Here is a 115,343-nt window from a genome sequence, read left to right as displayed (position 1 = left end):
GTCGCGGAAGGGCTGAATATCCTGGGGAAACCGCTCTAAGGTATCCACTAAGGCGACATCTGGATCTTCCAGCGGATGTCCAGCGAAAACCGACTCTAATTGCTGCTCCCAGCGATCGAGCGTTTCCGGTGTTGTCTGTGCTGCCTGCGGTCCATCGACTAACTCATCAGTGCGACGGCACCAAACATAGATCGCCCAGATTGCACGACGCTTTGCCTCTGGCATCAAGAGTGTGCCGAGGTAAAAGGTTTTAGAATACTTTGCCGTAATTTGGCGGCAAAATTCGTAGGACTCCTCTAAAGAGGCCAGAGTTCTCACACGAGGGGAATCAGGCAGTTGCAGCATGTCCTTCGGGGCGCTTCGCTAACGTCGCAGGCTAGGCAGTAGTGGTTTGCAGGGACTTCCGCCCTGGAGCTGGAGCAGCTGAATTGGGATGAGCAGAAGCGATCGCCTGCGCTGTCAGCTTACCAGAAAGTACGGCCCCCTCCATACTGGCTAGATAGCGTTGCATTGTATAGTCTCCCGTTAGATAGAAATTGCTAATGGGAGTCGTTTGGGTGGGACGGCATGCTTGGCGTCCTGGTGTCGCCTTGTACACGGAGCGGGGAGTCTTCACGACTTTGTACTTTAGTAACTTGGCAGGGTCATCGCCGACAAAATGATCGGGGAAGAGCTTTTCGATCTCCAGCATCGTGGCGGCGATAATCTCTTCATCAGATTTGGTAATCCAATCTTTAGCGGGAGCTAAAACTAGCTCTAGCATGGAGCGATCTGGGTTCTCGTATTCGCGGCAGGTGTTGCTCATGTCGGCATAGACGCTGAGCAGGGGCGATCGCGAAAATAAAAGATGATCCACGTCAGTCAGTTTGCGATCGAACCACATGTGCAAGTTGATCACAGGTACGCCTTCTAAGCCATCAAGCTTTTTGAAGTAGTCCATCTGCTTCCAAGGCTTCGGCAACATCACCTTTAGCGGATCGACGGGCATCGCAGATATATACAAATCAGCGGTCAAGATTTCGTCGGGTGCGCCATCCAACCCACGAATCACAAAGTGCTTCACCGTGTTGTCTTCATTCAGCACAATTTCTTTCAGCAGAGCCTTCAGGCGAACCTGACCACCGCGCTCCGTGACGTAATCTACCATCGGTTGACAGAGCCGTTCCGGTGGTGCTCCATCCAAGAATGCCATTTTGGAGCCGTAGCGCTCTTGCAAGAAGCGGTTGAGGGCAGTCAGGACTACGGTGGCAGAGATTTCATCGGGGTCGATGAAATTCAATGCTTTCGCCATTGCGATGAAGACTTCCTTCTCGACGCGAGGTGGCACATTTTGCTTCTTCAACCACTCGGAGAAGGAGTATTTGTCCATCTCTTCGACATAGTTCTGACCTTTAACCATCGCGGGAATCAGACCCAAGCCGAAACGAATCTTTTCTCCCCAAGTCAGCATGTCGTTGTTCCGCAAAATGGCAGTGACACCATTGATGGGAGCAGGAATGTCGGGAAAGTCAAACCGCGAGTAGGTGCCCGGAGCGGTGGGCTGGTTGAAGATCATGGTGTGCTCTTTCCACTGCAAGCGATCTTCAATGTTCAATTCTTTAAACAGTTGCAGCACGTTGGGGTAGGCACCAAAGAAGATGTGCAACCCTGTTTCGTACCAGTCGCCATCTTCGTCTTTCCAGGCGGCTACCTTGCCACCCAATACGTCTCGGCTCTCCAAGACGATGGGGGTGTGCCCCGCATCAACCAAATATTTGGCGCAGGAAAGCCCTGCTAAGCCTGCTCCAGCGATCGCAACTCGCATGTAACCTACCGCTCTTCAGAATTTTTTAACGGTTTCCCGCTCCTCATTATACGTTGCAATCCGTTACATATTGAAGTCTTAGTAAAGTTAATCGCTCAAATCGCTGTTTTCTACCCTCTGGTCGTTGATCGCTATCCAGGTAGGGGGGATTACCTACTGGTGCAGTAAGATCGATCGCCTCTCTGTTTCTACAGGCGAGCGTGCTACTGCTGCTTCCGTTTCTCAATTTCCGCGATCGGCAGGAGTAACGTGTCTTCTATTTCTCGTCGCACTTCTTGACTAATACGACAACCATTGTTCAAGCAAGTAACTAGCAAATTATTTGCATAATAATACTGCTGTAGGAGTTGTGTTTGTTTATCGTCAAAATGCCAATCATGCCCAATGTTGCAGTACTCAACGATTACTGTTCTTAGTTGATTAGCCCAAGATTGGCCATGCAATTGCCACCAATGCTCGAATTTTCCTTTGTCTTTTTTAAAAATGGGAATTTGCCCTCTAAGTTGCTGTAGTAGTTGACTAAGCCTTGAATCTTTTGTTAAGTGACAAGCCTGATCAAGCCCTGCCAGTAGGCACACATCTTGATCGGGCATGTAGCCCCTTGACCAATCAAGAGTTAGAAGAAGAACAAAAGACAGGTCAAGACTGGGAGCGAAAGGCTCAGACGTGGCAAGGCCGATACTACTAGGCATGCCAGGGTCAATACTACGAGCAAAGGCAAGAGTGTCCCGTTTAATTTTTAGGGCAAATAAACAGGTAAGAGTAAAGTAAAATGCCCTTACTCCCGCTGGTTTATAGGGAAACTCTTCGGAGCTAGATTTTTGACTAGTCCAAATAAGAAATTCTTGAATTTTCTTATCTATTACGAATAGCTTATCAATATAATATTTAACTGAGCGCAGTAAAGTATCTGCATTGTCTAACATTTCAGCAGTTAGCAGAATTACTTCTCGCCAACGTTTTTCTGCAATATGACTTGCCAATTTTTCTGGTATTAGACTATGGGCTGGAAGTTTATGATTTAAAGAAATATAGTGAGCTGTAAAGTATTCATGAAAAGCCAAATGTGAGAAGGAGTAAATGCCCCTTGCCCTGCTTATCAAAATGCCATGCTGTGTTTCAATCGAATCCAGAACAGCTTTAGAATCTAATTTAAGATAATGTTTTGGCGAGACTCCAGGTAAACCTCGAATGTATTCCTTAACTAGGCAGCTAACTTCTCGCTGGAGAAAGAAGTAGTTTCCTATATCAAAAGTTTTCCACGCAATGTAGCTAAACAGATCTGCTCGATGGTCTGGCGATAGTTGCTTATAGGTTTGATCGCGCTCTCTTCGATTTAGATTCCATTTGCGCAGTAATTGTTCAATGCCTTGTTCGTATAGGCTGATTCGGCTGGTGGGGAATTTGCTAGATTCCTCATAAACCAAGCATAGTAGTGTTAAGAGTAAAGGGTTGCTTGTTAATTCTCTAATGGGGGAGTCTTCTTTTAGTTTTGTTAAAAACTGACTAGCTCTCAGTGCTCCGCCTTTACTGTCAAACCAATTATTTGCAAACTCATTGATTTGCTTGTCATCAAAATCAGCAATTTCAACTTCTGTGAATTGCTCAAATATGTAATCTTGGGCTGCAATACGGCAGGTTATGACAAATTGATTTTGAGAATATCGTTCAGAGAATTCCCTAATCTGTCGTAAAACTCGGCTGCTATCTGCTTCTTTGATCTCATCTAATCCATCTAATAAAATCAATACCTTACCTGCATGCAGAATATTGTGTAAGGATGAAGCATTCGGGCGATCGCCTTCTGAACCTAGTGAAAGTAAACGTTCGATGTAGGTTAGTAGATTAGGCTTTTCATCTGCTTCGGCAAAATCTTTCAAAGTAATAAATATCGGGACACGATCGCTCTGAAATTCACCACCAATACACTGAATTGCTAGATGCTTCAGAAATGTAGTCTTTCCAGCCCCAGGTTTGCCCAAAATCATCAGCTTGGAAAACTTCTCAATCGCTTCTAGACCTGGAACCCGCTTTTCTCGCACCTTCCCTAAACAAAAGCGATCGAACTGTTCAGGGTCAGCGTTCTGCGTCAGTTCTGATATATCTAGCCCTCTACGGCCAGTAATTCTTTCCAGAATGTTGACGCTGGTGTAGATGTCACCCAACCCGATTGGTTGGTCCATATCCAGCACCCGCATCATGCCGCATTTCTGTTGGATGTAAGGTTGAATCTGTTGCCATGCTTCCTGAACCAAGGCCGCGATCGCATCAACATTATTTTCTTGAGCTTGAGGGTCTCCTACAGAGGTAGGGTTTGTCGTAAGGCCAGCAATTTCTTCCCAATCAAGCTCTAAGGTTTGGCAAATCGTACGAAAACTATCAACTCTAAGAGGCTTGCCTGCCAAAAAGTTTTGAACTGTAGCACGGGAAACTCCAGCGAGGTCTGCGAAAGCTTTATTGCTACTAAATCTCTTGAGCTTTGCGTGGACTAATTCAAGACCCTGTTGTGTGACTGAAGGTGATTTCCTTGCCCGTTCTGCCATGTTGTAGCCCACCACTTTTGCCAATCTTAGCCACTTAGACAAAAGTTGGATAAAAGCTCGACACAACCTCTACATCTTCAAGTCTTTGCCTAGACCGCGTTCCACGATTTCGACTGGATGATGTGAGAGTCGAACTTGAGATTGTAGATGAACATCATTATTTGGTTTGTGCTCGAACGGTTAGCTGATAAAGTGCTTGACAAGCTCTTGGAAAAGTTAATCAGCGATCGTAACCTGAAGCGTCTATATAATGTCCTGAAACTTCAGATTGTTTTGCTGTATTTAGATTGGCAGCTAACGCGATCGCAAATGGCCGATCCTGGAGAGGGGGAAATAGGGCGGAAACCCGAACCTAGTCTATCGGCGGATTGATGGGTACCCTAGCACTGAGCAGCCTCGCTAGCAAGATAGAATGAATCCAGCAAATGATCTCAACAATAGTTAAGATACGCGGGGAGAATTTCAACGCATGGGTAAAGTAGTCGGCATTGACCTGGGTACGACAAACTCAGTGGTCGCCGTCATGGAGGGCGGAAAGCCAGTGGTCATTGCTAATGCCGAAGGCATGCGGACTACCCCCTCAGTGGTTGGCTTCAGCAAAGAAGGCGAATTGTTAGTCGGGCAAATGGCTCGGCGGCAAGCAGTCCTGAACCCACAAAACACCTTTTATGGAGTCAAGCGATTCATTGGGCGGCAATATGCCGAACTAAGCCCGGAGTCTAAGCGAGTTCCCTACACCATTCGCAAGGACGATCGCGGCAACGTCAAAATTAAATGTCCCCGACTGGATAAAGACTTTGCGGCTGAAGAGATCTCAGCAAAAGTTCTGCGAAAATTAGCCGATGATGCGGGGCGCTACTTGGGTGAGTCTGTGACAGGGGCGGTGATTACGGTTCCTGCCTACTTCAACGACTCCCAGCGCCAAGCCACCCGTGATGCGGGACGAATTGCGGGTTTGGAAGTGCTGCGAATTCTCAACGAACCCACCGCTGCATCCCTCGCCTACGGTTTAGATCGTCAACAAAGCCAAACGGTATTAGTGTTTGACTTGGGTGGCGGCACGTTTGACGTATCTATCTTGGAAGTTGGGGAAGGTGTGTTTGAAGTTAAATCCACCAGTGGCGACACCCAACTGGGCGGTAACGACTTTGACAAAAAGATTGTCGATTGGCTAGCTGAGCAATTCCTAGAAGAAGAAGGCGTAGATTTACGTCGCGACCGCCAAGCCCTGCAACGCCTCACCGAAGCAGCCGAAAAAGCCAAGATTGAGCTGTCTGGTGTCACCGTCACCGAAATCAACTTGCCCTTTATCACCGCTACTGCCGATGGGCCGAAGCACCTTGAAACCAAACTGACGCGATCGCTGTTTGAGGGATTGTGCGGCGATTTGGTTAGCCGTCTACGGATTCCTGTGAAGCGGGCGCTTTCCGATGCCACTATGTCTCCGGGCGATATTGACGAAGTGATTCTGGTGGGTGGCTCGACTCGGATTCCGATGGTGCAGCAACTGGTGCGAGGCTTGATCGATCGCGAACCCAACCAGAACGTTAACCCCGATGAAGTAGTCGCAGTGGGAGCAGCGATTCAAGCAGGTATTTTGGCAGGGGAAGTCAAAGACATTTTGCTGCTAGATGTAACTCCGCTTTCCCTCGGTCTGGAAACCATTTCTGGAGCGATGAAGAAGCTGATTCCACGCAACACCACCATCCCAGTTCGCAAGTCTGACATTTTCTCCACCGCTGAGAACAACCAAACGGTGGTGGAAATCCATGTGCTGCAGGGTGAACGTGAGATGGCCTCGGATAACAAATCTCTAGGGCGGTTCAAGCTGAGTGGCATTCCCCCAGCTCCTAGAGGACTGCCCCAAGTACAGGTATCTTTTGATATTGATGCCAACGGGATTTTGCAAGTGACCGCGCTCGATCGCACGACTGGGCGCGAGCAAACCATCGTCATCCAAGAAGCCTCGAATCTCAGTGAAGCCGAAGTTCAGAAAATGATTCGGGAAGCGGAGCAATTTGCCGATGCTGATCGCCAACGCCGCGATCGCGTGGAGAAGCGCACCCGTTCAGAAGCGCTCACCTTTGAAGCGGAGCGAGAGTTGCGGCAAGTCGCGCTCGACTATGGCATGTACTTTGCCAGCGACAAGCGCCGCCGCATCGAAGTCTTGATTCAAGAACTACGGGAAGCTCTGGAATCTAACGACGAGCGCAGCGTGGATTTGGCCCAGGCGAATCTGCAAGATGCGCTGTACAATCTCAAGCGAGAAGCGTATCAATACGCCCAGGCCGAAGAAGAAGAAGACGACTTCTTTGGGTCGATCCGCCGGACAATTACGGGTGACTCGCCTCGTGATTCTCGGCGCGATTACGATGATAGCTTTGACACGCCCTACCGCAGACCTGGTTCTGGTTCTGCCTATGGCGTGGGTGCAGGCCGTTCTGGGCCGAATTACCAGAATGATAACTGGGACGAAGATGACGATGACTGGCTCTAATAGGTTTTTGGGTGTGGGGAGCTAGGTTTGAACGCCGACTACTAGTTCCTCACAATCAACAACGGACAATCAATCATTGAGTGTTAACTTCCTTATGCAAAACTTTCGGAACTACTACGAAATTCTGGGAGTTTCCAGAGATGCTTCTATAGAAGAGATCAAAAAAGTTTATCGGCGGCTGGCAAGGCAATATCACCCCGACCTGAATCCGGGGAATAAAGAAGCTGAGGAAAAATTTAAAGATGTCGGAGAAGCGTATGAAGTGCTTTCCGACACGACCAAGAGAGCGCAGTACGACCAGTTCAGTCTTTTTTGGAAGCAGAAAGGCTTTCAAGGGGGAAATGCGGCGCGGGGGGCAGCGGCATGGAGCGATCGCAACAATGGTCGCACCAACGATGACCTAGATTTCGGCTCCTTCCCCGATTTCAACAGCTTTGTGGATCAGCTGCTCAATCGGCGCACCACCGCTAAAACGGCGACCGCTGGCACAAATTCCCGCACTACCACTGCCACCCAAGAATATTACCGACCAGGCACCACCAAGACCACCTATACGGTGCGGACAGGTCGCCGGGATGCCGAAGCCAAGCTGAGCGTGCCCCTGGATAAAGCTTATACAGGCGGTCGCGAACGAGTGCGGCTGGAAGATGGGCGATCGCTAGAAGTGAATATGCCTGGTGGAATGTTTTCTGGGCAGCGAATTCGGCTCAAGGGGCAAGGTGTTAACGGGGGCGACCTATACCTAAAAATTGAAGTCACCTCTCACCCTTACTTCAAGTTAGAAGGGACTGATATTCTCTGCCAGCTCCCAATTACTCCAGTAGAGGCGGTTTTAGGGGGGCAGATTGAGGTGCCAACTCTAGATGGCTTGGTGAAAATGCGAATTCCCCCAGCCGTGCGTCCGGGTCAGCGTCTGCGTTTAGCTGGCAAAGGATATCCCAATGATCAGGGAGTTCGCGGGGACCAGATTGTGGAAATCCAAATTGCGGTGCCTAGAGACCTGACTGCGGAAGAACGCAATCTCTACGAAAAACTCCGTCAAATTGAAAGTTTCTACCCCCGCGCTGACTTGCCCATCTAAATCACTTCAGTTTCTAGTCTTTATTTTTAGCACTTGAAGAAAAGTGCTCTAGTTTGCGCAAGTGGCGGATGTTTTTAGCTCAACTTGCGGATTTTTGCTGCGCTAGTTACTGCCACACTAGACTTTATTACAGCAATTTTTAATTGCTTAGAACTTAGGCGTTTTTCTCGGAGTTGTGCAGAGAGAGTTTCTACACAACTATGACCTACTCAAAAAACCAACTTTTTTAATTACTGTTAATTATTGCTGCGATCGCGACCCATCCCAGAAGCAACCCAAAAAAGCAAATCAAGAGAAGCAGACCATTATGATGACGCTTCAGGAACTGACGACTACAACCGACGTGCCTGTGCTAATCACAGATCATCAAGGCTTCATTACCTTTGTCAATTCTGCCTTTCAAGCCACTTTTGGCTGGCAGAGTGAGGAGATTCTCGGTCAACCGCTCACAGTAGTCATTCCTACGAGCTATCACGATTCCCATCACCTCGGATTTGCCCGCTTTACCCTGACTGAGCAACCGACGATCATGAACCATCCTCTGCGATTAATGGCAGTCACTCAGGATGGTAGAGAAATTCTATCCGAGCATTTTATTACCGCAGAGCAGCAGCTTGGCCAATGGATGTTTGGTGCCATCTTACGGCCTTTGGAGTCGTAACAACCCCTCACGGAGCAAAAGCCCTAATGCTAGGCGATCCCACCATCCTGCTCAATCAACTGCGCTCCACACTAGGCAAGATGGAAGTGGCTTTAGGGGCCATTGTCGATTCCATCGTTTGGACGGACGAGGATGGCAGAATTCAATGGTCTAATACTACGTTCGACCGTTTAGTGAATCGGCAACGCTTTGAAGTGTTAGGTACACCACTTCTAGATTTATTGTGCCTAGAGCAACAGAATCAACCACTTACGCCGGAGGAACACCCAGTCAATCGAGTGTTACACGAACGACTGAATGTGACTGGCATTTATGAATTTCAACAGGCTGAAACCAGGCAAGTTTTAGAGATTTATGCCACTTGCATCCAATTTAAGGGTCAGGGAACTAATGCTGTCTTGGCAATTCGAGACCTAACAGAGCGCGATCGCCTGGATGCAGAACTGAGGCAATCTAAACAAAAGCTATCACTCCATGTGCAGCAAACTCCCCTAGCTGTGATTGAGTGGAACCTAAATTTTGAAGTGATGGACTGGAACCCAGCGGCAGAGAAGATCTTTGGTTACTCTCAAAGCGAGGTCATAGGTTGTCATGGCTTGGACTTGATTGTGCCTGTACCTGCTAGAGATCAGGTGAAGCAAGTCTGGCTAGAACTGCTGTCCCAGAGGGGAGGCATGCGTAGCACCAATACGAACCGGACAAAAGATGGCAGAACGATTGTCTGCGAGTGGTACAACACACCTCTAATTGATCAAAACGATAATCTCATCGGTATTGCCTCGTTGGCGCAGGACGTGACAGAGCGCAAGTGGGCAGAAGAGCAGTTGTTACATAGTGCGCTCCATGATGCGCTGACGCACCTGCCTAATCGAGCTTTGTTTATGGATCGCTTAGAGCATGCCATGCAGCGAGCCAAGCGATCCGCTGGACATTTGTTTGCAGTTTTATTTATAGATTTAGATCGCTTCAAACTGATCAATGACAGCTTGGGGCACTTGATTGGGGACGAACTGCTGGTGGCGATCGCTCGCCGTTTGACTGCTTGCCTCCAACTAGGCGATACAGTAGCCCGCCTAGGCGGTGATGAGTTTGCTGTTTTACTAGAAGATATTCCAGATTTAAGCGATGCCACTCAGATGGCCGAGCGGATTAAGCAGGCCCTAGCCCTTCCTTTCAACCTCAGCGGCTACGAAGTGTTTACTACGGCTAGCATTGGCATTGCGCTTTATACCCCTAGCTATGTGCAACCAGAGAATTTGTTGCGAGATGCTGATATCGCTCTGTATCGCGCCAAAGCTGTAGGGAAGGCTTGTTATGAAGTCTTCAACCTGAGTATGCATGCTCACGCGGTGGAGCGATTGCAACTGGAGACGGATCTGCGGCGAGCCATTGATCGTCAAGAGTTCCAGGTTCGTTATCAACCCATTGTGGCTTTAGCCACAGGTGCAATTGTGGGATTTGAGGCTTTAGTGCGTTGGCACCATCCTCAACGCGGCTTGGTTGCTCCGACGGAGTTTATTGCAGTTGCTGAAGAAACAGGCTTGATTGTGCCACTGGGGCATTGGGTGTTGCAGGAAGCTTGCCAACAGGTAGCGAACTGGCAAGTACGCTTTCCCTTCTGCCAACCCCTGACGATCAGTGTCAATATTTCGGGGCGGCAGTTCTCCCAGACGGATTTGATGACCCAAGTCAGTCAAATTTTGCAGACCACCCAGCTAGCGCCTGGGAGCCTAAAACTGGAAATTACTGAGACTGTGTTGATGGAAAATTCGGAACCCGCGATCGCTATGCTACTAGCCCTGAAAACTCTGAATATTCAGCTATACATGGATGATTTTGGCACTGGATATTCATCTTTGAGCTATTTACACCGCTTTCCGATTGATGTCCTCAAAATCGATCGCTCTTTTGTCACTACGATAGACACGAATAGTAAGAATTCAGCAATTGTTCAGACGATCATCACGCTAGCCCACAATTTGGGGATGCAAGTAATTGCCGAGGGCGTAGAAACGGCAGTTCAACATACTCAATTAAACCAGATGGGATGTGAGTACGGGCAGGGTTACCTATTCTCTAAACCTGTGTCTGCTGCTGTTATCACCACCCTGCTAAGTCAGCAATATCATTGCCGCGCTCGCCAGCTCAGTCCTCATCCGCAGCATCAACGCCAATTATCAAAAGCTGGCAAGGTTTTACCTGGAAATTGATTCAGAATTTCTGGTCTGAGCGCTACGGCAAACCGATCGCGAATCGAGCTAGCAGTTGATATGCTGGAAATTCTCTAGGTAATAATGCGATTGCCCCTATCAAGCTGGAAGACCCTGATAGGATCGAGAATAGACGGAGACACACATCATCAACCCATCATGACTCTGGGCAACTTACGTGATCTATATCAACAAGTGATTCTGGAGCGTTATAAAAAACCTCGTAACAAGGGTACAACCTCTCCAGTCCATCGCTACCAGAAAGGCCATAATCCCTCTTGTGGTGACACGATCGAACTGACCTTGCAACTCAACGAGAACAGCGACCGGATTGAGGATGTCAAATTTGAAGGGGAAGGCTGCGCGATCGCGATCGCCTCTACAGATCTGATGGCTGAGGCATTGCGAGGTCGCACCGTTGCTGAAGCGCTAGAAATGGTGCAACGCTTTCAGACCATGATGAAAGGCGAAGCAGAGTTTCCTCAAGAGTTGCGGAAGCTCAATGTGATGCAAGGGGTTTCTCAGTTTCCCGTGCGGATTAAATGTGCCAATCTTTCTTGGCATACCTTAAAGGCAGCCTTAGAGCTCTCTGAAGCGTCTCAGCCTGCGGGCTTTGTTAGCAACGAATAACCGAGGAATTTCCTCAGCTTTATTGATCTGTCGTTAGTCTTAGTTTGCCACCGTCATGCCTACAACTGCCGATTTTTTAATTGCTACTAAGTGGTCGGGCATTCTGACCTTAGTTTGCGCTGCTTTAACAGTCTTAATGTTTGTGTTCCAGTGGGGCGTGCGGTTCCGCTTTGTAGGAGTCACAGGCTTTATGGGGGTTCTAACCGTTGGCTTCTTTGCTCTCGGTTTGGTGCCTCTGACCCATACCATCATCCCGGGTGCCGCTCCTTTCTCCCTCATCTATGACTCTGGAGCCAGTCAGGCTGTTATTTCGGTTTCACCCAAGATCAAGCAATCCGAGCTAGATGCCACCCTACGCCAAGCGGCTTCCGATTTGTTCTCCTTTGGTCGCTTGGGAGGAGCAGACGAGAAACTCACGATTCGGGCTCGGACCATTATTCACCCAGAAGCGGGGCAATCGGTGCCTCTTTATTTAGGTGAAGTCAAGCGATCGCTGGCATCGCGAGATGATACCAATTTAGCGGTGACGATCTATGACCAAAATTTTGCTCGTTTGCCTCAGCTAGAGACCGCATCTCGCCCATCCTAAAACTTCCATCGGTTAGTTAGAAACTGGGTGATCTTTACGCCTTAGTTTCAGTGCAAACTAACCTAGAAATAGTAGTAAAGTTGTCCTTACCCTACGTAAATTTTAACGACCCTGCGATCGTGCCCTATGCCTCATCCCTCATTACCGGATTCATCATCAACCCAAACTAAAACCACGACTGCGCTGCTCTCGCTGATGGTTGCGCCCGCTCAAGTGATTCGAGGCGAACAAGCGTTGGCCCAGGTAGGGGAGGCAATTGGTCGCTTAGGACAGCGGCCTTTAATTGTAGGGGGCGATCGCACCTTGGCAGTGGTGCAACCTTGGTTAGAACCTGTCTTGCAGCAAGAAAAACTGTCATTCACTCAGGCTGCCTATGGTTTAGATTGCAGTGAGTCAGGACTGGCAGCGCTACGGGAAGCGGTTGCGACTCATCAAGCTAACGTCATCATTGGTGTTGGGGGTGGTAAAGCTTTAGATGCGGCTAAATTGATTGCTCATCAGTCCCAGTTGCCAATTGTGACTGTGCCCACTTCAGCAGCCACTTGTGCGGCTTGGACAGCCCTCTCCAACGTCTATTCTGATCAGGGAGCCTTTCTGTACGACGTAGGCTTACCCCGCTGTCCAGATTTGTTGGTGCTCGACTATAGCCTGATTCGGACGGCTGATCAGCGAACTTTGGTCGCAGGTATTGGCGATGCCTTGGCGAAATGGTACGAAGCTTCCGTCAGCAGCGGTCACTCCGACCAAACGTTGATGATTGCAGCAGTCCAGCAGGCCCGCGTTTTGCGCGACATTTTGTTTCAAAAGTCTGTGGCCGCTTTGCAAGAACCAGGGAGTGACGCTTGGCGCGAGGTGGTAGATGCTGCTGTGTTGTTGGCGGGCGTGATTGGTGGTCTGGGTGGAGCCCAATGTCGTACGGTTGCCGCTCACGCGGTGCACAATGGCCTCACGCATCTGTTGGCTAGCCATGATGCTTTGCATGGTGAGAAGGTAGCTTATGGCATTTTGGTGCAACTGCGCCTGGAAGAAATGCTGCAAGGAAATCAACTAGCAGCGACAGCACGACAGCAGCTCTTAAAGTTCTATGCTGAAATCGGCTTACCCCAAACCTTAGGAGATCTGGGTTTAGAGCAGATTTCGCTGGCAGATTTACAGCATGCTGCTGAAGTAGCCTGTGCTCAAGGCTCGGACATTCACCGTCTGCCATTCTTGGTTGTGCCTGCACAACTCATGGCAGCTATGGTTTCGACAACGGCTCCGGTTGAAGTCAGTCGTACCACTCTGACTCAGGCAACCAGCAAAGAGGTGTAAGGAATGGAACTGGATTGGATTACCCCTGCCGAACGTCTGCGGGCGCTCCCTCCCTATGTATTTGCCCGCCTAGATGAGTTGAAAGCTCGCGCTCGCGAACAGGGCCTAGACTTGATTGATTTGGGAATGGGCAACCCAGATGGCCCTACACCGCAACCTGTCGTGGATGCAGCGATCGCAGCTCTACAGGACCCAGCCAATCATGGTTATCCGCCCTTTGAAGGCACTGCCAGTTTTCGTCGCGCCATCACCAGTTGGTACCACCGTCGTTATGGTGTTAGCCTTGACCCTGACGGAGAAGCTTTGCCGTTGCTGGGGTCCAAAGAAGGCTTGACTCACTTAGCGATCGCCTATGTCAATCCCGGTGATGTAGTTCTTGTTCCCAGCCCCGCTTATCCAGCTCATTTCCGGGGACCGCTCATTGCTGGGGGTAAGATTCACAACCTGATCCTAAAGCCAGAAAATGATTGGCTAATCGATTTGGCTGCGATTCCAGATGATGTAGCCAAGCAAGCCAAAATTCTTTACTTCAACTACCCCAGTAATCCAACAGCGGCCACAGCCCCCCGTGAGTTTTTTGAAGACATTGTCGCTTTCGCCCGCAAGCATGAAATTCTGCTGATCCATGATCTTTGCTATGCGGAACTCGCCTTTGATGGTTATCAGCCCACCAGCTTGCTAGAGATTCCAGGGGCTAAGGACATTGGGGTGGAGTTCCACACCATGTCCAAAACCTATAATATGGCGGGTTGGCGTGTAGGCTTTGTGGTGGGCAATCGCCACATTATTCAAGGATTGCGAACTCTAAAAACCAACCTAGATTACGGTATCTTTGCGGCGTTACAATCGGCGGCTGAAACTGCCTTGCAACTGCCCGATGTTTACCTGCACGAAGTTCAAGCTCGTTACCGCACCCGTCGAGATTTCTTGATTCAAGGATTAGAAGAACTCGGTTGGAGCATTCCGAAGACTCGCGCCACCATGTATCTCTGGGTGCCTTGTCCACCAGGGCAGAACTCCACTGACTTTGCTCTGTCGGTACTGCAACAAACAGGTGTGGTTGTGACCCCAGGTAATGCCTTTGGCCCTGGCGGTGAAGGCTACGTCCGCATTAGCTTAATTGCAGATTGCGATCGCCTCGGTGAAGCCTTGCAACGATTGAAACAAGCTAACATTCGTTATCAAGCCGAAGCCGTTGGGTCGCACTCCGAATAATCATTACCTCCAAAAATAATCGTGGGTCTAGTAAATATTCACTAGACCCACGGAAAGTTAGACTAATTTAGTCGCTGAAACTCAGCTTTGCTATTTAACGGCCAGTGGTTCCAGAGGTGCCACCAGTGTTAGTTGTGTCATTGCCAGTTGTACTTGTGCCCTCTGTAGTTGGTGCAGTATCTGACTGATCTCCCGTATTCAGATCGTTGGTGCTAGGTGCGGTATCAGTTGTACTGCCACTGCTGCCCTGAGTAGATGTTGTGTCATTTCCAGTTTGAGGCTGAGTAGGCGCAGGCGCAGGATTGCTGGGTACTGTAATGTTTACGTCAGGAGCGGGAGCGGGTGCTACGTTCACCGTAGGTGCTGGAGCGGGAGCGGGAGCGGGTGCTTGAGGTGCTGGAGCCTGTGGCTGAGGAACAGGTACCACTCTGTCTCTCTCGATGATTCGAGTTTCGGTTTTGGTCACCGGGCTAGGCGATGGCTTGGCCGCTGGAGCAACTGAGCGATTCGGCACAATAATGGGTGCTACAGGCGCAGGAGTTTCGCGTCGTTGATTCAAGAAAAATAGTGTGCCAAGAACTAAGCCCAACAAAGAGGTCAGAATGATGCCGATCAGGAGCCCACGAGCTGCATTGTCGTTATCACGAGCAATTTGATTTCCGTCTCGCAATTCCCGTTCGGTGACTTGACCGCTTACGTAGCCATCGCGATAAGACACCTCGTCTGTCGTGGGTGTACGGGTATTGACGGTGTCAGCGTTGCGAGTGACACGAGTATGAGTATTTCCTTGAGCGTCTTGATAAGTCTCTTGACGAACTTCTGAATTGTGGGTTTCGCGGTTATCTCTGTTGTACATTTTTATTGCCAGAACGCTTTCAAAACAAAGGTTTTTAGAAAAAGAGCAAAGAAATATTTGAATCGCTAGAGACTACTAGAACCTAATGGGTGAACTCTAAAATCAGTAGATTTCAATAATGACTTCTAAAGTTTTTGAGTCTGAATTTTGTACTAGCTCTACGTGAGCTCTGTATACAAAAGATACTTGGTTTGCAATAACAAACAGTTCTATCGGAAGAGTGGATTATTTGCTCTACCTCCAGGCTGACTTGCTTATTTAACTTTTTAAAGAAGATTTTTTATAGCGCGATCGCTGAAAGAGTAGGGAACAAAAGTTACCCTACTCTTTCAGAGCTCAAGTTTTTTTTGAGTCAAAACTAGCTAACGCAGCAAGGCACTCCAAGTTGCAGGCCCAACGATACCATCTGCTTCTAATTGATACTGGCGCTGAGCTGCTTGAACCGCATTTTGGGTTTCTGGCCCAAAGGCACCATCTATGGTTCCTTGAAAAAATCCGGCGGCTTGTAAGCGCTCTTGCAGTCTAGAAACTGCGGAGCCTTGCATGCCTAATCTTAAAACTGGTAACTCTACCGTAGAGGCTCCAGGTTCAGTGGAGCTCGAAGGGACAACTGACCTTGCAGCACTATTACTACCTGCTAAGTCCCCATTGGGGTTTGAGTTGCTGAGACTGGTAGTAGCTAGAGCTGGGGAGCGATCAGGATTTGGGTTGCTGGAATTAGTGATATTAGGAGTGGGAAAGGCCGCAGCAGAGTTGGTAGTAGGGGAAAGATTGGCCGCAGAGATAGTGTTGGTGGTAGACGAACGCAGGTTAGTGGTTGGTGGAAAGAGTTGATCCCAGGTGGCAGGCCCAACGATGCCATCCGCAGGAAGCCCTGCCGCTGTTTGAAAGCGAGAGACCGCGATCGCAGTACTTTCTCGATAAAAGCCGTCTACTGCCCCAGCGTAGAAGCCCAATAACCTTAAAGTTGCCTGTAACTCAGAAACGTCTCGACCTTGAGTGCCTAGTTTTAAGGTAGCTCGATTAATCAAGCTACCTGGAGTTCTAGTTAATGTACTGCCAGTTGGCGCTTGGTTGGCAGCTTCTTGAGCTTCAGCCATCCATGCGAAGGTACCGACTGAGCTAGCCGTTAGTAGACTGATGATGCTCCAGCGAACAAGCGGAGTGTAAATGATGCTGGGAGTCGCTAAGCCTCGATCCAGGCTGCTTTTCATTGACTTCACTCCTCTGTCAACTCAGTGACATGCGATCGCATGCCAAACTCCCCTGAGTTTATCTCATGTGTGATCTGGTTCAGCTAGGAACCTGACAATCTACTTTAAAAACAAAATTGCCCCACTGCGTAGAATGCTGTAGGGCAAGAGGACAGTTAAGCGCTTTTCATAGTGTCGTTAAATTCAACTCTAATCTTGGGGTACCGTGTGACGCTTTCTACATTGTCCATCCGGTGACTGGAGAGAGTTTTGTGAGGCAAAATTTTTGAAAAGTTTAAGCTGTGGGCGTTTCAGGCGATTGTATCGAAAACTGTAACTGAATTGCAGTTGCCATCGAACTCCCTTAATCTAGAGCTAACTACTCCTCACACACCACACCAGCAGCCTACAAGGGCTGCTTTTTTCTTGCTCTATTGCTTGACTTTACGCGAAATAGTGAAAGGTCCAGCCTAATCCTAAGCCAACTAGAGAAAATGCTGATAAGACCCAGAAGGCGGTTAACTGCTTGAATCCGGCAGTTTGTAAGTCTAGCCTTGCCAACATACAAGCAGAAATTGTAACTAAAATATGAACAAAAACGTTAGCCATGTAGAGAACTACGGCCGTTAGCGCAGAGCCGCAAAGCACTAGGATAAATCTACCAATGCTAGAAACAGACCAAGTGAAAAATCGCGATCGCAGGCTTTTTTCAGGCGCGGTCAATAATCCTGCCACAATGATGGCGAAGGCGGCAGCAAACAACCAATCAAACCCCGAACTGCGGGATGGGTAAAGGAACCAGCCCCATGTACAGTAGGCAACTACTAAAAGTGCTAGAGAGAGCCAAGGAAGTTTTTTCAGCAATGCCATTCACGCGATTTATTGCCATCCATTTAGTTTACAGATTAGTTGAGATCGCTTGAACTGGGCACGTTGGAATGCACTGCTCGCAAACAATGCAGCGCGATCGCGTAAAAGTAAGTCGAAAAGATTGCGGATCGAGGGTCAAGGCTTCGGTGGGACAAATGCCAGTGCAGAGACCACAATGCACACAAACATCTTCGTCAATCAGCAGTTCTCGACTCGCTAAGGAAACTCCAATGTCTTGCGATCGCATCCAGTCAATGGCTGCATCCAACTGATCAATATCCCCAGACAACTCCACAACGAGCTTGCCAATCTGATTAGGGGCAACTTGAGCGCGGATAATATTAGCGGCAACATTAAAGTCTTTGGCCAGCCGATAAGTGACAGGCATTTGCACAGAACGTTTAGGAAAGGTCAGAGTTACCCGTTTTTTCACAGCAGGCGCTCATAAAGGTTGCTTCGTTGTACTGACCTTTATTATAGATTTCTCTATCAGCGCCCCAAGTACAGAATTGCAAGGAACCTATCTTGGGCCTACTCAATGCAAAAGGGCACCTACCAGAGGTACCCCTACAATTGTGTTGTGCTCAATCTAACAGAGAGGGCTGTTGCAAGACCTAAATCAGACAGCCTAGTACTTTATAAAGATGAGGGACTATCAGGGGCGACCTCATTGCCTGCGAACTGGATTAGCTGTTGTTGATCTGTAATCAGATCGCTGAGCTCGTTAATGTTAACCCCAATGTCTTGACAGGCTTGGTGCAATTCCCGCTCAAATGTATTCAAATCACTGCCATAGCCACAGAGATGAGCAGCAGTTTCAACTCCTTGTTTGGCATTCGCTTTGGCACAGTCAATCAGATCTGTACCCTTTAAAGGTGTAGGTGAAGCCATGAATTTAATTCTTCTCAGTTCTGCCTTACCAGCCAATTTAGCTAAGCTTTTCTCCTAGTTGATCTCTCGTAGGGCAGAATGCTCGGTTGATTGAGGTTGGTTGAGTTGGGGTGAGCATGGTCGGAGTGTTGACCAAGACCGCTCAGTCTTAGCGATGCTCTCGTTGCCAGTACTTGTAAACAGCGTGGGCCAGAGTAACAACTCCGGTTAGAATTGCCGACTCATCCACCTCAAATTGAGGATGGTGTAATGGGTAATTGAATTTATCAGGATAGCCCACACCCAAGCGAAACATGCTGCCAGGAGCATGTTCTAAATAAAGAGAGAAATCTTCGGAGCCTAAAGAAGGCTCTAGTAAAATCTGTACGCGATCGCTCCCCCAAGCTTCATGAGCCGCTGCTTCTAACAACTGGGTCAAGGCTGGATCATTCTGGACTGAAGGCACTCCCCGACGATAGTGCAGCTCGTATTTGGCACCGTAGGTTTGGCAAACATTAGCGACAATTTGCTCAATCCATTCGGGCAGATTGCTGCGAGTTTCAGGATGGAGCGATCGCACAGTTCCTTGAAGACGCACTTGGTCAGCAATTACATTAGGAGCCCGTCCCCCATTAATCTGCCCAAACGTCAAAACCACGGGACGGAGGGGATTTTGGGTACGGCTAATGGCTTGTTGCAAGTTAGTCACGACTTGAGCCGCAATCCAAACCGCATCGATCGCTTCGTGGGGTCGCGCCCCATGACCCGACTCACCCACAATCAAAATTTCTAAATCATCAGCCGCCGCAGTCAGGGCTCCATAGCGGATGCCGACAGAACCAGCGGGAATCGACGGAAAGACATGAACGGATAAAATCGCCGTGACTTGATCCATGACGCCATCTGCTACCATCCAACCTGCCCCTTGGGCAATTTCTTCTGCGGGCTGGAACAGAAAACGCACTGGGCCTGGTAAAGCGCCGTTGAGTTGGGACAACACCATGGCTGTACCCAAACCCACCGTGGTGTGGATATCATGGCCGCAGGCGTGCATAATCCCAGGCCGTCGCGAAGCAAATTCTAGACCAGTTCGCTCCTGGATTGGCAGGGCATCCATATCTGTCCGGATCGCGAGCAACCGTGGGTCGGTGCCTTGATTTGGCAGTTCACCTACGACTCCAACTTTGCCTACTGCTTCTTGCACATGCAACCCGCAGGAGGAAAGAACACCCGCTACATAAGCAGCCGTTTGATATTCCTGGCCGCTTAGTTCTGGATGACTGTGCAGATGGCGACGAATTTCAATTAAACGTGGGGCGAGGGTATGAGCAATCTCTTTAATCTGACTAAGCATGACAATGGGCGCTGCTATGGCTTTCTGGTTGGTGCCAGAACGAGTAGACTATCAAACTGTTGCTTTTCTGGTGTAGCAGAATTAGAAGCACTAATGCTATAAACTGTGCCGAGCCAGCGCTTGACTTCTCTCGTCTCTGGGGCGTTGCTATAAGGCTGAAATAGGCCGTAGATAAACGATAGGGAAGCTCCCATGTTCGTATAAAAATAACCTTGGTTGGGACGTGAAAAAGAGTCAGTAGCGGTTTTGAAGGTGCGATTTTGGTTAAGTGGTAGGTACGGTTTAGGGTTGAGCGCCTTCATGGGACCGAGCCCAGTTGTGATCACTAACGTATCTTGATCCACCCAACTATGGGCGAAGAAACTTTGGCGATCGCCTGCTTCTGCAAATTCCCAACTGGTGACGGGTTGGCCTTGAATGCTCCGGGTGGCAATGTTCAAAGCGCCACCGGATTGCGATTTAATGAACTGGTCAAACTTTGTCAGGGCAGCTTCAGCGGCAGGGCGATCGCTGGTTTGCATCACCAAACCCAAGCCCAAGTCCAAGTTGGGATAGAGGCGGCTGAAGGGGCCTTGATTGTCGGGAAACAAAAACGCTGCATATTCCCCATCCATCCAAGGCAGCCAATCGCGCTCCAAATCTAAACCACTGAGGGTCCGAATCCCATCCCGAACGACCTGTAAAGCTGGTTGTAGGGTTGGTTCCGCTTGAGTAATATCTACGAAGGATTGCCATTGCTGCTTAAGATTCCGGCTGGTGCTGGCAAGATAAGTGGCTCCTGGCATCCGCGTTAGAATCTGCTCGGCATTAGGAGTTAAAACATCAGCTTTGGTGGGTTGTGGCGTTTTGTAATAAGTACTAATTTGGGTGTGAATGCCTTCTGGCTGCAACCATACATAGCCATCAACGGTGCTGTAATCTTGGGCTAAGCGTTCCAGACCAACCGTCAGGCTTTCCATTGGCACTGGACTGGGTGGCTGAGAAGCTGCTTTTAATTTACGGGGCAGAGAAGTTTGCGGCTGGGGAGAAGTAGGTTCTTCAGGGGGAGGCGTTGTGGGAATCGGAAATTGGGGTTGAGGGAAGCGAGCAATCTCGGCGATGTTGCCGTAAGCTACCAGCAGCGATCGCTGAAACTGGGGATGCTGCATTGTGCGCTGAAACTGCGGATTCGCTGCTAGCGCTGGGCTCTTACTGCGGCGGGCATCAATTAATTGTTCGATGGGGCCTGGAGTAGTAGCTGTCACCAAGTAACCAGGCAAGACAGCGATCGCTAAACCTGCCTGAGGACTAGGAATGGAGGGAATCGAGAGTCCCCCTCCGGGAATGGGAGGTAAAGGTAAAGTAGGCGTAGAACCGACAGCTTTGAGTTTGGAAAATGCCTGTGGCTTGCCTATCGAAGTCTGAGTCGTTGGTTCAGTCGGCTGAATTTCTTCTTCAGAGGGTGCTTGAGGTGTGGTTTCAGGCCCTAATTCAGTTTCTGGAGCTGACTCGCAGCCTGGCTGGTTTGGTGAGGCACTGTCGCACTGCGCTGGCTTTTCCGCAGGCCACTCCCAAACGGTAACTCCTTTATATTGACGCTCGATCGGAGGTTGGCTTCGGGATGCCTTGAGCTTTGTCAAAAAAGCATTCAAAAGCTGAGTGTCTTTAACTGGGGCTAACAAAAGCGCATGGTTTGCGTTAAGAAGTTCCGAGCTATTTTCTAAGCGGTCGTCGGAGTTCTTTTCTGAACCCGTAAAGGGCATGAGAGCGATCGCAACTCGCTCACCTAGCCAAGGCTTTACATCCGTGGTTAAGTCTAGACCTAGAAAAAGAGCGGGCAGTCCGGCTAGAAAAGGTCCAGCTTGGGAAAACAACTGAAACTGTGTCAGTGTGGTCCAAGCCTCAGTATTGGTGTTGACAAATACTACGCCCGCAACATTAGCAGGCAACGTAGTAGTGAGTGAGGAAGATTTAGCAACGTTAGATGGAGAACTGGGTTGCGCGATTACATAACTTGGACTCGTTGCTAGAAGTGCAAGAAGTGGTAATGCGAAACGATGTAGCAAAGTTCTCTCCACCTTTTTTGTTCACAGACTAGCCTATTCCTGTAGGTTTAGCAATCTAGGTTCAACTCCAGGTTTGACTGGTTCTTCTGGCAGTTCAGGTGGGAATAATGACACCATCAGCCAAAATTGACGGCTGAACACCTGGTACTGAATAACGAGATTGCTGGAGACGATTATGATGTTGAAGAGCGAGCCGAACCGGATGCCTTATCATGGCTGGCTCCTTGAGGTCATCCCTTATGGTGATTCCTTCAGGTTCGATGCCCATCACCCCAGTGTACCGGGTGGCATGAATGAAGGAGAGACCTATAACAGCTTTGCGGCTGCCTTGGTAGCAGGACGTCATTTTATTGACCGCGAAGTCGCAATTCAAGCTTTATTAGATGTGCTAGGCACCCTACTAGAAGACGAGAAAATTAGCTGCGATGAATATTGGAGCTTGACCTGCTTTTACTAAGTCCTGAAGTTAAGGATCGCTTTGTAATTCTTGAGGCTGGAGATAGGCCACCATCTGCTGGATGCCTCTCTGGATGCGTCGAGTCACTGTCATCGGGCTGACTTCAATCCGCTCTGCAACTTCTTTACGGGATAAGTCGCTGAAGTAAACAAGCTCGATCGCGGCTCTTGTTTTGTCTTCTAACTGGCTCAGCGCTCTCTGCAACTGCTGACGGTCTTCTTCAAGTAACTGCAAGGTTTGGTAGTGGGCATCGGGGAGCATGTCGCCCAAGGTTACGGTTGAGTCTACTTGCTGGGAAACCGTGGCATCCAAGCTCAACAAGGAGCGATTCTTGCCTGCGAGTTTGATTTCTCTCCACTCGTTGACTGAGACACCCAACTCAATGGCGACTTCTGCATCCTGGGGCTGTCTTCCCAAGTCTTTCATCAATGCTTCGCGCACCTTCTGGCCTTCCTTCTGCAAGTCTTGCCAGCGACGGGGAATCTTCACCGTGTTGCCGCGATCGCGGAGGAAGTGGAGCATTTCACCGCGAATGTAAGGAACGGCAAAGGAGCTGAAGGCACAACCTTGGGAGGGGTTGAAGCGCTCGATGGCGCGGATGAGACCGAGGTGGCCGATTTGCTCCAGGTCTTCGTAGGGTTCTGCACACTGATGGCTGACTTGGTGAGCAATCTTCCGCACGAGTCCAGCGTTAAGGCGGACGAGTTGGTTGCGACGCGAGACGGAGGGGTTCTGGTGGTAAGCAACCAGGAGTTCCATGACTTGAGAGCGGGGAGAAGATTGAGTAGTCATCACACAGAGCCTTGCATCAGAGTTGAACTCATTCTCCCTACAGCAGCCTAGTCGAACTATCGTTGTTTCACGGTACTCCTTTGGGGTGCTCCGGAGGGTGTCGGCGGAAATACGTAAGTGTCACCCCGCAAATTTGAGGGTGTTCCTTTCCCAGTCTGTGGTACGGTTGCTTCTAATTTCCTTCAAAGAAAATTTTTAACTTTGAAAGCTGAGGAACTGCGGGAAAGCAAGATCTACGTCACAATGGGCGTAGTTGGGCTCTATTGTTGGTGGATAACAAGGAAGTCTTATGAGCAATACCAGTAACTTCCGCAATGCCATTCGTGAGGCCAAGACGCAAGCGTTAATTGGTCCCAATGTCATTGCTAATGCTCTGCCTTACCTAGGGGCAGGGTTGCTCTTAACAGCGCTAGGTACTTATGGGGGCTTACAGGTCTTCAGTGCCAATCCAGGTCTCTTCTTCCCGACCTTTTGGGGCGCTCTGATCTTGGAGCTGATTCTATTTTTCGTTGCGAGTGGAGTTGCAGAGAGGGGGCAGAATGGTGTTGCCTTGCCACTACTAGCAACCTACAGCTTGTTGTCAGGTTATACCTTGACTGGGTTGGTAGCGGTAGCCTTAGGGACACCCGGTGTTGGTTTGCCAGGCATGGGCTTTGCGGCACTAGGCTGTGGGGTTACCTTCATCGCGGCTCGGCAAATTGGCTCCAACTTGTCCGAGCAGGATGGCATGGCCTTAGCTCAAACTGTCCGTCTTGGCGTTATCGCTTTGCTGGTAGTTTTAGTGGGGCAGCTACTTTGTAGCTTCTTCGGTATCTATACGCCGACTTGGCTCGAAATCGCTATTTCTGGCCTTGGCGTGTTGCTGTTCGCTGGGGTGGCGGTTGTAGACTTCTATGTTCTACCCCGCACCTACCGGGATGATCAGTATTTGCCCGCAGCTTTGTCGATGTATCTGACCTACATCAACTTGTTTGTTTTCATTCTAAGATTGCTAATTGCGATCAACAGCCGGGATTAAAACTGCGGTGCTTCTGAGAGCATTGGCAAAATTAATTGTCTAAATTATGCAGAGCTGTGGTCTTTCGGGCCGCAGCTTTTTTTTGAGCATCATAGGGATTAGGGCATAGTGGAGTGGAATCAGAGCTAAACGATGAATGCGATCGCTGACTCTCGCTAAGATGAACTATGCAACCTTTTGTGGCTTAGGAGCTAACAGTTACTGTCTATGGATGCACTAGAGATTAAACGCGAAGTTGAAACGTTGTCTGAGCGCCTGGGTAAAACCCAGGACTATCTTTGACGTTCCAGCCTTAAATGCCAAAATTCAAGATTTAGAACAAATTGCGGCCCAATCAGACTTTTGGGATGACCAAACTCAGGCGCAAAAAACCTTGCAAGAGTTAAATGACCTCAAATCTCATTTAGATCAGCTAGGACAGTGGAAAGCTAGCTTAGAAGATACGAGGGCCATCTTGGAGTTGCTGGAGTTAGAAGCAGATGAAGCATTACTGCAAGAGGCCCAGAATAATGTTTCCCAACTGAGCCGCGAACTCGATCAGTGGGAGCTGCAACAGTTGCTCTCTGGCCCCTACGACTCCAAGGGGGCAGTCTTGACAATCAATGCGGGGGCTGGAGGTACGGATGCTCAAGACTGGGCTGAAATGCTTTTAAGGATGTATACCCGTTGGGGCGAAGACCACGGCTATAAAGTCCATCTGGCAGAAATCTCGGAAGGGGATGAAGCGGGGATTAAGTCAGTCACGCTAGAAGTGGATGGCAAATACGCCTACGGCTACCTCAAAGTCGAGAAGGGGACCCATCGCCTCGTTCGTATTTCTCCCTTTAATGCTAATGACAAGCGGCAAACTAGTTTTGCTGGTGTAGAAGTGATGCCGATGATTGACAACTCTGTAAACCTAGAGATTCCAGAGAAAGACCTGGAAATTACGACCTCGCGTGCGGGGGGTAAGGGAGGGCAAAACGTCAACAAAGTAGAAACAGCGGTTCGGATTACCCACATTCCTACAGGCATTGCAGTGCGCTGTACGCAGGAGCGATCGCAGCTCCAGAACAAAGAAAAAGCCTTGGTAATCTTGAAGGCGAAATTGCTGATTATTGCTCAAGAGCAACGAGCTAAAGAGATTGCTGACATTCGCGGAGATATGGTGGAAGCTGCTTGGGGTAACCAAATTCGTAACTATGTCTTCCATCCCTACCAATTGGTGAAGGATCTGCGAACTGGGGTGGAGACTACGGCGATCGCAGATGTGATGAATGGCGAGCTAGATTTCTTCATCCAAGCTTGTCTACGCCAAGACAATCAACTTGTTGAGACCCAGTCCGCTTAGAGTTCCATGCCCTGAGACAGGGAGTTGGCTGTTTGTCAGGGCGAAGCATTCGTAAACAGGCTCATCAGCTAACCTGTGTTTTTATACGAGCGCTCCGCCCTCAAGTGTTGTAGCTATTCGCCCGTAATCGCGAGACCATCGACCCAAATCCGAGGACAGACCCCACCGGGAGTCACTTCGGATTCTGGCTCCACATAAGCGATCGCCTTGAGCAGTTCCAAGAAATCTCCAGCTACGGTGGCCGATTCCACACTGACGCGATCGCCTTTGTTCACAACCCAGCCATCAAACGGTAGCGAGAACGAGCCTTGCAATGCTTGCACCCCTGCATGAAGGGCTTGCAAATCATCAATCAAAACCACATTTTCAGCGGTATCGAGACTATAAGTTGTGTCTACTGCCTGACCTGGAGCAACATGGTAGTAGTGCGGCCCCACAGTGATTTTTGCGCCCATATTGGCATTGCCTGTTGGCTGAGCATTCATTCGCTTGGCAGTTCCAGCGCTGTGCAGGAAACCACTCAAAACACCTTCGGTAATTAGAGAGACTTTTCGAGTTGGGGTGCCTTCGCCATCAAACATCTCCGCGCCAATGTTGCCGGGATGATGTGGGTCATCACAGACCGATAGTAAGGGTGAAGCAATTTGGGTGCCCAGAGATTCGGGAGTAGAAAGACTTTGTTTGTCGAGGATACTTTGGGCGTTGTACAGGTTGGAGAACGCTCCCAACAAGCTCAAAAACGCTTCTGGAGAGAACGCTACCAAGTATTTACCCGACTGAATTTTGTTGTAGTTCAAGTGGCTGATGGTTTTCTCCGCCGCTTCCTGCACACAAGCTGATACGTCTAGCTCTGGGAAACCATGACCCACCCTAAACGCCCCGGCACTACGTGGCTTTCTGCCTTCCTCTTCGGTTTTGCTGTAAAGATACACCGAAGCGTAAGAGCCACCTTCGTAGCGCTGTGCTCCCTCACTATTGAGGTAGAAGCGATCGAAATCTCGCTGGGCCATACCATTGTAGGGAACCCCAGCGATCGCCGGATGTGCCTCTAGCAATTCTTTTTCAGCTTTTGCCAAAGTCTCAATTAGCCTTGAAACGGGAGCTTGAGGAGTCTTCTCGTGAGAGGTTTCGGGAATCGGAGCAGTGGCTTCGGGGCTAAAGTCGGGTACATGCTCTTTAGCGCCAAAGAAACTAGCCTCGTAAGCGGTTTTCAACGCCAACTCTACCCCTGCTGGATCAACATCCGTGGTAGAGGTAATCCCCACTCGGTGTTCTTCATTCCACACCCGCACCGTGACGCTGGAACGATTCGACGCCTTAACCTGCTTCGGTTCTCCCTGGTCTACCTGGGCACTGGTTTCATCCACTGAGGAGCCGTAAATATCAAATTTTTGGATGCCAAGTTTTGTGGCGCTTTCTTTGGCGTAAGTCGCTAGTTCTTGAATATTCGGCATATTGCAGTCTTACTGGCTAATGATGTCTTTGCAAAAATCTTAATTAAGTCCTAGCCAACCTCTCCCCAAACCCCTCGCCTCGCAGGAGAGGGGCTTTGAATCTGGCTCCTCCCTAGTAGGGAAGGGGCTGGGGGTTAGGTTAGATCTCTTAACGGCCACCCACCGTAATCGAATCTACCTTGATGTGGGGTTGGCCAACGGTGACGTAGATGCTGCCACTGACCGAACCGCAGAAGCCTGCTGCCAAGCCTAAATCTTGAGAGCACATGGAGATCTTGTTCATGATTTCCTTGGCTTCCCCGATTAAGGTTGCGCCTTTCAGGGGCTTGGTGACTTTACCGTTTTCGATCAGGTAGGCTTCATCCACTGCAAAGTTAAATTGTCCGGTGGGGCCGACACTGCCGCCGCCCATCTTCTTGCAGTAGATGCCTTTGTCGATCGAGGCGAACAAATCTTCAACGGAGTGTTCACCAGGAGCAATGTATGTGTTCCGCATCCGGGATGCCGCCGCGTGAGTATAGCTTTGGCGACGACCGCTTCCGGTGCGAGGATGTCCGGTGCGAATCGAACCTGTGCGATCGCTCAAGAAGTTCTTCAGGATGCCATTTTCAATCAACAGCGTCCGTTGAGCGGGCATCCCTTCGTCGTCCATGTCGATGGTGCCGAACTCATCGGTAGACAAACCTTCATCCCAAGCAGTTAGGCTTTCATGGGCAATCTTTTCGCCTTTTTTGTCGATAAAAGGCGTAGTTTTGCGCTCAATTTGAGTGGTTTCGAGCAAGTGGCCGCAAGCTTCGTGGAAGATCACCCCACCGAACTTGTTTGCCATGATGATTGGGTAGGTGCCCGATTCCACATAGTCGGCGTAGAGCATCTTACCTGCGGATTCCGCCACATCTGCTGCGGTGGCAGAGTAGTCCCAACCCCTTAGGAAGTCAGGGTTGCTGGTGTCTCCCACGCGCTGACTAATGGAGGAACGATTGGCACCGTCCGCACAGAGCAAGCTGTAACCAACGGATTGGGTCAGGCGGATGTCTCGCGCGAAAGTGCCGTCACTGGCTGCAACTAACACTTCTTGCCAATCCCGGAAGTAAGCGGCCCGTCGAGACTGGACGTGAGTAGCTTTGGTTTGCAGTTGAGCATTGGCAGCTAAGAGAATGTCGCCCATCTCCCTCATGGAGCTACAACCACCGAGCCAAGCTTCTTTGCCTTTCTTGGTGGCGTAGTCGCGCAGCAGTTCCAGGTTAATTTCGGGGACAAAAGCACTGGGGGCAGGCAGGTGTAAACCGAGGATCGACAAGCCTTTTTCCAGAGCCGCTTTCAGTCCAGCAAAAGTGAGATCGTTGGTGCTGACGTAACAGTCGGCTTTGCCACGAAACACACGCACGCCTGCCCCTGTGGATAAGCGCGGTGCAATGCTGCTGATGCCGTCATCTTCTGCTAGACAGCTGATGTAGTTGGTGCGCTCCAAGAAAAATTCGATAAAGTCAGCGCCCGCTGCTCGTCCTAAACCTAACAGTGTGGAGAGGGGGGCTTGCCAGGTTTCGTCAAAGCGATCGCGGGTGGAGTTGTATTGAAGGGTGGGTAATTCTTTAGAGAGCAACAAAGTCTTTGGAGGCATCGATAACGTCATCTGCGGGCGTCCTTACAGAAAGTTGACTGACAAGCCTATTGGTTTCAGTCTAACAAATCGCTAGAAGCCTGATGCCTGCTACCGTTTATCCTTCTTCGGCATCCCCAAAGCGGATAATGTCGTCTTCTCCAAGATATTCGCCGTTTTGCACTTCAATCATCACCAGCGGAATCACGCCTGGATTCTCAACTCGGTGTGGCATGCACATCGGCACATAAGTGGATTGCTTTTCAATCAGAATTTTTTCTTGGCCGTCACAGATTACCTTGGCCGTCCCAGAAACCACGATCCAGTGCTCGCTGCGGTGGTAGTGCATTTGGGTGCTGATGTGGTGCCCTGGCTGTAGCTCAATCCGATTGATGCGGTAGCACTTGCCTTCTTCTAAGGCGGTCACTGTACCCCAATTCCGCATGCGGGTGGTGGCAGTATTGGCCAACTGGTTTGCCAACAGGGGTGTGGTGGGAGTTTGCTCGTTATTTTGGTTACTGCTCATCGGCGGCTCTCCCTCTCTTTGTGGCTGGATCTTTGTGACTGGCTCAGATGGACGACGCTGGAATTATTCAAAATTTACCTCAGACCCGCTCAGGTTCCAATCATCTCGTGACTGAATTAACGCCTAATTTGCTTGGCGGGGTGAGGTCAGTCACATCTTTACCTAATCTTCATCACGTCTCCGGATGATTACGGTCACAGGTTTATAGGTGTGTCATCACCCGATCGAACGGAAAAATAGATCACAGTAGGAAAACAGTAATAACACTGAAACTAGCTGTGTTGATCCAGGAGTGTTCGCCAATCTGGTTAGGTTGGTGTCACGCCTGGTGCTGAACTTATCGCATTTGTTCTAGGTGGCAACCAGGGTCCAGCTACCACACTTAACCCTGGTTGTTCTCCCAAGTCCGTATTACTTAGGAGTTACTTTTTATCATGACAAATAAACAGCGGGAGTTTGCAAAGGCTCAGCCTTTTGTAACTCACCCTTCAGCCTTCTTAGGAACACCGCTGACCTACATCGTGTTGCCACTTTGCGGGGGTGTGGTGGGCGAAGCGATCGCCCCTAGCCATTCTTCTGAGTCATCAATCAGTGACAAACTTGAAGCTGAGGAACAACTCGTTCCTGCAACCGCTCCTACAGTTGCGAAGTTTTCTGGTGAGCCAACTCAAACTAGCGAACGAGCCATGACCAACCTCTGTAAAGTAGCGATCGCCCTCTTGATCTTTGGCAGCATTCTGGGTTGGCTCACGACAGTCCCTATGTGGCTACCGCAATTTTTTCCCAAACCCTACTCCGCAACATCCTGGTGTGTGCATTTTTACTCGAACTCACGACCATTAGCGCGCTTGAATATTAGTTGAACAAAAAGGTCAGTCAAAAAAATTCCCCAGGCCATTGGTGGCTCCAGGGAACGGGGTAGGAATTATGAAATCTAGGGGAGGAAAACTAACCAGTTAGGCAGGCGTAGCTTGGAGATTGCCTTGAAGTAGGCGCAGAATGGCCGTTTTTTCTAAAAGCCCGACCAAAATGCCATTAGTCCGAACTACAGGTAACGCTGTCAGTTGTTGTTGCTCTAGCAAATTCACTACATCGCTCAGCGGTTGGTCTGCCTGAATTGTGGTTTCTGGGTTAATGGGTTGCATCACATTCCAGACTTGAGTTGTAGCCCAACGCTCTACTGGTAACTGTTGCAGGTCAGCCAGCGCGATCGCTCCCATCAACTGTCCTGTAGTATCGGTGACTAAAAAGCGTTGCCAAGCCATGTGGTGGAATAAAGACCAGTCGGCAAATTCTCGTAGGGTCCAGTCAGCTTGTACGACTGGGCCATTGGGAGTCACCGCATCGGCTGCCGTAAATCCTGACAACTTGGATTGCACCGTGGCATATTGAGCTGTTCGCCCTGCATTCTGGAGCAAGAACCACCCAATCAGCAAGTTCCAGAAGTTAGCAGTGCTGCCAAAGACCAAGAGAGGAATTAAGCCAGAGGCGATCGCGGCCCAACCCAAAACTTGACCCGCTCGGCTGGCGAAAGCAACTCCCTTGTAAGGATTTCCGGTAAGCTTCCACACCAGCGCCTTGAGCACGTTCCCGCCATCGAGAGGCAAGCCTGGGATTAGGTTAAAGAGGGCTAATGCTAGGTTAATGGAGGCAACCAATCCTAAAATAGCTGCCAGTGGACCTGAAACAGGGCTAACTAGAGCGATCGCAGTTAGAAGTCCAGAAATTATGAGACTGACCCCAGGACCTGCAACAGCCACCCAAAAGGCTTCAGCCGGAGTCTCCGATTCTTTTTCTAATTGGGCGAGTCCGCCAAAGAGAAACAGCGTAATCGATTTCACGCCAATCCCTTGCCGCAATGCCACAAAGCTATGACCCAGTTCGTGAGCCAACACCGAGGCAAAGAGCAATAAAGCTGTGACTAAACCGAGTCCGAGGGGAAGCAAGCCACCCAAGCTAGGAAACTGAGCCGCCAGCCCACTGCCATAACTCCAAGTTACCAGTGCGAGCACTATGAACCAAGACGGATGAAGATAAAACGGAATACCAAACAGATTACCGACGCGCAGAGTGCCGTTCATACGGGGCACCTCTAAAAATTGTTTACTTTCACTGTAAACAAATGTAAACAATTCTCTCAGCTTTCACTAGGGCGGAAGCCGCACTTTAGCGTTCGGTTATAGGAACCTACATTCCTAGGGCTCTTCATCCCTAGGGATAGAGTTACTCCGCCGCGATCGCTCTTACAAGGTAATAGAAAAGATATCTCTCGAAGCAACTCGGTGCCCCGTACCCATGATGGCAATCTCCAAGATTCAGGTACGCCCGATTCACTTCCGTTTTCCCGATACCATTGAGCGTTATTGGCTCGGTGACAGTGCTTACAATACTCATCTGCTAAATAGCTTGACGTTGCTGCTCCCTAATATCGAGCGCTATATGAATCACATCATTAAGCAGCAATTGCCTCATATTACTGACCCCCAACTTCAGCAACAGGTGCGAGCGTTTGTTGCCCAAGAGTCCCAACATGCCAACCAGCACACCCATTTTTGGAAAAATCTCCAACAACAAGGGTATTGCTTTGAGGGATATGTCCGTTATGCCCAAGGGATTTGGCGACGGCTGATGCAACATGGGAGTTTGGCGTTAAATTTAGCGATCGTTGCTGGGTTAGAGCACCTGACCTCGCTGATGGCCGAGATTGCCTTGACCGAACGCTTCCTCGATCCAGCAGAACCCAATCTTAGAGCGTTGTTTGAATGGCACGCCGCTGAAGAAATAGAACACCAAGTAGTGGCCTTTGAGGTGTTGCAATCTGCAACTCGCAATTATGGAGTGCGCCTCTTGGGTTTAGTCATCTCAAATCTTTTAATGCTGGGTCTGATGAACTGGGGCATAATCCTGCTGTTGCAGCAAGACAAAAAATGGGGCGATCGCCAAGTTTGGCAAGACCTCATGCAATTTTGGTTCTTCAAAGAGAAGCTTTTGTTCAGGGCAATCATCAGCGGATTGCGCTATGCTCGGCCTTCTTTTCATCCCTCTCAAAAAGACAACCAAGTGTTAGCTGCGAGAGTGCTACATTCCCTCAATCCTCACCCCAGCTCCCCACTCCGCTTGTAGCGAATTTTGAGGCCCAAAATGATTGAGGAAAGAACTAGGGTCACAATATTGGCACAAATGACTGGAATATCGTGAACATAACTGCCGTAGACGAGCCACAGCACAATCCCGACGCAAAGCGTGATCAGCATGCTCCAAGAAAGGTCATCGGCTGATTTAGATTTCCAGGTTTTGATTAGTTGGGGCAAGTAGGCGATCGTGGTTAAACTGCCTGCAATTAGTCCTAGTGTGGTGGTAAATTCCATGCAACTCTACTCCAGCGAATTGAATTTCACGTCAACGGATTGAGCCGCGATCGCGCTCTAGCTTCTTGTTTGTAACTGGGAATCTTCAGAGATGCGATCGCAGGTTTACCCAGACTGATGGAATTATCTACTACCCTCTGCGTGGAATTTCGGATTTAGATTATTGAGATTTCGCTAGAAAGAGCAAAACTGCGGAAGGTAAGCAGTAACGTCATTAGTACTACTTTTGAGTCGCGAGTGAGCCAGGATGGATACAGCTCAGACTGACACCCTCAGAACTGCTCATCAAGCTTTTGAGCACTTTACCCACGGTTTAGCAACAGGAGAGTGGCAGGCCTTTTTGGACATGCTCACCAAAGATTTCAGCTTCTGGTTTCCGATCGGGCCGTATCACGGACTCAATACCGGAAAAGCTAGGACTGAGGCGTTCTTGCAGTATGTCTCTGATACGTTTGAGGATGGCCTGACTGTGACACTCGATCGCGTCATGAGCAATGACACCACCGTAGTTTTTGAGTTTCGGGATGAGGGTGTGATGCGAGGTCAACCTTACAAAAATCGGGTGGCGATCGCTTTTGATGTGCGCGGAGACAAAATTTGCGCTTACCGCGAGTACTTTGGCAGTGATGGCAAGTCTTATTGATTGCAGTTCACTTCAGAAATAACTCTCGAATTCCCGAACTGCTAATCTCAATCGCCAGTGCCGCTAGCAGAAACCCTAAAAGTTGCGTGATGATGATTGCACCTTCTGCCCCTAACCAATGGTCAATCCGAGAAGACTGCCGCACAATAAACCAGGTGACAAACATCGCACCAACAATGCCGAGCGCGACACTGAGATGACCGATCGCGGAGTCTGCGTCAGACATCAACAACATCACACTGGTTAAGGTACCTGGTCCTGCCAAGAGCGGAAATGCCAACGGGGTAATAGCTACGTCTCGACCTTGCTCCATAACTGGAGTCTCTGTGTGCCCTTCCAACATCTTTAAGGCGATCATCAGCAACAGTAAGCCACCAGCTATTTCCAAGGAACCCATGCTGATGTGCAAGTAATCCAAGACTGTTTGACCACCAAAGGCAAAGGCTAGAATTACCGAAGTGCCAACAAGACTAGCGCGATCGACTACGCTATTTTTCTGCTCTATTTCCATGCCCTTGGTCAAAACTAAGAAAATAGGGGCATTTCCCAAAGCATCAGCTAAGACGAAGACCGCCACAAAGGTTTTGACCAGAACTGGAACATCTATAAATGTTTTGGCTAAGCTAAGGAATTCCATACCAGGGAAGCAAATTTTCTCAACAGTAGCGCGATCGCCTGTGCCTTACATTCCCTCCTTGGCTGATTTGTGAATCGCACAACAAGTTGAAGTGTTGCTGTAACATTCAAACACCCAACGAATCCATTCGTTTCCCTCTTAAAATGCCCAGCGTTCATCGTCCGATTTATCTGGATTGCCACGCTACGACTCCGGTAGACCCCAGAGTGCTAGACGCGATGCTGCCTTACTTTACGGAGTATTTTGGTAATCCGGCGAGTGTGACTCATACCTACGGTTGGGAAGCCGAAGCCGCGATCGCCAAAGCGCGGGAGATTTTAGCATCTGCGATCAACTGCGGGCCAGAGGAAATCGTCTTTACCAGTGGGGCTACAGAAGCGAATAATTTGGCGATCAAAGGGGTGGCGGAAGCTTACATCAGCAAGGGACGGCACATCATTACCGTGAGTACCGAGCACAATGCGGTTCTCGATCCCTGTCGCTATCTGGAATCGTTAGGTTTTGAGGTCACTTATTTACCTGTGCAACCCAACGGCTTGATCGACCTCGCAGAGCTGGAGCGATCCTTTCGGTCAGACACCATTTTGGTTTCGGTGATGGCGGCAAACAATGAGATTGGGGTGTTGCAGCCACTGGCTGAGATTGGGGCGCTTTGTCGTCAGCATCAAGTTCTCTTCCACACCGATGCGGCTCAAGCGATCGCCAAGATTCCTCTAGATGTCGCGTCAATGCAGATTGATTTGATGTCGCTCACAGCTCATAAGGTTTATGGGCCAAAGGGGATTGGCGCGTTATATGTGCGGCGGCGCAATCCCAGAGTGCAGGTGGCACCTCAACTACATGGCGGTGGGCATGAGCGAGGCATGCGATCGGGCACGCTTTACACACCGCAGATCGTCGGGTTTGCGAAAGCGGTAGAGTTCGCACTGGCAGAACAAGAAGCAGAAACGCAACGCTTAACTCAACTGCGCGATCGCCTGTGGCAACAGCTCAGCACGGTCGGCAATATCTATCTCAACGGTCATCCCACTCAGCGTCTCCCGGGTAATCTCAATGTCAGTGTGGAAGGAGCAGATGGGCAGGCGTTGTTGTTGGGGTTACAGCCTGTAGTGGCGCTGTCTTCTGGTTCTGCTTGCACGTCTGCTGAAATCAAACCCTCTCATGTGTTGACTGCTTTAGGGCGATCGCCGGAATTGGCTTATGCTTCCATTCGGTTTGGCATTGGGCGGTTTAATACAGAAGCTGAGATTGACCAAGTGGCAGAAAAGGCGATCGCGACGATCCAATCTTTGCGGGGTACGACAGTTTCTAGCCAAGCTTAGCGAGCTGACCCCTGTTCTAGAGCAGTCCTAATGCTTCTAGGGCTTGTTTAGCTGCGCTCTTTTCCGCATCCTGCTTTCTGTGCCCCTTGCCTTCGCCGTACTTTTGGTCGGCTACGCGCACTTCAGCGGTAAATTCTCGCGCATGATCTGGGCCAGATTGAGCAATGATGGCGTACTTGGGGTTCTGACCTACTTCGGCTAAGGCCCAGGCTTGAAACCGACTCTTGAAGTTGATTTGCGCTGCGGTATCAACCAAAGTATCCGCGATCGCTTGAAACAGCGGTTCTACATAGTTGCGGACTATCTCAATATTGGAACCTGTATCTAGGAAATAAGCCCCAATCACTGCTTCAAAAGTGCTGCTGAGCAAGTTGGGATTTTCCCGCCCCCCGTTAATTTCTGCGCCTCGGCCCAAATGCATGAGGGAACCGAGGTTGAGGGCGATCGCAAATTTGGCGAGTTGTGGCTCATCGACTAAGGCAGAGCGTAGCGGCGTTAATTCTCCCTCTGGCTTCTGAGGATAGCGCTTGTAAAGAAATTCGCCGCTGAGAAAGTTTAATATGGCATCGCCTAGAAACTCCAAGCGTTCGTTATCTTCCCCAAACGCCGGATGTTCGTTGATGTAAGAACTATGGGTCAGCGCTCGTTGTAACAAAGCGTTGTTTCGGAAGATGGGCAGTTTTTGCATCTCTACTCTGGTATGGCTCAGGCTCACCCACCTAGGTAAGCCAACTGGAGGGAGCAAAGAGGTCAACAATTCAGGGAATATACAGATTAATAGAGCTTCTTCATGTTTTCCTTACAGAATCGTCCTCATGAATACTGACAATAGCAGTCTTGGTTCTGCCATTGGGCCAATCATCCAGCGCATTTTTACTTCTGGAAAAATTACCCAAGCGGATGAATGCGGATTTTTTATGGCGATCGCTTCAGACGCAGTGTTGAGTGCTGAGGAGTTGAATCAAATTCGGCGGATTTCTGACCACTTGGATATGGGACTCCTGAAAGTAGTGGATTGAGTTCCAACTGCTAGAGCAGCAAACCTGATCAACTGACGATCAACTTCCACAACAGTGAGCCGATGGCAATCGTAGCTAAGTGTTGAGGCAGCAAGCTGACCAAAGGTTGACGCGCAATTTTCTGAGTCAAAATCACACTCAACCAGACTGAGGCAATCAGCGTCACGGCTTGCAGGAATGCGATCACTGCGGGTTCAGCCACGGCGATTGGCACATTCACGCCGCTATAGCCAAAGGTGGCTAGCGTAATCGGCAAGACTCGGCCTGCTTCGGTTAAACCCAAGCGCAGATAGTGAGCTAAGCTGCCGCCCAGCACCAGTGGAAGATAGGCGTAGGCCAACTCTAAGAATGGACGCGGCTTGATGGTGCGGCTAGAAACTCGGATTAAGCCTTGAGCCAAGAGCGCGATCGCCACAGGCACCAACAACGCCACAGCAGAAACGGCAGCATGCCAGCCAAAATGCTCTAAATGCAAATTCCAGCCAAAGTGATTTTGAATTTCGGGGAGGCGATGCAGAAAAATTGCCCCAAACAAGAGAAACAGCAACGCAACTTCGGCATAAGTTGGCTGATGAGTGGTCCAAAGCTCAATGCCTGGAGGCCGTAAATTCACTTCCACGGAGCGGTGGGGACAAGCTTTGAGGCAGGTCATACACAGTACGCAGTCGCGGTTGTCTTCCAGTTGGGCGGGGTGCGAGTAGAGCGGGCAACCGAGACTTTCTTGCCCTTCGCCTTTTTCGGGACCACCTTTGTAGCATTGATAGGTCGTGCAAGTGGCAGAACAAATGCCTTGCTGTGCCCGCAACTCAGTCATGGAGAGTTTGGCAAACAAGCCATTCATGCCCCCAATCGGGCAAAGATAGCGGCACCAAAAGCGACGCTCAAACAACAGCGAAAAGATTACTGCGCCAGCCGTAATCAGCAGTAAGAGACAACCCGCCAGATAAGCCGTGTCTTCTAGATTCCAGAGTTCTTCCCAGAGCAAAATCAGCGTGAATAAGCCGAATAGGAACCAGCCACCCCACTTCTCAGCTTGCTGGCGGGGCCAAGGCAGTAATTCGCGGGGAAAGACTTGTAAGGAAAGCTTCTGGGCTAACTCACCGTAGATCATGAAAGGACAAACCGAGCACCACAAGCGCCCCACAAAGGGAAAGGCAAGGAGCATCAGGGGCCACCACCAAGCCCAAAATAAATTGAGGCCAATGTTGCTGTCGCGCGTTTGGGGGCCGAACATCAAGATGGCGACGATGACAGCAAACATACCCAAAGTAAAGCCAAAGTTGATGCGATCGGGCCACCAATCACTCCGTAAAAACTGCCGCAGCTTAGGATAGGCATTTAACAAGTTCACGCGGAAGCGTCGGGTTTTGTTGCTCACGGCCCAGAAGACTTCTTCCGTGAGTTCGGGTGCGCCATTCGATTGTGCGATCGCCCGTTCAATTAGTCCTTCTAGTTCCGTGAAGTTGCCTGGAAAGTCATAGCCTTGGAGGCGGCGCAGCGCTTCTGGGGTGACGTGGGGGCGAGCAATATTTTTGGTCCGACAGGTCAAGCTGATGTAGTACTCGGCTTGGGCCGCAATATCCGCCTTTCGCACCCGCAGCGGTGGCACCTTGATCACATGGGGAACGCAATGCTTCCGTTCTAGCTGCGGCAGCGTTTTTTCTGACACCATCATGATCCGAGCGTGGCTGCGTTTAGGTTCTGGTGTTGGTTCTCCTTCTCGGCTAATTGGGGTGTAGGTTCCGGTTTCTAGTAAGAGCAGAATTTTGTCTAGGAGAGCAGGCGGTAGTTCTTGGATGTTGTTGAGGAGGAACGTACCCTGACCAATCCACTCTAGTAGCCCTGCCTTGCCGCCTACACGACCAAACAATTCCGCGCCGCTGGCTTGCAGCGTGTTGCAGTTGATTTTGATCATCGGCTGGTGGCGATCGCGAGAGCCGAAGTGAATCAGCGCTGCGGTGTTGTCTTTGCCCAGCCCTGGTTCACCAAACACCAACACAGACTTGCGATCGGCAGCTGCTTTTTTAATTTCCTGACGCAACCGCACCGCGTAGCGGCTAGAACCAACAATTCCCCGCCGCACTTTTGGCACCAAATAAGGACGCAACGCAGTTTGGCGTTCTTGCTCGAAGGCGAGTTGGGAGGCTACTTGATCTAGTTGGACAGCAAGCTGTTGGGCGGAGCGGAATAGATCGGCATTGAGTTCAGCTGCGCCATTCGATTGGCTAATCGCTTGCTCCAATAAGCTCTCTAGCTCTGGCAAATTACCAGGCAAGTCGTAACTGGCTAAAACTTCAGCAGCTTCGGGTGTGAGTCTGGGTCTAGGAATGCCTTCCGCACGCGCAAAACAACTGATGTGATATTCAGCTTTGGCTTTGATATCAGCTTTGCGATCGCGCAGGGGTGGAACTTTTATCCAGTGACTCCACAAAGCTTGCCCAGGTTCAAGGCTCAGTTGCTCATTGACCTGATCTAGCGATCGCTCTGCGGTCAGGATGATGCGCGCTTCACACTGCTGCAATTCAGCCATCGGCTCGCCGTCACGGCTCACCGGGCGATATTCTCCAGTTTGGAGGAGTTGAATTACTTTGGCTTGCAGTTCTGGCAGGAGGTCTTGCAAGTGATCCAGCACTAACGTTCCGGTGCCTAGGTAAGCAAGTACCCCCAGTTTGCTACCTGAGCCTGGGGTGCTGCGACCAAACAGTTCTACCCCACTGCTAGAGAGCGTGCCACAGTTGAGCCGAATTAAGGATTCGTGCCGCGCCGCAGACGTAAAGTGAATCAATGCCGCTAGGTTGACTTTGCCAACTCCCGCTTCTCCTGTCAGTAAAACGGAGGTACGATCGCGCGCTGCCTCTCTCACTTGTTTGCGGAGCCTGATCGCCACTTCACTACTGCCAATTACCCCCCGCTTCAGTTTAGGAATCACATAGGGTCGTAATGCTGATTGGCGCTCTTGTTCATAGGCAAGTTGAGAGGTGACCTGGTTCAGCTCCGCCGCAAGTTGGCGCGAGAAGGTACGGCTAATCTCTGGATATTGCTGCGCTAACTCTAGAAACTGTTCTTTAGTGATCCGCCACAACAAACCATCGTCAAGCGTAATGACGGTTCGCTCAGTCGGCTGCTCTAGCAACAGTTCCTTGAGATGAATGATGCTTCCAGGCAGCAAGCTCACCGCTTTAGCCGGGCCATTGGGGCTGGTATGGTAACTCTCTAAATGTCCCGCTTTCAGGATGTAAAGTACGTCTGGATGGGTGTCTTCTAGAACCAGACGGCGATTTTCTTGTAACGGTTCTTCGACAATAGCAGCGGCGATCGCCTCTAGAGCTTCATCAGAGAGCGATGCCAACTGAGTATGCTCTTTTAACCATTGAATCCGCTCAGCCCCATCCATATGCTCGCCCCCTGTATTTGTGGTTTGAACGTGCTTTATCTAAAACGTCTTATCCAATCCACCTTACCAATCGACTTGCGATCGGTCTTGTACCACCCGTTTGTAAACCACTTCTGTTTGCTGGGCAATTTTGGCCCAACTGAAGCGCCGTTCTAGGTCTTCATAAGCGTTGTCTATCAGCCACTGGGCATAACCCGGATTCTTCAAGACTTCTAAAATACCCCAAGCCAGTGACTCCGAATTATTGGCCCAAGTCACAATGCCTGTTTTGGTATGACGCACCACTTCCGGAAAGCCACCTGTATCCGAGACCACGACAGGTACTCTCGCCGCAAAACTTTCTAAAGCCACAATGCCAAAAGGTTCGTAGAGACTAGGGAAAACCGCACAGTTGGCAATGGTTTGAAACTTGTTCAAGTCTTCTTCAGACATAAACCCAGTGAAGTAGGTTTTGTGGGCGATGCCGAGGTTCCAAGCCTGCTGTTTCAAGTGGTCTGTATTGCCGCCGCCGATGACTACCAACTTGGCATAGCCGCCCATTTCCCACAGCACCTTGGGCATGGCATTGAGCAGAACTGCCACGCCTTTTTCGTGAGTCATGCGGCCCACATAATAAACAATCTTTTCGGCATCCTCGGCAAACTGGCGACGGAAACTAGCAAAGTCAAAATCTGGGTGCCGTCGCTTCTTTTCGGGGCGGATGCCGTTGTAGATGACGTCTACTTTTGCTTCAGGACTGCCCAATGCCCGCGCTGCTTCAGAGCGCATGTAATCGGTACAAACGATGACTCGCCAAGCATTGTAGGCTAGATGGGTTTCTTTACTACTGATGTACCGATGAGTATCGGTATGAATGCCGTTATGGCGGCCATATTCAGTGGCGTGTATGGTCGCAATGAGCGGGGTTCTAAACGTGTGCTTGAGAGCGATCGCCGCATCTCCAACCAGCCAATCGTGGGCATGAATCAGGTCGAAGGGGCCATCTTCTAGAATCAACTTGCCACCATGACGGCCCATGCTCTCGTTCATATTCACGACCCAGTGAAAAAAGTCGTGGCTATAGCCCACAGGCACCCGATGCACTTTGACCCCATCGACCACTTCATAACTGGGGGCTTGCCCAAATTCGACGGTAATTAGATGCACTTCATGGCCGAGCTTGACGAGTTCTGGGTATAGCTCGGCCACATGTCGGGCAATGCCGCCCACAATGCGAGGCGGAAATTCCCAAGCTAATACCAGAATTTTCATCAAACGCTACTCCTGCACCTTCACATAAGTCCTAAGAACTTCACATATCAGTGTAGCGGCGACTGTAATTGCTACGAAGGAATGCAGACATGATTCCTAAATCTTCACAAAGCGTTGCTTGGCTAGTCAGGCTGTCGCAGAATCAGTTCCAGTTCTTGCCGAAAACTAGACCAAGCCGTAGTCGCGATTGCGTCAGAACTAGCATTACGCTGCATCAACAACACGCCATCTCGGAAGCCAATCAACCCGTAGGAGCGATCGCCCAAAAGCCGCTCAACGACAGGCACCATTGTTTTCAGCAGCAGCCGATCGTCATCAAATACGACTTGATATTGCCGTAATTGTTGAAAGTCCAGAATCACATAGTCCACCGAAATCACAGCCCGCGCATCATTTCTCACTTGTAAGGCTGGAAACCGCACGATCTCCCGCCGATTCGAGAGATGAGACACGATATGGGTCGTCGCTGAAACGCTGGCATCCGTTGGGATTTGAGCCATCAAACTGCGAATTGCTGCCGCATGTTGCCATTGAGCTTGAGGCGCTGAGTAAACCCAAGGCTGGAAGGAATCGGGAATTAAGAAAGACAAAGCTCGGTTGGGATTCGAGACAATCGTCAAAATTAGCGACACACTCAGGCAAAAAATCCAAAAGCGCCGAAACCGCCGAGTAAAGGCCCCTGGATGCTTGGCCCACCACAGCACCGCCCCATAAAAGAACCCGGGAATTACCGTGAGGGCATAGCGCAGATCAATCGACAGAGCGGTTGGGTCTTGCCGCATAAAATTTTGTAGTAGCGGAAAACCCGCCACTAGCCAAGCCGCCGGAGCTACCGCAGGCACAAAAGCCAAAGGTAGCCAATGGGCTAGTAAATAGCTGATCGTGCGATCGACAGGTGTGATGACTTCCTGAATGAGTCGCAGCGGCTGCGTGGCGATCGCTCCAATCACCTGGATCGAAGATGCTTCCCGGTTGCCCACAAAATGCCCAAACTGCTCCACCATAAACCGCCGGGAAATATCAGGCGAGAACAGCGGCATAGCCCAATTGGTCACCAGCAGTATGTAAGCCACACTCAGCGCACACACTCCCAACCCCGCCCAAAGATGCCGCCGACTCACCGCCAGATAAAACCCCACACTAAATAAGACGACTCCCGCATCTTCTCGTACCAGCAGCGTCAGCCCTGCCAGCAACCAGAACAGCCACCACCAGCGCTTTTCCATTGCCAGCAGCAGCCCAAAGACAAACAGGGGAATCTGGCACAAATCATGAAAGTTAGCCACCGTTGGCCCAACTACTGCTGCTGCTCCATAGAAACTGGCCGCAATCATCACGGCTAAGGGTGGGTTGTGATAGTGTCGCGCTAAGGCATAAAGCACCAAGCCAGCCGCCGTCATCAAAGCCACTTGTAGCACTGACAGCAGTGCAGGAGAGGGAAACAGGGCATAAATTGGCAACCAGATCAGTAAAGCAGGGGTGAAGTGCTGGCCCAGCCGATGGTAAAACACTTCTGGCACTTGCCCGTCTTGGGTGACTGCTGCCGACAGCGTTGAAGAGAGTGAGCTTTGGAAGAAGCGACCGTGCAAGCCATTCCAAAACACTTGATTAAAAATGCCTTGGTCAAAGGCCACATAGGTTGGGTAGAAGTTGTAATAACGATGCAGCGCGATCGCGGACAACACGACAAAAAAAGCGATCGCCATACCCCCCACCCACCGCAACTCCGGCTGTTTCTGCCACTGCTGCAACATGATTAGATGACTCTCTTCGCTACAGCCTTAACGCTCTCATGTTGTCGGCCTTGGCTCAACCTATTCCCCAAAATTTCCGCGATCGCCTAGAGTTTCATGAATATTTCCAGACAAGACACCAATTTTTGCTCAGGTTTTGCCTATGTTAGGGGTAAGAAATGCCCTGCCTAAGTTCTATTCGGGACTGGAGCTGTCGATCATGCCGTCTACTACTTCTCCTTTGCTGCCACCGCTGCTACTGGCTACGGATGGTTCTACAAGTGCTGGCACGGCACAGCGGCTTTTGCTTCCGGTAATCCAGCTTTTCTCCCAGTTGCCACCTGAGGCAGACCGACAAACCTGGCTAGACGTTCTCACTGTACAGCCTCGGCCTGCGGGAATGCGCCCAAGACTTCCGGCCCTATCCAGGAAACCAACGGCTGAAACCCGGACGCCTGAAGCAGAGCCAGAACTGACCTCACCCTTGCCACTACCTGAAGTAGAGAATGGGCATCGGGCTGATTTGAACCCGAATGATCTGTTCGCTCAAATTAAAGCTGAAATGCCGCTAGAGAGCAAAATTGCTTGCCAGAGCCGAGAGGGGCGACCTGCGACTGAAATTTTGAACCATGCGCGGACAATTCAGGCTGGATTGATTGCTGTAGGTCATCGGGGTGTTGGTGGATCGCGGGAGTTGTTGCTGGGTAGCGTTTCTTCAGCGATCGCGCGTTATGCCACCTGTCACGTCTTAGTCGCGCGAGGTTTACCTGAAGCACCAACGCTACAACCGAAGTGGCACCACGTCCTCTTGGCTGTGAATGGCTCTCAAGCCACCAAGCAAGCGATCGCCCTGACGCGCCAGTTAATTCCCGCAGGTATCCAGCGAATCACCATCCTCTGTGCCCAAACACCCCTCAATCCTCACTACTTGTTTGGGCCGTTCGCCACTCCCACCCCTAATTGGCAACTCACGCAATCCTTGCAACAAGCCCAAAAAGAGCAAAGTGAACAAATCATTCAAAAGGCGCAAGAGAAGCTAGCAGGAGCCAATGTAGCAATCACCAGCTTGATCCAGACTGGAGAGCCAGGGCCGATCATTTGCCAAGTTGCTCAACAGCAGCAAGCCGATGTGATTATTTTGGGGAGCGATCGCCATCCAGCTTTTCGTAATATTCGCCTCACTGCTACAGGCGACTACGTCCTGCATCATGCGCCTTGTCCGATTCTGCTTTGCCGCACAGCGCGATCGGAAACGGAAACCAACCTAGGATCTGAGGCTGAGATTTCGCGCGAGGAGGCCTAGAACACGATAGTCTATATAGATGGTGGCAGTTCTACCTAGTCTTGTTTGAACCAAATCCAACCTATTTTGCCTATCCTAGGTGCTGACGAGAGATGGCATGAAAGCATCTCCTGATAAGCCAATCGACCCTGAAACTCCGCTACAACTACTTTTATTTGTAGACAAGCGCCCGAATTCAGGGGAACAGATTCGGCACATCCGTAATTATCTGAAAAATCTTAAAGCTCAGTATTCGTTCGATCTACAAGTTATTGACGTAGGAGAACAGCCCTATCTAGCCGAGCACTTTAAGCTGGTAGCAACCCCCGCTTTAATCAAAATTCAGCCAGAACCGCGACAAACGCTGGCGGGCAGTACTCTAGTGACTCAATTAGAAAATTGCTGGCCCCGGTGGCAACGTTCTGTTGAGGAATATCTAGCAACCTTAGAGTCACAAACAGATTCGTCTAGCCCGGAACGCCCCAACTCAACCATTGACTCAGTAGCCTATTCAGCCGAGTTGATGCGGCTTTCAGACGAAATTTTTCGCCTACAACAAGATCAAGAAGACCTACAAGAGCAATTGCGGTTCAAAGACCGCATTATTGCCATGTTGGCTCATGACCTACGTAACCCTCTAACGGCGGCCTCGATCGCGATCGAAACGCTAGAACTCAGCTACAGCCCCAAGGAAGGGTTGAACACTCGCCTTAAGCCTGCTGTCACAGCTCAATTGCTCAAGCACGCTAAAACTCAAACGCGAGCGATCGACCGCATGATCACAGATATTTTGCAAGCAGCTCGTGGCACTAACGGAGACTTTCAGATCCAGCCGCAGAAACTAGATTTAGGGTCGCTTTGTCAAGAAGTTTTAGTATATCTGCGCGATCGCTTTCAACCCAAAGAGCAGCAGATTACCCACGACATTCCGAGTGACTTGCCGTTGATCTACGCGGACCCAGAACGCGTCCGCCAAGTTCTGATTAATCTGTTAGACAATGCCATCAAGTACGCTCCCGCGAAAGGCACCATTGCCTTTTCAGTCTTGCACCGCACCACTCAAAAAGTGCAGGTAAGCATCTGTGATGATGGGCCTGGTATCCCAGAAGAAAATCATGAACGAATTTTTGAAGAGCATTTTCGGCTCAAGCGCGACGAAGCTCAGGAAGGTTACGGTATTGGTCTAGCATTGTGCCAGCGCATTGTGCGAGCGCACTACGGCCAAATTTGGGTGGACTCCGTCCCCAACCAAGGTAGCTGTTTCCACTTCACCCTGCCAGTTTACCGTCCTTAGTTAGAGCCTCTCAGGACCAAAAGACGTGCTTGCTTATAACCGAATGGTTATGAAGGATTGAACTGCGATTCAGGGCTGCTATCTTTAGCATTCTGATTCTTCTAAACTGCATCCGTGAAGCTACTAGATTGATTTGTTACTTAATCCTGGGATTAATAAGAACTCTGTATTTTTGACGTTAGCAATTGTTAAGTTAGGACTTCAAAGCTCAAGCTACTTGTCAAGAATATTGTCATCCTAAAGGTTATATAAACTACTGAGTGCTCTAAGGTAACTATTTTCAAAATTTTAGATATTGGCGTCAGGAGTAAGCAACTATGGACAGGGTTAAAGTTACTTGTGTCCATCTTTACTTCTAAGAAAAATTAACTTAACTCGCTTTAAAGCTAAAAGAGTAGATGAACGAGGAGCCAACTTAAGCCTATGATTGCCAGAGACTGGTTGGGTACGTTCTACTATCTATCACTGCTTCCTGTCTTTGTGTTTCTGTTTATCTCAGTGACTCAAAGTATCAAATTTTAATTAAAAAACCTCAGTGAGAAAAGTATTTTATCAGTAATGAATGCTAACTAGATTGAAACATAATTGCATTCATACGGGTAAAGTTTGAGTATTTTTATAACTTTGAAGATTCAATATACTGATGCACTCAGCGTCGACAAAGCTCTCATGAAGCCTTTTCAAATCTCCGATGAAGCCTGGATTGAGGGTGTATTCCTCCACTTGAATGGTAGGTAGCAGTTAGTTTATTGGCTTTAGTGAGTGGGGGTGAGAAGAAAGTATTTTATGAAGAAACAGCGAAGTTGATTTTAAGATTCCTTGAACTAATTAGGTTGCTGATTTAAGTTCAGCTAATTAGCGGATTCTAACCTTATAGAGGGCATATTAATTTTGATAGTAAGCAATGACAGCAGCAGATTTAGGTTTGGCTTAAGTCAAGTTGCTAAGGTTTCAACCAACTCAATATTTATGAATACCAGCGTTGAAATTCTTCGAGGTCTAGCTCTAAACATTCCTTTACTCACAGCATAGTTAAGTGCTGCTTACTGAAATGAAACAGGATTCTCTGGATCGCCAGCCCGCTGCATTTGAAGTCAGTGTTTATGAGTGCGAAGTCCATCTGAAGTTTCGTTTGATTGAAGAGAAAGGTGGACTCAGCGATCGCGATCAACTGCTAGAGCAACTGATTGATGCTTTTACCTGTGGTACCGACGAGTACCTGGAGCCGTTGCAAGTTTTAGTGAAAGCTGAAGAAGTTTCCGAAATGTCGGCTTCTCCCGAACTGCGCCGTCAACTCATCCGCCTACGCAACTCCAACGACCTAGCCTAGCGGCTCATGTCTTTTCAATCTGGGCATCCCTGTATCTGTCGCTCCTTTAGTTTTATCCGTACAGCTCATAACCTTTATAGTTCCTTGCTCCAAGCTTATAGAATGCTTGACCCAAGCAACTAGCTGAGTGCTTCATACTGGCGGCCACTCCATCTGGTTTCTCGTAGCCTCACCACTCAGTTACTGAAAAATTAAGCAAAATATAAACCAGGTATTGACAGATTCAGGGAGATTGATTAAGTTAATAAAGGCGCGGCGATAAACCGAGGTAAGTCGGTTGGCCAAATCAAACACAGGCCCCCATCGTCTAGAGGCCTAGGACACCTCCCTTTCACGGAGGCGACGGGGATTCGAATTCCCCTGGGGGTATAACAACTAAAAATCCGTTCGATTCCAAGATTTGGTATTGAGCGGATTTTTGTTTATGACCTGACGGTGGTTAGCTATTGCCAATCCTATGCTGACTCTGCCTCGTAGCCTGTTGTTCTTGGCGAGCGATCGGGCACTCTGAGAGTAATAGGCCATCGCAAGTAAGCCAGCAGTTTTTAGGGATTGTGCTTGTGCAACAGAAATGGGATCAATGCCGCCTTCGGGCGATCGAACTGTATAAAGGCAGCAAATTTCGTGAATCTTTAACCCTTTCTGAAGCTAATCTGGAATTGGCTAGAGGCTTGCAAGATCAGGTCAGAGAAGCCGCTTCCCTCAGTGACCTGGGTTTAGCTCACTCTCGCCTCAGTCAACTCCAAAGAGCCTTGCACTGTTTCGATCAAGCTAGGTTGATTTTTCAGGTTTTAGGGGATCGAGCCAGTGAAACCGCTGCTTTGAGCAACACTGCCTTAGTCTATGCCAAACTGGGACAACCCAAACGCGCTTTGCTGCTTTACAACCAAATTTTGGCCATTCGGCAGCAACTGGGCGATCGCGCTGCCGAGGCCACCACGCTCAACAATATGGGCTTTGCTTATAGTGCCTTTGGCCAATCCCAAACTGCTCTTGAACATTTTCAGCAAGCGCTTCTAATTCAACGTGAGCTGGGCGATCGCACGGGCGAAGCCACCACTCTGAACAATATTGGATCTATTTATAACGACTTGGGTGAGCTGGCTCAAGCATGGCTGCATTATCAGCAAGTGTTGTTGGTGAGGCAGCAGGCGGGAGACACTTCTGGCGCAGCCATCACTATGAATAATTTGGCCCTAACCTATGCCAACTTAGGTCAATCCAATCAAGCCTTGCTGTTCTATAACCAGATTTTGTTGTTACAGCAGGAGATGGACGATCGCTTAGGTCAAGCTGTGACCCTGTCAAATACAGGGGCAGTCCATCGGTCTCTGGGTCAGTTAGAGAAAGCTTTGGGATTTTACCAGCAAGCACTGCTTATCCGACGCGAAGCAGGCGATCGCTTGGGTGAAATTAATACGACGGCGAACATTGGCACTGTCTATGTTGAGTTAGGCAAAAAAAGCCGCGCTCTGGCATTTTATGCAAAAGCTTGGGGGCTAGCAGACCAACTAGGCAATCAAACCCTCACAGAATGGTTGCGGAGTTTAATTGAAAGTTTAGATATCAGTCTATAAGCTGCAAGTATTTAGTCCTCAACGGTCACCAAGTCAGCTTTGCTATGGTTGAAGTACAGGTCAAGACTTGAGCGATACACTTTGACCTGACTGTTTGGCCTGACTGTGGAACTAAATGTGAAGTTAGTGGGCCTGCTGCAACGCTTGGTCAGTGATGAGTGCGATCGCCTGTCACCAATTTGTTGGAGTGACCTGTGGGCCGATTGCAACATTTGTTTTCGCTACGTAAACTTCTATGCTGATAGAACGGTAGCGAAAGTGTGTGCTGCCCATTTCAATATTTGGCTGCTGCCAGTTGTAACTGCCCGATCACTGGGACTTGAGACTTGCTGACCGTATTCCTGCCAACCATTAGGAATTGTGAGTTGGGTTACGCTCTCGATCATCTCTTTGACCTTGCACATCCTCAAAATTTTGCTGATGCCTGGAGACTACTGCAATGCTTGAATCCTATCGCCAACATGTCGCTGAGCGAGCTGCCCTCGGTATTCCACCTTTACCCCTCACCCCCCAGCAAGCCTCTGAGCTGTGTGACCTTCTAAAACACCCTCCCGCTGGAGAAGAAGAGGTATTACTAGAGCTGCTGCGCGATCGCGTTCCTCCGGGTGTCGATCAAGCGGCTTATGTCAAAGCGGGATTTTTGACGGCGATCGCGAAGGGTGAAGTCACCAGTCCTTTGCTTACGCCTGTGGAAGCTGTGAAGCTGTTAGGCACAATGATGGGCGGCTACAATGTGCACTCCTTGATCGAGTTGTTGCAGGTGGACAGTGCCGAGTTGGCAACGGCAGCTACAGCAGCTTTGAGCAAAACCCTGCTCGTTTTCGATGCCTTCCACGACATCCAGGAGTTAGCGACCACCAACGCATACGCTAAGCAAGTCATGGAAGCTTGGGCGAATGCTAAGTGGTTCACCAGTCGTCCCACCCTACCAGATGCCATTCAAGTAACCGTGTTTAAGGTGCCTGGAGAAACCAACACGGATGATTTGTCTCCAGCAACTCATGCGGCGACTCGTCCTGACATTCCGCTGCACGCTCTGGCGATGCTCGAAACTCGACAGCCTGGATCGCTAGAAACGATCGTGGAGCTGAAGACAAAAGGTTATCCCCTCGCCTATGTGGGTGATGTGGTGGGAACTGGATCGTCCCGGAAGTCTGCCATTAATTCGGTGCTATGGCACATTGGCCAAGATATTCCGTTTGTACCTAACAAGCGCAGTGGTGGATTTGTCTTAGGCAGCGCGATCGCCCCTATCTTCTTCAATACTGCTGAAGACTCTGGTGCCCTACCGATCCAGTGCGATGTCACCCAGATGGAAACTGGCATGGTGATCACGATTCATCCTTATAAAGGAGAGATCACTAATGAAGCAGGGGAAATCGTTTCTACCTTCACGCTGCAACCCGATACGATTTTGGATGAAGTGCGAGCAGGCGGTCGGATTCCGCTGATTATTGGGCGATCGCTCACCGACAAAACCCGCACCGCTCTAGGTCTTGAACCTAGCACCGTTTTTGTGCGACCCAATGCCCCGGTTGATACAGGCAAAGGCTATACCTTGGCCCAAAAGATGGTCGGTAAGGCTTGCGGTCTACCTGGTGTGCGTCCTGGTACCTCCTGCGAACCCCTGATGACCAGCGTTGGCTCCCAAGACACCACTGGCCCCATGACTCGCGACGAGCTGAAAGAATTGGCTTGTCTCGGTTTCAGTGCTGATTTGGTGATGCAAAGCTTCTGCCATACTGCGGCCTATCCCAAGCCTGCCGACATCAAAACACACCACGAATTACCCGACTTCATTTCTTCTCGCGGAGGCGTGGCGCTGCGTCCTGGTGATGGCATTATTCACTCCTGGCTGAACCGGATGCTGCTGCCTGACACCGTGGGTACTGGAGGTGACTCCCATACCCGTTTCCCCCTAGGGATTTCCTTCCCAGCTGGTTCTGGCTTGGTGGCCTTTGCTGCTGCCTTAGGCGTGATGCCGCTAGACATGCCTGAGTCTGTGTTGGTCCGCTTCAAGGGTGAACTGCAACCAGGCGTGACACTGCGCGACTTGGTGAATGCGATTCCTTATGTGGCTATCCAACAAGGGTTATTGACGGTTTCCAAGGAGAACAAGAAGAACATCTTCTCCGGGCGGATCATGGAAATCGAAGGATTGCCCGACCTCAAGGTGGAGCAAGCCTTTGAGCTAACAGATGCGACTGCGGAGCGCTCCTGTGCGGGATGCACAATTAAGCTCAGTACTGAAACCGTGGCTGAGTACTTGCGATCGAACGTGGCGCTGCTGAAAAACATGGCGGCGCGTGGGTATGCGGATGCTCGCACGATTATGCGGCGAGTCGCCAAGATGGAAGAGTGGCTAGCCAACCCAGCGCTAATGGAAGCGGATGCAGATGCTGAGTACGCCGCCATCATTGAGATTGACCTCAACGAAATCAAAGAACCGATCATCGCTGCTCCCAATGACCCCGACAATGTGAAGCTGCTGTCGGACGTGGCGGGAGACAAAATTGATGAGGTATTCATCGGTTCCTGCATGACCAATATTGGTCACTATCGCGCTGCTGCCAAAGTGCTAGAAGGTGCGCCTCCGGTGAATACTCGCCTGTGGATTGCGCCTCCAACTCGAATGGATGAGCACCAACTGAAGGAAGAAGGGGTTTACAGTACCTTTGGGGTGGCAGGCGCTAGAACTGAGGTGCCTGGTTGCTCGCTGTGCATGGGGAACCAAGCCCGTGTGGCCGACAACACAACGGTCTTCTCGACTTCTACCCGCAATTTCAACAACCGCATGGGTAAAGGGGCACAAGTCTATCTCGGTTCGGCTGAACTCGCTGCCGTCTGTGCCCTCCTCGGTCGCATTCCCTCAGTGCAGGAATACCTCGACATTGTGGCGAACAAAATCAACCCCTTCGCAGACAGTCTCTACCGCTACCTCAACTTCGACCAAATTGCTGGTTTTGAAGACGAAGGTCGCGTGGTTCCCCTAGAGGATATGCCGAGAATTGAAGACATTCTAGGAATGCCAACCGCAGCCGCTCGCTAATCTTTTGTAGCGAATACAATAGAACCGCCAGAGCATTGATTGTTTTGGCGGTTTTTTATTCACTCTTCCCAGAATCTATACCCAATTGTAAAAACTAGCGATTGATTTCAAATCCTGCTAATCCTGATTATCCAGTTGCACTGATTAAATAAGAGGCGATCGCCCCTCGACCTCACCCTAGCCCTGCTGGCCAAATTAGTTTGAGATGCCACAACCCATTGCCTTCGATCAGTCCCACCACCAACCGATTCATCGGGCTGCAATCGCTTTGGGTAGCAATTTAGGAGATTCGCAACAAACTTTAGAATCAGCTTTGGTAGCGCTAGAGCAGACACCTAGAATTACGCTACAGGCGCGATCGCACTGGTATATAACTGCTCCGGTTGGCCCGCCTCAACCGGATTTCCTCAATGGCTGTGCCTTGCTCTCGACCACACTGACACCGCAAACATTACTCGCGACTTTATTAGAGATAGAACAGCAATTTGGCCGAGTTAGACAGGAACGCTGGGGGCCGCGATCGCTTGACCTCGACTTGTTATTTTTTGATGATTTAATTTTGGAGACTGACACCCTCACCCTGCCACACCCCCGCATGAGCGAGCGGGCCTTTGTGCTGGTACCTCTGGCCGAAATTGACCCTGATTGGTTGGAGCCAGTTTCTCGAAAAGCGATCGCAGATTTGGTTCAGGCGGTAGACTGTTCAGGAGTGCGCCGATTGTGAGTCGAGTATCTTATGGGTTTTGGTTCCGAACCCCCACAGCTATTGAAGCAACGCCTCTTCTACCGAGGCCGCAAGTTTAATTTTGAAGTCAATACCCTGCGTCTACCCAACCGAGCGGTGGGAGATTGGGAATGTGTGCGGCACCCCGGTGGAGCACTGGCTGTACCTGTCACCTCTGACGGCAAACTCATTTTGTTACGGCAATACCGTTTTGCCTTGAAGGGGCGGATTCTAGAGTTTCCAGCGGGCACCATCGAGCCTAATGAAGACCCAGCAGAAACGATTCGGCGCGAAATTGAGGAAGAAACTGGCTATCGCGCTGGTGCTTGGCGGAAGCTAGGAGAATTTTCCTTGGCTCCCGGCTACTCAGATGAGATTATCTACGCTTTTCTGGCCCAAGATTTAGAAAAGTTAGAAACGCCACCTGCCCAAGATGTCGATGAAGACATTGAACTGGTCTTGATGACTCCTAAGGAATTGGAGCAGGCGATTTTGGCGGGACAACCTGTAGACGCCAAATCTATTTCCAGCTTCTTCTTAGCTCGCCCTTTTCTAGCCTAGAAATTGTCAGAGCTTAGGCTAAATCTGACAGAGTTCAGTACAGTAGTACTGAAACAGTTCTTGCAATTGTAGTAAGCCCGGATGTCTGATCTCATTTTGTTTTGGCACCGTCGTGATTTGCGAATCACAGACAATATTGGGTTGGCCCAAGCTCGTCAGCAAAGCCCCAAAGTCGTGGGTGTGTTCTGCCTCGACCCCCTTATTTTGGAGCGCGATGATGTCGCGCCTGCCAGAGTCACCTACATGATCGGCAGCTTGCGAGAACTACAAGCGAGCTATGCCCAAGTGGGAAGTGAATTATTGATTCTCCGGGCTGATCCTCGTGTCAGCATTCCAGCTTTGGCAACGGCTCTGAACGCTCAGGCTGTGTTTTGGAATTGGGATATAGAACCCTACGCCCGTCAACGCGATCGCGCCGTTCTAGAAGCGCTGCACGAAAAAGGCATTAAAGCGAGTAACTTCTGGGATCAACTTTTGCATGCGCCGGAGGATATTCGTTCGGGTTCGGGCAACCCTTACACGGTCTACACACCCTTCTGGAGAAATTGGAGTAGTCGCCTCAAGGCTGAACCCGCAGAACGTTTCCAAGGGGCAGTGGGTCTAACGCCAGAGGAAAAGGCAGCGGCTCAACAGGTAGGGGCGATCGCGCTCCCCACCGCTAAAGATTTAGGCTTTGTCTGGGAGAACGAACTGGTTTTGACGCCAGGGGAAACAGCAGCTCAAGAGCGACTGGAAGGATTTTGCGATCGCGCCTTATCTGACTACGCCGAGCAACGCAACTTCCCCTCTGAAGACGGCACTTCGCAACTCAGTGCCGCACTAAAGTTTGGTGTGCTGGGGGTGCGCCATGTGTGGGCAGCCACGACAGAGGTGATGGAGCAAGTTCACAGCGACGAAGCTAGAGACGGGGTGCAAACTTGGCGGCAAGAACTGGCATGGCGCGAGTTTTACCAGCACGTTCTGTACTTCTTCCCAGAGCTAGCTGATGGCCCTTATCGCCAACCCCTCAAAGATTTTCCTTGGCAAAACAACGACAACCACTTGCAAGCTTGGTGCGAAGGCAGAACTGGCTACCCGATCGTAGATGCAGCCATACGGCAGATGAACGAGACAGGCTGGATGCACAACCGTTGCCGCATGATTGTGGCTAACTTCTTAGTCAAAGACTTGATCATCAATTGGCAGGAAGGTGAGAAATACTTCATGCAAAAGCTGTTTGATGGCGATCTCTCAGCCAACAATGGGGGCTGGCAGTGGAGTGCTTCTAGTGGCATGGACCCCAAACCACTGCGGATTTTTAACCCTGCCAGCCAAGCTAAGAAATTTGACCCGGATGCAGCTTACATCCGCCATTGGCTTCCAGAACTACGAAGTGTGGATACGGAAGATTTGCTGAGCGGCAAGATTTTGCCTTTAGAGCGCGATCGCTGTGGCTATCCCGCCCCCATTGTCGACCACAACAAACAACAAAGCTTGTTCAAGCAACTCTATCAGCAGCAAAAAGCTGGACTCGGAGTCGAAGCTTAGGCATATAAAGCTTTAATCCATTCCCATTCTCGCGCTAAGCCTTCTGCCAGCGAGACTTGCGGTTGATAGCCCAGCAGTTTTTCGGCTTTAGAGACATCGGCAGCGGTATGGCGAGCATCTCCCATCGCGGCTCCAATGTGATTGCGTTTGATGGGTTGGCCCACCACTCGCTCCATAGTGTCAAGGACTTCGGCCAACACAACACGACTGCCTCCACCAATATTGAAGACTTCACCAATAGCTTCAGGCACATTGCCCGCTGCTAGGTTAGCCGCGATCGCATCAGCGACAAACGTGAAGTCGCGAGTTTGCTGGCCATCTCCGTAGACGGGAATCGCTTGGTCTTCCAAAACGGCCTTAAAGAACTTGTGAAAGGCCATATCCGGGCGTTGGCGAGGGCCATAGACCGTGAAGTAGCGCAAAGCGGTAACGGGCACCTCAAAGTTCTGATGATATAACCAACACAAACGCTCCGCCGCTAGCTTTGTAATGCCATAAGGGGAAACAGGTTGCGGGCAAATCGATTCGTAGGTGGGTAAAGTTTCGGCGTTGCCATACACAGATGAAGTGGAGGCAAAAACGAGCCGCTTCAGTTGCTTAGCGTCTTTTGCGGCTTCCAATAAAACTTGCGTGGCATTGATATTCCGCTCGGTGTAACTGCGAAAACCTTCGCCCCAACTAGCTCGGACCCCTGCCTGAGCCGCTTGGTGATAAACCACATCTACCCCATCCAGCAAGGCAGGCCAGTCTAAAGTTTGAATATCTCCTTCTACCAACCGAAAAGCAGAGTGGCTCTCGAAGGAAACAATATTTTTACGCTTCAGTGCAGGATCGTAATAATCATTGAACTGATCGACACCGATAACCTCATGTCCTTGGTTAAGCAGTGCCTCAGCTAAGTGAGAGCCAATAAATCCAGCAGCTCCTGTAACAATATGAATAGCCATATCTTTTAGGGGGTCTCAACAAATGACTTAACTTTCAACTATATCCAGACTCTATCTGGCATTTTATCCAGCCAATTCTAGCTCTATCCTGCGGCTAGCTTTTTAACTTTGTTGGTCAGCTTACGCCAGAAATTAGACTTTTGAGGAGTAGGTGCAGGTTGCTCTGGCTTTGGCTCATGCAAATAGCGGTAATGCTCCCAAATTTCCCAATAAGGACAACCGGGTTGGATGCGAATTCCTGCCCAGTGTAAGTATTGCAGGGGTCGATTTACTTTTGAGTCGATCAGGTGATGGTCTTGAACAATGAAGTGAGGGCTACCTGCCCAGTTACCAGGGCCTTTCGGCTCTTGCTGGACAATGTTGAGGCGACGCTGCACTCGCTTCAAGATCATGTAATTAATAATAGGCTGATCGGAAGTCTTCTGAGAAAAGTCAAAATATTCCGGATGAGCGGCACATTCTGCAAAGTTGTTGTATAGATCTTCTTCTGAAAAGAAACCCTTTTTAGCGCCCCAAAAGCCTCCGTTAAACATGCCTTTTAGGTCTGTTTCACTAAAGACTTGGTCTTCAATTACTTTTTGAGAAAAGACATTTTTGATTCCACCTGCATGCTGATAATCACAACAGATGAAATCATAATTAGCTAAATAATTTAGGTTGTCACTGATTTTCTCAAAAACAACAATATCGGTATCGATATACAGAAACTCTTCAAAAGGCCCAAACCAGCAAGCCTGTTTACGAAACTGATTGGGTCTAGCAAAGAACTTTTCCCCAAAGGTTTGTTGGAGTTTGCTAGATAAGCGATCGATGAATTGCAAATCCTCGTAGAGCGTGACGCCATAGTCGCTGTTCAGCTTTGCTGCCACTGCCTGATATTGATCGTCGTAGGGGATCATGACAATCGGTATCTCTGGATCATGCAGTCGGATGCTATTGAGCAAGGCGATCGCCTGACTCGTAACCTTGTCGTTCGCAACGATGTAAATGCCACGCTTCATCACTTCTTCCTCAACGAGCTAGTCCAAGTTTCTTCATGACCCGCTTTGTCAAACTCGGCGGCGCGTTGTAAAGCTTTGGCTTCCCTTTAAAGTGAGGTCGTTTTTCTGATTCATGTAGATAGCGGTAATGCAAGAAAATATCGCGATAGGGAAAATCTACATTTTCTCCATCACATATCTGATTAAAAAGCTTAGAAGACAAGCCTATGTAATGTAGATAAGTCAGTTGCGAATCCTTATCGTACAAAATATTATTATTGGCTATAAAGTGATTAGAAGTTACTGCATTTCCAGTAATTTGATTCTTTGGTAGATTCAAAGCTAGATTGTGAACAGGTATCTGCGATCTCATCACCATATAGTTCAATACAGATTGATCAGGAGCAGACATACATAAAACCTCTGCCTCATCTGCCTGTAGTTGAGAAATTAACCAATTTCTTTGATTCTGATCAAAAATTCCTCGTTTAGAAGCATACATTCCAGCGCAGAAAATTTCCGACTTAATCCGAGGTTCTGGAAATATCTCTTGCAATCTAGAAGACTGTAAATTGTAGGCATGACGAGGACTTTTGTATTGAAAGTCATAAACTATAAAATCATGGTGGTCTAGAGAAGAAAAGATATTATCTAAAGAATTCATTACTAAGGTGTCAGCATCTAAGTAAATGAATCTTTCAAAAAGAGCGTCTGGATCAAAAGCGCAGAATCTGCGATGCATACCCAAACGGTAAACTCCAGAAATCTCCTGCCTCTCCCATGTCTTCAAAGCTGTTGGGTGAGTCGCCCAGACCTCGCTCGAAAAGTCTTCCCAGCGAGTCAGTAAAGCCGGATCTTCCAAAAGCGTGACATTTTTCCTGGTTGCAATTTCTGCACGTACCCGGTCAGCTCGATCGTCGTAAGCAATGACACAAACGGGTAGTGAGCTGCCAACATTCACTTCAATACTATTGAGGAGAGCAACTAACTGGTTATACACCACGTCATTAGCAAGGGTATAGATACCATCTACCATCGAACTCTCCATGCACGCTGGCTTGATCGCAATTTGGGGGCACTCATGTATCTTCTTCGCGAGTTGCAGTCTAGAATCCGTTCATCTGTCAATTGAGCTGAGAAAAATTTCGATCGCTAATGGGTACGAGTCATCTAAACCCTACTAATAAGAGCCTGAAATTGCAAACCATCTGGGATGAATTGCTAGTATTTTCAAAGACTCTTCTCAAAAATCTTGACTGACTTTATATTTTCTTCGCAGTGTGTCCTTTAGGCTGTTGTTTGGGCTTTCAGCCTTTGGGCCAAATGTATACACCCCCATTAAAATCAAGAACAGCAGCGCGGCTTTTAGCAGATCCGCCGCTCTGGTCGTTCTCAAATTCCCCCTAAGTTAAGGAAAGATCAATGGCAGCTCCTACTTGCTCATTATCTATATTGGCTGCGCGGACTGATGTTCCATTCATGATGCACACCATCCCTCATTTGGTAAGAACTTGCAACTTTCCTTTCACTCAGAGGCTTTTAGCCATTGATACTGCTGCTCTGTCTGGCGATAAAGTGGGTCGCCCTGGCATCGGTAGCCTTGAGGAAGTACGCGCCAATTGTGGTCAACTATTGAAGTCAGGTGTAGTTGATACGGTGGCCGACATTGATTACTCGGAAGCCTACCATAACCGGGTATATGCTAAACATTTTGGCCGTCGTATTCAACAGACCCATAACTATAAGGGATATCCCATCCTAGGTACCCTCTTTAAGATTGAAGAAGCCAAAAGTGACTACTTACTTCACTTTGATAGTGACATGCTGCTTCACCAAGCTCCTGGCTATAGCTGGATTGAAGAAGGCATTGCACTGTTGCAAAAACATCCTGAAATTATGGCAATTCGCCCTTTAGCTGGTCCTCCTACTCCGGATGGCAGTTTGTATCAGCGTGTGCCCTATGACCGCGATCCGAATGGTTTTTATCGCTTCAAATTCTTCGGTAGTCGAGCTTATTTAATCGATATTAAGCGCTTCGAGGAGTTGCTACCGCTGCCAATTTTGTGGCGGTCGTATAAAACCGGTCTTCTCAACCAGTTACCTAACACTGTTAAAACGACTCTCAATTACCTCACCGGTAAAAATGCTTTAGATTCTTGGGAGATCATGGTCTCAAAACGAATTGAGAACACTAAGCATGTGCGAGCTGTTATAGACTCTCCTAAGGCTTGGACAGTCCATCCTAAAGATCGCGGTCCAGAATTTATTGCAGCTCTACCCAACCTCATCGAAAAAATTGAGTCGGGTTGGTATCCACCAGAACAAGCAGGTCACTACGATTTACAGTTTAAAGCTTGGCTTTCATAGCATAGCTTTATGTTTGTTACAGCAGAAGCATTTCTACCTTAAGAAGGTATCTTGATTTCAAGAAAGCTACTACGCTCTTTGCAAAAGCTAACTCTGACTTGGAGATTGGGTTGTGCAACAAGGTATTTACATAGTAGCCAATAACAATGTTTACGATCAGTTAGTTGCACTGCTCAATAGTATTGAAGCCAACTACAGCCAAGACATTCCAGTTTGTGTCATACCTTACAACAACAACATTGATTTGGTCGAGAAGGAAGTTTCTCAGAGAAAGAATGTTTCTTTGTTTGAGAACCAAGCAACGATTGAAAAGTGGGAAAGATTTGTTACTAAAGTTCAAGCCTTGTACTATGACTATCCCTACGAGTCAGGAAATAAGAAGAAGGCTCAGAAAGTACAACACAGTAGAAAATACTGTGCTTTCGACGGGGAATTCGATAAATTTATTTTTATTGATTGCGATACGCTAGTTTTTCGCCCCCTCGATTACGTTTTTCAAAAACTTGATGATTATGATTTTGTGGTCCACGATTTTCAGAGGAAGACTTTTGAGAAAAAAAGAATCGTTGACGATTTTGCGGAAGTTCTTCAGAAGTTTTATCCATCAAGAGATGCACTCGCTCGCCAATTTCACTGTAGTGGCTTCTGGGGGGCTAAACGAGGGGCGATCGCAGAGCAAGACCTAGAAGTATTTATCCAAGATTTAGCATCTGGGGAAATTAGAGTTTTTAGAGATGCTTTGAGTGAGCAATGCCTTTTGAACTACATGACTCTCAAAAAGTCAGTTAAACTTTATAACCCAACGCTAGATCGTAATTCAGAGTATTGCACCGGAGTCTGTGTCACTTCAAAACATTTTGAAGAGAAGCAAAATATTTTGTACGACAAAGGTAAAAGGCTAACCTACTTGCACTACATGGGTGTGAGCAATCAGCTTTTTGGTCAGCTTTGTGAATGGCAAAGAAGTAAACTTCCGTTCAAGAATGCGCTCTTGTCTATTACCGATAAGCTACTTAAACGCCAGATTGGCAGCATTCCCTACAAAGATGTGTTTATGCATTACAGGTTTCTTCATGAAGCCTAAGGAAATTTAGCTAAGCAAGAACCGATCATTGCGGTTTTTCCCTCCAATGATCAGTTCTTTAAGGTCTATATCTTTGAAGAGACATCATGCTTGATGAGCAAACTAACTGGGTAATGATGAACCACAGCTTGTAAATGTTACACAGTTTGAGTTACACCTTAGCTTCTTCTTCAAGAGATTCTAAGGTTTGCAGTAGTTTAACTGCCGAATAGTAAGCCTCCTCGGTTAATTCATTAGCTTCTTCTGGGTTCGCTGCCATCCCATCAACAATCAGCTTTAGAGAACCAATCATTGAATTCAGACGACTACGGATTTCGTAAGAGGTCTTTGCTAAAGCACCATGTTGGCTAAATTTAAGTGCTTCTTGGGTATCTTCGGAAAATTGCATTAAACATAACCGGGCATAGTAACCACCCTGCTTTAGAAGCTCTTCATGGGAACCTAGCTCTACGACACACCCTTGATCCATGACGGCAATTTGATGTGCCTTTTGCACTGTGGAGAGACGGTGTGCAATCACTAAGGTGGTGCGATCGCGGCTTAATTCATCAATCGCCTGTTGCACCAGTCGTTCGGAGACTGTATCTAAAGCACTGGTAGCTTCGTCTAGTACCAAGATTTCTGGATTGCGTAGCAGAGCCCGAGCAATCGCGAGCCGTTGGCGCTGGCCTCCAGAGAGCAAAATGCCGCGATCGCCAAGAGGCGTATCAAAGCCTTGAGGTAGCTGCAAAATAAACTCGTGAGCATTAGATCGCTTGGCCGCCTCAATGACATCCTCGTCAGTGGCATCTGCTTTGCCGTAGGCAATATTGTTACGAACTGAATCGTTAAATAAGAAGGTGTCTTGACTGACGATTCCCATTGACTGTCGGAGCGATTGGAGGTTGAACTCTCGCAAATCTTGGTCGTCTAGTGTAATGCGGCCTTCGGTGGGATCGTAAAACCGAGGCAGCAAATCGACAAGCGTTGACTTACCTGCACCTGAGGCTCCTACCAAGGCTAAGGTAGTTCCTCTGGGAACCCAGAGATCTACATTTTTGAGTACCAAGCTGCTGCGGCTTGGATAGCCAAATGATACATTTTCAAACCGAATCCCTTTCTCCAGTTTGCTGTAGAGTAACGAGCCATTCTTCATGAATGGTTTGTTGTCACGACGCAGAAAATCACTCACACTTTCAACACTCGCCGAAGCATTGGCAAATCCATTGCGAGCTCCGTTTAATTGACCAACGACGGGGAGTAATCGAAAGAGGATAAAGAGATAGGTTAGTAATACAGCGGAGACCGCTTCTAGCTGTTGAAAGAAGAAGGTTCGGCCTAGAAATAGAATGGTCAAAACAGCGATGATGCCAGACATTTCATTGACTGGTGCGATCGCTGAGGAGTTAGCCTGAGATTGAAATTCGGCTTTCTCTCGGACTAGAATCAAGTCTTCTAATTGTTTGTATTCTTTCTCTTCATTGCCAGCAGCTTTAATCAGTCGAATCCCTGTCAAGATATCTATGAGGCGACTCGTGTAAATACGGGCAATCTCAGTTAAGGTACGACCAAACTCTTTGGAGCGGCGAATCCAAAATTGATTAACTAAAATAACTAGTGAAAGCAGGAACGTGGAAGCTAAAGTCAGCTCCCAAGATATTGATAATAGAATGCCAACAAATACTAAGATCGTAGTAGTTGTTGAAATAAGCTGAAAGATAATTTGAACTGAGCGAGCAGTTCGGCTAACCTCGTTACCAATTCGGTTAGTAATGTCTCCAACCTTAATTTGGCTATAGAAATCCAGATCGACTTCTAAGAGAATTCTTAGGCCTTCTTTCCTCAAATCATTCACTAACAATCTAGCTAAATGACCTGACGATAGAGAATTGATGTATCCAATTACATTCTTGAGACCAATCGCAAATAGAATTGCTCCCAACATTAAAATCAGACGATATTGTTCAGGTGCACCACTGAACATGCCCATAATTTTTTGAATTACAGGTGGTCCGCCTTGCAGAACTACGTCTTGACCTAGAAAACTCAAGACTACGGGCACAATTAGAGTCGTGCTGACACCATTAAACAGGGCCCCAGAAAAACCCAATACTATGGTGATGACATTCCAAAGTGGGTATCGGAGAGCGTACTTTATCAGTAGTTGATTGGGAGACATTCAGTGTTTCTTGTTTGTTTCCTGCTAATGGTTTCTAACTAGTAGCAAATAAACTTAGTGTTTTTAATAACTAAAGTTACTATTATTGCATTAAATGTCGCTCTAAAGTTTTTTACAATAGATTTTTATTATCAAAACCTCCCAGCTTTGGTTCCTCATTGGTTTATGAGATTTAGTTTATTCCGCTATATGTTAGTCAATCTATTTCAGTGATTAGATGCGTCCTAGGTACTGCTTTACGTAGTCTTTAAGGCTTTGTAAATATTAAGTAAAGTTAAATGAACACCAGCGGTTTGTCCTTGAACGGAGTAAAAGCATTGGCATCAAAGCGGTAGAGACTGGCAGGCCGTCCTGCTCCCCGTGACACTTTGATGCCAGTGTCATGGAGGAAGCCAAGCTTGAGTAAACGAGAGCGAAAATTGGAGTAGTCCGAAAAATTTTCTCCTAGTACGGTTGTGTAGAGTTGATAGAGGTCGTTGAGTGTAAATACGTCTGGTAGCACCTCGAAGGCTACTGGGCTGTATTCCAGTTTGTTGCGCAGTCGTTGATATCCATATTTCAAAATTTGATTGTGATCAAAGGCCAGTTGGGGCGCTTGCTCGAGCGGATACCAAGCAATGCCACTCACCCCATTGGCGATCAGTTCAGCGTCTTCAAACCTTACTAGGGCAAAGTAGCTGACTGAGAGATAGCGCACTCCATAACTGTCAGGTGATTCTCTAGGATCGCGGCCTGGTTCTCCAAAGGTGTAGAGCTGTTCTAGGTAAAGGTTCTTGACACGAATTTTTTCGGCCAGAATTCGATAGGCAGCGTCCTCTAAAGATTCTCCTTGCCGCACTAAGGTTCCTGGCAAGCACCATTGGCCGAGGAAAGGTTCTTCCTGGCGCATTACTAATAAAGCTAGGAGCCGATTCTGAGCTGTATCCACTGAAAAAATGACGTTGTCTACTCCAACTTTGAAGTCCGCCAATGCTGGTTGGGTTACCGGATCTGCACTCTTTTTGGGGCGGTTTCCTGGCATGCGTACAATTGCTCTTGATGAATGTAGGCTTCAACGGTTGGGGATAATGCTTCTACGTGGCCTGCTTCGCGATAGGCGGTGGAAGAAATGGCAGGTCCAGTCAAATCGGCGATCGCAATTTTGGCACCAAGCTGCCTTAAATCCGCCAAATCATTATCCTTTAGAGGGTAACCTGGGCGAGGAATAACCAACAGCTTGACTTGTTGCAGTAGGTCTTCTACTCGGTACCAAGTGGGCAGTTGGGCAACTAAATCTGCACCGATTGTAAAGGTGAGGTGGGCGGCAGGCCATTGCTGCTGTGCCTGTTCAACGGTGATTAAAGCACGAGAACTGCTGAGTTCTGGGTGCAAGCTGATATTGTGTCGTGGTGGTTCAATATCTTGAATCAAGAGCTGGAGCATAGCGCTTCGATGCTCTAGAAGCGTTTGATGAGATTTGAAAGGATTATTAGAAGCCCAAACAGCCACATAGTCGAACTGTTGAGATAACCAACCCAAGATGGCTTGATGTCCGGCGGTGGGTGGATCAGCACTGGTGCCAAAGAGCGCAATGTTCGGCATAGGTTAAGATTGCCAACGGGATAGGTGAGCTGTAAGAACAGGCAAGTTGAGGGAGAGAATCTAATCGTTTCGTGACGGTCGGGCGTGGCGGGTTTGATTCGTGAGCTCTAGGAGCGGGGCGGAAATTTCTAACGGTGGGGGTGATGGGCACTGGAGGCGACGTAACTCGGCGGGTAAACTCGCGACAGAGAGGCTAGTGCGCTCTGCGATCGCCTCTAAGGATTCGAGTGGCTGCAAGCGCTCCCCTTGTTTCAAGACGGGTTGTAACAACGGTTGTTCATGATTAGACATTTCTGTGATCAACCCTAAGCGATCGCTGTGGATTTGTCCGTGTTCAAAGCAGCGAAAAATTTGCTTGCGTCCAGGATAAGTTAACTTACCGCTAGCCTCTTTCATAACTGGTAAGCCATCTAGTTCGACGAGCTTATAAACTCCATTGACAGGCTCTCCGGTGACTAGTCGGGTGCCTAAACCGTAACCATCAATGCAAGCACCTGCGCCTCGTAGCTCTGCAATTTTCCACTCATCTAGATCTCCACTGGCAAAAATGGGTACACCCGGAAGCCGCGATCGCACTTGCTGAGAAAGTGTAACCAAATCTCCAGAGTCAATCCGTACCCCTTCTAACGTCAGGGTGCCAGCTTCGACTTGCTGAGCAAGTTGATCGGCGGCGGCGATCGTGTTGTAAGTGTCAATTAACAAAGGAGCCCCCGGAAAGTAGCGGTGAAAGGCTGTAAACGCTTCCATTTCGCTTCCTTGGAGAGTTGCTAAAGCCATGACTAAGGAGTGAGCCATCGTCCCAGCAGGTTGACGACCGAGCTGGAGGGCTGCGAGCACATTAGAAGTAGCATCTAGCCCAGCAGCTAAAGCGGCTCTGGCTGCCCAGAGAGCCGCCTGAGGGCTAAAAGCCCGACGAGTACCAAATTCTAATAGCACCGCTTGTGGACCCGCCGCATCTCGCATCCGAGCGGCGCGAGTGGCGATGAGCGTTTGGTAATTCAGCACATTTAAGAGATAGGTTTCCACAATTTGGGCTTGCCACAAGGGAGCTTCTACCCTCAAAAGTGGTTCATTGGCGAAGACAACGGTCCCTTCGGGAACAGCCCAGACATCTCCGGTAAAGCGGGCAGTTTCTAGCAAGGTCCAGAAGCGATCGGGAGCGTGGCTAAAAATTTCACTGGCTTGTAGGGCTGCAATTTGTGCTGGACTAAATTGGAGCTTTTCTAAATACTCCAATGCTTGCGCTAAACCCATCGCCACCAAATAGCCAAAATTTTCTGGCAAGCGTCGCACAGTTAGCTCAAAACTAGCTCGACGTTGCTCAATGCTTTCTCCGACATAGCAAGCCGACATAGTGAGCTGGTAGAGATCGGTCAGCAAACTATAATCTTCTGGCTGTAGCGTTAGTTCTAAATGGGTCACATTTTCTCCTAGACCAGCAAAATTCTCAGGTTTGATTTTTGCCAAGGCAGCAACTCTACAACCAACCTCCTAAGTTGCCTCAATTCAGCAATTCAGCCTTTTTCTCAACACCTTTCCACAATGAGTTGCTAATTGGCGTGTCAGTTACGGCATTCAAGGTGCTTCTAACACGACTTTCTTGTCGTCCCAGAGCCTTTGTTCTAATTATAGTCAAATTTACCAAAATTAGATAAAGCTTCTGCTAAGGTTTCACTGATTTTGCCAAAACTGCATGATAGGAGTGGTCTGCAAACAGTGAGGTAGACCTCTTGCCTACTAGCCGACAGCTATCCGTGCTAGGAATGCTCTAGAGATTTAACCCACCAGTTTATAGTGATTTTTTGCAAAATTAGGTACTTGACTTTGCTTAAAAACAATAAGAGTTTGGCTGTTGCGCTTAGCGCCCAGGTTTGACGAATTAGTAATTGTGTCTATGAAAAAGCTCAAAAATCTCAGGGCGATCGCTCTGGCTTGCACCCAAAGAAGTTCTCGCTAGCTGTTTAAAGGTAAAGCAGTATCAAGAAGAGTAAATGATGCTCCAATTAAGCTAAAGAATTATACAAATTTCAATTCGTTCTAGAAGACTTGAAGATAATAAAAGTATCAGGTTACACAGCTTAGTTTAGGTCGAGTCACTACTCACTAATCTTGAGAGAAACCTTATGAAATTACGTACCGTCTTCAATGATTTGATTCAGTTTATTTTTGGTGCTGTGAATCGAATCTTTAGCCCTACTGACGATGAGTATCCTGCAACGGGTGTCCAGCCTTTTGAAGGAGATGTGAGATCCAGTCGGTCTCATGATTGGTAGTTGATCGGGCGCTTAGCGGTTCTGCACTATACTGAGGGGCTAAATGCAACCTTAGTTAGTGTAATCCTAAGTTGCTTGAGTACTGTTGTTAGTTGTCTGAATTAGCTCGTGGTTTTACTCGTAAATATCTTTGACTCGGTGAAGTATTCCCTTATTCTTCGCCGAGTTTAATCATGAGTATCCAGATTTAATTTATTAAACTTGTTTGTTATTTTGTTGCGATCGCTAACTCAGTTAATTAGCTTATCTAAAATAGTTAGTCCGCTAAGATTTCTTGAGTGCAGTTGCCGTTGGAATCCCACTGTAGTTCTGCTATTAGCAGAGCGCTGACTCCGATTACAACTCCAGTCAGCAAAAATTGCCAAGCTGCAAAGTAAGGCAGGATGAAGATGCCGAGCAAATGAATGAGCGCGACTAAAATGAAGGCTCGCGATCGCATCCGCCAACCTGTCCCCAAATAACCCACTGCGTTTAATCCCAGCCATAGGGGGCAAAGCTGCAACAACATATCGCCCCAGCCCCAAAAGATGCTGAGGTCAGTAACTACTACACCACCGAGCATTAACCAAGCCCACCAGCGCAACACCCACTTGAAATGCTCAAATCGGCTCCAGGGTTCTGTTAACAGATGCATACCCAGAGTGCCTAATACTGTTAAGGCAGACCACCAAATAGCTTGCAAACTCCAACTGATAGGTAGAAATTGAGCCGTTGCAAAGATGGCGATGGAAATGACGCCCCAAAGCAGACACGCTTGATCGATGCGCGTATAAAAAGTGGAAATGATGGTTTTATCACCTACCTGCCAATGAATTCTCCACAAACCAGGCAAGTCCTCTATGGCAAAAGCAGATTCTTTAGAGCGCAGTAAAGGAATATCAAAATTAAAAAAATCTAGATTAATCGGGCTAACTAAATTCATTGACTTCAATAAGGTGATTGATAAAAGGCGATTGAAAATAAAATGATGTTGTTCCTTGAGTCGGAACGCTACAATCATCTCTCCTCATGTATCGCCTTTAATCTATCGACAGAAGCGGTTTAACTGATCCGAGAGTCTGTCAACAGAAGTAGCTGAAGTCGTTAGCTTTTACTTTAGATTAATGACTGTAATCTCTAGAGCTAGCTTGGCATAGAACTAAAGACTGATAGTTTATGCTGAATGAAAGATTAAAACTGTATCTGTTTTTACGCTTGAATCTGGTTCAGGCTTGACTTTTTAAGGAATATTAAACAGGTGCTTGGTTTTTGATAGAAATTTAACAAATAATTCGAAGTGCCAATTATCAAAGTGGCTAAATATACCTAACTAATTAGCTCAGTCAAAGAATTTTGCTTAATAAAAAACTTAACGCTCCACTGACAATGGGGACTGTTAAGTTATCGATTCCGAATTTGGAGAAAGCTTCTAAGCCAGCGGCAACTAAGGCGACGGCCAAAGGAATGCACCAAGTTTGCCAAGTGTTGCCTTGGACTCCAAGCAAAATGGCGCTGCTGACTACGTAGCTCACGCCTGCCATCGTCAGTGAGCCTTCCCAGCTTTTTTGCATATCCCAAAGGTGGTAGGGGTGGCGACCAAAACGGCGACCAATTAAAGCTGCTAGCCCATCTCCCCAAGTCATCACCAGGATGCCAAGAGCGGCGTATTGAGGCTGGTGTATAGGCCAGAACCAAGCAATCAACACCCCGATGCTAATGGCATAAAAAAAGGTGCCCCAACTTTTACGACCCACGCTGTTCATGCTTGCCAAAATCGGGACGTAATAGGAAGTAAAGGCGATCGCGCTAGCCAAAACAGAAGCCGTAATGCCCATCCATGCGGGAATCTGGAGCCACCAAGCCAGCAAAATGACATTGCCCACGCCGATATGGACGACTTTCCGGACGATCTCTGCGTCAGTCTCTGTATAACGGCCTAGCCACTCTGCCAAGAGCACGACACAACTGAGCCAGATGCCGACAACAGTCAACTGAACCCAAAAGCTGGGTGGAGAAACAAGGCTGAAGACTTCAGTTAGCAAAGCGAGAACACAGGGTAGGGGTGCTTTCTCACTTTATTAGATCTTGATTAGATCTTGGCTTGGATCTAATTGCTACGGCCAGGAGTGCGATCGCCAGTTGCGCCCTTAGCCACGGCTCCAGCTTCTGTTCTGTATACTGAGCTTTAAGTTTCCTTGATATTTTACATAACAGGTCAGTCTCCTTCAATCCAGATTTTTGAAGGCATTTTTAAGTAACGGAAGAGAGTATGAAAGTCGCGATCGCAGGTGCCACAGGTTTTGTCGGCAGTCGTCTAGTCGAGCGGTTACAGGCAGAAGGCCATCAAATTGTCGCTTTCAGCCGTAGCCGTGAGCGAGCCGAACAGTTGTTTCCTCGCACCGTTTTCTCAAATGTAGAAGTTGTTTCCTATACTCCTACTACTCCGGGCGCTTGGCAGCAGGCAGTGGCAGGTTGTGATGGCGTGGTGAATTTGGCTGGGGAAGCGATCGCGGACGGCAGATGGACTGAATCCCGCAAACAAGAAATTTTGAGCAGTCGCCAACTTAGCACCCAAAACATTGTGGCGGCGATCAACCAAGCCAACCCGAAACCAACCGTGTTAGTCAACGCTTCGGCAGTGGGCTATTACGGCACGAGTGAAACTGCTACCTTTGACGAAAACAGTGCTGCTGGCAAAGATTTCTTGGCGCAAGTTTGCCAAACCTGGGAAGCGGAAGCCCAAAAAGTTAAGGATAGCGGCACCCGCTTGGTGATTGTGCGGACTGGCATTGTTTTAGGAATGGGAGGCGCACTAGCCAAAATGCTACCTCCGTTCAAGCTGTTCGCAGGTGGGCCGATTGGTAGTGGTCGGCAATGGTTTTCTTGGATTCACCGCGAAGACTTGGTCAGTTTAATTCTGCAAGCACTGACCCAAACCGACATGCAAGGGGTGTATAACGGTACCGCTCCGAATCCAGTCCGCATGGCTGAGTTTTGCCACGTATTAGGCGAGGTGCTGAATCGCCCTTCCTGGTTGCCAGTCCCGGATTTTGCCTTAGAAGCACTGCTAGGAGATGGCGCTAAGGTCGTCCTAGAAGGTCAGCAGGTCCTACCAAAGCACACCCTCTCAGATGGCTTGCAATATCAATACCCCACGGTGAAACAAGCGCTCTCAGAAATTTTGGCGGCTGGCTAGAACGAGAATTGGCAATGGGGATAGGCGTAGTGATGAAGGACGGCGATCGCACCTCACCTCACTGCCCCTATCTTCAAGCAACCCTGTAGTATGTGAAATGGAGCCTGCTCTCTACACAAATGACGCTTGCTCTGAAGCTGCCTGACCCAGTTTAATGAGTTCTCTGCTCGCGATCGCACCTAAGTTTTATGACTGCCACCACTGATTTTCTCGGCCATCTCAACCCCTCTCAAAGACAAGCCGTGGAACATTTCTGCGGGCCGCTTTTGGTGGTAGCGGGAGCAGGATCAGGTAAGACCCGCGCCCTGACCTATCGAATTGCGAATTTGGTGCTGACCCATCGGGTAGATCCAGAAAGCATCTTGGCGGTGACGTTTACCAACAAAGCCGCCAAGGAAATGAAGGAGCGGATTGAGCGCTTGTTTGCCGAGCGGCAGGCGTTGGATGAATTTGGCAAGCCCTTTCATTTGCTCGCACCCTACGAACAGAAGCAACTGCGATCGCGGGTCTACAAAAACATCACTAAAGAATTGTGGATTGGCACCTTCCATGCGTTGTGTTGTCGGATTCTGCGGTTCGATGTGGATAAGTATCAAGACAGTAATGGTCGTCAGTGGACGAAGAACTTCTCGATCTTTGACGAATCGGACGCACAGAGTTTGGTCAAGGATATTGTCCAAAACAAGTTGAACTTAGATGACAAAAAGTTCGATCCGCGATCGGTGCGCTACGCCATTAGCAACGCCAAAAACGAAGGCTTGTCACCACAAGAATTGGAGCAACAGCAGCCCAACTTTAGAGGTCGGGTGATTGCGAATGTCTATAGCTGCTATCAGGATGCCCTAGCCGCTAACAACGCCCTAGACTTTGACGACCTGATTTTGCTACCTGTGCAACTGTTTAAGCAGAATGAGCAAGTGCTAGCTTACTGGCACAAGCGGTTTCGCCACATCTTGGTCGATGAGTACCAAGACACCAACCGCACCCAGTACGATTTAGTGCGCCTACTTGTAACAAACGGCGCAGAGTCGCGCGACTTTAAGAGCTGGGATTACCGTTCAATTTTTGTCGTGGGAGATGCCGACCAGTCGATCTATTCTTTCCGCAAAGCTGACTTCAAAATCTTGATGGGCTTTCAGGATGACTTTGGCGATCGCCTCCCCGATGACGACACCCGGACAATGGTGAAGCTGGAGGAGAATTACCGCTCCACCGAAAACATTCTCCAAGCTGCCAACGAACTGATTGAGAACAACACAGAGCGGATCGACAAAGTCCTGAAGCCGACTCGCGGTAGTGGCGAAACCATTTTCTGTCACCGCTCTGATGATGAAACCGCTGAAGCCGAGTTTGCGGTTCACCAAATCCGCACTCTAGAGCGCCAGAACCCCGAACTCAACTGGGGCTGTTTTGCCATTCTCTACCGCACCAATGCTCAATCCCGCGCCTTTGAGGAATCGTTGGTGCGTTGGGGAGTGCCCTACAAAGTCGTGGGTGGTCTCAAATTCTACGATCGCAGAGAAATTAAAGATGTCTTGGCTTACCTACGAGCGATCGCCAATCCTGCCGACACCGTTAGTTTGCTGCGCGTGATCAACACCCCCCGGCGTGGCGTGGGCAAAACCACGATCGACTCGCTAACCAATGCGGCGCAACAACTGGGTGTACCGCTCTGGGAAATCTTGCAAGACGACACTTCGGTTAAAACCTTGGCGGGTCGCTCTGCAAAAGGCGTGCTCAACTTTGCCAGTATTATCCAAACTTGGCGGGAGAAACTAGAAACCATCCCTGCCACAGAGATTGTCCAAGGGGTACTCGAAGACTCTGGCTATATCCAAGACTTGCAGAACCAAGGCACAGATGAAGCCCTCGATCGCGTGCAAAACGTCCAAGAGCTTTACAACGCGGTGCGGCAATTTGAGGAAGATAACGAAGACAAAAGCTTATCCGGTTTCCTAGCCAACGCCTCTCTCGCCTCTGACCTCGATGACCTAAAAGAAGATGACGCCCGCGTTTCCCTAATGACGCTGCACTCCTCAAAGGGATTGGAGTTTCCAGTGGTGTTTCTGGTGGGTTTAGAGCAAGGCTTGTTTCCCAACTTCCGCTCTCTGGAAGATCCCACCGCTTTAGAAGAAGAACGGCGGCTTTGTTATGTCGGCATTACCCGTGCCCAGGAGCGGTTATTCATTAGCCACGCGCGGGAACGTCGCCTCTATGGTTCACGAGAACCTGCTAGCCCCTCGCTATTTCTAGCTGAGTTGCCCAGAGAGTTGCTTACCAGCAACGTTGCTACGGCCATCCCCACACGGATGACCCAGGGAATTGCTGCGGCTAAACGCGAAGGCGTTGCTGTCGGCTCCGCTCGGCCCAATAGCCATGAAGATGACTGGACTGTGGGCGATCGCATTGTGCATAAAGCTTTCGGCGTGGGCCAAGTCACACACATCTTTGGCAAAGGGGACAAAATCTGCCTCGCGATTAAGTTTCCGGGTTTAGGCCAGAAAATTATTGACCCAAAGGTCACAGTGTTGCAGCGCGTAGAATAATTCAATTCAATCGGAGGCACCTAAATAGGATGGCAAAGCATACGCAAGCTCATATGGCCAAGACCCTGGAGAAGAACAGAGCCGAGGCTTGGAAGGATATGACGAAGCGCCAGATGGAATACTACATGGGCGCTAAACTTTTGGAGATTGGGGTGAACCCAAAGTCAGCTATTTACCGCTGGTCTATGGAGGACAAGGGGAATAGCGAGGAGTGGACCTATAGCGCCTATTGGGGTGACTCGAAGGAAAAGCTGGAGCAGCAGGAAGCTCAAGGTAGCTAAATAGGTTGAGTCTTTGGCTTGGTTGGTGCTGCATACCGTTAGATTTTGCAGAACCGAGCCTTTGGGGGCGCTTGCCCCCAAGCCCCCGCTGAGAGACGGTTGCGTCCCTCAGACTCCCTCCAAAAGGGGCACCAATGTTTGTTGTATTAGGTTGATTTGTATTAGTGATGGGGTTGTTGTACTCTTAGAAAGACCGATCGGTCTTTTTTAAGGACTGCTGTATGGCTAAGGCTGACGAAACTAGAGCCAAGATTTTGCAAGAGGCGGCGACTCTGTTTAATCAGCAGGGCTACGCGGGTTCGTCGATGTCGGACATCATGCAGGCGACAGGGTTACAAAAAGGAGGGATTTACAACCATTTCACGAGTAAGCAGGCTCTAGCTTTAGAGGCTTTTGACTTTGCTTTTCAGAGGTGCCAAGAACGGTTTCGCATTGCTCTGGCGACAAAGCAGCATGCTATAGAACGGCTGCAAGCGATTTTGGGTGTCTTTTACAGTTTTATCGAAGACCCGCCGATCGCGGGAGGTTGCCCAATTCTTAATACGGCGATCGAAAGTGATGATGCCAATCCTGCATTGCGCGATCGCGCTCAAGCAGCGATGAATACTTTACGCAATTCGATTCGACGCACTGTGGAGCGGGGAATTGCCAGGGGTGAAATTCGGCCTACGGTCGAGGCGGATACCGTAGCAACGGTGATGATTTCTACCTTGGAAGGAGCCCTAATGATGAGCAAGCTTTATGACGATCCGGTGCATTTGAAGCGAGCGATCGCGCATCTGAATGACTACCTTTGCGATCGCTTACAACCACCATCAATTTAGTGGGTTAAACGAAGGGTTATTTTTTTGCGAATCTACAGACCGATCGGTCGGAATTTGTCTTCCTAGGAGTTTTTAATGCTGAAGTTCTACTATGCTCCCCTCTCACCTAATGCGCGTCGAGTCTGGTTGACGCTGTTAGAAAAACAAATTCCATTTGAACCTGTGCTGATGCAGTTGAATGGAGACCAATTCCAACCGGAGTTCGCCACGATTAATCCTTTTCATCACATTCCTATAGTGGTGGATGAAGGGGTGAGAGTTTTGGAATCTTTGGCAATTCTGGATTACCTAGAAGCTAAATACCCTCAACCTGCTCTGCTGCCAACTGAGCCACAGGCGATCGCCACAGTACGGATGGCCCAGATGGTGACGACGAACGAATTGGGGCCAGCAGTGTTTGGATTGGTTGTGCAGCCCGAAGAACCAAAGCAGCTCGAACGAATTCAACTTCAAGTGGCGCAGGGGTTGAGTTTTCTTAACGAGTTGTTGGGCGATCGCCCCTACTTTGGCAGCGACCAATTGACTTTAGGCGATGTTGTCGCAGGAGTTGTGGTGTCTCTGTTGCCTTATATGCAAGTTGACTTAGTGAGCTACCCAGCCCTCAAAGCTTGGTCGAAGCGGTTGATGGCACGAGAGGCTTGGCAAAAAACACAACCCAACCCACAGCAGTTTGAGGAATTTAGGCGGCGAGTCAAGATCATTGCCAAACAACGGTTGCGCCATTACTTGCAGGGTAGACGACGGGATAAAGCGATCGCCCCTGGTTCTTAGTTCTAGTTGCTACGAGCTGGACCACGGCTGAGGATACCGCTGAGTGACCTGCCTTAGGAAAGAGGGACGCCCGCTTGGATTTATCTACGCTGTGATCAGAATGGGGAAAATAAATGAGTTATTTGCTAATCATTGTGCTGCTCGCTTGGGGTGCGGTTTACCTATTTGCCAGACAGGCAGGTAAGAGTGACGCACCTAAATAATCTGATTGAGCGGTTGGCTGAATCGTGATGTGAAAGCAATGATCAGGAAAGTCGGATTGTGGCTGCTCTGGATTGGCTTTATTGCCTATGCTTTGTTCTTAGCTCCCCCCTGGCAGCCTGACGTAGGCCGCTTACAAAACTTCTTGGCGGGAAACTGGGCAGATCTGAACGCTTGGGTCGTGGCAGTGTTCAGTCTGATTGGCATGTGGGTGATGATCTATAGCTGCCTCATATTTGCCGATGGCCGTATGCAAAAGCTTCCTGCTTGGCCGTTTGTCTTAGGCTCCCTGGGCACTGGAGTATTGGGTTTAATTCCTTATTTGGCGTTACGAGAGCCGAACCAACATTTTTCGGGGCCTAAAGATGGCTGGCTCAAGTTTTGGGATTCACGCCGCACTGGTTGGTTGATCAGCACAAGCACGATCGCCTTTATCGCCTATGGCATTCTGTTGGGTGATTGGGGTGGTTTTGTGCAGGAGTTTCAAACCAGCCGCTTCATCCACCTGATGAGTTTGGCGTTTTGCCTTTTCGGTCTGTTGTGGCCGACCTTGCTAGGAGACGACATGGCCCGTCGGGGCTTAAAGGAGCCAGGCTTGTTTTGGACTGTGGCTTTAATTCCACTATTTGGGCCACTAGCTTACCTTTGCTTCCGCCCACCGCTACCAAACGATTAAAAGTTAGATAATAGATAAAAGTCTAAGCTCGACTGATTCTGTTTTTGGGCCTGCCTGCTTTTATGCCTAAAGAGAGATCTTTAATAATTCTTTGAAAACTCCTGATAATATTTCGGGCTCTCGTGATTTTGTCTGGGAATTACTAATTAAAGCTGTTTTATCAAGGTAGGCGAGTTGTGAGCCAAGCTAATGCTGGTCCGAAATCTTGTGCTTGCTACAACCTCTCGCCCTGTGGTGCAGCAGAGGCTGGCAGATTGTTTCTGTGGCTTCCTGTACCGCACACCCTAAAAAAAATTGTGCCCTATTTGCAGGCAGCAAACTTCAGTTGCGATCTGATGCCAGAGCGGCATGGCTTGAGTATTGCTTGTGCGCCTGGGCAAACCCAGGAATTAGCCAAAAATATCGGCGAGTTGCTGACTCCGCGAGAGTTGGAATCTACTCAAGTGTTGTTTGTTCGAGGCAATATCCAGCCCCGAATTCATGACTTTAGCGATATCACCTCGTTGCAACGCTTCATCAAGTTCACCCAATCCGATTGGCTGGTAGAGATGCTGGCGGCTAAACGCTTCACTAGCTTTTTTCAGCCGATTGTTCACATGGCAGACACCTCTCGGATTTATGCTCACGAAGCGCTATTGCGGGGGTTTGACGAGCAAGATCGTTTGATTATGCCAAGTGCCATTTTGGATTTGGCTACAGAAGCAGGACTGCTACCCCAAGTGGATCGACTGGCTCGTCTAAGCGCGATCGCCGCTGCCAGTCGGCATCAAATCTCTAGCCACATCTTTATCAATTTTTCCCCCACGGCGTTGTATGACCCAGTTTCCTGCCTACGGAGTACTGTAGATGCCATTGACGAGGCAGGCATTCCCCATGAGCATGTGGTATTTGAAGTAATTGAGTCCGATCGCCCTCAGGATTTGGATCATCTCAAATCAATTTTGAAATACTACCGAGATGCAGGGTTTCTGATCGCGCTGGATGATTTAGGCTCTGGCTACTCTAGCCTTAATTTATTGCATCAATTACGTCCAGACTTCCTCAAGTTGGATATGGGCTTGGTTCGAGATGTGCATCAAGACCCTTACAAAGGTCTGATCACAGAAAAGATTTTGGAAATTACGCAGCAGTTAAATATTCAGACGGTAGCTGAAGGCATTGAGTGTATTGGGGAACTGGACTGGCTGCGGCAGCGCGGTGCCACTTTTGCCCAAGGATACTTGATTGCTAAACCAGGCGCTTTGCCTGCCGCTACGACGCCTTGCTTAACTGCGATCGCGCCACCGATTTCAAATCAACCTAGTGACCACCTGCCGGACGCAAGTAGCCAAGCTCAACAGGTAGACAGCCAACCGCTAGCAAACTATGACTTACAGGCGCAAATTGACCAGCAAAGCGAGTCGGAGCGAATTGTTGCTGCTGTAACTCAGCGCATTCGGCAATCTCTGGACTTAAATGAAATTCTGCAAACCACAGCGGCAGAAGTTCGACAGCTGTTTCAGGTAGATCGAGTTGTCCTTTATCGCTTTGCGTCCGACTGGAGCGGGGTTGTGGTGGTAGAGTCTGTAGCCGAGGGATGGCTACCTATATTGGGGCTGAATGTCATAGATACTTGCTTCCAATCCAATCACGCTTGTGAATATAAGCAAGGACGAACTAAAGCAATTGAAGATATTCACGCCGCAGAGCTGACTCCATGCCATGTGGAGCTACTACAGCAGTTGCAAATTCGGGCTAATTTAGTGGTGCCAATTTTGCAGCAGGAGAAGCTGTGGGGGTTAATGATCGCCCATCAATGTAGTGGTCCTAGAAGTTGGAAAGCCTCTGAGATCAACTTATTTAGTCAGTTGGCGGGTCAAGCCGCAATCGCGATTCAGCAGTCGGAACTTTATCAACAACTGCAACAAGCCAACCAAGAGCTACAGCGCCTCGCGTCTTCAGATGGCTTGACTCAAGTGGCAAATCGTCGCTGCTTTGACGAGTATTTAGCTCAGGAATGGCAACGGTTAGCGCGTGAGCAAGCTCCTTTGTCCTTGATTCTGTGCGATGTAGATTGCTTCAAGTTATATAACGACACCTACGGGCACCTAGCTGGGGATGATGCTTTAAGACAAGTTGCCCAAGCGATCGCCCAAGCTGTGAAGCGCCCAAGCGATCTAGTGGCTCGTTACGGGGGTGAAGAGTTTGCCATCATCCTACCGAATACTGATGCGGTGGCTGCTGCCGCAGTTGCGACCGAAATCCAGGCCAAGATCAAAACTTTGCAACTGTTGCACATTAGTTCTCAAGTCACTGGATTCGTGACGCTTAGCCTCGGTGTCGCCACAACAATTCCTCAGAGCCAGTCTTCTGCTGCAACTTTAATTGCAGCTGCGGATCAAGGTCTTTACCGAGCTAAAGCTCAAGGCCGCAATCGCTTATTTCAAATCAACTACGAAGAAGCAAATACTGCTGCAATTGTGGAAAGCTAAGCCTGCTTGTATGTAGAGCGATCGCGCGAATAGTATAGACTGGCAGTTTCGGTTGAAGCGCTAATCTTGGTGGGCGATTGCCCAGTGCTTAGCTCCTAAGCTATTAAGGTAAAAAAGTATAAACTTCTAGCATGGAGTTTGAATGGGATTCCAACAAGGCTGCTAGCAATGTTCAGAAGCACGGCGTTGAATTTCAGGAGGCAGCTACAGTGTTTGGTGATGTACTATCTGCTACTTTTCCCGATCCTGATCATTCAATCAGAGAAAATCGCTACGTCACTATCGGACTATCCAGGTATGGCCGTCTACTAGTGGTTTCTCATGCTGACCGCAATGACCGTACCCGAATCATTAGTGCCCGCGAAGCAACGCGACAAGAGCGGAGGTTTTATGCAGAAGGATGAAAATGAGCTGGAAGATGAGCTTCGCCCAGAGTACGACTTCTCCAAAATGGTAGGTGGGGTGCGAGGTAAGTATGCGGCACCCTATAAGGCGGGGACAAATCTTGTGTTGCTTGATGCTGATGTGGCTAAAGCCTTCCCAACGGCTGAAGCTGTTAACGAAGCATTGCGATTATTGATGCAAATTGCTGAACGTCAACGTGCCTAGCTTCTTTTGCTGAATGGCGTTTATATAAGCAGGGCGATCGCACTCAGATCAATATGCATTATTTGGTTCAACCCCTAACCATTACAGATGAACCGTTTCTGTGGAAAATGCTGTTTGAGGCAGCTCACCTGAGAAACGAGGGCGAAACCAATATTCAAGCCGCGATGAACAATCCTCTGCTAGCTCGTTACGTTGAAGGTTGGGGCCGAGAAGGAGATCTAGGATTTGTGGCGATCGCCTCCGGTACCAACCAGAAAGTTGGAGCAGTCTGGGTCAGGCTTTGGACAGGGGCAGAAAAAGGCTTCGCTTATGTAGCAGATGACGTGCCAGAGTTAGCGATCGCCGTACTACCGGACTATTGCAACCAAGGTATTGGCACTCAGCTCATCGCTCATTTACTCGAAGCGGCAAAACCGATTTACCCAGCAATTTCTCTCAGCGTCAGAGATAGTAATCCTGCTCTACGGTTGTACGAAAGGATGGGGTTTCGAGCGATCGCGGGGAGTGAAGTTCGCAATCGCACTGGCGGCATTTCCTTCACGATGAAAATAGCGCTATAAACGTAGACTTGCTACTTACAAAATCTGGTTGCAATTCCGCATTGCCAGCAAAGCTGTACCGTAGGCTGCTTCCGTTTGCGCGGAGCGAACCACAGAGGTTTTTAGTTGGCGCTCGCGAATTTTGGTCCAAGCTGAGTTGTCTGCCCCTCCCCCCGCTGTGTAGACCTGTTTGAGCGGCGTAGCTCCTAACTTCTGCAATAGCTCATAACCTTGGGCTTCAATGCGAGCCATACTCTCTAACAAGCCGTGGAGAAATTCCACTGGGTCTTCCGGGCGTGGTTCTAGTTGGGGAGCTAGGGCAGCATCATTGATCGGAAAGCGTTCGCCAGGGTGCTGCAATGGGTAGTAATGCAACGAGCTTTCCTGTTCAGTGGGAATTTTTTCGCTAAGCGTTTCTAGTTGCTCAGAACTAAAGAATTTTTGCAACACTGCTCCACCTGTGTTGGAAGCGCCACCCACAAGCCACCACTCGCCCAAACGATGGCTGTAGATACCGAATTGAGTGTCATCGATCCGAGTTTGGCTCAAAAGCTTGAGGACCAGAGTGGAACCGAGCGACGTGACAGCTTCACCGGGGATTTGGGCTCCACTGGCGAGAAAAGCAGCAATGCTGTCTGTGGTGCCTGCACAGACGAGGCAATCGGAGCGCAAGCTAAATTGGGTAGCGATCGCCGCCTTAACCGGGCCAATGGGCGTACCAGGAGCCACAACCTGAGGTAGCAAGGGTGACATGGGCAAACTCTCTAACCAAGCTGGGTAGCATAGCTGCTCGGCGTCGTAGCCCAGCTTGAGACTATTGTGATAATCGCTGATCCCTAATTTGCCGTGGAGTAGAAAACTCAACCAGTCAGCCTGGTGCAAGAAATAGCGCACTTGAGCAAACTGCGGTTGCTGAGTCCACCACAACAACTTAGCCAAACTAGAAGTGGCACTGATGACGCTGTGATTCGCAGGGGCGATCGCTTGTAACATCTCCAAAACTGTTGCTCCACGAGCATCGTTATAGAGGATCGGTTCATCAATGGGTCGTCCGGCGCTGTTGCAGATCAGCACAGTCGAAGAGGTGCCATCGATCGCGATCGCTCGGATAGATTGGCGCAGCTCTAGAGGAATTTTCTCGATCAGGGCAAATAAAGCCGTTTGCCAACTGGTGACCCAATCCTTCGAAGCCGTGGCGACATAGGGATAACTGGCTTGTGCCTGCACGGTTCCCTCGGCGTCAATTGCGATCGCGCGTGCGCCTGAAGTGCCAAAATCTAGGCCAAGGTAAAGGTTCATTTGGTTAAAAAGGTATTAAATCTATCTACTGACGTTAGACGTTTGGTTTTATACTCACTACAATTCATTCTTAATAAGAAACGGCAAAAACTCTTTAGGAGTTTCACATGAAATACACATTTGAAGTCCTAGGTGTCTCACCCATTTTACATTTCTTCAATCATCAACAAGAAATTATACAAAAGCTGCCAGAACCTGGGGTGGAATATGTTGGTTCCTACCGTTGCACCCTTGATTCTTTTATTCAATCCATCGAGACAGTACCTCCCCAGCGCGGTTGGGATTTAGATCAAGTGGTAGAAACTGTCGTCAATTTTTGGATGAATAATTCTGAAAAGATTCAACTCTGGAAACACCGCTTAGAAGATGCTGGCAGCGAGAACTTAATTGTGGCTAGGATTGCAGATCTCAAAGCTTTAAGAACCACGTTTGAATCTCTAATTAGTGATTAAAACAACAAGCTATTCTTAGCTATTCCTAATAAATTGTCAGTCGGTAATCCTAGGGTTTAGTGAAAACTGTCAGCATCACAGGACCCAGTAGATAATAATGGCCTTGGCAAGTTAGCCCTGTCTGTTGTCCTAGCTGTTCGCGGGCTTTCTGGCTATAAAGCCGAATTTCTCCTGGCGAGATCAGTAGAACTTGGGTATCTGACCAAGGCTGCCACGTCAGGTCAACCAAGTAGAAGCAACCCGCTGGTTTTAAGACTCGGCTGACTTCAGCAAAAACTTGCTCTGGCTGGCGGTAGTGCAAAAAGCTAAGCGTATTAAACACGGCATCAAACTGTGCCTCGGCAAAAGGTAGCTGCTCGGCATCACCTTGAACATAGGCGAGTCGAGACGATTGAGGATGACGTTTTTGGGCTTGCCCCAGCATTTCGGGGGAGAGATCCAATCCTGTCCCTTGTAAGCTGGGAAATTGCTCTGCTAAACGATAAAGTAATCGCCCAGTACCGCAACCCAGATCTAGTACCTGAGCGCGATCGCCTAGCTGAGTAAATTCCAACAAGCGCTGATGAATGGCTTGGTAAAACACTGAGGGAAAGAGCCAGTCATAACTGGGTGCCCAGCGATCGAACAGTTGTTTCTTGTCCAAAGATTTTTCGTTCCCAAAGATAAAGAGACATGGTTCCAGAACAGCGAGCAAAGCCTTTCCTTTATTCTCGCGATCGCTGGCAGAAGGTGTGGGGATCAGAACCCTACTCAAGGTATAGGTAGCCAAGGTGGAGGTCCTTCCCGCCGAAGGAATCTCTCTGAAGGTGAACTGAGGTAACTTGGTAGGCGTTGAATGAGCTAAGACTTCGCCGCATTGGATGCATGAGGTGTCAAGGCAAATCTTACTCAGCCAGCTTGAATTTTTACATACGGGGATATGACCATGAGTGAAGAACAAGAATATAGAAGCGGTAATCCTGAAGACGCTGAACCTGGCAAAGGTGCAGGAGGGGATCAGTTTGGCGTGCAGATGGCGCAAAACCCAGCTGTGAACCCAGCGGATGAAGAAATTCCCTCCAACGTAGATGTGGCCCGCAATATCAAGAACTTGGATGCTGCGGTGGAGCAGGAAGAAAATACTGACCTGAAGACAACCGATGGTTATGTGATTGATGAGTCTGGTCGGATCGACAACTTCGCGATTGAACCTCCTATGTACGTGCAAGAATAAACTCCGTTTAGCAGCGCTCCCAGAGCCGAACTTAAAGCAGCCGAATCCAGAGAAGCCGAACCCCGATGAGCCAACAGTTGACAGACACCGCACTTCCAAAATTGGGGTTGGTCTGCATTACCTCTACCAATCAAGTGCGCTATCGTGCTTTGACCCGGAAGCGGTTATTACAGTTAGAACTCAGTGAACAGGAACGAGTTTTACGAGCGCTGTATGCCGATAATCTACAGCGCCTCAACCTCGCGATCGATTTCTGTCTAGAACAAGGGATTCGGCTCTATCGGCTAACTTCAGCTTTATTTCCGTTTGCCGATGAGCCAATCGGTGAAGGGATTTTGCTGGAGTTTCAAGACCCCCTCCGAGCCACAGGCGATCGCGCCCAAGTGGCAGGCATTCGCCTCGTCATCCATCCCGACCAGTTTGTGGTGCTTAGCTCTGATAAACCAGAGGTGATCGAGAATAGCATCAAAATTCTACGGACTCAGGCGCAAATCTTTGACTTGCTCGGTTTGCCGCGATCGCCTTGGGCAATGATGGAAATCCACGGCGGCAAAGGCGATCGCGCGGAACGGTTGATTCAGGTGATTCGCGATCTACCTGATGGGATTCGTTGCCGTTTGGCTTTGGAAAATGACGAGTATGCTTACAGCGCGGCAGAAATCTTAGCGGTCTGCCAGGCGGCTGAAGTGCCAATGGTGTTTGATGCTCACCATCATGTCATTCACGAAAAACTGGAAAGCTATGAGCATCCTAGTGTAGCGGAGATGGTGCTAGCCGCTCGTGGCACTTGGTCTTTTCCAGAATGGCAGCTAGTGCATATTTCTAATGGTTGTGATGCTTTTGGCGACCCCCACCACAGCGATCTCATTACAGTCATGCCCAGTTCTTACCGGGAAGTGGCTTGGATTGAGGTGGAAGCAAAATTGAAGGAGCAGGCGATCGCGAAACTCCGGGAAGAATGGTTAGCTCCCGCGCTCGCCTCAATGTCAGCCTAATCAACCAAATCTCGATTTTTTCTCAACCCCTCTCCACACCAAAGAGGGGTTGATCGATCAGGAGCTAAGTTAGCTTATTGAGCTGTGACGGTAGCTTCAGCTTTGACGTAATCAGGTAAAGAATTACGCAAGCGATCGCCGTAGAGCGCCAGCGCATTACCGCCTAACAATAATGCTAGGTGCTCGCGATCGTACTCAGTGGCTGTGGCTGCATCCTTAACGCAATCCTTGAGGACGCCATCCCAGTGGCCGTAGTCACCAGAGAAGCAAGGAATGTGCTTGCCTGCTTCACCCATTGCCTGAGGCATGTAGGAGGGGCCTGGGTCATCCGACTCATAGGACGCAAAGATCTGACCACGTTTGAAGTAGTCCAGCGGGTCGCGGTGGCGCAGATCGTAGTGCTCATACAGGCTGGCGTCATCGATCTTGGCAGGGTCATGCTCAGCACTCCACAGCAAGTCGAACAGATTTTTCGCCTGGTTGAGCAAGTTAACGTTTTGCACACCCCGTTCTTGGATCATCAGCTTGGTGAAGTCCATGAGGGAGGGGCGATATGGGTTCTTAGGATCGAAGTCACGAATTCGCTTCTCCCAGTGCTCATGGAAAGCATGGGCGAGGTCAGGAATCCAGCCGCAACCTCCTTCGAGGAAACCAACCCGTAGAGTGGGGAATTGCTCAAATGCCCCATCGAAGACCATGCGCGCCATTGCCATTTGCTGCTGGTTGCGCTGCACGAATATGTGGCTCAGGACAAAGGTTTCCATGTGGTCAGCAATGCCGCCCACCATGTAGGAACCAGGGCCACCGTGGATGCCCAAAGCAATATCCAACTCCACCGCAGTTTGTAGGAGGGGGCGGAAGTCTGGATGGCTGATGTTCTTGCAGGTGCGGATTTCGGGGAAGGCATCCGGCGCTTTGGGATGAGGAATGGGCAGGTTGGGAGCCACCGCTATACCGACCATGCCGAGTTCATTGATGCAGCGCTTCATCTCCGCGATTGCAGCGTCTACATCTTGAAGTGGCAGAACCCCGATGGGCTTGAGGCGGTTGTCATAGCCACGGCAGTCATCTGCCATGTAGGTGTTGTAAGCACGGCAGAGGGCGATCGCAAAATCTTTATCTAAAATGCTGGAAAAAATCAGATTGAGCGTGCCGTAGATAACTTGGACATCTACACCTTCGCGGTCCATGTGCTCAATGCGGACCCGGTTGAACATGGCACCGAGAGTCGTCTCAGGATGCAGGTTGCGGAAGCCACCTTTGCCTAAGCCTTGGGGCTGGGGGAACATCCGCACATAATCGTTTTTGCCAGTCGCAGGATTAAAGTCAATCAGCTTCGCGCGCTGATCACCCAAACTGTCAATCACTAGACCAATGCGATCGCGATACTGTGGCTCTATATAATCCCGCAGCAGTAGCGGGTTTTCGAGCTTGTGGGCATCCGCATCGATTACCAGTAAACCTTGATACATGAACGCTCCTCAGTGGATAGCCTGTAAAGCGGAGACAAACCAGCCAGCAAACCTGGAAACAGTTGCCGACGTTGGCTCCAACAAACTTTGAATCAAAGAAATTATTGAGTTTGTGTACAAGTGTAAACGCTAAGCCGTCTTGCGCTGTAAGTAAGCCAGAATTTGGCGCAGACCAAACCAATTCTCGAAGGACCAAGTGAAGGAACTGAGAATAGTGATGCCAGGGTACTTGACGAAAGCAGGCTGATTTTTCTCAAAGACAGCATGGCCGCCTAGGGCAAACACTTGGGTGAATACTAGGCAAACTAAGGTCAGCCGCCAATCGTAAAATAGCAAGATTACCGCTGCGATCGCCAAAATATTGGTGAGATGGTGCAGAGCCTGGTTAATGGGGTTTTGATGACTGGCAACAAAGTGGGCTTTCGATTCTTGCAACAACTGTCGAAATTCGCTCAAGGTGGAATCCTCACAGACTAAGAATTCATGCCAGGGATCGGAAACTATTGTTTAAGCAATAAGCAACTGTTTAAGCAACATAGCACTAGGCTTCTGGCTTAGGCGAGGGCGATCGCCAGTTTTTGGCAAAAATCACCCGGTTGGGCTGCATCTAAGCTAGCGCTACCACCACCGGAGTTGCAGATAACTCCGTTCTGGTTGGCTCAGTTCTTGCTCGCTCAGCCACTCCACAGGCTTGTAGGTGCCAAAAATATGGTCCCACCAATCTACAGCTAAGCCGAAGTTGTGATCCCACATGCCGTATTTATGATGTACGTAATGCACAGGCATCTTCATCCAGAAGCATTTCGTGGGGTTTTCGTGCTGGAGCTGATGGGCATAAGCTGAGAACGCTGCATAGGCGATCCCACCTAACAACCACCCGCTACCCGCAGGAATCGAGACAAAAAACATCAAGCCCAGCACAATAAACGTGCCTCTGACGTAGTCACGGAATTCCCACAAAACGCCTTGGCCTTCGTTACGCCGATGGTGGTCGCGATGGCGCTCGCCCACCTGAGGGGACGCATGCATTAGGCGGTGCATCCAGTACTCCACCAAGCTGGCCAGAATAAAGGCGATGATGAAACAGGCAATGCCGATGGCGATCGGCTCTAAGGTCAGCATGAACTCTCCTTCCTCACACGGTGCCCGCAAAGAACCAATAACGACTATTTTGACATCCTCTTCGTGGCTCAGGAGTTACCAAAGGAGATTTGTGGCACTGATTTCTAGAGAGCATGGATCTAGCGAGGCGATCGCTCAGCCTAGAATTAAGAGCTTTTTCGCGGCTTGAGAACCATTTGGCGCTGCTGGTGTCTATTTGAACTCCAGGGGTAAATCGGCTTTAATCGAAATCCAATGCATCGTGCGGATGAGCGTGAGGGGAAGGGGAATGTCGATCTTGTTACCGATTCTGGCGACTGTGAGTCGTCAAGTGAAAAATAGCTTTGTCAAAAAAACTCGGCGCACTTTAGCGGTGCAAGAGCAGTTCCTGAAGGAGTTGCTGGTTGCCTATCAAGACACCGCCTTGGGGCGAGAGTATGGTTTGCGCGACATCAAAACCATTGACCAATTTCGCGATCGCGTCCCAGTTTTACCCTACAGCAGCTATGAGCCTTATACCGAGCGCATTGCTCAAGGTGAGCAAAACGTCTTAACCCCCGATCCGGTGGTCTATCTCAACCTCACCAGCGGTTCGACGGGGCAAAAGAAACTGATTCCCGTCACCAAGCGATTTCAAAACTCTCTGCGGCAAGCGAATCTCACCAGCATTGGGTTTTTGAGTGACGCCTTACGCGATCGCGGCTCCCAGTTTGGCAAACTGCTTGCTACCAACTCGGTACAGCTTTTGGGTCGCACTCCGGGCGGTATTGAGTATGGGCCTGCCAGCGTTGGCGTGCTGCGGATGGGCAAATTTCTCTACGAACAACTCTTTGCGCATCCCTACGAAACGTTGCTGCCCGATGACAGCCTAACGCGCCATTATCTCTGCCTGCTGTTTGCGCTGTGCCAGCCTGAGATGCGAGGTTTAGGGGCTAACTTTCCCATGCTGGTGTTGCGGATCTGCAATTATTTGGAGCAATACGCTGAGGAGTTAATACACGATTTAGACCAGGGCACGATCGCGCCTTGGTTGAAATTAGCGCCAGACGTGCGCGCGAAACTAGAGCGGCAATGGTTAGCCAATCCAGGCCGAGCGGCTCAACTTCGCGAGGTCTGGAAGTCGGAAGGGCGGCTGATCCCAAGGCTCGTTTGGCCGCAGCTTTCCTATGTGGCAACTGCGCGGGGCGGCACTTCAGATTTCTACTTTGAGCGCTTTCCGCAGTACTTTGGCGACACCCCAGGCTATGGCGCGGTCTATGCCTCTGCCGAAGGCACGTTTAGCATCTATCCGGAACTGGGCCAAGATGGCAGCATTCTGGCGATCGAGAGTGGATTTTTTGAATTTATCCCGGAAGATCAATGGGAGGCTGAACAGCCCCAAACCTTGCTAGCACCGGAAGTGCGAGTGGGCGATCGCTACCGCATTTTGATGACCAACTACAGCGGTTTCTATCGCTACGACATTGGTGACGTGGTCGAAGTGACGGGCTTTTACGAGCAATCGCCATTGATTGTTTTCCGCCATCGTCGGGGGGGGTTGCTCTCCTCGACCACCGAAAAGACCACCGAATTCCATGTGACTCAAGTGATGCAATCGCTGCAACAAGAGTTTGGCCTGCCCCTAGAAGATTTTTGTGTCACTTTAGCTGAAGATGTGATTCCAGCCCACTATCTAGTAAACATTGAGCTGCTGCCTGGTCAAGCGCTCGATAATCCATCAGCTTTCCTGCATCGGTTCGACCAAAAACTGAAGGAAATTCACACTTCTTACGAAGTCAAGCGGCGAGACGCTGTGCCCGCACCACGACTTCGCATTCTGGCTCCAGGCAGCTTTGCGATCGTCCGCCAGCGGCAACTTAAGAAGGGGGTCCCAGATTCTCAGCTCAAGTTTCCTCACATCAGCGAGGACCGCAGTTTCTTGGCAGGGTTAACCGTGGCCCAGGAAATTCGACTGCCAGAAGTGGCGAATCGGGAATCTTATTAGTTGGAGCTGGTGTCCCAGGGAGCAGTTGCCAAACCGTCAGCAGCCACCAAAGCTGTAGAGTTATTAAAGATCCGGAGTGGGTACTCTCAAAGGATGAAAGATTAGTCATATCCCCCTTTAAGCTGTGGCTAGAGCTTATAGCAGGCACTAACGTAAGGGGCGATCGCTTAAATCGATAGCATCTAGACTCTCACTGTTCATTCTTCATGCTTGACGCTTTCCACTCTCTATCTGAATTTTCCCGGACCCACTGCATCGCCATTTGTGCGTTTTTGGTGCCAGCTAATTTACTAGCCACCATGTTGACTCTGGGACTCACGGCCTTGCGTCGTCCAATGGTGCAAATTCAACGAGCCGTGGGCTTAGCCAGTTGCTTCGCCCTAATAATGGTGCTGCATGTCTTAACCTGGTTGGCCGTTGGTATCGTGATGCCTCCCACCTATATTCTGTTTTGGTTGGCTAGCACTTGCCTGTTGATTAATATCTGGGCGATCGCGTATCCTGCCAGCCTTAATCGCATTCTGGATGTGCTGCTCGCTTGGTTCAAGCGGAGACAGCCAGAACTTCACCAACCTGAATAGCTACCTCTGCCGCAGGCTTCTAGGCAGCATCTTCAGCTTGGGCCAAGGCTCGCTTGGCGACTCGCGTCGTGTAAATCGCAGTGGCTACTGTGGCCAACAGTCCACTAAGTTGCAGCAACAGATTTTGCGGCGAACCCTCTCGACCCATCATCCTGAAGCCAAAAGAGCCGAGGTAAACGTAGAAGGCGATTACGGGTAACATCCCGATCCAAGTAAAGATGAAATAGTCTCTAAATTTGACCTTGGTACAACTGAAGCCGTAGTTGAGCACACTCGAAGGCAGCACTGGTGACAGGCGAGTCAGTAGGATGATTTTCCAGCCCTTACGAGCGATCGCTTTGTCAATCTCGAGAAACTTGGGATTTTTAGCGAGCCATTTCTTTATCTGTTTGCGAGCAATGGTTTTACCCACGACATAACAAGCCGTCGCCCCCAAAATATCTGCGATTGAGGCGTAAAGTACTCCTTTACTAAACCCGAACAAAGTACCGGAACCGAGCATCAGCAAGGCATTAGGTAACCCCGCCAGGGTCATGAGGACATAAACAGCAATAAACATCGGAATAGACCACGGTCCTAAAGTCCGCAGCCAGCTCCTCAAATTGATAAACCAGCCCTTAAGAAAGAGCACGCTAATTAAAGTAATTACAGCGATCGTAGCCACGAATAACCAAAACCTTTTACGCCGCAACAATCGCATAATCGTATCCAGAGACCTCGGTGATTTGAAAGCCTTAGGATACGAGACCCTGACCATCGCTCGCATCTCACTACGGGTATGGAACTAGTAAGTGGTTACCACTACTTGTTGCCAATCCAGGCTACCAAGACAGTCGAGCGATCGCGCCAGCAATTTGATTGAGTCGGTTAAGCGATCGCAGCGACAGCAGACAACAAACCGTGGAACAATTTCATGCCGTCAGTATTGCCCAAAATGGGTTCAGCGGCTCGCTCTGGGTGGGGCATCATGCCTAAAACGTTGCCCCGATGATTACAAATGCCAGCGATATTGTTGAGGGAGCCGTTGGGGTTACTGCCATTTTCAGCCTCTCCCGCCGCTGTGCAGTAACGGAAAAGCACCTGCCCATTGGCTTCAAGCTCAGCCAAGGTGTCGGGGTCAGCATAGTAGCTGCCTTCACCGTGAGCGATTGGTAGGGTAATCACCTCTCCTGCCTGATAGTCCTGCGTCCAAGGCAAATCATTGCGCTCCACCTTAACGGGGACGCGATCGCAGACAAAGTGTAGATCACGGTTACGGACCAAAGCTCCAGGCAGCAGTCCTGCTTCCGTCAACACCTGGAAGCCATTGCAAATACCCAAAACTAGCTTGCCTTGCTCAGCATGCTTGATCGTAGCTTGCATGACGGGAGAAAAGCGAGCGATCGCCCCGCAGCGGAGGTAATCGCCGTAGCTAAAACCACCGGGAACTACTACCACATCTAAATCGGAAATGTCGCTTTCCTCATGCCAAACCATGCGCGTTGGCTGCTGAAGTAAGCCTTCGGTAACGGTGGCAACGTCGCGATCGCAATTCGAGCCAGGAAATACAACAACGCCAAACTTCATGCGGTTACCCCTGAGTTGAGGGTGGCTGATTCGGTGAGTTCGAAGCGATAGTTCTCAATCACCGGGTTCGCTAAAAGTTGATCGCACACTCGATCCAACTGCTGTCGAGCTGCGGTTTCATCTGCTGCCGTCAGGGTCAGTTCCACATATTTGCCGATTCGGACTTGCTCCACATTGTCGTAGCCCATGTGTTGCAATCCAGATTGCACTGCCGTCCCGGCTGGATCTAGTACGGAGGGACGGAGAGTAACATAGATTCGAGCCTGATACTTTCGAGTCACAGCAGCGCCTTAACTAAAAGAGTGAATAGACGGTTTGTACACCACAGCCTTCCTATTCTAAGGCTGCGATTTCCCATTTGTGCAGTCTATATGGTTTAGCTTGAAGGAAAGGACAAACTGCGTCCCTACCCAACATAACGCTTGAGAATTGTTTGTATATGAAAGCTCAACGCACCCGCAGCCAGGAGCGTATTTTAGCCCTATTGAAGACCCTAAATCGAGCCGTTTCTGCCCAAGATCTCTACGTGGAATTGCGGAGTCAAAGTCAGAGCATGGGGCTTGCTACGGTCTATCGCTCCCTAGACGCTTTGAAATTAGAGGGTGTGATACAGGTACGCACGTTAGCCAGTGGTGAATCGTTGTATAGCTGTTTGCAGCAAGATAAGCACCACCTCACCTGCTTACAATGTGGTGCCTCAATTCCCATTCATGAATGTCCAGTACACGAGCTAGAGACGCAGCTCCAACAATCACATCAGTTCAAGATCTACTACCATACCCTGGAGTTTTTTGGCCTCTGCGATCCCTGCCAAGCGGCTCACAGTGCTAGCGGGGTGGTTAGTTAGCTTCGCAAGTAGTGCTCTAAGCAGTGTTTTAGCCAGCGATCGCAGAGGTGCTACTTGAGGTTAAGAAAGCCCTAGATTAGCAGCAGGATCAAGCTTGGAGTTGTGGTTGTTAGCGTGAGTGCTGCCATCTCCCACGATCGATCGCATCCCTTCTAAGGTGGCAGGAATGCTGCGGGGGTCCATAAACATCACCTTGCTGCTGCCGCTGCTGCCAATAGTGGTGCCCATTTCTAGATAGTGTTGCGCTAGTAAAAATTGCAGCGCTTCGTGAGCATCGGGGTCAGTTTTAAGGGTTTTGGCCACAATCTGAAGTGCTTCGGCAGTGGCTTGAGCCTTGAGCACTTGCTGTTGCCGCTCCGCTTGGGCTCTGAGGATAATGCTTTTTTGTTGAGCTTCGGCTTCTAAGATGACTGCTTTTTGTCTGGCTTCCGCATCCAACACTTGAGCTTCTGCCTTACCTCTGGCAGAGTTGACGGCTGATTCTCTTTCGCCTTCTGATGTCAGGATAGAGGCGCGTTTCCGTCGCTCTGCAGACATTTGCAATTCCATCGATTCCTGCACCGCTTTGGAAGGCACGATGTCTCGCAACTCTACCCGAGTGACCTTTACACCCCACGGGTCAGTAGCAATGTCTAGCTCCCGGAGCAGCAGCTCACTAATTTGCGATCGCGCCGTGAAGGTGTCGTCGAGTTCCAGCTTGCCCATTTCGGCCCGGATCTGGGTCAGCACCATGTTTACCATTGCCGACTTGAGGTTCTCCACCTTGTACCAGGCCCGCTCCATGTCGATAATGCGCCAGTAGACTACGGCGTCCACGGTGATGGATACGTTGTCACGGGTAATGCATTGTTGGGGAGGAATGTCTAAAACCTTTTCGCGGATGGTTTCTTTGAACACCACGCGATCCAAACCAGGAAAGACGAAATTTGGACCTGGTTTGAGTTTTTTGCCGTTGTAGCGTCCCAGGGTTTCAACGAGCGCTTCATTCCCTTGGCTCAGAATTCTGACGCCGGAAAGCCCCACACCCCCTAGGGCGAGAACGAGCATTAAGATAAATTGGTTCATTTTGGATTCTCCTGAAGCTTGAAAAAGCAAATCAACCGAATGCAGATTCGGCTCTAGTGATGCAGTAAGTTTTCTGGCATGACCAGCAGAGTCGTGCTTTTACGACCGACTACACAGACTTTTTGCTGAGGCGCGATCGCCAGCGTTTCATCATCACACTGGGCCTGCCAGGAATTGCCTTCGTAGAGCACCCGACCCGTTTTTCCGGGCAAAATCTCGGTTAAAGTTTCTGCCTCTGTGGCATCTGCGATCGCTGAGGCCTTCTGCTTGGGTACCCAACGTTGCACCAAAACTACCAGCGCTACCGAAATGGCCATCCAGAGGATAATTTGCCAACTAAGCTGCGGCAAAACTAATGAAATCAGGGCGACGATAAACGCACTCACACCCATCATTGAGGCGACAAATGCCGTCGGTAACAATAGCTCTACTAAACAAAATCCGACTCCTGCCAGCAACCAAATCACTGTAGGACCGAAAGGCATACCCATATCCTGTGCAGCGCGATAAAGATAGATTCAATTCCACTGATCCCAATTCCAGCTTGGTTGCCGCGATCGCAAATGTCTGGTAGCCCCTAACCCTGCTATGATTGCTGTCTTGTAACTTCAACCTCGGATTCCGCCGCATTAATTGTGCTGGTTGGGGTTGAGTGGGGCTGGCGAAACCCGCTCCACTCAACCCTGAAAATCTAATTTGGTGAAGTACTAGGCTTAGATAATGATGGGGTAGGCTGGTGGGATTAGTGTTGTCACAACCAATCTATCCCAACCTTTTAGGCCTCTAGCCCTTTGATCCACTTAGCTTTAGGGTGTGCGAACGCATGAGCAATTCTGAGCTAAAAATTTCTTGCCCTAACCTAGCCTGTGCTAATCCACAGAATTCGCTAGGCCAGAAGCTTTGTGCCCATTGTGAAACACCGCTCATCTATCGCTACCTCTGGGCCAGTGGCAGCAGCGCGACTCAGCGATCGCCACAGGAGTTGGTTCTAGGCAGATACTACGTTTTGACCCCACAGATTTGGCTAGACACCCAACCTGGATTGCTGCCCCACCTTCCTCCTGCTTGGCCAGATGACTTACTCGCTTATCTGCATCTCTATCCTCAACGGTTGCATGTGCCAGAGTTGTACGGGTTCGCTTCCAGCCGAGAAGAAGCAACCCAGTGGGATATTGCACTGCTGGACAACGCCGCCATCGACTCAGGCGGGAGCTTACACCCCTCAATGGCCGAAGTCTGGCCGCAAACCACCTCCCTGCGCCAAGTCTATTGGCTGTGGCAATTGCTGCAATTGTGGCAACCGTTAGCTGAGCAAGGCGTGGCCTCCAGTTTAATGATTCCAGAAAACTTGCGAGTAGAAGGCTGGCGCGTCCGCCTGCGCGAGTTGTATGCCGACCAACCTGAATCAGATGCCCAACCGCGATCGCTCCTCAGCCGCAAGTTGCCTCAGCCTCCCACCCTAGAAGAATTTGGCGAATTTCTCTTTGCCTGGGCTTCCGAAGCTCAAGTGGTCGTGGCTCAACCGCTGCAAACCGTCTTGCACCCGTTACGTACAGCGGAAGCCTCGCTTGCCAGTGTGGTCACGCAACTCAACCAGTTATTGCTAGAACAATCTTCTCAATTGCCGCTCCAGCTCAAGTTACTCGGCGAGTCGGATACAGGCAAGCAGCGATCGCTGAATGAAGATGCTTACTTCCCCACGGTACCCGACTTGCGAGAAGGCCAAGCCCGTCCCAAAGAGAAATTAGTGCCCCACCTGGCGATCGTTTGTGATGGCATTGGTGGACATGAAGGCGGGGAAGTGGCGAGTCAGTTGGCAGTGCGATCGCTCAAGCTCCAAATTCGCGCCTTTTTAACAGAGGTAGAAGAACAGGAAGAACTGCTGTCACCAGAGCTGATCATGGAACAGCTAGAAGCAGCCATTCGCGTCGTGAATAACTTGATTTGCGCTCAAAACGACACCCAAGGGCGAGAATCGCGACAGCGCATGGGCACAACCCTAGTCATGGCGCTTCAGTTGCCGCAGCGAGTCAAACTGACTACAGGTGCAACTGCTGATAATGCCCATGAGCTATACATCGCCAATGTCGGAGATAGCCGTGCTTACTGGATCACCCCTCACTACTGCCATCTGTTGACCTTGGACGATGACGTAGCCACCAGAGAAGTTCGGTTGGGCCGTAGTTTACATCGCGAAGCGCTACACAGACCTGATGCAGGCGGATTAACACAAGCCCTAGGCACCAGAGATGCCGAATTTCTTCGACCCACTGTGCAGCGCTTCATTGTCGAAGAAGATGGATTGCTTTTGCTCTGCTCCGATGGCCTCAGCGATAACGGCTTGATTGAGCGAGCTTGGCTTGATTACGCCGAACCTGTGCTGCGAGGTAAATTGTCTCTGTCAGCCGCAGTTCAAGCCTTGATCGATTTAGCCAACCAACACAACGGCTACGACAACACCTCTGTTGTGTTAATGCACTGTCGAGTCTCCTCTGACTTCCAGCTCAACTGGTTTGATCCCAAACGAGCGACCAATGCAACGAGTGGTTGGCCCGCAGATATGTCCGAAGCCTCCAAAGCGTTGCTCTATGGCGAATCAGATGAAGCCGAAACCCCCGCCACTGCTGCTCCGGTCAGTACAGTAACTCGCAAACGCAACCGCTTTGTCGTCGTCCTCAGCTTATTAATCTTGTTAGCTGGTGGCGGTACCGCTGGTTTAATTGCTTGGTCACAACTCAACCCGCAAGGCTTCCAGCAATTGCGCCAACGTTTACCCAACCCCCTCAACCAAGCTTTACCCCCCGGTTCCCCGACTAATTGATAGGAAAGTGCCACTCTTATGTGAAGATAAAAAGGTTGTCTGCAAGCGCTATCTACGGTTAAGCGCTGCATTGGTTCAGGTTGTTGAAGAGGAAACACGAGGATTATGAAAGTTGGCGATCGCGTTCGCGTCAAAGAATCCGTCATTGTGTACCATCATCCTGACCATCGCAATCAAGCATTTGATATCAAAGGTCAGGAAGGCGAAGTAGTAGCTGTCGTCAAGGAGTGGCAGGGCCGACCCGTCAGTGCCAACTTACCCATCCAAGTCAAATTTGACAAAAAATTCCGCGCTCACCTGCAAGAAGTAGAACTAGAAGTAACCGCATAGTTCTGTTCCCAGGAGAAAGCCTCCTACGCCAGCTCAAGCTCAGAGATAAAACTCATCACTTGCTAACCCCTGATTGATTTCTCATTGCTAGAAACATCAGGGGTCTTTGCTTTTTACCTTCTCCACCAAAAAATTTTACAAAACCTTCTGGACGGAGGCTGGGGACGCAACTCTCTCAGCGGGGGTTTGGGGGCAGGTGCCCCCAAGCTATCGGTTCTAACAGGAGGCTGGATACTAGCGATCGCGCCGACTAAACCAGCCAAAAATATTCACATCTCCCCGCATCTTCTCAAACTCGCGGCGGTGAGCAGCAGCCGTTTGTTCGTACCATTCGTAATACTCCTCCAACGCCTCTCGATGTTGTGCTTCCCGATAAAACTCATGGGTGGCTTGATAGACCGCAAAGAATTCAGTGTCCGGTGGAGGAGCTGGGACGACCCAATGTAAAGGCTGAGACATCTAAATAACTAACTCTAGAAGTTTTAATTTACTTTGAATAAATAATTTGTTAACTTTATCTGAAATTTCTGATAGAGATAAAACCATACTTTTATAGTTTAACCACCCCAGCCCTAGACGACAGGCTCGCTGAGAAAAGCGCTCGTTTACCAAACCCTCCTCCAATACGCGTATTGGCAGACAAAGTTTCAAACTAACTATCTTAGGGCTGAGCAATTACCTGGCTGAAATCAACAAAATGGTAGTCAAAGGTTAACAAAAATTCGATAAGATTTTTCATTCTGATAATTCTTTGAGTTGTAACGAAGCGATATGAAAATCCAGACACCCGTCAGAGCAGCGACCTTGGGAGAATATGCTCATCAAGCCATTCAGCAGCACTTCAAAAAATCTGTAAAGCCCGAAGCAGCAGTACTGCAAGACTCAGAACCAGAGCATTTACATCAAATGCGAGTTGGCATGCGCCGTCTCCGGACTGCCCTACAAGTGTTTGGCCCTGCCTTAGATTTACCCAAGGCAGCTAATATTCCTCAAATTAGTAAAATCGCCAAGAAATTAGGAGCAGTACGAGATTTAGATGTTCTGCAACCAGAGTTAAAAAATCGTTACTATCCCTCACTTAAAAAAGCAGAGCAAAAAGAGTTAGATGCCGTTTTTAGAAAACTACAAAAGCGGCGATCGCACCACTTCGCTGAACTAGAAAAAACCTTACATCGCGGCCACTACCAAAAGTTCAAGAAAGCCTTTTCCCGTTGGGTTAAACACCCCGAGTATCAAGCGATCGCTGAGCAACCTATTCTCAAAGTGCTGCCTGATTTATTACTGCCGCTAATCAGTCAACTGCTGCTGCATCCCGGTTGGCTAGTCGGAGCGAATCTAGCTCAAAATCAATCCTCATCAAAGTCAGATACCAAAGTCATTCAAGCGTTATTGGCAGACCAAGAAACGCAACTGCATGACCTGCGTAAGCAGCTGAAGCGAGTACGCTATCAAACGGAATTCTTCACCGACTTCTATGATCCTGCCTATGCCGCTCAAGTCGAAGACTTTAAGAATATTCAGGAAGTGCTAGGTCAGATTCAAGATTATTCAGTGTTGAGCGAGTTTTTGAGTGCTGAGTTAGAGTCAGACTTAGCCACAGCGCTACCGAGTTTAGATGAGCAAATTCAACAACGAAAACTGCAACTGTGGCAAAGTTGGCAACCCATTCAACAGCGCTACCTCGCTCCTGAATTCCGCAATACGCTGCGGCTGCAAGTAATGTGTCCTGTAGTATCTGACATCAGTTCTACTTCAGAAGTGGTCGTGACTGTAGGGACTAATGGGAGAGGGTAGTTAATTTGTCACCTACAGCCAACCGCGTAGCCGATAAATTGCTAATCCTAAATACTCCTTCAGGACGCGAGAAGATTGTTGTAGCCGATCAGCATCAGGGATGAGATTGAGCAAGAGTGCTTCTGGGCTGCTCTGTAGCTCTTGCATTTCTAGCTCAGTGACCAAGAAGTCAGTGGGTGCAGGAATTGCTTCAATACCTTGACGCTGGAAAATGAGTCGCGATCGCGGCATGTGCATGGCCGAAGTGACGAGCAAAACTCGCTTAATGTCGCGTGATTTTAGAATCTGCTTCACATTAACGGCATTCTCATAGGTATTCAGCGATCGCGGATCTTGCAGAATCGCTGACTCAGGTACGCCCCAACTCTTCACTAATGCCGCCATATCCGCTGATTCCGGAGATCCCCCACCCCGCCAGTTAATCCGCCCGCCACTCAGAATCAAAAGTGGCGCTTTCCCCTCGCGATACAGTTGCGCCCCATAGACCACGCGATCGCCTGCTTCACTCAAATCCACGCCAGGTCTGGGTTTGGCAACAGACTTAGTCGCACCCCCTAGCACCACGATCGCATCTGCTTGAGGCAATTCTGCCGCTGGTAAATTTTGCCACTCCAGCGATCGCACTAACTGATTGGCAACCCAACCATTGCCCCCTAACAACAGAATGGTGAGGGCCAGAGCGATCGCACCAGCCGCAATTCGAGGCCGCTTCCAAAACGTCAACAAGGCCACCACCAACAGCAGACAGCTCAGCCCTAACGGGTAGAGGAATAAAGGCAGCAACTTCGACAGAAATAAAAACATAGGCGATCGATTGAATTGATCAGGGCGAAGTCTTGGACAAGCGACCTTGTAACCCTCCAAAGAACCTCTGCTGAAGGCTTCGCCTTACGAGCGAGGATCTGATTCTGCAGGAGTTAGCTGCATGGGATTGAAATTGGATGGCTCAAGTTCGCGGCCATTATCTTCTGGAACAGGCTGGAAGCTAATATCCAAAAGACTTTTGATCGAGCTGGCAATGGGAACAGCAATCAGGAGACCCAGTAAGCCACCAACTTTCGTGCCAATGACCAAGACAGCAATCACCCAAATGGGGCTTAAACCTGTAAAGCTGCCGATTAATCTTGGGGCGATCGCTTGGTCAATCACTTGATCGACCACCACAGCCACTCCTAACGTTCTGGCACCCAACCAAAAATCATGCGAAGCCACCAAGAGGCCCACCAGCACGAAACTTAGGACATCGCCAAAGGGAATCAAGGTCATAACGCCGATCCCAAGGCCGAATAGCAAGCCAAATTTCAGCCGCAGCGCTAAAAAAGCCAGAGTCATAGCAGTGCCGACGAGGGCCGCAAGCGTAACCTGACCGAGAAAATAGTTTTGAAAGTTTTGTTGGAGCGATCGCTGAATGGGCACCCCAAACCGACTCGGCAAGCGACGAAACAAACCGTTCCAGAGGCGATCGCCATCTAGCAATAAGTAAAACGTCAGCACAGCCGTCAGTAGTACGTCGGAGACGCTGTTGACGGTGTCCAAAGCTAAGGTAAGCAATTCTTCGGCTAGGGCTTGTACCTCATCTGGGAAGCGATCGGTCAACTGAGTGGCCAAATGACTGAAGTCGATGGGCAAATTGCGAGTCTCTAGCCATTGGTTCAAGCGCTCCAGTTTAGTACTGCCTGAATTAATCCAACTCGGCAAAACTCTGATCACTTCGCTCAGTTGCTCTAGCACAATGGGAATCAGCGTCACCCCCACCCCAATCACCACAAGGAGCGCCACGGAGAACGTTAAGAAAACGGCTCGATTGCGTTTCATGCCGCGTTGATGCAAAAAACGCACGGGGTAGTTTAAGACGAAAGCTAACAAAACACCGAGGCCAACTACGGTCACGAGTGGCTCAAAATACTCAAATACCTGAAGGGCAACCCAAGCATTAAGCACAATTAGCGGAAAAGGCAAGCCCCAGGCTAACCATCGCTGTACTTTATTGGGGGAGTTAGTCATGAGCTTGATTTTACCTTTTGCCAAACGGCCACTTTAATCTGGGGAGACGCCTGCGATGAGTGCCAGTGGCTCGTTGCCATTTTTCAGCGCGGGTCAGGACTCGTTCTGCTTTAGGCTGATTCGCTTGGTTGCCTACGGCATCTGAAGTTGTCGCAGGTTGAGGATCAGCTTTAGCATTCCACCAATCTGTGATCAAGCTAGTGGCAAATCCTCCCATTGAGGCGAGAAGGACACTAAAGACGGCGGAGTAACCCAGGATGAAAAAGCAGAGCAGAAAGAATAAAGACCACTTCAGTCCTACTGCAAATCCGCCTGAAAACCTAGAAGACTTGGCCACCGTCTTTTTCTCCTATCCCTACGGGGATTGCAGAACCTACGTGAGCAAGGATGTTAAGTCTTTCGTGGTGTCTAGGGTGGTCACGAAAGCTTGCTCATCCGCTGTAAAGGGGTCCATCTGCTGTTGAGCGAGTAAATCTGCCGTGGCATCCGCGATGTCATGGGTGCGTTGCTGCAAGCGATCGCGCAACACAGCTTCTGGAGCCGTGCAATAAAGAATTTGCAGCGGCAATTGATGAGCTTGGGCTTGAGCGATCGCCTCAGCTCGTAAAGCTTGGCGATCGTACTTAGCATCCAGAATCACCGGGAAGCCTTGAGCTGCTAGGGTCGTGCCAAGTTTGAGTAGGCGATCGTAGGTTTTCTGGGTCATCTCTGGCGTATACAGATCAGCGCCACCCCGTTGCTGGAGAGGAATGCCACCCAAATGTTTCCGCACCGCATCAGAGCGAATGTGAATACCGCCAATTTCTCCTGCCACTTGGCGCGCCGTAGTACTCTTGCCAGAGCCAGACAACCCAGACATCAAAATCAATCGCCCCTGCTGCGGTTGGGTATACTGCCAAGCTAAACGGTAATAGCGGGCGGCGGTTTCAGCAGCGGCTTGCTTCTCGGCTTCCGGGACAGCCGGATCATCTAGCAAGAACGAAGTGACTTTGGCCCGGACATAAGATTGTCGACTGAGATAGAAAGGTAGAACTTGCAACCCTTCCCAGTCTCCCGTTTGCTCTACATAAGCGTTTAAGAAGATATTGCTTAGGTCGGAGCGATCGCGGGCATCAAGGTCCATGACGATGTAAGCGACATCGAACATGACATCAACAAAGCGAAACGGCTCGTTGAACTCAATGCAGTCGAACAGCAAAATCTTGTCTTGCCACAGGCAAATATTCCGCAAATGCACGTCACCGTGACACTCACGAATCCAGCCGTTCTGAATACGACTGTCGAACAGAGTTTTCTGTTCTGCAAACAAGCGATCGGTGTAGCTGCGAGTTTCGTCGAGTTGCTGCTGAGTCTGCGGCCCGCCTACATAGCCCTGGGTTTGGTCGTAGTTTTCATCGATCGCGACTCGGATCTGGTCTACCTCACCAAAGCTCCGGATATAGTCGCTACTAGCTGCCTTAGCATGAAAACTTGCGAGTTCTTGGGCCAACTCTACCAAACGGGTTGCGGTTAACTCTCCGCGATCGAACAAATTCGTGAATAGCGTTTCTTGGGGAAACTGCCGCATCTTGAGCACATACTCGACCGGAGCGCCGGAGCCACCTAGGGTATAGCGATCGCCACTCTGCGTCAAGGGCAGAATCTCGATATACAGCTCTGCTGCACCGCGTTGATTGAGGCGCAGTTCTTCTTCGCAGAAGTGATGGCGTTTCTCCAGCGTATCGAAGTCTAAAAAGCCAAAGTTAACGGGTTTTTTGGCTTTATAAGCATAGTCACCTGTCAGCAGTACATAGGAAACGTGAGTCTGAATTAGCTGGATCGGCTCTACGACAGGATGGGGATAAAATCCTGGCTCCAGCATCTGTTGAATAAAAGGGGGAAGAGAAGTGTCTGTCATACTCTCTAATATCCAGTAAATTCAGCCCAAAACAACCTACCTAATCAAAAAGCTCCCACAAAAAAGCCAGGTGTAACCCTGGCTCTTATAACTCTGTTTGGCTCGAAACTTGTATTTCAGACTTATGTAGCGGCAGCTGATTCCGTAGTTGTTGCTTCGTCTTGCTCTGCTGCCGCAGTGCTTCTAGGTCCGATGACGATCATGACTACCTGCGCTGGATCTTCTAGCGCAACGGCACCATCAGGCAATTTTAGATCGCTGATATGTACCATATCGCCCACATGAAGCTCGGAAATATCCACTTCAATAAAGTCAGGAATACTTCCAGGAGGGCATTGGATCTGCACTTCCGTTAAAACTGTATCCAGAGAACCTTGCTCCAGCTTGACTCCTGGGGCTTCACCCGTGGGATGGATAGGTACCTGAACGTGAATGCTAGATTGCGACTCAATCGCAAAGAAGCTGAGGTGATAAATTGACGGCTTCCAAGCGTGAGTTTGAACTTCGCGGAGCAACGTCTTGCCACTCCACCCTAAGCTGGGAATGCTCAGCTGCACCAATGTATTGTTCAGAGTGGCTTTATCAACTAAGCTTTCCGCTACTTTGGCATCCAAGGTTAAGGAAATTGACTCTGCCCCTTTATGTCCATACAAAACAGCAGGAGTCTTGCCAGCACGTCGTAGCGCTCCCGGCTTAGTTCCAGACTCCCGTTTTTGACACTCCAGGTTCAGTAGCATAAAAAAAACTGTGCTCCGCTATGGCCCTTCAGGCTAACGCAGAGCACAGTAACTTAAATCCTGCTAACGGCAGGTGTATAGGTGCCCATAAAGTGCAGTCATGCTAGAAAGCGTGTGTTCTAGACCTCAGCAGCAACAGCCGCACCGTTAGCGTAGAGCAAAGCTCGCTTCGGTCCGTGAATGGGGTCTTCCACAATGATGGTTTGGTCGCGACTTGCCCCTAGAGATACGATCGCGATCGGCACTTCCATCAACTCAGCCAAGAATTTCAGGTAGTCTAAGGCTTGCTTCGGCAGATCCTCTAGAGAGCGGCAATCAGCCGTTGATTGCTTCCAGCCAGGGAGGCTCTTGTAGATGGGTTTGCAGTGAGCAAAGCGACGAGCACTACTAGGGAAGTCTTCGCAGCGTTGACCTTCAATCTCGTAGGCGACGCAAACTTTGATTTCGTCCAACTCATCCAGCACGTCTAGCTTAGTGATAGCCAAGCAGTCTAAGCCGTTGATGCGAACGGCGTAGCGACCAATCACGGCATCAAACCAGCCGCAACGCCGCTTCCGACCCGTGGTGGTGCCAAATTCTGCACCGCGATCGCAGAGCAACTCACCCACTTCTCCATCAAGTTCAGTGGGGAAAGGGCCTTCACCGACGCGAGTTGTATAAGCTTTCGCCACCCCAATCACGCGATCGATCATGGTAGGGCCAACGCCAGCGCCGACACAAGCGCCACCCGCTACCGGATTAGAGGAAGTGACGTAAGGATAAGTACCGTGGTCTAGGTCGAGGAGCGTGCCTTGGGCACCTTCAAACAAAATGTTGCGACGGCGTTGAATGGCATCGTAAATCTTGAGTGAGCAATCGACGACATGAGGCCGCAACCGCTCAGCATATTCCAGATACTCAGCAATCACTGCTTCTGGATCGAGCGGTGGCAAGTTATACAGCTTTTCTAAAATGACGTTCTTGTAGTTGATCGCCCAATTCAGCTGCTTCCGGAGGGATTCTGCATTCATCAAATCCATCACCCGGATGCCCGTCCGCTCGGACTTATCAGCATAGGTGGGACCAATTCCACGCCCCGTGGTGCCAATTTTGTGACTGCCGCGCCGCTCTTCCGATGCTTGGTCAATCAAGCGATGGTAAGGCATCGTTACATGGGCAGTTTCGGAGATCAAGAGATTTTTAGTTGAAACATTCAACTTATCGAGCTGATCCAATTCCTCAATCAAGATTTTGGGATCAATAACCGTACCCGATCCAATAATGCATTCTGTGTCGGGATAAAGGATGCCAGAAGGGATCAGATGCAGCTTAAAAGTTTTGTCCTTAACCACCACGGTGTGCCCAGCATTGACACCCCCTTGGTAACGTACAACAACATCTGCTGATTTGCTGAGCAGGTCGGTAATCTTACCTTTTCCTTCGTCGCCCCACTGGGCCCCAATTACAACTACGTTAGCCAAGGGTTTTTCTAGTGCTAGACTTCACACAAATTACGATTATCGGCAACCAACGTAACAAGTGTCAACCTCAAGATAGAAGTTGAAAAATCTGTTGAGAGCCATTTTAGAAACCCTCCGGTCTTCCATAGATTTGTCTATAGTTGAAGAAGGATTTACACAATTTAATGGCAGCTGCTGACTGGGACCAGAGGGGTGCAGTTAGCTGATTTAATCTAACTGTGCTCTTTTTCCTAAGACAGGCAGGCGATTGTCAACTTATTTTTTGAATGAGGTTGCCGTGTCTTTATATGCTGAGCTACACCGTCACTTAGGCGGTTCAGTTGTCCCACGGGTGCTCTGGCGCTACTTTCATCGCAGTCAGTCGGATTTAGCTCAACGCTTTCCAGAGTACCCAGAGTTTGAGGAATTCTACACTCGGCCTCGTAAAACCCTAGATGAGTATCTAGAATTACATACGCTGGTAGAAAATGTCCAGAGTGCCAAGACATTACCTTACTTTATCTACCGCTTGATTCGGGGCGCTTATATCTTTGAGAATCTCGCGTATTTAGAGTTGCGCTATACCCCTTATTTGCGAACGCCGGACCATTTGCCCCAAACTGAGCGGATCGACCAGATGGCTCAAATTGTCGAGATTGTAGGGCAGGCTAGTCAGCTGAGTGAATACCCGATCGTGACGAGCCAGATCTTGTGCATGCACTCCCGCTTACCGTATGCCGTAAACCGAGCCATCGTGGAATTAGCAGCTCAAAATCGCACCTATGTTTGTGGCATTGATTTAGCTGGGGGCGATGCCTATTATGCGGAGCGGCTTGATGAGTTTACGGAGTTGTATGCCTACGCGCGATCGCTGGGACTCAACACTACTGGGCATGTGTACGAAACCACAGATGGCAGTTACCCAGAACTACTACCTTATTTGATGCGGATTGGTCACGGAATTCAGATTCCGCTGCGATATCCAGAACTTTTGCCAGAGTTGGCTCAGCAAAATCAATGCTTGGAAGTCTGTCCGACCACGTATCTCAAGACGGGCACTCTAGAGGACATTCGCCAACTCAAACTAGTGTTCGATCGCTGCTTTGAAGCAGGGGTAGATATTGCTATCTGCACAGATAATGCAGGGTTGCACAATGTTCGCTTGCCGTTCGAGTACGAAAATCTGTTGACCTACGATGTGATTGGTTTTAAGGAACTTCAAGCTTGCCAAGATGCAGCTTTTAAGCATGCCTTTGCTTGGCCCCATCGACAGCGTCCAGCTTCGATCTTGACTGAGGTGCTACGGGAAGACGAGAAGGTTTCTGAGCCTGCTCAAAGCGTCGTCAACTGAAGACTGCCAACTTGGGTTAAACCTGAGAAATCAAAATCGCCCTAGATCCAAAGCCAACTCGGACCTAAGGCGATTTTGTAATAGAAATGAAATGATGCCAAAAATGCGATCGCGCGACGTTAACTAACGGAAGATCTTAAAATCTGCTACGAAAGTTACGATGCCAACTGGGTCTGCTGAAGCTGAAAAATTAAGCACCTCGGTTGAGAGCCGTTTCGACTTGGGTCAACTCCTGCTGCAAGCGGTCTCTAAGCTTTTGCGGTAGCGGGCGATTGGGGTAAGAGCTATAGTGCCCTGCCAGAGCATTCAAAGCAGTTCTCATAGTCGTAAAAGAACTCAGCTTGGTTACAGAGTCATCCCGGCGATACCGTGAGGCGAAGTCATTAATTTTCTGGCGAGCTTCTGTTTGAAGAGGGACACGATTGGGAGCGTCTTGAGGCAATTCAATGGTTTCTCTCAAACTGTTAACGAGCGTAAGAGTATCTTGCCGATAGTTGCCGCTGAGCTGGTCGCCACTGCATCCTGCCAGACCAACCGTAACCACTAGAATCAGAGCTAGCAAACGTGACAGATAGCGTTTCATAATGTATTACCGAAAAAGAACAGGATTAAATCAGAAAATTAAAGTTAATCCTATCTTGTATCGGTACTAGGGGATCACCTTCCTAAGAGATAGGTATTGAGAGCAAAGACGAAATTGCTCTCAAAAAAAATAATCCAGACAAAAAAGATTGCTGGATACAGTTAAATGCAAATATTTAATCTCGTTAGGGCTGAAGCTTGGCGCTAGCAATGATTAATGATTACCCGAAACGACCGCTCACATATTCCTGAGTAATCTGCTGTTGTGGACTTTGGAAAATGATTTCGGTGCGATCGTATTCAACTAGATAACCACTGCGCCCGCCTTTCTCGTTTTCCTCAACGTTGAAAAAAGCCGTGCGATCGGAGGCCCGAGACGCTTGCTGCATATTGTGCGTCACAATTACGATCGTATATTGCTGCTTCAACTCCTGCATTAAATCTTCGATGCGGAGGGTTGAGATGGGGTCCAAGGCTGAAGCAGGTTCATCCATCAAAATAATATCTGGTTGCACGGCGATCGCACGGGCAATACACAACCGTTGTTGTTGCCCACCCGATAAAGCTAAGCCGCTCTCTCGCAGTTTGTCTTTAACTTCGCCCCAAAGCGCTGCCTGTTTGAGAGATTGCTCAACCAATTCATCCATATCCCCTTTATAGCCAACGAGTCGAGGACCAAAGGCGACGTTGTCGTAAATTGATTTGGGGAAAGGATTGGGCTTCTGAAATACCATGCCAATTCGGCGTCTAACTTCGACCGGATCGACTTCAGAGGCATAGAGGTCCTGAGCGTGGTAGTAAACTCTACCATCGGCCTTAAATCCCTTAATCAAGTCGTTGAGACGGTTGAAACAGCGCAGCAGGGTGCTCTTACCGCAGCCAGAAGGGCCAATAAGAGCTGTAATTTGGTTTTTGGCAATATCCAAGGAAATATTGCGGAGGGCGCGGAAGCTGCCGTAATAAACGTTCAGGTTTTCTGCACGTAAAACGGTATCCGTCTGACTGGCAATGGGACTATGAGTATGCATAAAGTTAACCCGAATGGATTAGTTCGCCTCTAATTAGTTGAAATGATTCAGAATGTTTCTATTCAAATGCAAGCTAGCAACTTACCTCGCACCGTCAGGCGTTGCCACCAAATGTAGTTATCCAATTAAGTCATAAACTTGAAACCCAAATTTCCGGGTATAGCCAACTCTTAAAGCAGGCGATCGCAAACATTCCTGAGGACGCACAGATATCTTACATTCTATTCAACCTTTCTTTTCGTGTGGCTGAGTAAAATTCATCAATCTGGGGTTAAGCCTTACGTCGAGTCAGCCAACGAGCCAAGATGCTAGTGACTAGTACCAAAGCCACGAGGACTAGGGAGCCTGCCCAAGCTAGCTCTTGCTGATTCTTGTAAGGCGTAATGGCATAGTTGAAGATCAGAACAGATAGGGTGGGAGTTGGTTGCATCACGCCCCGCGCCCAATACTGACTAAATAAGGCGGTGAAAATTAGGGGTGCGGTTTCTCCGGCAGCCCTAGCCACCGACAGCATCACCCCAGTCAAAATTGCTGGGATCGCCGCGGGCAAGACGACACGGGCTACAGTTTGAAATTCAGTGGCTCCTAACCCCACAGCAGCCTGGCGAATTTCATTCGGCACTGATTCTAGTGCCTCAGCTGCAGTTCTAACCACGATTGGCAACATTAGAACGGCAAGAGCGACACCTCCAGCCAGGGCAGAGAAAGTGCCTGTAGTCAGCACCACGACACTGTAGGCAAAAACCCCAACCACAATTGAAGGGACACCACTGAGGACGTTGTTAAAGAAGTCAACCCAAGAAGCGAGGGTGGTATCTCTAGCAAATTCTGAGAGAAAGATCGCGCCTAAAATTCCGGCAGGGATGCTAATGGCGGCTCCAATGCCGACAGTGAGCAAGGTGCCCAGAATGGCATTGCCAAATCCGCCTCCTTTGACGAGTGGTGGAGGTGGCAATTGGGTGAATAAATCTAAGCTCAGGCGATCGGCTCCATTGAGAATGACATAGGTCAGCACTGCCACCAAAGGCAATAAGGCGATCGCGGCGGCAATAAACACCAACCCAGTCATGGCGGCGGAGAACAAAGTCCGAGGTGAGGTCCGAGACCGCATTAAGCTGCGCGGCGAAAATGGAGGCGGTGAAGGAGTGGGGAAATCAGCCATATAAGCGACTACTTGCTAGATCTCGATTTTGACTAAATCTTTAAGTGAGCCAATTCAGCCTCAATACTAAAGGCTCTGCCTCATTGAGCGGACCAAGAGTTCAGCCAGAATATTGACTACCAGCGTTAAGGCAAACAAAATTAAGGCGGTGTACATCAGTGACGAAATTTGCAGCCCTGATGCCTCAGCAAATTGATTCGCCAAGAGTGAGGCGATCGTGGTGGCTGGAGAGAAAATTGATGGGCTGACCGTGTTGGCGTTGCCAATCACCATCGTGACCGCCATTGTTTCACCCAAGGCTCGGCCCAATCCCAGCATCGTCGCCCCAACAATGCCAGAGAAAGCGGAAGGTAGCATGACTTTGAAGATGGTTTCCCAGCGAGTCGCGCCCAAACCATAGGAAGCTTGCCGTAACTCAGAAGGCACCGCCACTAAAGCATCGCGGGAAATAGCTGCAATGATCGGCAGAGTCATAATAGCCAGGATGACTCCTGCGATGTACATCCCCGGTCCCCGTGGAGGGGTGCTAAAGAAGGGAACCCAGCCCAAGTGCTGGTGCAGCCAAAGAGCCAGTTTGCCGACCAAAGGAATGAGGACAAAAATGCCCCATAAGCCATAAACAACACTGGGAATGGCTGCGAGCAACTCAATGAGAAATACCAAAGGCTGCTGGATGCGGGGTGGCAAAAAATCCTCGCTGAGGAACAGAGCCACGCCTACACCGATGGGTAACGATAGCAACAGAGCAATAAAGGAGCTGACTAAAGTTCCGTAGATCGATGGCCAAGCTCCGTACTGATCTTCAACCGGATTCCAGGCGCTAGAGGTCAGAAAACCCAAGCCAAATTGCTGGATTGCAGGCCAGGACTGGTTGGCAACCTGCCAGGCGATCGCCAATAGCGTTAAACCAATTGCCACTGCAAAGAAGCCAGTGAGCCACTTAAAGCCAATATTCACATACCGGGAGATTGGAGACCGTTGATGAATTGTCTCCTGAGAATCTCTGACCAGCAAAGTCATGATTTCCTCTACTAATTAAAGACGTTCCGTAGGTACTGAAGAGCTACCTACGGAAACTAAATAGCACCAAATAGCTTATTGTGCCGGAGTTGCAGCGGCAACCTTAATGGTATCAAGAGTTGCGACAACTCGGTTGGCCAGCTCATCGGGTAGGGGCACATAGCCTAACTCCTGAGCATACTGGTCGCCATTAGAGAGTGCCCACTTGACCATGTTTTTCAACGCATCTGCTTTGGCTGGGTCGTCGTACTGGCTGTAAACCAGCAACCAGGTCAAACCATTAATGGGATAAGCGTCTTTAGCTTCTGGATCAGGAATCACCAGAGAAAAGTCTTCTGGAACGGTCACGCCAGCAAATGCTTTTGCAGATGCTTCAGGGCTAGGTGCAATAAATTCACCCCCCTTATTTTGTAGCGTAGCTGATTTGAGGTTGTTCTCTTTGGCGTAGGAGTACTCGGTATAGCCAACTGCACCGGGAGTTTGCTGCACCTGAGCGGTGACACCTTCGTTGCCTTTAGCACCGACAAAGCCAGCGGGCCACTGTACAGCTTTAGAGGCACCCGCAGTCCAATTGGGGCAAGCTGCTTTCAGGTGAGTTGTAAAGATAAAGGTGGTACCGCTACCATCAGAGCGGTGAACAAAGGTGATGGGGTTGCTGGGTAGATTTACACCAGGGTTGTCTTGGACAATCTTGGGATCATTCCAGGTTTTAATATCGCCTTGCACAATGCCGCAGTAGGCTTCGCGCGATAGCTTGAGGTTGTCAACGCCATCTAGATTGTAGGCAAAGACAACAGCACCACCTGTCATAGGAATTTGAATGGCTTGGCCCCGCTTAGCCGGAAATCCTTGCCGCTCATCTTCTTTGAGGGGTGCGTCTGAGGCTCCGAAATCTACTGTTTCGGCCAAAAACTGCTTAACGCCAGCACCACTACCAACCGACTGGTAGCTGATTTCAACAGTGGGGTTTTGCTTCTTGTACTCAGAGAACCAGCGCTGATACAAGGGAGCGGGGAAGCTAGCGCCAGCGCCACTTAAAGCAATGGTTTGACCACCACCTGCATTGCCGTTGGCGGCAGTATTGCCAGCGGGTGCGGGGCTGCTACCTTGAGGACCGCTGGGGGGAGTTTGTTGGCAGGAAGCCAAACCGACCGTCAGGGCGATCGCGGAAGTCAGAAAAGCTCGATGAGCAAAGTTAAAGTGAAGCGCCATTGTCAGGTTCGGAGTAATTTTGCTGGACTGCTTATTTAGCAAACGAGAAAAGAATACAACTAAAGCGTAAAGATAAGGTTAACAAGGGGATTGAAATCTCTAGAAGCTTGCGATGGAACTAAAAATCAGCTTTTGTTTTTTGGCATAGCTGGTGACAGTTAGAGAGTTGTTAGATCTGTGGCTTTTGAATTTATGACCGAGCGAAGGAGTGAGCCAGCCTAAATGAATTTGCTCTTTAAATATTTCTCTAAAGGGATAAATTGAATTCCGCAACTCAGTGTTCTGGCACAAGGATTCCTAAAATGGTGAATTAATTAATATTGGAACAGATGTGTTGAAATAAAACCAGAAGAATCAAATCCTAGTTAAAGAAAATAATTCCAGTTTAACAAGGATGTAGATAAAGAACTCTTTGATTAATCCTGATGGATTTAGATCTGATTTAAGGTTGGCGGAAAGCTAGGAAATGCGATCGCTTTGACGTGAGTCATTTCTTATTTCTAGATCTGTAAAAGAGCTGTAAATTGTTTCTTGATTGGTGCTGGATAGCGTTAAGGAATCGGCTTACCCCTGCACGATGTTTCTAGCACAATGCCTCTACAGAAGCTTTGACTGCCAAATTAAGCCTAAAAACATAGAATTTGCCTCTGGTGCTTGTGGCAAAACAACATGCGTTGCCTGCCCCGCCGCAGAACCATTCTGCCTAGCTGCCACAAGACGTAGTAAAGCCAGTTAAACTAATAACTCTTGGTGATGCTATTTACATGGCGAGCAGAAATCTTTAAGAAATATTTGTTAACTGACTCAGATTGAGGCGTCTAGTTGAGAGATTGTTAAGCTCAAAGTCGTTACTATGGGCAGCACGATTGAGCTGAAGCTGATGATACATACCCAGTCAAAACTGTCTTCCGCATCCCACTCGCACCTCTTATGCGAACTAGTGAACAAATTCAAGCAGAAATAGAAGAACGGTTAGGTTTTTTTCCACCTTTCTTTGCCGCTGCTCACTCAACCCCTGAGATCCTGGAGACGCTTTGGCAGCAGACTTTGTCTGCCTATCTGAATAATCCTTTGCCGACTTTAATTAAAGAAAAACTTTCAGCTTATCTGTCACGTTACTGTGCCGTACCGTATTGCCTCATTTGCCACAGTTGCAGCTTGCAGCCTTTAGGCATGTCAGCCTTGAATATCCTTCAGTTATTAGAGTCTCCGCCTCCCACAGAAGCAAGGATTAAGTTTTACATTAGTGTTCTAGAAGCCCAGCCTGCGACTTTAACAACTTGGCCTGATTCGGGCTCGTTGTTAGAAGAGAGCATTTTTAGCAGTGCAGTTTATATATTCCTCAGCTTGGATGCTTCTAAGGCTTGCTGCAACCAAATGCAGCGAGTGTTGGGAACTCAGTACTACAACCACCTGAGTGCGTTTTTGGCTTATTTGAAGCTGTGCCATGTTTGGGTAGAAGCGCATCCCGAAGTGACGTATGAGCTTGATCAGCGGGCGCAAAAATATTTAGCTGCACTTTTGCAGGACGCTCCTCGCCTGAATCGGTTTTTTCGGCAGTATCGCCAACAGATCACGACAGAAACTCAAAATCATGAGCAGCAGCTTTTGATCGAGATTACTCAGCGGCAGCACATTGAGGCGGTGTTACAGGAAACGAATCAGGTGTTGCAGGCCTTGATCCATGCGGCACCCTCAGCCATTATTGCCTTGGACCAAAGGGGAAAGGTAAAGCTTTGGAATGCCGCAGCGGCAGCTATGTTTGGCTGGAAAGGGGCAGATGTGGTAGGTCAACCACTGCCGATTGTGTCCGATGCTGGACAAGCAGAATTTCAACAGCTTTATCAAGACATCTGCCAAGGAAAAACGGTCACTGGGTTACAGGTGCGCCGTCAACGACAAGATCATTCACAGATAGACCTGAGCCTCTCTGCGGGACCGCTTTATGACGTTGAGGGGCAGCTCAATGGGACGATCGCGGTGATTTCAGATGTGACTGAACAAAAGCGATCGCAGGAGTTGCTAGAACGCCTCAGTCATCAGAACCACTTGATTCTCAACTCAGCGGGAGAAGGGATCTATGGCTTAGATCTGCAAGGTCACGTTACTTTTGTGAATCCTGCTGCTTCCAGAATGGTCGGTTGGGAAGTAGAAGAGTTGATTGGTCAGCCGATGCATGCCACGATTCATCACTCTAAGCTAGATGGCACACCTCATCTAGAGAGTGACTGCCCCATTTATGCCGCTTTCAAGGATGGGATGGTGCGACAAGGCATAGAAGATATCTTTTGGTGTAAAAATGGCACTTCATTTCCGGTGGAGTACACCTCCATGCCCATTCGTGAGCATGAAGTATTGGTGGGTGCGGTAGTTACGTTCAAGGACATCACTGAACGCAAACGGGCAGAAGCCCAACTTCAACAACAAACAGAACGCGATCGCCTACTTGCTGATATGGCTTTGCGAATTCGGCGATCGCTGAATCTGAATGATATTTTGCAGACTGCTGTGGCTGAGACACGAAATCTCCTGCAAATTGAGCGAGCCGCCATTTACCGAATTATTCCGGATCAACCTGGGCAATTTATTGTGGAATCCGTGGCTCCAGGCTGTCTATCTGTTCTGGGGATCGAGCTGCATGATCCTTGTTTTGATGTGGATTACAGTCACCAATATCAACAGGGACGAATTTCTGTCGTCGATGATATCTACCAGACAAGCTATCTATCTTGTTACTTAGAATTTTTAGAACGCATCCAGATTCGAGCTAACCTCCTAGTGCCGATCGTGTCTAACGATCAGCTTTGGGGGCTGCTCTGCGCTCATCAGTGCTCTGCTCCCCGACACTGGGAACCGTTTGAGATTGACTCCCTGCAAAGGCTGGTAACTCAGCTCGCGATCGCCATTCAACAATCGGAACTTTACGAACAGGTGCAACGCTTAAATGCTCGCTTAGAGCAGCAAGTGGTAGAACGCACAGTGCAATTGCAGCAAGCCTTAGATTTTGAAGCCACGCTGAAACGGATCACCGATAAGGTCCGCGATAGCTTGGATGAAGACTACATTTTGAGTACAGCTGTCAAGGAATTAGCACAAGGCTTAGGGGTGCCCTGTTGTGATACCGGACTCTACAATGCCGACCACACAATCTCTACTATCAGTCATGATTACAGCCCTGGCCCCTCAGCCGTAGGCCAAGTCATTCAGATGGCTGATCGACCAGAAGTGTACTATCAGCTTTTACAAGGTCAGCATCTTCAGTTCTGTATCTACGAGGGTTTAACGCTACGTCCGATCCAAGTTGCAGCGACCTTGCTGGCTTGCCCGATTCTGGATGACCAGGGAGTCCTAGGAGATCTCTGGCTCTTTCGATCCAGTGGTTCAGTCTTTAATGAGCTGGAAATTCGCTTAGTGCAGCAAGTGGCTAACCAGTGCGCGATCGCCATTCGCCAAGCCCGCTTATACCAAAGATCGCGAACCCAGGTCGCCGAACTGGAAATGCTGAATCGGCTGAAGGATGACTTCCTCAGTACCGTGTCTCATGAGCTTCGCACTCCCATCTCCAACATGAAAATGGCGATTCACATGCTGCGGATGGCTCCCAGCGCCGAGCGGCAAGAACGCTACTTACAAATTTTGCAAACTGAATGTGCCCGTGAAGCTGAGCTGATCAACGACCTGCTAGATTTACAACGTCTGGAAGCTGCGTCTTATCCCCTTTTTGTGGTGGAGTCGATCGATTTGCAGCATTGGCTGCCCGAACTTCTAGAGCCATTTCAGACGCGATCGCAGCAGCATCACCAGGTTTTGCGCCTAGAGTTCTTGTCTCAGCCACCTACTTTAATCTCGGACCGAGCGAGTTTAAGCCGAATCATTGCCGAGTTGCTCAACAACGCCTGTAAGTACACGCCGTCCAAAGGCCAAATTGTTGTACAGGTTAACCACCAGCCCCAGCCCAAAAACTTGTCAGCAGGGATCAATGCCAGTGTTACTTTGGCAGTTCGCAATCAGGTGGAAATCCCAGCCGCCGAGCTACCCCGGATTTTTGAAAAATTCTATCGCGTGCCGAATGCTGATCCTTGGAAACAAGGGGGAACAGGTTTAGGCTTAGCCTTAGTACAACGACTGGCGGAGCGCTTGAAAGGAACGATCCGAGTCGATAGTGGTGGGGGATGGACCACGTTTTTGTTAGAGTTGCCGACTCAGCCTAGCCAGGAAGCGATTGAAAGTATTGAAGGTACTTAAATTTCTTCAGAAGCTTCAGGACCAGCACTTTTACCGTGGTGGGCTTTGCGCTCCTGTAGCTTCAAGAGAATCTCAGCGTGAACTTCGCGAGTAATTGGATAAAAATACGCTAACCCTAATCCCAGCAGCAAAAAAGCTAAGGGGAGAGGACCAACTAAGCAGCGAATGGCAAATAAAGCCGACTCAGGTTGTTGGGGTGCCTCCTGTCCTGCAACGGTGGCAATAAAACCAGAGCCATCCAAAACCTTACCGACCATAAACAAGCCGAAGGCTAAACCGATTTTTTGCAGCAGCACCATAAAGCCGTAGAAGATGCCTTCTCGTCTTTGCCCGGTTTGCAACTCATCGAGTTCAATTACATCTGGCATCATTGACCAAGGAATCAGATAGGCTGTTGAGACCCCAAACCCTGCGAGAAAAGCCAGCACAAACATTAGCGCTGTTTGCCCCGGTTGCAGGAAAAAAAGTGCAACTTCAGCAATGATCCACAAGCTCATGCCCATGAAATAGACCGCCTTCTTGCCTAGATGCTTACTCACTCTGCTCCAGACAAACAGCATGATCAGGGCAGTCACTTGAATGACCAGCACGACCTGAGTGAATGTTTCCTGAGAAAGGCGCATCCAGTGGACGACAAAGTAAGGAATAACCGCGACTGTATTTTGCACGGCGATCCAAGAGCAAAGGTAGATGCCAACTACAAACAGAAAAGGGCGATTGCGAAAGACAATGCCCAGTTGTTCTAAGTAGGGCAGCGGCTCTGTCCCGTCGCTACTAGCTTGGCGCTCTCTCTCAGTAACTGCGACTCGTTTTCGGGTACCCCAAACACACCAATAGAGTGGTAGAACCGATAAAACGGTGCAAACCCCTGCAAGCACGAGATATTGCTGAGCAGGATTTCCTTGAACCACCTTGAAGATGGCCAATGCCAACACTAGCGAGAGAATGCTGCCACCAATAGAGAAGGCAAAGCGGAAACTGTTGAGGTTGGTGCGCTCGTTATAGTCTTGGGTCAGTTCTGGTGTTAGAGCAGTATAGGGTAGGTTAACTGCTGTATAAAACGTATTGAACAGGATAGAAATGCCCACGTAATACCAGAACAGCCCCCACTGGTTGGTCACAGGGTTGCTACTAAAGCGCGGGATCAGCCACTGTAAAAAGAAGAAAATCCCAAAAGGGATGGCTCCAAAAATCATCCAAGGATGCCGACGGCCCCAACGGCTTTTAGTGCGATCGCTCAGTGTCCCTACGACTGGGTCGTTAACCGCATCCCAAACTTTGCCAATCATCAAGATATTGGCAGCCAACCCTGCTCCCAACCCTGCCACACTGGTAAAGAAGTACAACAAAAATACGCCTAGTAAATTTGCTGTAATGGCAGGCCCTAAATCTCCCGCTCCATAGGCCAGCTTGGTACTCAAGCTCAGCTTTTCTTCTGCGGGAGTCGCAGCATCGGTAAGGGGAGACGGATCATTCATAACAGTTGGCATCGACGAGAAAGAGCAACCTTGGTATGGAATAAAACAAGATAACTGTCCGAGCACCAAGGGTTTATCAAAACTATCAGAAACTATCAGATTTTTTGCGCTTTGGCACGATAAGTTAACGGTAAAACTAGACCTTTAGTTTTACGAGCAGGTCGCTCTAGTGCCTGGCTGAAGCTCAGCGTCCAAGTTTGAGTTGGAGAAGCTCGATAAATCCACTGAGCGTGGGGACAAATGCGAGATTGCGGAGTGACTATAGTAGACACTGGCTCAAAAGTATTAAGCGCTTTGGTACTTAGTACCTTTTGAGTGAATTCCAAATCGAGCATTAAGTAACCTGCGGTTCGCCATTGCTGAGCAAACCCAAACAAAATATCTCCACCCTCTCCATTCCAGAAAGCAAGTGAGGTTCCTAAATCGTCATCAAAAGTTCGGGGATTAAAGAGACAGACATTTTGCTGGGGTAAGTCCGTGTAAGCTCGGCGCATTTTGCTAGCCGCATCCAAAGCAGCCAGGCGAAGATAAGGTTGGCGGATCGATTGCCAAAGTGGTTGCAGTCCTGCGTGCTCAGGCTTAGCTAGCAGATCTGTTCTCCGAATCAAGTCGGCAACCAACCAACTTTCCCAGTTCAACGCTGCTTGAAAAGACTGGCGGTAGTCGTGCTCCAGCAAACGTTGGTGCCAAATGGGCGGTAACTGCTGCATTTTCCGGAGGCTACCCGCTTGGATTCTAGTCATGATTAGCGCCACGACTTGGCTGTTTAGCTCTGGGCGATCGCGCAAGCCTTGGGTCAGCCTCCAACTTGCTTCCAGATTGGCGATCGCTGTCTCAGTTTGGCCGAGCCGATTTTTCTCTAGAGCATCAATAGCCAGCAGACGTTGTAGCTTCACAAAGCCAGCAAAGTTCGGGCGAACTTGAGTCGCATTGGGGCGGGACATAACTGAGGCCCACTGAGGTACTTCACCTTGTAGCCCTTGCTGACGGATGGCATCTAGGGTGTCGGCATGCGCCCATAAATATTTTTGTAAGGGTGGGGGTAGTGGCTCCACTGCATCAGTGGCATCTTCTAACTGCTTGTCTAAAAATTCTTGCAGTTCTGGCTGAATCGCCTCAAATTGCTGGACTGCTGTTGGAGTTAGGCGATCGCTTTTGGCACCCAGCAGATTGATGCCTAACCTAGCGCTTAATACCTCTAGCTGCAAAGCCGTACGATTAGGAGCAGAATCAGCAAATCGAGTTGTAAAAACTTGCCACTGTTGCTGCGATTGTTTTTCTTGCTTAGCCGCAACCCAATTGGCAGCCCATAGACAGGCGATCGGCAAACTAGCAAAGCCCAAACAAAGCCATAAAAGTATCTTTTTTCGCATCTGTACTTAGCCGTGGGCGAGCAGAAACTTCTGAGAGGTCAGCTTAGGATTCCCAGTGTCACGATTGTCCGTATGCGTCCCAAATTGAATTGTGATGGTAGGGTCGTGGCAAAAGGGAGACTAGCAAGCTCAGAAATTCCTGAGTGAGATGGGGTTAAGAGTTGTATCATGCTCTTCATTCTTACTGCTTAATTGAATCAATCATGGTGGATCTTCACGTTTCTTGGACCGAGTATTATCAAAAAATTGAAGCATTAGCTGCTCAAATTCATCAGTCAAATTGGCAATTCAATCAGATTATTTGTCTAGCTAAAGGTGGTTTGCGCGTCGGTGATATTCTGTCGCGAATTTATAATCAACCTTTAGCAATTTTGGCCACTTCATCTTATGGTGGGCTGAACAATCAAGTGCGGGGTTCGATTACGTTCTCGCGTGACTTAACCATGACAACTGCCAATTTGGGTAGCCATATCTTATTAGTAGACGACTTGGTAGATTCTGGAGTAACCCTAGAGCGCACCTTAACTTGGCTCGATCGCAAATACGGTTTTTATGTAGAAGAAGTACGAACAGCGGTGCTTTGGTATAAGGCTTGTTCCACCGTTGCGCCGGATTATTACGTAGACTACTTGCTCGACAATCCTTGGATTCATCAGCCTTTTGAAAAGTATGAGCAAATGAACCCCAGTGAACTAGTAACTCCAGCGATCGCGCCTCCGGTTAATCGTCAAGCTCAATAAATGTCAGTGAATTTCAGGAATTGGAGTTGCGAACTGTGAAGGGGCTACAAACCAGCTTGATAGACTGAAATCACAATGTCGGATAAAAAGCCGGGCAAAAGGCCAGACAAAAGCGATCGCTTGGAGAAGCCAGCTGTGCCAGATCACGCGAGTCATATAAAGCGCTTAGGTGGGTACTTAGTGGAAGCTGGCTTGCTGTCACCTGGGCAGATAGATGTGGCCTTGAATGATCAAAAGCTAACTGGAATGCGCTTTGGTGACATCCTGGTGACAAGGGGCTGGGTCAAACAACAAACAATTGAGTATTTGATGCAGAAAGTAATTGTCCCAGAACGCCAAGCTTCATTACAAAGACGCAAGACTCAAACTCACATTTCACCAGATCAAGTAAATAAAGCATCCCAGTCTCCATCAGGCGCACCCAAAGAGAGCCGACGCGAAGTGCCAATTACTAA

The 115,343-nt window shown here is 49.2% G+C and carries 105 protein-coding genes and 1 tRNA gene (2 of these 106 cut by a window edge); 52 read left to right on the top strand and 54 right to left on the bottom strand.

Translation table 11 applies throughout. From position 1 onward, the window contains the following. The 3 genes from crtB to H6F68_RS25185 all read right to left on the bottom strand — a co-directional run. Positions 1-345, bottom strand: the 5' end (the start) of a protein-coding gene (gene crtB / locus H6F68_RS25195; RefSeq protein WP_190563282.1) for a 15-cis-phytoene synthase CrtB. Its footprint begins 582 nt before the window's first position; 345 of the gene's 927 nt are visible here — the first part of the coding sequence; its start codon is at positions 343-345; its stop codon lies beyond the left edge, outside the window. A gap of 31 nt (positions 346-376) precedes the next feature. Further along, positions 377-1,804, bottom strand: coding sequence for a 15-cis-phytoene desaturase (pds, locus tag H6F68_RS25190; protein ID WP_190563280.1), 1,428 nt, complete (start codon positions 1,802-1,804; stop codon positions 377-379). Positions 1,805-2,007: 203 nt separating this feature from the next. Then, complete coding sequence (locus H6F68_RS25185) at positions 2,008-4,347, bottom strand: NACHT domain-containing NTPase (protein WP_190563278.1); 2,340 nt, start codon at positions 4,345-4,347, stop codon at positions 2,008-2,010. 147 nt (positions 4,348-4,494) lie between these two features. On the opposite strand from H6F68_RS25185, the gene H6F68_RS25180 reads away from it, so the two are divergent. The 9 genes from H6F68_RS25180 (at position 4,495) to H6F68_RS25140 (ending at position 14,541) form a co-directional block, all read left to right on the top strand. Continuing rightward, a complete protein-coding gene (locus H6F68_RS25180) occupies positions 4,495-4,719 on the top strand; it encodes a hypothetical protein (RefSeq protein ID WP_190563276.1) in 225 nt (74 codons plus the stop codon). A 97-nt stretch (positions 4,720-4,816) separates the two neighbouring features. Continuing rightward, entirely contained in the window at positions 4,817-6,844 is a 2,028-nt protein-coding gene (gene dnaK / locus H6F68_RS25175; protein ID WP_190563274.1) for a molecular chaperone DnaK, read from the top strand. 94 nt (positions 6,845-6,938) lie between these two features. Further along, positions 6,939-7,925 carry a DnaJ C-terminal domain-containing protein gene (locus tag H6F68_RS25170; RefSeq protein WP_190563272.1) on the top strand — a complete coding sequence of 329 codons (987 nt, stop codon included), beginning with the start codon at positions 6,939-6,941 and terminating at the stop codon, positions 7,923-7,925. Positions 7,926-8,100: 175 nt separating this feature from the next. After that, the gene (locus tag H6F68_RS25165; RefSeq protein WP_313930236.1) at positions 8,101-8,586 is read left to right on the top strand and encodes a PAS domain-containing protein; all 486 of its coding nucleotides are present in this window, start codon (positions 8,101-8,103) and stop codon (positions 8,584-8,586) included. After that, positions 8,547-10,796: a bifunctional diguanylate cyclase/phosphodiesterase gene (locus H6F68_RS25160; RefSeq protein WP_199300327.1), complete on the top strand. Its 2,250-nt coding sequence runs from the start codon at positions 8,547-8,549 to the stop codon at positions 10,794-10,796. The genes H6F68_RS25165 and H6F68_RS25160 overlap by 40 nt, the downstream gene beginning before the upstream one ends. A gap of 159 nt (positions 10,797-10,955) precedes the next feature. Further along, positions 10,956-11,426, top strand: a complete 471-nt coding sequence (gene sufU / locus H6F68_RS25155) for a Fe-S cluster assembly sulfur transfer protein SufU (protein WP_190555514.1) — start codon at positions 10,956-10,958, stop codon at positions 11,424-11,426. Positions 11,427-11,481: 55 nt separating this feature from the next. After that, complete coding sequence (locus H6F68_RS25150) at positions 11,482-12,015, top strand: Ycf51 family protein (protein WP_190433640.1); 534 nt, start codon at positions 11,482-11,484, stop codon at positions 12,013-12,015. Between the two features lie 126 nt (positions 12,016-12,141). Then, on the top strand, positions 12,142-13,326 hold the full coding sequence (locus tag H6F68_RS25145) for an iron-containing alcohol dehydrogenase family protein (RefSeq protein WP_190563270.1): 1,185 nt from the start codon (positions 12,142-12,144) through the stop codon (positions 13,324-13,326). A 3-nt stretch (positions 13,327-13,329) separates the two neighbouring features. Beyond that, a complete protein-coding gene (locus tag H6F68_RS25140; RefSeq protein WP_190433636.1) occupies positions 13,330-14,541 on the top strand; it encodes an aspartate aminotransferase in 1,212 nt (403 codons plus the stop codon). A gap of 94 nt (positions 14,542-14,635) precedes the next feature. Here H6F68_RS25140 and H6F68_RS25135 read toward each other — a convergent pair whose 3' ends face one another. The 7 genes from H6F68_RS25135 to H6F68_RS25100 form a co-directional block, all read right to left on the bottom strand. Further along, positions 14,636-15,397 (bottom strand): hypothetical protein, encoded by a 762-nt coding sequence (locus H6F68_RS25135; protein WP_190563268.1) that lies wholly within the window; start codon positions 15,395-15,397, stop codon positions 14,636-14,638. 362 nt (positions 15,398-15,759) lie between these two features. Then, the gene (locus H6F68_RS28600; RefSeq protein WP_199300325.1) at positions 15,760-16,611 is read right to left on the bottom strand and encodes a peptidoglycan-binding protein; all 852 of its coding nucleotides are present in this window, start codon (positions 16,609-16,611) and stop codon (positions 15,760-15,762) included. 423 nt (positions 16,612-17,034) lie between these two features. Further along, entirely contained in the window at positions 17,035-17,460 is a 426-nt protein-coding gene (locus H6F68_RS25120) for a hypothetical protein (RefSeq protein ID WP_190433631.1), read from the bottom strand. A 28-nt stretch (positions 17,461-17,488) separates the two neighbouring features. Further along, on the bottom strand, positions 17,489-17,893 hold the full coding sequence (locus H6F68_RS25115; protein WP_190433629.1) for an NIL domain-containing protein: 405 nt from the start codon (positions 17,891-17,893) through the stop codon (positions 17,489-17,491). Positions 17,894-18,096: 203 nt separating this feature from the next. Then, positions 18,097-18,351 carry a hypothetical protein gene (locus tag H6F68_RS25110; protein WP_190563266.1) on the bottom strand — a complete coding sequence of 85 codons (255 nt, stop codon included), beginning with the start codon at positions 18,349-18,351 and terminating at the stop codon, positions 18,097-18,099. Between the two features lie 148 nt (positions 18,352-18,499). Next, positions 18,500-19,684 (bottom strand): M20 family metallopeptidase, encoded by a 1,185-nt coding sequence (locus H6F68_RS25105; protein WP_190563264.1) that lies wholly within the window; start codon positions 19,682-19,684, stop codon positions 18,500-18,502. 14 nt (positions 19,685-19,698) lie between these two features. Next, positions 19,699-21,741, bottom strand: coding sequence for a DUF3352 domain-containing protein (locus H6F68_RS25100; RefSeq protein ID WP_206755559.1), 2,043 nt, complete (start codon positions 21,739-21,741; stop codon positions 19,699-19,701). A gap of 163 nt (positions 21,742-21,904) precedes the next feature. Here H6F68_RS25100 and H6F68_RS25095 point away from each other — a divergent pair, with 163 nt between their 5' ends. Then, positions 21,905-22,186, top strand: coding sequence for a hypothetical protein (locus tag H6F68_RS25095; RefSeq protein WP_190433622.1), 282 nt, complete (start codon positions 21,905-21,907; stop codon positions 22,184-22,186). A 9-nt stretch (positions 22,187-22,195) separates the two neighbouring features. Here the strand turns inward: H6F68_RS25095 and H6F68_RS25090 are convergent, their stop codons facing one another. Next, on the bottom strand, positions 22,196-22,978 hold the full coding sequence (locus tag H6F68_RS25090; RefSeq protein WP_190563260.1) for an RNA polymerase sigma factor SigF: 783 nt from the start codon (positions 22,976-22,978) through the stop codon (positions 22,196-22,198). Between the two features lie 289 nt (positions 22,979-23,267). Here H6F68_RS25090 and H6F68_RS25085 point away from each other — a divergent pair, with 289 nt between their 5' ends. Continuing rightward, positions 23,268-23,996 (top strand): Bax inhibitor-1 family protein, encoded by a 729-nt coding sequence (locus H6F68_RS25085; protein WP_190554973.1) that lies wholly within the window; start codon positions 23,268-23,270, stop codon positions 23,994-23,996. A 207-nt stretch (positions 23,997-24,203) separates the two neighbouring features. Beyond that, a protein-coding gene (prfB, locus tag H6F68_RS25080) for a peptide chain release factor 2 (RefSeq protein ID WP_190563258.1) occupies positions 24,204-25,326 on the top strand; the annotation gives its coding sequence in 2 pieces (ribosomal slippage) (positions 24,204-24,275 and positions 24,277-25,326; 1,122 coding nt in all). A gap of 113 nt (positions 25,327-25,439) precedes the next feature. On the opposite strand, the gene H6F68_RS25075 is transcribed toward prfB, so the two are convergent. From H6F68_RS25075 to H6F68_RS25065, 3 genes are all read right to left on the bottom strand, one after another. Beyond that, complete coding sequence (locus tag H6F68_RS25075; RefSeq protein WP_190563256.1) at positions 25,440-26,780, bottom strand: TldD/PmbA family protein; 1,341 nt, start codon at positions 26,778-26,780, stop codon at positions 25,440-25,442. A gap of 148 nt (positions 26,781-26,928) precedes the next feature. Next, entirely contained in the window at positions 26,929-28,413 is a 1,485-nt protein-coding gene (locus H6F68_RS25070) for a TldD/PmbA family protein (RefSeq protein WP_199300323.1), read from the bottom strand. Between the two features lie 85 nt (positions 28,414-28,498). After that, on the bottom strand, positions 28,499-28,906 hold the full coding sequence (locus H6F68_RS25065; protein ID WP_190433610.1) for a phosphomannose isomerase type II C-terminal cupin domain: 408 nt from the start codon (positions 28,904-28,906) through the stop codon (positions 28,499-28,501). 434 nt (positions 28,907-29,340) lie between these two features. Here H6F68_RS25065 and H6F68_RS25060 point away from each other — a divergent pair, with 434 nt between their 5' ends. Beyond that, the gene (locus H6F68_RS25060; RefSeq protein WP_190563251.1) at positions 29,341-29,769 is read left to right on the top strand and encodes a hypothetical protein; all 429 of its coding nucleotides are present in this window, start codon (positions 29,341-29,343) and stop codon (positions 29,767-29,769) included. 93 nt (positions 29,770-29,862) lie between these two features. On the opposite strand, the gene H6F68_RS25055 is transcribed toward H6F68_RS25060, so the two are convergent. Further along, complete coding sequence (locus H6F68_RS25055) at positions 29,863-30,987, bottom strand: site-2 protease family protein (RefSeq protein WP_190563249.1); 1,125 nt, start codon at positions 30,985-30,987, stop codon at positions 29,863-29,865. A 214-nt stretch (positions 30,988-31,201) separates the two neighbouring features. Between H6F68_RS25055 and H6F68_RS25050 the strand changes: the two genes are divergently transcribed. After that, entirely contained in the window at positions 31,202-32,029 is an 828-nt protein-coding gene (locus tag H6F68_RS25050) for a metal-dependent hydrolase (protein ID WP_190563247.1), read from the top strand. Here the strand turns inward: H6F68_RS25050 and H6F68_RS25045 are convergent. Beyond that, positions 32,002-32,274 (bottom strand): SemiSWEET transporter, encoded by a 273-nt coding sequence (locus tag H6F68_RS25045; RefSeq protein WP_190563245.1) that lies wholly within the window; start codon positions 32,272-32,274, stop codon positions 32,002-32,004. The genes H6F68_RS25050 and H6F68_RS25045 overlap by 28 nt on opposite strands. 247 nt (positions 32,275-32,521) lie before the next feature. Between H6F68_RS25045 and H6F68_RS25040 the strand changes: the two genes are divergently transcribed. Further along, a complete protein-coding gene (locus H6F68_RS25040) occupies positions 32,522-32,917 on the top strand; it encodes a nuclear transport factor 2 family protein (RefSeq protein WP_190563243.1) in 396 nt (131 codons plus the stop codon). Between the two features lie 7 nt (positions 32,918-32,924). Here H6F68_RS25040 and H6F68_RS25035 read toward each other — a convergent pair whose 3' ends face one another. After that, positions 32,925-33,554 (bottom strand): MarC family protein, encoded by a 630-nt coding sequence (locus tag H6F68_RS25035; protein ID WP_199300321.1) that lies wholly within the window; start codon positions 33,552-33,554, stop codon positions 32,925-32,927. 143 nt (positions 33,555-33,697) lie between these two features. Between H6F68_RS25035 and H6F68_RS25030 the strand changes: the two genes are divergently transcribed. Then, positions 33,698-34,876 carry an IscS subfamily cysteine desulfurase gene (locus H6F68_RS25030; protein ID WP_190563241.1) on the top strand — a complete coding sequence of 393 codons (1,179 nt, stop codon included), beginning with the start codon at positions 33,698-33,700 and terminating at the stop codon, positions 34,874-34,876. A gap of 16 nt (positions 34,877-34,892) precedes the next feature. Here H6F68_RS25030 and rnc read toward each other — a convergent pair whose 3' ends face one another. Then, entirely contained in the window at positions 34,893-35,564 is a 672-nt protein-coding gene (gene rnc, locus H6F68_RS25025) for a ribonuclease III (protein WP_190563239.1), read from the bottom strand. Between the two features lie 127 nt (positions 35,565-35,691). Here rnc and H6F68_RS25020 point away from each other — a divergent pair, with 127 nt between their 5' ends. Beyond that, entirely contained in the window at positions 35,692-35,895 is a 204-nt protein-coding gene (locus H6F68_RS25020; protein WP_190563237.1) for a hypothetical protein, read from the top strand. Positions 35,896-35,923: 28 nt separating this feature from the next. Here H6F68_RS25020 and H6F68_RS29885 read toward each other — a convergent pair whose 3' ends face one another. The 3 genes from H6F68_RS29885 to H6F68_RS25005 form a co-directional block, all read right to left on the bottom strand. Continuing rightward, positions 35,924-39,289, bottom strand: a complete 3,366-nt coding sequence (locus tag H6F68_RS29885; protein WP_190563235.1) for a sigma 54-interacting transcriptional regulator — start codon at positions 39,287-39,289, stop codon at positions 35,924-35,926. Between the two features lie 63 nt (positions 39,290-39,352). Continuing rightward, positions 39,353-40,540: a glycosyltransferase family 4 protein gene (locus H6F68_RS25010; RefSeq protein WP_190563233.1), complete on the bottom strand. Its 1,188-nt coding sequence runs from the start codon at positions 40,538-40,540 to the stop codon at positions 39,353-39,355. Positions 40,541-40,662: 122 nt separating this feature from the next. After that, positions 40,663-42,294: a DUF2079 domain-containing protein gene (locus H6F68_RS25005; protein ID WP_190563231.1), complete on the bottom strand. Its 1,632-nt coding sequence runs from the start codon at positions 42,292-42,294 to the stop codon at positions 40,663-40,665. Positions 42,295-42,493: 199 nt separating this feature from the next. Between H6F68_RS25005 and H6F68_RS25000 the strand changes: the two genes are divergently transcribed. From H6F68_RS25000 to H6F68_RS24960, 9 genes are all read left to right on the top strand, one after another. Further along, entirely contained in the window at positions 42,494-43,576 is a 1,083-nt protein-coding gene (locus H6F68_RS25000; protein WP_190563230.1) for a universal stress protein, read from the top strand. A 97-nt stretch (positions 43,577-43,673) separates the two neighbouring features. Further along, a complete protein-coding gene (locus H6F68_RS24995) occupies positions 43,674-44,849 on the top strand; it encodes a histidine kinase (protein WP_199300319.1) in 1,176 nt (391 codons plus the stop codon). 1,051 nt (positions 44,850-45,900) lie between these two features. Beyond that, positions 45,901-46,179 carry an Npun_R1517 family heterocyst differentiation transcriptional regulator gene (locus H6F68_RS24990; RefSeq protein ID WP_190563226.1) on the top strand — a complete coding sequence of 93 codons (279 nt, stop codon included), beginning with the start codon at positions 45,901-45,903 and terminating at the stop codon, positions 46,177-46,179. 296 nt (positions 46,180-46,475) lie between these two features. Next, positions 46,476-46,548: transfer RNA gene (locus H6F68_RS24985), tRNA-Glu, on the top strand. A 191-nt stretch (positions 46,549-46,739) separates the two neighbouring features. Continuing rightward, the gene (locus H6F68_RS24980) at positions 46,740-47,756 is read left to right on the top strand and encodes a tetratricopeptide repeat protein (RefSeq protein WP_190554960.1); all 1,017 of its coding nucleotides are present in this window, start codon (positions 46,740-46,742) and stop codon (positions 47,754-47,756) included. Positions 47,757-48,195: 439 nt separating this feature from the next. Further along, positions 48,196-50,805, top strand: a complete 2,610-nt coding sequence (gene acnB, locus H6F68_RS24975) for a bifunctional aconitate hydratase 2/2-methylisocitrate dehydratase (protein WP_190563224.1) — start codon at positions 48,196-48,198, stop codon at positions 50,803-50,805. 205 nt (positions 50,806-51,010) lie between these two features. Beyond that, positions 51,011-51,529 (top strand): 2-amino-4-hydroxy-6-hydroxymethyldihydropteridine diphosphokinase, encoded by a 519-nt coding sequence (gene folK / locus H6F68_RS24970; RefSeq protein WP_190563222.1) that lies wholly within the window; start codon positions 51,011-51,013, stop codon positions 51,527-51,529. 12 nt (positions 51,530-51,541) lie between these two features. After that, on the top strand, positions 51,542-52,090 hold the full coding sequence (locus H6F68_RS24965) for an NUDIX hydrolase (RefSeq protein ID WP_190563219.1): 549 nt from the start codon (positions 51,542-51,544) through the stop codon (positions 52,088-52,090). An 81-nt stretch (positions 52,091-52,171) separates the two neighbouring features. After that, positions 52,172-53,617 carry an FAD-binding domain-containing protein gene (locus H6F68_RS24960; RefSeq protein WP_190563217.1) on the top strand — a complete coding sequence of 482 codons (1,446 nt, stop codon included), beginning with the start codon at positions 52,172-52,174 and terminating at the stop codon, positions 53,615-53,617. On the opposite strand, the gene H6F68_RS24955 is transcribed toward H6F68_RS24960, so the two are convergent. From H6F68_RS24955 to H6F68_RS24945, 3 genes are all read right to left on the bottom strand, one after another. Then, positions 53,614-54,564, bottom strand: coding sequence for an NAD-dependent epimerase/dehydratase family protein (locus H6F68_RS24955; protein ID WP_190563215.1), 951 nt, complete (start codon positions 54,562-54,564; stop codon positions 53,614-53,616). The two genes, H6F68_RS24960 and H6F68_RS24955, sit on opposite strands and share 4 nt — an antisense overlap. Positions 54,565-54,647: 83 nt before the next feature. Beyond that, positions 54,648-55,565: an Npun_R2821/Npun_R2822 family protein gene (locus H6F68_RS24950; RefSeq protein WP_190563213.1), complete on the bottom strand. Its 918-nt coding sequence runs from the start codon at positions 55,563-55,565 to the stop codon at positions 54,648-54,650. Positions 55,566-55,575: 10 nt separating this feature from the next. Next, positions 55,576-56,580, bottom strand: coding sequence for an Npun_R2821/Npun_R2822 family protein (locus tag H6F68_RS24945; RefSeq protein WP_190563211.1), 1,005 nt, complete (start codon positions 56,578-56,580; stop codon positions 55,576-55,578). A gap of 386 nt (positions 56,581-56,966) precedes the next feature. Between H6F68_RS24945 and H6F68_RS24940 the strand changes: the two genes are divergently transcribed. Continuing rightward, complete coding sequence (locus tag H6F68_RS24940) at positions 56,967-57,911, top strand: hypothetical protein (RefSeq protein WP_190563209.1); 945 nt, start codon at positions 56,967-56,969, stop codon at positions 57,909-57,911. Between the two features lie 112 nt (positions 57,912-58,023). Beyond that, complete coding sequence (locus tag H6F68_RS24935; protein WP_190563207.1) at positions 58,024-58,995, top strand: Npun_R2821/Npun_R2822 family protein; 972 nt, start codon at positions 58,024-58,026, stop codon at positions 58,993-58,995. Positions 58,996-59,146: 151 nt separating this feature from the next. On the opposite strand, the gene H6F68_RS24930 is transcribed toward H6F68_RS24935, so the two are convergent. The 4 genes from H6F68_RS24930 to H6F68_RS24915 form a co-directional block, all read right to left on the bottom strand. After that, entirely contained in the window at positions 59,147-61,084 is a 1,938-nt protein-coding gene (locus H6F68_RS24930; protein WP_242065647.1) for an ABC transporter ATP-binding protein, read from the bottom strand. A 343-nt stretch (positions 61,085-61,427) separates the two neighbouring features. Then, positions 61,428-62,174: an NrtR DNA-binding winged helix domain-containing protein gene (locus H6F68_RS24925; protein WP_190563203.1), complete on the bottom strand. Its 747-nt coding sequence runs from the start codon at positions 62,172-62,174 to the stop codon at positions 61,428-61,430. Then, positions 62,135-62,734 (bottom strand): nicotinate-nucleotide adenylyltransferase, encoded by a 600-nt coding sequence (locus tag H6F68_RS24920; RefSeq protein ID WP_190563201.1) that lies wholly within the window; start codon positions 62,732-62,734, stop codon positions 62,135-62,137. The genes H6F68_RS24925 and H6F68_RS24920 overlap by 40 nt, the downstream gene beginning before the upstream one ends. Positions 62,735-62,794: 60 nt before the next feature. After that, on the bottom strand, positions 62,795-64,201 hold the full coding sequence (locus H6F68_RS24915) for a nicotinate phosphoribosyltransferase (protein ID WP_199300317.1): 1,407 nt from the start codon (positions 64,199-64,201) through the stop codon (positions 62,795-62,797). 656 nt (positions 64,202-64,857) lie between these two features. Between H6F68_RS24915 and H6F68_RS24910 the strand changes: the two genes are divergently transcribed. After that, a complete protein-coding gene (locus tag H6F68_RS24910; protein ID WP_190563199.1) occupies positions 64,858-65,007 on the top strand; it encodes a hypothetical protein in 150 nt (49 codons plus the stop codon). A 256-nt stretch (positions 65,008-65,263) separates the two neighbouring features. Here H6F68_RS24910 and H6F68_RS24905 read toward each other — a convergent pair whose 3' ends face one another. After that, entirely contained in the window at positions 65,264-65,929 is a 666-nt protein-coding gene (locus tag H6F68_RS24905; RefSeq protein ID WP_190563197.1) for a hypothetical protein, read from the bottom strand. Positions 65,930-66,329: 400 nt separating this feature from the next. Further along, positions 66,330-67,028, bottom strand: a complete 699-nt coding sequence (locus tag H6F68_RS24900) for a diacylglycerol/polyprenol kinase family protein (RefSeq protein ID WP_190563195.1) — start codon at positions 67,026-67,028, stop codon at positions 66,330-66,332. A 227-nt stretch (positions 67,029-67,255) separates the two neighbouring features. On the opposite strand from H6F68_RS24900, the gene H6F68_RS24895 reads away from it, so the two are divergent. From H6F68_RS24895 to H6F68_RS24850, 10 genes are all read left to right on the top strand, one after another. Beyond that, a complete protein-coding gene (locus H6F68_RS24895; protein ID WP_190563192.1) occupies positions 67,256-68,182 on the top strand; it encodes a TIGR01777 family oxidoreductase in 927 nt (308 codons plus the stop codon). Between the two features lie 188 nt (positions 68,183-68,370). Further along, positions 68,371-70,728 (top strand): DNA helicase PcrA, encoded by a 2,358-nt coding sequence (gene pcrA, locus H6F68_RS24890; protein ID WP_190563190.1) that lies wholly within the window; start codon positions 68,371-68,373, stop codon positions 70,726-70,728. Positions 70,729-70,757: 29 nt separating this feature from the next. Continuing rightward, complete coding sequence (locus H6F68_RS24885; RefSeq protein WP_190554941.1) at positions 70,758-71,009, top strand: hypothetical protein; 252 nt, start codon at positions 70,758-70,760, stop codon at positions 71,007-71,009. Between the two features lie 221 nt (positions 71,010-71,230). Then, complete coding sequence (locus H6F68_RS24880; protein ID WP_190563188.1) at positions 71,231-71,833, top strand: TetR/AcrR family transcriptional regulator; 603 nt, start codon at positions 71,231-71,233, stop codon at positions 71,831-71,833. 75 nt (positions 71,834-71,908) lie between these two features. After that, positions 71,909-72,604, top strand: a complete 696-nt coding sequence (locus H6F68_RS24875) for a glutathione S-transferase family protein (protein WP_190563186.1) — start codon at positions 71,909-71,911, stop codon at positions 72,602-72,604. Between the two features lie 241 nt (positions 72,605-72,845). After that, on the top strand, positions 72,846-73,481 hold the full coding sequence (locus H6F68_RS24870) for a hypothetical protein (RefSeq protein WP_190563184.1): 636 nt from the start codon (positions 72,846-72,848) through the stop codon (positions 73,479-73,481). 176 nt (positions 73,482-73,657) lie between these two features. After that, positions 73,658-75,952, top strand: a complete 2,295-nt coding sequence (locus H6F68_RS24865) for an EAL domain-containing protein (RefSeq protein ID WP_190563182.1) — start codon at positions 73,658-73,660, stop codon at positions 75,950-75,952. A gap of 131 nt (positions 75,953-76,083) precedes the next feature. Then, positions 76,084-76,356: a BrnT family toxin gene (locus H6F68_RS24860; RefSeq protein WP_190563180.1), complete on the top strand. Its 273-nt coding sequence runs from the start codon at positions 76,084-76,086 to the stop codon at positions 76,354-76,356. Further along, complete coding sequence (locus H6F68_RS24855; protein WP_242065646.1) at positions 76,286-76,561, top strand: hypothetical protein; 276 nt, start codon at positions 76,286-76,288, stop codon at positions 76,559-76,561. Before H6F68_RS24860 ends, H6F68_RS24855 begins: the two co-directional genes overlap by 71 nt. A gap of 53 nt (positions 76,562-76,614) precedes the next feature. After that, the gene (locus H6F68_RS24850) at positions 76,615-77,121 is read left to right on the top strand and encodes an N-acetyltransferase (RefSeq protein WP_190563176.1); all 507 of its coding nucleotides are present in this window, start codon (positions 76,615-76,617) and stop codon (positions 77,119-77,121) included. 15 nt (positions 77,122-77,136) lie between these two features. On the opposite strand, the gene H6F68_RS24845 is transcribed toward H6F68_RS24850, so the two are convergent. Further along, positions 77,137-78,399, bottom strand: a complete 1,263-nt coding sequence (locus H6F68_RS24845) for an FGGY-family carbohydrate kinase (protein ID WP_190563174.1) — start codon at positions 78,397-78,399, stop codon at positions 77,137-77,139. A 107-nt stretch (positions 78,400-78,506) separates the two neighbouring features. Here H6F68_RS24845 and H6F68_RS24840 point away from each other — a divergent pair, with 107 nt between their 5' ends. Further along, complete coding sequence (locus H6F68_RS24840) at positions 78,507-78,851, top strand: hypothetical protein (RefSeq protein WP_190433532.1); 345 nt, start codon at positions 78,507-78,509, stop codon at positions 78,849-78,851. A gap of 49 nt (positions 78,852-78,900) precedes the next feature. Here the strand turns inward: H6F68_RS24840 and H6F68_RS24835 are convergent, their stop codons facing one another. Then, complete coding sequence (locus tag H6F68_RS24835) at positions 78,901-79,620, bottom strand: class I SAM-dependent methyltransferase (RefSeq protein WP_242065645.1); 720 nt, start codon at positions 79,618-79,620, stop codon at positions 78,901-78,903. A 156-nt stretch (positions 79,621-79,776) separates the two neighbouring features. Here H6F68_RS24835 and H6F68_RS24830 point away from each other — a divergent pair, with 156 nt between their 5' ends. After that, on the top strand, positions 79,777-80,064 hold the full coding sequence (locus tag H6F68_RS24830) for a hypothetical protein (RefSeq protein WP_190433531.1): 288 nt from the start codon (positions 79,777-79,779) through the stop codon (positions 80,062-80,064). A 65-nt stretch (positions 80,065-80,129) separates the two neighbouring features. Next, the gene (gene uvsE / locus H6F68_RS24825; RefSeq protein WP_190563172.1) at positions 80,130-81,059 is read left to right on the top strand and encodes a UV DNA damage repair endonuclease UvsE; all 930 of its coding nucleotides are present in this window, start codon (positions 80,130-80,132) and stop codon (positions 81,057-81,059) included. Positions 81,060-81,133: 74 nt separating this feature from the next. On the opposite strand, the gene H6F68_RS24820 is transcribed toward uvsE, so the two are convergent. From H6F68_RS24820 to H6F68_RS24810, 3 genes are all read right to left on the bottom strand, one after another. Beyond that, on the bottom strand, positions 81,134-82,531 hold the full coding sequence (locus H6F68_RS24820) for an amidohydrolase family protein (RefSeq protein WP_190563170.1): 1,398 nt from the start codon (positions 82,529-82,531) through the stop codon (positions 81,134-81,136). A 129-nt stretch (positions 82,532-82,660) separates the two neighbouring features. Beyond that, the gene (locus H6F68_RS24815; RefSeq protein ID WP_206755558.1) at positions 82,661-82,987 is read right to left on the bottom strand and encodes an Mpo1-like protein; all 327 of its coding nucleotides are present in this window, start codon (positions 82,985-82,987) and stop codon (positions 82,661-82,663) included. A gap of 162 nt (positions 82,988-83,149) precedes the next feature. After that, positions 83,150-83,653: a sterol desaturase family protein gene (locus H6F68_RS24810; RefSeq protein WP_190563168.1), complete on the bottom strand. Its 504-nt coding sequence runs from the start codon at positions 83,651-83,653 to the stop codon at positions 83,150-83,152. A 268-nt stretch (positions 83,654-83,921) separates the two neighbouring features. Between H6F68_RS24810 and H6F68_RS24805 the strand changes: the two genes are divergently transcribed. Next, a complete protein-coding gene (locus H6F68_RS24805) occupies positions 83,922-85,616 on the top strand; it encodes a GH3 auxin-responsive promoter family protein (RefSeq protein ID WP_190563166.1) in 1,695 nt (564 codons plus the stop codon). A 206-nt stretch (positions 85,617-85,822) separates the two neighbouring features. After that, positions 85,823-86,197 (top strand): hypothetical protein, encoded by a 375-nt coding sequence (locus H6F68_RS24800; RefSeq protein WP_190563164.1) that lies wholly within the window; start codon positions 85,823-85,825, stop codon positions 86,195-86,197. A gap of 19 nt (positions 86,198-86,216) precedes the next feature. Here the strand turns inward: H6F68_RS24800 and H6F68_RS24795 are convergent, their stop codons facing one another. The 3 genes from H6F68_RS24795 to purS all read right to left on the bottom strand — a co-directional run bounded on the left by H6F68_RS24795 (position 86,217) and on the right by purS (position 88,044). Further along, complete coding sequence (locus H6F68_RS24795) at positions 86,217-86,897, bottom strand: TVP38/TMEM64 family protein (RefSeq protein ID WP_190433525.1); 681 nt, start codon at positions 86,895-86,897, stop codon at positions 86,217-86,219. 167 nt (positions 86,898-87,064) lie between these two features. Beyond that, complete coding sequence (purQ, locus tag H6F68_RS24790; RefSeq protein ID WP_190563162.1) at positions 87,065-87,763, bottom strand: phosphoribosylformylglycinamidine synthase subunit PurQ; 699 nt, start codon at positions 87,761-87,763, stop codon at positions 87,065-87,067. Beyond that, on the bottom strand, positions 87,760-88,044 hold the full coding sequence (gene purS / locus H6F68_RS24785; RefSeq protein ID WP_190433521.1) for a phosphoribosylformylglycinamidine synthase subunit PurS: 285 nt from the start codon (positions 88,042-88,044) through the stop codon (positions 87,760-87,762). Before purS ends, purQ begins: the two co-directional genes overlap by 4 nt. Before the next feature lie 158 nt (positions 88,045-88,202). On the opposite strand from purS, the gene H6F68_RS24780 reads away from it, so the two are divergent. Further along, entirely contained in the window at positions 88,203-88,610 is a 408-nt protein-coding gene (locus H6F68_RS24780; protein WP_190563160.1) for a Fur family transcriptional regulator, read from the top strand. Positions 88,611-88,670: 60 nt separating this feature from the next. Here H6F68_RS24780 and H6F68_RS24775 read toward each other — a convergent pair whose 3' ends face one another. Continuing rightward, entirely contained in the window at positions 88,671-89,675 is a 1,005-nt protein-coding gene (locus H6F68_RS24775) for an SPFH domain-containing protein (RefSeq protein WP_190554927.1), read from the bottom strand. A 53-nt stretch (positions 89,676-89,728) separates the two neighbouring features. Further along, positions 89,729-90,160: an NfeD family protein gene (locus H6F68_RS24770; protein ID WP_190563158.1), complete on the bottom strand. Its 432-nt coding sequence runs from the start codon at positions 90,158-90,160 to the stop codon at positions 89,729-89,731. Between the two features lie 338 nt (positions 90,161-90,498). Here H6F68_RS24770 and H6F68_RS24765 point away from each other — a divergent pair, with 338 nt between their 5' ends. Continuing rightward, positions 90,499-92,496: a PP2C family serine/threonine-protein phosphatase gene (locus H6F68_RS24765; RefSeq protein WP_190563156.1), complete on the top strand. Its 1,998-nt coding sequence runs from the start codon at positions 90,499-90,501 to the stop codon at positions 92,494-92,496. 105 nt (positions 92,497-92,601) lie between these two features. Then, complete coding sequence (locus H6F68_RS24760; RefSeq protein ID WP_190433512.1) at positions 92,602-92,826, top strand: ferredoxin-thioredoxin reductase variable chain; 225 nt, start codon at positions 92,602-92,604, stop codon at positions 92,824-92,826. Between the two features lie 234 nt (positions 92,827-93,060). On the opposite strand, the gene H6F68_RS24755 is transcribed toward H6F68_RS24760, so the two are convergent. Then, on the bottom strand, positions 93,061-93,285 hold the full coding sequence (locus tag H6F68_RS24755) for a hypothetical protein (protein WP_190433510.1): 225 nt from the start codon (positions 93,283-93,285) through the stop codon (positions 93,061-93,063). A 312-nt stretch (positions 93,286-93,597) separates the two neighbouring features. On the opposite strand from H6F68_RS24755, the gene H6F68_RS24750 reads away from it, so the two are divergent. Beyond that, positions 93,598-94,620, top strand: coding sequence for a CHAD domain-containing protein (locus H6F68_RS24750; protein WP_190563154.1), 1,023 nt, complete (start codon positions 93,598-93,600; stop codon positions 94,618-94,620). A gap of 12 nt (positions 94,621-94,632) precedes the next feature. Here the strand turns inward: H6F68_RS24750 and H6F68_RS24745 are convergent, their stop codons facing one another. The 6 genes from H6F68_RS24745 to H6F68_RS24720 form a co-directional block, all read right to left on the bottom strand. Next, positions 94,633-95,424 (bottom strand): YdcF family protein, encoded by a 792-nt coding sequence (locus H6F68_RS24745; RefSeq protein WP_190563151.1) that lies wholly within the window; start codon positions 95,422-95,424, stop codon positions 94,633-94,635. Between the two features lie 84 nt (positions 95,425-95,508). After that, positions 95,509-96,624 (bottom strand): AI-2E family transporter, encoded by a 1,116-nt coding sequence (locus H6F68_RS24740; RefSeq protein WP_190563149.1) that lies wholly within the window; start codon positions 96,622-96,624, stop codon positions 95,509-95,511. Between the two features lie 10 nt (positions 96,625-96,634). Beyond that, positions 96,635-96,961 (bottom strand): hypothetical protein, encoded by a 327-nt coding sequence (locus H6F68_RS24735; protein WP_190563147.1) that lies wholly within the window; start codon positions 96,959-96,961, stop codon positions 96,635-96,637. Between the two features lie 36 nt (positions 96,962-96,997). Further along, a complete protein-coding gene (locus H6F68_RS24730) occupies positions 96,998-98,521 on the bottom strand; it encodes an AAA family ATPase (RefSeq protein ID WP_190563145.1) in 1,524 nt (507 codons plus the stop codon). A 122-nt stretch (positions 98,522-98,643) separates the two neighbouring features. Further along, positions 98,644-99,258 (bottom strand): 50S ribosomal protein L25/general stress protein Ctc, encoded by a 615-nt coding sequence (locus H6F68_RS24725; RefSeq protein WP_190554920.1) that lies wholly within the window; start codon positions 99,256-99,258, stop codon positions 98,644-98,646. Positions 99,259-99,377: 119 nt separating this feature from the next. Further along, positions 99,378-100,718, bottom strand: a complete 1,341-nt coding sequence (locus H6F68_RS24720) for an adenylosuccinate synthase (protein WP_190433497.1) — start codon at positions 100,716-100,718, stop codon at positions 99,378-99,380. Between the two features lie 277 nt (positions 100,719-100,995). Between H6F68_RS24720 and H6F68_RS24715 the strand changes: the two genes are divergently transcribed. Next, on the top strand, positions 100,996-102,048 hold the full coding sequence (locus H6F68_RS24715; RefSeq protein ID WP_190563143.1) for an adenosine deaminase: 1,053 nt from the start codon (positions 100,996-100,998) through the stop codon (positions 102,046-102,048). 190 nt (positions 102,049-102,238) lie between these two features. Here H6F68_RS24715 and psb27 read toward each other — a convergent pair whose 3' ends face one another. The 5 genes from psb27 to pstS form a co-directional block, all read right to left on the bottom strand. Further along, the gene (gene psb27, locus H6F68_RS24710; protein WP_190563141.1) at positions 102,239-102,631 is read right to left on the bottom strand and encodes a photosystem II protein Psb27; all 393 of its coding nucleotides are present in this window, start codon (positions 102,629-102,631) and stop codon (positions 102,239-102,241) included. Between the two features lie 220 nt (positions 102,632-102,851). Beyond that, positions 102,852-103,658, bottom strand: a complete 807-nt coding sequence (gene pstB / locus H6F68_RS24705; RefSeq protein WP_190433493.1) for a phosphate ABC transporter ATP-binding protein PstB — start codon at positions 103,656-103,658, stop codon at positions 102,852-102,854. 271 nt (positions 103,659-103,929) lie between these two features. Continuing rightward, positions 103,930-104,820: a phosphate ABC transporter permease PstA gene (gene pstA, locus H6F68_RS24700; RefSeq protein ID WP_190563139.1), complete on the bottom strand. Its 891-nt coding sequence runs from the start codon at positions 104,818-104,820 to the stop codon at positions 103,930-103,932. Between the two features lie 66 nt (positions 104,821-104,886). Further along, complete coding sequence (gene pstC, locus H6F68_RS24695) at positions 104,887-105,840, bottom strand: phosphate ABC transporter permease subunit PstC (RefSeq protein ID WP_190433491.1); 954 nt, start codon at positions 105,838-105,840, stop codon at positions 104,887-104,889. 75 nt (positions 105,841-105,915) lie between these two features. Then, positions 105,916-107,052: a phosphate ABC transporter substrate-binding protein PstS gene (gene pstS / locus H6F68_RS24690; protein WP_190563137.1), complete on the bottom strand. Its 1,137-nt coding sequence runs from the start codon at positions 107,050-107,052 to the stop codon at positions 105,916-105,918. Positions 107,053-107,982: 930 nt separating this feature from the next. On the opposite strand from pstS, the gene H6F68_RS24685 reads away from it, so the two are divergent. After that, complete coding sequence (locus tag H6F68_RS24685) at positions 107,983-111,297, top strand: PAS domain S-box protein (RefSeq protein WP_190563135.1); 3,315 nt, start codon at positions 107,983-107,985, stop codon at positions 111,295-111,297. On the opposite strand, the gene H6F68_RS24680 is transcribed toward H6F68_RS24685, so the two are convergent. Beyond that, on the bottom strand, positions 111,294-112,775 hold the full coding sequence (locus H6F68_RS24680; protein ID WP_190563132.1) for an MFS transporter: 1,482 nt from the start codon (positions 112,773-112,775) through the stop codon (positions 111,294-111,296). The genes H6F68_RS24685 and H6F68_RS24680 overlap by 4 nt on opposite strands. 95 nt (positions 112,776-112,870) lie before the next feature. After that, on the bottom strand, positions 112,871-114,148 hold the full coding sequence (locus tag H6F68_RS24675) for a hypothetical protein (RefSeq protein ID WP_190563130.1): 1,278 nt from the start codon (positions 114,146-114,148) through the stop codon (positions 112,871-112,873). A 203-nt stretch (positions 114,149-114,351) separates the two neighbouring features. Here H6F68_RS24675 and H6F68_RS24670 point away from each other — a divergent pair, with 203 nt between their 5' ends. Next, positions 114,352-114,888 (top strand): phosphoribosyltransferase, encoded by a 537-nt coding sequence (locus H6F68_RS24670; protein ID WP_190563128.1) that lies wholly within the window; start codon positions 114,352-114,354, stop codon positions 114,886-114,888. A gap of 75 nt (positions 114,889-114,963) precedes the next feature. Next, positions 114,964-115,343 carry the 5' portion of a hypothetical protein gene (locus H6F68_RS29170; RefSeq protein ID WP_242065644.1) on the top strand. It continues 52 nt past the right edge of the window, so 380 of the gene's 432 nt are visible here — the first part of the coding sequence; its start codon is at positions 114,964-114,966; its stop codon lies off the right edge, out of view.

It is taken from the genome of Trichocoleus sp. FACHB-262 (genome assembly GCF_014696035.1).
Lineage (GTDB): Bacteria > Cyanobacteriota > Cyanobacteriia > FACHB-46 > FACHB-46 > Trichocoleus.
The sequence above is the reverse complement of the archived record's forward strand: the minus strand, read 5'-3'. Positions and strand labels throughout refer to the sequence as shown.

Excerpts from the sequence above, each read along its gene's own strand:
- pstA (WP_190563139.1), bottom strand. The coding sequence starts at position 104,820 with ATGGCTGATTTCCCCACTCCTTCACCGCCTCCATTTTCGCCGCGCAGC.
- H6F68_RS28600 (WP_199300325.1), bottom strand. The coding sequence starts at position 16,611 with ATGAAAAGCAGCCTGGATCGAGGCTTAGCGACTCCCAGCATCATTTAC.
- dnaK (WP_190563274.1), top strand. The coding sequence starts at position 4,817 with ATGGGTAAAGTAGTCGGCATTGACCTGGGTACGACAAACTCAGTGGTC.
- H6F68_RS25050 (WP_190563247.1), top strand. The coding sequence starts at position 31,202 with ATGATGGCAATCTCCAAGATTCAGGTACGCCCGATTCACTTCCGTTTT.
- H6F68_RS25070 (WP_199300323.1), bottom strand. The coding sequence starts at position 28,413 with ATGACGTTATCGATGCCTCCAAAGACTTTGTTGCTCTCTAAAGAATTA.
- purQ (WP_190563162.1), bottom strand. The coding sequence starts at position 87,763 with ATGAAGTTTGGCGTTGTTGTATTTCCTGGCTCGAATTGCGATCGCGAC.
- H6F68_RS25180 (WP_190563276.1), top strand. The coding sequence starts at position 4,495 with ATGAACATCATTATTTGGTTTGTGCTCGAACGGTTAGCTGATAAAGTG.
- H6F68_RS29885 (WP_190563235.1), bottom strand. The coding sequence starts at position 39,289 with ATGGATGGGGCTGAGCGGATTCAATGGTTAAAAGAGCATACTCAGTTG.
- H6F68_RS25020 (WP_190563237.1), top strand. The coding sequence starts at position 35,692 with ATGAATACTGACAATAGCAGTCTTGGTTCTGCCATTGGGCCAATCATC.
- H6F68_RS24740 (WP_190563149.1), bottom strand. The coding sequence starts at position 96,624 with ATGACTAACTCCCCCAATAAAGTACAGCGATGGTTAGCCTGGGGCTTG.
- H6F68_RS24950 (WP_190563213.1), bottom strand. The coding sequence starts at position 55,565 with ATGAAGCGTGGCATTTACATCGTTGCGAACGACAAGGTTACGAGTCAG.
- H6F68_RS25085 (WP_190554973.1), top strand. The coding sequence starts at position 23,268 with ATGAGCAATACCAGTAACTTCCGCAATGCCATTCGTGAGGCCAAGACG.
- H6F68_RS24750 (WP_190563154.1), top strand. The coding sequence starts at position 93,598 with ATGAAAATCCAGACACCCGTCAGAGCAGCGACCTTGGGAGAATATGCT.
- H6F68_RS25005 (WP_190563231.1), bottom strand. The coding sequence starts at position 42,294 with ATGTTGCAGCAGTGGCAGAAACAGCCGGAGTTGCGGTGGGTGGGGGGT.
- H6F68_RS25105 (WP_190563264.1), bottom strand. The coding sequence starts at position 19,684 with ATGCTTAGTCAGATTAAAGAGATTGCTCATACCCTCGCCCCACGTTTA.
- H6F68_RS24905 (WP_190563197.1), bottom strand. The coding sequence starts at position 65,929 with ATGAATTTAGTTAGCCCGATTAATCTAGATTTTTTTAATTTTGATATT.
- H6F68_RS24755 (WP_190433510.1), bottom strand. The coding sequence starts at position 93,285 with ATGTCTCAGCCTTTACATTGGGTCGTCCCAGCTCCTCCACCGGACACT.
- pstB (WP_190433493.1), bottom strand. The coding sequence starts at position 103,658 with ATGCATACTCATAGTCCCATTGCCAGTCAGACGGATACCGTTTTACGT.
- H6F68_RS24925 (WP_190563203.1), bottom strand. The coding sequence starts at position 62,174 with ATGCCAGGAAACCGCCCCAAAAAGAGTGCAGATCCGGTAACCCAACCA.
- H6F68_RS25170 (WP_190563272.1), top strand. The coding sequence starts at position 6,939 with ATGCAAAACTTTCGGAACTACTACGAAATTCTGGGAGTTTCCAGAGAT.
- H6F68_RS25145 (WP_190563270.1), top strand. The coding sequence starts at position 12,142 with ATGCCTCATCCCTCATTACCGGATTCATCATCAACCCAAACTAAAACC.
- H6F68_RS24845 (WP_190563174.1), bottom strand. The coding sequence starts at position 78,399 with ATGAACCTTTACCTTGGCCTAGATTTTGGCACTTCAGGCGCACGCGCG.
- H6F68_RS25010 (WP_190563233.1), bottom strand. The coding sequence starts at position 40,540 with ATGAAAATTCTGGTATTAGCTTGGGAATTTCCGCCTCGCATTGTGGGC.
- H6F68_RS25110 (WP_190563266.1), bottom strand. The coding sequence starts at position 18,351 with ATGGCTTCACCTACACCTTTAAAGGGTACAGATCTGATTGACTGTGCC.
- H6F68_RS25055 (WP_190563249.1), bottom strand. The coding sequence starts at position 30,987 with ATGAACGGCACTCTGCGCGTCGGTAATCTGTTTGGTATTCCGTTTTAT.
- H6F68_RS24885 (WP_190554941.1), top strand. The coding sequence starts at position 70,758 with ATGGCAAAGCATACGCAAGCTCATATGGCCAAGACCCTGGAGAAGAAC.
- folK (WP_190563222.1), top strand. The coding sequence starts at position 51,011 with ATGCCACAACCCATTGCCTTCGATCAGTCCCACCACCAACCGATTCAT.
- H6F68_RS24830 (WP_190433531.1), top strand. The coding sequence starts at position 79,777 with ATGAGTGAAGAACAAGAATATAGAAGCGGTAATCCTGAAGACGCTGAA.
- H6F68_RS24675 (WP_190563130.1), bottom strand. The coding sequence starts at position 114,148 with ATGCGAAAAAAGATACTTTTATGGCTTTGTTTGGGCTTTGCTAGTTTG.
- H6F68_RS24800 (WP_190563164.1), top strand. The coding sequence starts at position 85,823 with ATGCTTGACGCTTTCCACTCTCTATCTGAATTTTCCCGGACCCACTGC.
- H6F68_RS24910 (WP_190563199.1), top strand. The coding sequence starts at position 64,858 with ATGAAATTACGTACCGTCTTCAATGATTTGATTCAGTTTATTTTTGGT.
- H6F68_RS25040 (WP_190563243.1), top strand. The coding sequence starts at position 32,522 with ATGGATACAGCTCAGACTGACACCCTCAGAACTGCTCATCAAGCTTTT.
- H6F68_RS24855 (WP_242065646.1), top strand. The coding sequence starts at position 76,286 with ATGACCGTACCCGAATCATTAGTGCCCGCGAAGCAACGCGACAAGAGC.
- H6F68_RS25135 (WP_190563268.1), bottom strand. The coding sequence starts at position 15,397 with ATGTACAACAGAGATAACCGCGAAACCCACAATTCAGAAGTTCGTCAA.
- H6F68_RS25140 (WP_190433636.1), top strand. The coding sequence starts at position 13,330 with ATGGAACTGGATTGGATTACCCCTGCCGAACGTCTGCGGGCGCTCCCT.
- H6F68_RS25045 (WP_190563245.1), bottom strand. The coding sequence starts at position 32,274 with ATGGAATTTACCACCACACTAGGACTAATTGCAGGCAGTTTAACCACG.
- H6F68_RS24960 (WP_190563217.1), top strand. The coding sequence starts at position 52,172 with ATGTCTGATCTCATTTTGTTTTGGCACCGTCGTGATTTGCGAATCACA.
- H6F68_RS25075 (WP_190563256.1), bottom strand. The coding sequence starts at position 26,780 with ATGCCGAATATTCAAGAACTAGCGACTTACGCCAAAGAAAGCGCCACA.
- H6F68_RS24955 (WP_190563215.1), bottom strand. The coding sequence starts at position 54,564 with ATGGCTATTCATATTGTTACAGGAGCTGCTGGATTTATTGGCTCTCAC.
- H6F68_RS24725 (WP_190554920.1), bottom strand. The coding sequence starts at position 99,258 with ATGCTACTGAACCTGGAGTGTCAAAAACGGGAGTCTGGAACTAAGCCG.
- H6F68_RS25090 (WP_190563260.1), bottom strand. The coding sequence starts at position 22,978 with ATGACTACTCAATCTTCTCCCCGCTCTCAAGTCATGGAACTCCTGGTT.
- H6F68_RS25030 (WP_190563241.1), top strand. The coding sequence starts at position 33,698 with ATGCCCAGCGTTCATCGTCCGATTTATCTGGATTGCCACGCTACGACT.
- H6F68_RS24810 (WP_190563168.1), bottom strand. The coding sequence starts at position 83,653 with ATGCTGACCTTAGAGCCGATCGCCATCGGCATTGCCTGTTTCATCATC.
- H6F68_RS25150 (WP_190433640.1), top strand. The coding sequence starts at position 11,482 with ATGCCTACAACTGCCGATTTTTTAATTGCTACTAAGTGGTCGGGCATT.
- H6F68_RS24920 (WP_190563201.1), bottom strand. The coding sequence starts at position 62,734 with ATGCCGAACATTGCGCTCTTTGGCACCAGTGCTGATCCACCCACCGCC.
- H6F68_RS24840 (WP_190433532.1), top strand. The coding sequence starts at position 78,507 with ATGAAATACACATTTGAAGTCCTAGGTGTCTCACCCATTTTACATTTC.
- uvsE (WP_190563172.1), top strand. The coding sequence starts at position 80,130 with ATGAGCCAACAGTTGACAGACACCGCACTTCCAAAATTGGGGTTGGTC.
- H6F68_RS24880 (WP_190563188.1), top strand. The coding sequence starts at position 71,231 with ATGGCTAAGGCTGACGAAACTAGAGCCAAGATTTTGCAAGAGGCGGCG.
- H6F68_RS24685 (WP_190563135.1), top strand. The coding sequence starts at position 107,983 with ATGCGAACTAGTGAACAAATTCAAGCAGAAATAGAAGAACGGTTAGGT.
- H6F68_RS24775 (WP_190554927.1), bottom strand. The coding sequence starts at position 89,675 with ATGAACCAATTTATCTTAATGCTCGTTCTCGCCCTAGGGGGTGTGGGG.
- H6F68_RS25160 (WP_199300327.1), top strand. The coding sequence starts at position 8,547 with ATGGATGTTTGGTGCCATCTTACGGCCTTTGGAGTCGTAACAACCCCT.
- H6F68_RS24895 (WP_190563192.1), top strand. The coding sequence starts at position 67,256 with ATGAAAGTCGCGATCGCAGGTGCCACAGGTTTTGTCGGCAGTCGTCTA.
- H6F68_RS24820 (WP_190563170.1), bottom strand. The coding sequence starts at position 82,531 with ATGTATCAAGGTTTACTGGTAATCGATGCGGATGCCCACAAGCTCGAA.
- H6F68_RS25095 (WP_190433622.1), top strand. The coding sequence starts at position 21,905 with ATGATGTTGAAGAGCGAGCCGAACCGGATGCCTTATCATGGCTGGCTC.
- H6F68_RS24875 (WP_190563186.1), top strand. The coding sequence starts at position 71,909 with ATGCTGAAGTTCTACTATGCTCCCCTCTCACCTAATGCGCGTCGAGTC.
- sufU (WP_190555514.1), top strand. The coding sequence starts at position 10,956 with ATGACTCTGGGCAACTTACGTGATCTATATCAACAAGTGATTCTGGAG.
- H6F68_RS24795 (WP_190433525.1), bottom strand. The coding sequence starts at position 86,897 with ATGCGATTGTTGCGGCGTAAAAGGTTTTGGTTATTCGTGGCTACGATC.
- H6F68_RS24870 (WP_190563184.1), top strand. The coding sequence starts at position 72,846 with ATGATCAGGAAAGTCGGATTGTGGCTGCTCTGGATTGGCTTTATTGCC.
- H6F68_RS24670 (WP_190563128.1), top strand. The coding sequence starts at position 114,352 with ATGGTGGATCTTCACGTTTCTTGGACCGAGTATTATCAAAAAATTGAA.
- psb27 (WP_190563141.1), bottom strand. The coding sequence starts at position 102,631 with ATGAAACGCTATCTGTCACGTTTGCTAGCTCTGATTCTAGTGGTTACG.
- acnB (WP_190563224.1), top strand. The coding sequence starts at position 48,196 with ATGCTTGAATCCTATCGCCAACATGTCGCTGAGCGAGCTGCCCTCGGT.
- H6F68_RS24780 (WP_190563160.1), top strand. The coding sequence starts at position 88,203 with ATGAAAGCTCAACGCACCCGCAGCCAGGAGCGTATTTTAGCCCTATTG.
- H6F68_RS24850 (WP_190563176.1), top strand. The coding sequence starts at position 76,615 with ATGCATTATTTGGTTCAACCCCTAACCATTACAGATGAACCGTTTCTG.
- H6F68_RS24680 (WP_190563132.1), bottom strand. The coding sequence starts at position 112,775 with ATGAATGATCCGTCTCCCCTTACCGATGCTGCGACTCCCGCAGAAGAA.
- H6F68_RS24730 (WP_190563145.1), bottom strand. The coding sequence starts at position 98,521 with ATGACAGACACTTCTCTTCCCCCTTTTATTCAACAGATGCTGGAGCCA.
- H6F68_RS25060 (WP_190563251.1), top strand. The coding sequence starts at position 29,341 with ATGACAAATAAACAGCGGGAGTTTGCAAAGGCTCAGCCTTTTGTAACT.
- H6F68_RS25000 (WP_190563230.1), top strand. The coding sequence starts at position 42,494 with ATGCCGTCTACTACTTCTCCTTTGCTGCCACCGCTGCTACTGGCTACG.
- H6F68_RS25185 (WP_190563278.1), bottom strand. The coding sequence starts at position 4,347 with ATGGCAGAACGGGCAAGGAAATCACCTTCAGTCACACAACAGGGTCTT.
- pstS (WP_190563137.1), bottom strand. The coding sequence starts at position 107,052 with ATGGCGCTTCACTTTAACTTTGCTCATCGAGCTTTTCTGACTTCCGCG.
- pds (WP_190563280.1), bottom strand. The coding sequence starts at position 1,804 with ATGCGAGTTGCGATCGCTGGAGCAGGCTTAGCAGGGCTTTCCTGCGCC.
- H6F68_RS24965 (WP_190563219.1), top strand. The coding sequence starts at position 51,542 with ATGGGTTTTGGTTCCGAACCCCCACAGCTATTGAAGCAACGCCTCTTC.
- H6F68_RS24760 (WP_190433512.1), top strand. The coding sequence starts at position 92,602 with ATGAAAGTTGGCGATCGCGTTCGCGTCAAAGAATCCGTCATTGTGTAC.
- H6F68_RS24990 (WP_190563226.1), top strand. The coding sequence starts at position 45,901 with ATGAAACAGGATTCTCTGGATCGCCAGCCCGCTGCATTTGAAGTCAGT.
- rnc (WP_190563239.1), bottom strand. The coding sequence starts at position 35,564 with ATGCAAAAACTGCCCATCTTCCGAAACAACGCTTTGTTACAACGAGCG.
- H6F68_RS24995 (WP_199300319.1), top strand. The coding sequence starts at position 43,674 with ATGAAAGCATCTCCTGATAAGCCAATCGACCCTGAAACTCCGCTACAA.
- pcrA (WP_190563190.1), top strand. The coding sequence starts at position 68,371 with ATGACTGCCACCACTGATTTTCTCGGCCATCTCAACCCCTCTCAAAGA.
- H6F68_RS24770 (WP_190563158.1), bottom strand. The coding sequence starts at position 90,160 with ATGCCTTTCGGTCCTACAGTGATTTGGTTGCTGGCAGGAGTCGGATTT.
- H6F68_RS24945 (WP_190563211.1), bottom strand. The coding sequence starts at position 56,580 with ATGGTAGATGGTATCTATACCCTTGCTAATGACGTGGTGTATAACCAG.
- H6F68_RS25035 (WP_199300321.1), bottom strand. The coding sequence starts at position 33,554 with ATGGAATTCCTTAGCTTAGCCAAAACATTTATAGATGTTCCAGTTCTG.
- pstC (WP_190433491.1), bottom strand. The coding sequence starts at position 105,840 with ATGACTTTGCTGGTCAGAGATTCTCAGGAGACAATTCATCAACGGTCT.
- H6F68_RS24765 (WP_190563156.1), top strand. The coding sequence starts at position 90,499 with ATGAGCAATTCTGAGCTAAAAATTTCTTGCCCTAACCTAGCCTGTGCT.
- H6F68_RS24940 (WP_190563209.1), top strand. The coding sequence starts at position 56,967 with ATGGCAGCTCCTACTTGCTCATTATCTATATTGGCTGCGCGGACTGAT.
- H6F68_RS24805 (WP_190563166.1), top strand. The coding sequence starts at position 83,922 with ATGTCGATCTTGTTACCGATTCTGGCGACTGTGAGTCGTCAAGTGAAA.
- H6F68_RS25065 (WP_190433610.1), bottom strand. The coding sequence starts at position 28,906 with ATGAGCAGTAACCAAAATAACGAGCAAACTCCCACCACACCCCTGTTG.
- H6F68_RS25120 (WP_190433631.1), bottom strand. The coding sequence starts at position 17,460 with ATGGCATTGCTGAAAAAACTTCCTTGGCTCTCTCTAGCACTTTTAGTA.
- H6F68_RS24745 (WP_190563151.1), bottom strand. The coding sequence starts at position 95,424 with ATGTTTTTATTTCTGTCGAAGTTGCTGCCTTTATTCCTCTACCCGTTA.
- H6F68_RS24860 (WP_190563180.1), top strand. The coding sequence starts at position 76,084 with ATGGAGTTTGAATGGGATTCCAACAAGGCTGCTAGCAATGTTCAGAAG.